Genomic DNA, 115,343 nt, shown 5'->3' on the forward strand with positions numbered 1-115,343 from the left:
TGAGCACCCTGCGGTTCTCGCCGACATCGAGCCGCGTGACGTAGGTGCGCACCGGAGGGACCGTGAAGTCCATCCCGGTCTGGAGCAGAGCGTTCTCGCGGTCAACAGTGAGCAGGCCACCGTCATGGTTCCCGTCGCTGAGCCCGACGACGATCGTTCCGCCCTCGGCATTGGCGAACGCGACCACTGTGCGGGCAAGATCCTTCGGAGCGATCCGCCCCGACCTGCGATCGAACCACTGGTCCTCGGGCGTGGTGGTAAGACGCCGCAATCGCTCCTCGGGGTGGGCGTCCTCGAGCTTCTGGAGAGACGTGATCGACATGCATCTACTCCAAACTATTTAGAGTAGGTACGAGTAGTCCCGACATTGAGGTGCGGATCGAGGTCGCTCCACGAGCCGGGGGCGTTAGCCGTCGACCAGTCGATGACCTCGGCGTTCGTCAGACGGACCGGGTTGCTGGTGAGGACCTGCGGAGTCCCGTGGAACCAGGAGCCGTGCTTCCCTCGAGACGTCAGCTCGGAGATCCAGGCGAGGTTCCGCTCCGTGGTCTCGTGCAGCGCTTCAAAGGACGAGTGGTCCAGCGGAGTGGTCTCGGCGGGACCGATCGGATCGCCCGAGCGCGTCTGGTGGCGATCGAGGACGACGACCTCACCGAGGTCTTCCACGGGGATCGTCCAGAATTCCTGCCTAGGAAGCTGCCGGTCGAGGGCTGTGCTCCACGCCGCGCGTATGGCGTGCGGGAGCAACGGGGGAGAGGAAAGCGGTCTTCGTGCACTTCACCGCCAGGCGCGGGATGGGCGTCGTGCGCAGACGCCGCCGCTCAGGGTGTCGTCGTCCTTCGCGATGGCGCGGTCGTACGCGGCGCGATCATGATCGCGCAACGCGCTCAGCGGCAGGAGCTCGCTCGAGTCAGCGTTTGCGGGTGCGCATGTGGAACACGCAGCGTTCGAGATCCATGGCTGAAGACTCCCACAGGCGACAGCGACAGCGGACGCGTGCCTTGCCGTGAGCAGGGGAGGGCGAGGAGCCGGATTCCTGAGCTCGTCGGGGACCGGACACCCACCGCGTCACTCGAGGGAGGAGGCGGAGCGGCGACCCTCAGGAAGCGTCAGGTACTTGCGGTGCTCGAGCGTGCGCGATGCCACCGACAGCACACTGACCGCCATGATCAGGACTCCGACGACCCGGTTCTGCGGACCATGCCACCTCCTCGGCGCTCAGGCCCCGATGCTCAGCTGCCCCACCGAGGTGATCGGGGCGACCCGGCCCTTCTCGAGCTGGTACTGGCAGCCGACGATGCCGAGCTTCCCCTGGGCGACGGCGTCGCTGATCACCCGCGAGGAGCGCATGAGGGCGTGGATCGTCTCGTCCAGGTGACGCCGGCCGACGGCGTCCGCGTCGATCAGCTCCGGGTCGACGTACGGGGTGTCCTTGTGGGTGGCCAGCCACTCGCGCTGGACCGCGGGCTGGATCAGCTCGAGTTCGCGCCGGATCGCCGGGGTGACCTCGCTGGGCTCGGCGGTGGTCTGATCGATGGCCGCCTTCACGGCGCCGCAGGAGCCGTGGGCGAGCACCACGATCACGGCGACACCGAGCTCGGCGACGGCGAACTCCATGGTCGCGGTGGTGTTCTCATTGGCGATCTGGCCGATGTTGCGCACCACGAACAGGTCGCCGAGACCGCAGTCGAACAGGATCTCCGCGGCGACGCGGGAGTCCGAGCAGCCCAGGAAGGCGGCGTCGGGGGCCTGGTAGCCGGTCAGCTCGTGGCGGCGCGCCGCATCCTGCTCGGGATGGCGCAGCTCGCCCTCCATGAACCGCTCGTTGCCCTGCGCGAGAGCATCCCACGCCTCCTGCACTGTGACGCGGGGTGAGCTCATCGTCGACGTCCTTCCGGGATCTCGTTCGAGGGCGGGTCGGCAGCATGCCGTTCCCGGCCCGTGGCCGGTCAGGGCGGTGCCCGTGCCGGCCCTCGGCCGTCGGCAGAATACCCCTCGTGCGTCGCGGCGGCCGACGCGACGGGCCCGGACGAGACGAAGGGAGTGGTGCGAACTTTCGTCGCGTGGCGTGACCTGGACCGCTATATGGGCGTGAGGTCACGCTGAGCGACGAATGTTTGCAGGGCCGGGGCCGGGGCCAGGGCAAGAGCCAGGGCCGGGGCAAGAGCCAGGGCCGGGGCCAGAGCCAGGGCGGGGGCGGATCAGGGTGGTCCTGGTTCCACCGTCAGCCCCTGCTGTCCACCCAGGCCAGGAACTCCTCGGCGTCCAGCACGGGCTTGCCCCAGGCGGCGGCGTTCTTGGCCTTGCGGGACTGGGTGCCGCGCTCGGCGACCACGAGCACGTCAGTCCGGGTCTTGGTGACGTTCTGGACCGGGGACAGGCCGTGCTTCGTGGCCAGGCGCTGCATGCGCTCGCGGTCGAGGAAGCCGTGCTCGGGGTGGACCACCTCGCCGGTGAAGCAGACCCGCGCACCGGGGGTGAGGACGTCGGCCGCCGTGGGCGGACCGTCGAGCTCGAGGTCCTCGGGCAGCACCTGGACCCCGAAGTGCGCCTCGGCCGCGCGCAGACGGTCGACGACCTCCTGGTCCGGGGCGAGCACCCGCTCCCAGGCCGCCCCGAGCGACTCGGCGAGCACCTGGGCCGGGTCGTCCTCGGCCGAGAGGTTCCCGCCGACGACGAACCCTTCGGGGCCTGCGGCCCCCGCCTCGCCGCTGGTGCGGGCCAGCAGATAGCCGGTCCCGCGGGTCAGCTGCGGGAAGCTCGTCCCACCGTGGCCGGTCCAGACATTCTCATCCCGCAGCCGGCGCACGATCTCCGCGGTGGTGCGGGCGCGCTCGAGCGCGCTGGACGCTCGCAGCCCCGCGCGGTCCTCGGCCGTCAGGGACCGGGAGGGAAGCTCGATCCCGAGCGGCATCGGCTCGACCGTCCCGCCCCGCTTGAGCTCGAAGTCGATCCAGGCCAGCTGCTCGTCGATGCGCGCGCCGACCGGGAGACGCCCGGCGAGCAGGGGCGCGAGCGCGGCCCAGGCTTCCCCCAGCAGCGGAGCCAGCTGCACGTCGCGGGTGGTCAGGGCGTACTCGGTGCGGGCGGCGAACAGGTCGCTGGTGGGGTTCACGACGGTGGTCGCCTCGTCGCCGTCGTCGGTGACCACGGCGATCTCCACCGGCCGGGGACGGTACTTGTCGCCGACATTGCCCACGGTCAGCGCCGCGAGGTACACCTCGCCGAGGGTCTCGGAGGGCTCGGCCGAGGCCGCCAGGAAGCGCCGCACCCGCACGTCGGACTTCAGATCCCGTGGAAGCACGTCGCGGCGCAGCACCAGCCCCTCCAGGCTCGTGCAGCGCGAGAGCGCCACGTACAGCTGGCCGTTGGCGAAGGTGCCGCCGGTGAGGTCCACGACGACGCGGTCGAGGGTCTGGCCCTGGGACTTGTGGATGGTGATCGCCCAGGCCAGCTTCATCGGCAGCTGGGTGAAGGTGCCGACCACCTGGTGGACGAGCTCCCCGCCCTGAGCCTCCGGACGGGTGATGTCCCAGGTGTGCTCGCGCACCTGCTCGAGCCGCCCGTCGCGCAGCTGCACCTGGACGACGGGCCCCTCGGCGTCCTGGCCGATCGCGGTGACGCGCCCCAGGGTGCCGTTGACCCAGCGGTCCAGCGGGTCGTTGCTGAGCATCATCACCTGCGCGCCGACGGCGAGTCCCAGCTGGGTGTCGGTGGGCTTCTCGAAGCCGTCCAGCTCCCCGCTGATCTGCGCGGTGAAGGTCTGCGGCGGGTCCGGGAGGCGCTCGAGCATCTGTCGGTTGCGGGAGGTGACGATGCGGTTGGTGGTCGCCAGCGTCAGCCAGAACTCGTCCATGGGCGGCTCGAAGTCGCGGTCGGTGCGGGCATTGAGCTCGGCGCGGGCGTCCTCCAGCAGCGTGCCCTCGCGCACGGCGTTCAGCAGGTGCACCAGGCGGTCATCGCCGATCTGGCGGAACACCGTGGACAGCTCGACGACCGCGAAATCTTCCCGGGTGAAGGAGCGGGCGGAGAAGAAGAACGGGGTGCCGTAGCGCTGCTCGAGGTGCGTGGCCTCGCTGTCGTGGACCACCGGCGGCAGCTGGTACAGGTCGCCGACCAGCACCAGCTGCACGCCGCCGAAGGCCTCGCCGGGTCGAGGGCCGAAGCGCTCCAGCGCCGCGGCCAGAGCGTCGAACAGGTCGGCCCGCATCATCGAGGCTTCGTCGATGATCAGGATCTCCAGCTCGCCCAGCGCTGCGGCGAAGCGCCCCGGGTAGTAGCGGGCCGAGCGCACCTGCTCCTCGGTGATGCCGACGGGGAAGGAGAACAGGCGGTGGATGGTGTATCCGTCCACGTTCAGTGCGGCGATGCCGGTGGGTGCCACCGTCAGCGCGGTCCGATCCGTCGTCTCCAGGAAGTGGCGGATCAGGGTCGACTTGCCGGTGCCGGCGCGGCCGGTGAGGAAGAGGTGGTCACCGGCGCGGAGCGCGTCCAGGGCGTGCTGGAAGTCCTCGGTGATCGTGATCGGGGCGGGCATGGGGTGATTGTCCCGCACCGGAGCCGGCTCCGGTGCGGTCAGTCGCCGACGCTCGCCGGTGGTGGCGCGCAGACCACCCGGTGAAAGCATCAGTGCTATCGAAGGAGGTCGGCATGGCATCGATCGTTGTCCGCAATGTGGACCCTGAGGTGAAGGAATTCCTCGTGGCCCGAGCGGCAGAGCACGGCCGCTCGATGGAGGCCGAGGTGCGGGACGTGCTGGCTCGCGCCGCGCGACGGCCCCGTCACCGGAACATCGCACTGGCCCTTCGCGGAGCAGCGGAGAGCGCCGGGGTCATCGAGGACCTCCCCATCCCGGAGCGCGTCGACGACGCCCGTCTCGCGGAGTTCGAGTGATCGTCCTCGATACGACCGTCGTCTCCGGCCAGGGAACAGCCTCGGGCGGTGCTCACCGCCGGCGCGCCCACCCCATCGAGTAGGTCCACGCCATCACGTGCCGCAGCGGCGTGCGCAGGGCGAAGCTCACGCCGAGCGACCGTGCGGCGGCGAGCGGTCCGGGCAGCGGACGCCCGAGGGCCGTGTTCGCGTGGCCGAGGAGGCCGGCCACCCGGGCCCGTCGGCGACAGACCCGCTCGAGGCGCCGCCACGACGGGTCCGTATCCAGCGGGCCGCGCGACGCTCGTCCGCTCGCCGTGCCCCGCACCATGCGCGCCAGGAGCGGCGCGGCGTCGAGGGCGTCCAGCCAGCCCAGAGTGATGCCCTGACCGCCGATGGGGCTGATCTCGTGGGCGGCATCGCCCAGCAGCACGCACCGGGTCGTGACCAGGCTCTGGGCCGTGCGGCGGCGCACCGAGAACACGCTGATCATGCTGGTCGTCGCCGGATCGAGCCGCACCCCGATGCGCTCGCGGATCGCCCGGGTCAGCACCTCGGGGTCGGGCTCTGCGAGATCGCCTCGACCGGTGTGGGCCACCCAGCGTCGTCGTGCGCCCGGCAGGGGGAAGGACTCCACGACGCCGTCCGGCTCGAGGTGGATGAGGGCGTCGCGGTCGGTGCCGACTCCGCGGGGGTCGGTGCCTTCTGCGCTGATGCCCCCGGTGCCGGTGCCGGTGCCGGTGCCGGTGCTGGTGCTGGTGCCGGGGCCGTTATCGCCGATGCCCTCGGCGCCCGCGCTGTCGGGGTCGGCGAGGTCGCCCATGAGGTAGGTGTCGCGATGTTCGGCTCCGGTGGTGCCGATGCCGAGCAGCTCACGGACCGTGGAGCGGGATCCGTCGGCGGCGACGGCCACGCGGGCATGGAGACGGAGGGTGTCCGTCGAGGGTCCCGTCTCCGCGACCTCTCCGGTCGCTCTCGCGGTCACCTCGACCCCGTCGGCCCTCTCCCGCAGCGCCGTCACCTCCCAGCCGCGGCGCAGCGCTCCGGGCGCCGACGCGTTCAGGCGCTCGGCGAGCATCGCCTCGGTGCGGCTCTGCGGCAGCGCCAGCACATAGGGTCGGCCCAGCCAGGCCCGTGCGAAGCGCAGCCGGCCCAGCTCCCGGCCCCGGCTGCGCGCTCGACCACAGCGGATCCGTGCCCCGGCCCGGGCGGCGGCGCGTTCCAGGCCCACCTCGCGCAGTGCGCGGAGCGCCGGCGGGTGCAGCCCGATCGCGCGCGAGTGCTCGGCGGGGGCGGTGCGACGCTCCATGACGAGGACATCGACGCCGCGCCGCGCCAGCAGCGCGGCGAGGAACAGCCCCGTCGGCCCGCCGCCGACGATCAGCACCTCACAGCGAACGTCGACCTCGGGGCCGGGAGCCGGCACGGTCACGGCGTTCCGGTGCCGTGGGTGAGCAGGAGCCGCCAGCGCCCGGTCGCCGTCACCTCCCAGTCCTCCGGCACGAGGGGGCGCAGCTCGTCGGCCGTATAGCTGCGGCGGATCGAGGTGAGCCCGTCCTCCCGGATGTAGGAGCCGCGGAAGAGCGGCCAGGTGCCCACGGAGAACAGGGCATAGCCGAGGCGACCCCGCTGGATGTCGCTGTGGACCGCGGCGGTGCGGGCGAGGCGCCGGGAATCGGCCAGCAGGGCCTGCAGCTCGTCGGCGGTGAGGTGGTGGAGCAGGTGGTTGGAGACGACCAGGTCGAAGCGCTCGCCCTCGGCCACCAGCTCGCTGGAGAGCGCCCGACGGAACTGCACTCCCGCGACGGGCGGTTGCCGTCGCGCCCAGGCATGCGCCCGCGGATCCGGATCGATGCCCGTCAGGCGCAGGTCGAGGCCATCGCGATGGGCCCACCGGGCCAGCGCCCGGACGAGGTCCCCGCCGCCGCTGCCGACGTCCAGCACCGTGGTCGGCCCGTCGCGGCGCAGGTGGGGTCGCAGCTGGTGGCGGTAGGTGGCCCGCCAGTCGGCGACCACGGCGTTGACCAGACGGAACTGGGCGTAGGTGCGCTCGAGCATCGCCGGGTCGCAGTCGGGATCGTCCATCTGCTCCGTGGCGCGCTCGTCCCGTGCGAGAAGGGACGGCAGGATCACGGGCGCTCCGCGGGCTCGTCGACGGGCGCGCCGATCGTGGTCAGCAGCGCCGTCTCCACCGTCAGACCGGGGCCGAAGGCCATCGAGCACACGCGCTCCTCCGTGCCGGGAGTCGCCTCGCGCAGGATCTCGGCCAGCACGAACATCACGGTCGCGCTGGACATGTTGCCGAAGTCCCGCAGCGTCTGCCGGGCGGGGACGAGCTGGGCCTCGGTCAGCTCCAGCTTCGCCTCGACCTTGTCCAGGATGCTGCGGCCGCCGGGGTGGATCGCCCAGTGCTCGATGTCGCGATAGGGGAGCGCCTCGAGCGACGGGTCGTGGGCGAGCAGCGGGACCAGGGCGCCGGTGATGTGTTCATCGATGATGTGGGGGACGTAGGTGCCCAGGACCATCTCGAAGCCGTGGTCGCCGATGTTCCAGGCCATCGCCTCCTCGCCCACCGGGGTCAGCACGGTCTCGAAGTGGTCCAGCCGCAGCAGCGGGGTGCTCGCGGGCAGGTCGCGCCCGGTGACGATCGCGGCGGCGGCGCCGTCGGCGAACAGGGAGGAGCCGACGATGGTGTCGGGGTCGTTGGAGGTGCGCACGTGCAGGGTGCACAGCTCGACGGTGGCCACCAGCACCACGGCCTCGGGGTCGGCTCGGCAGATGGTCTGAGCCTGGCGCAGGGCGGGCAGCGCGGCGTAGCAGCCCATGAACCCCAGGTGGTAGCGCTGCACCGAGGGGTTCAGGCCGAGGGCGCGGACGATCCGGTAGTCCGGGCCGGGGGCGAAGAAGCCGGTGCAGGAGACGGTGATGACGTGGGTGACGTCCGCGGCCTCGATCCCCTCGGCGGCCGTCAGCGCCTGGTCGGCGACGCGGGTGTAGAGCTCGGAGGCCTCCCGCGTGAAGACCTCGTTGCGGGCGCCGGTGGTGGGGTTCAGGAAGCGGCCGGTCCCGGCCTCGAAGAACACCGGGTCGCCCTCCTCGGGCGGGCCGTCCCACTCATCCAGGGCGCTGTAGCGGCGCTCGATGCCGGAGGAGTTGAACGAGGTGGAGACCAGGCGCTGGCCCAGGCGGGTGAGATCGGGCTGGGCGGCGAAGACATCGCGGACGTCCTCCTGCGCCAGCTCCGTGGCAGGGACTGCGACTTCCAGGGACCGAAGGGTGACCGTCATGGTTCATTGTCGGGACGGACGCGCCATGGGGACAAGCCTTGCCGGTGGGGCGGGCCCGGCGCGGGAGCGCCGAAGGCCGACGGACCTGGCGGTCGGGGCGTGATCTCCGGGCGACGGGCCGGATTGTCCGGGCATGGACCGTGCGGTTGGCGGGACGAAGACGCCATCGCCTCCCGGATCGTTCGGCAGGGGATCGGCAGGGGAAGGGGCCGACGGAAGAGCGAGTCCCGTCAGCTCGGCCGCGTCCTCCGCTTGGCCGTGTGTTCCGATCCGCTGTGTGTTCCGATCCGCTGTGTGTTCCGCTCGGCCGTGTGCTCCGCTCAGCGGGCGCTCGCCGGCAGCGGGAACAGCTCCTCCACCGCCGCCGCCGCGCGCAGCACCGCGCCCTCGCCCAGCGCGGGCCCGAGGAACTGCATCGACACGGGCATGCCGTCCAGCATCCCGCAGGGTACGGACACCGAGGGGAGGCCGGCCAGGTTCGCGGGGCCCACCAGGCGCATCAGCTCATCGTCGCGGTCCCGCTCCTGCCCGCCGACCTCGACCACCGCGTCCCCGATGCGCGGGGTGCGGATCGGCAGGGTCGGCGAGGCGAGCACGTCGACCTGCGCGAAGACGCGGGCGAAATCCTCCCGGACCCGGGAACGGATCTGCTGGGCCTGGAGGTAGTCCACCGCGGTGGGCAGCGCGCCGCACTCGATGAGCACCCGCACGTCCTCGCCGTAGTCCTGCGGGCGCTCGCGGAACTGCTCGGCGTGGAAGGCGGTGGTCTCGGCGGTGTCGATCACCGTCAGTGCGTAGACCGCGTCCGCGAGGGAGGGGAGCGAGACGGGCACGAGCTCCACCCCGGCGCCGACGTCCGCTCCCGCGCCGGCGCCGACGTCCGCCCCTGCGCCCGCCAGGGAATCCAGCATCTCCCGCACGACGGCCTCGATCTCGGCATCGATCGAGGCGAAGAAGAAGTTCTCCTCGATCCCGATGCGCAGGGGGCGTACCCGCCCGCGCTCGCCGGTCTCTTCGAACTCGCGCGCCGCCTGCGAGGAGATGACTCGCAGGGAGGAGGGCACCCGAGGGTCGTGCCCGCTGATCGCATCGAGCAGCACGGCGGCGTCCTCCGCAGTGCGGGTCAGCACGCCGACGTGGTCCAGGCTCCACGCCTCGGGGTAGCAGCCGTAACTGCTGACCAGCCCGTAGGTGGGTTTGAGCCCCAGGATCCCGCAGGCCGCGGCGGGGATGCGGATCGACCCGGAGGTGTCCGAGCCGATGGCGCCCAGCGCCATGCCGGCGGCGACCGCGACGGCCGATCCACCGCTGGAGCCGCCGGGGGTCCGGTCGCGGTCCCACGGGTTGCGGCAGATCCCGAAGTGCGGGTTCTCCGTGGTCACCCCGAGCGCGAACTCGTGCAGGTTCGTCTTCCCGACCCGCACGGCGCCCTGCTGCTCGAGGCGGTCGACGACCCCGGCGTTCTCCTCCGCGACGTGGTCGCGGAAGATCGCGGATCCGACCGTGGTCACCCCGCCTGCTGTGGAGAGGTTGTCCTTGACGGCGATCGGCAGCCCGTCGAGCGTGCCGATCCGGCGCCCCTCCCGCACTCGGGCATCGGCCGCGTCGGCCTGCGCCCGGGCGCGATCGGCCTCCACGGTGATGAAGGCGCGCAGGTCCTCGTCGCGGGCCGCGACCCGGGCCAGGCTGTTCTCGGTCAGCGCGCGGGAGGTGGTCCTGCCCTGGGCCAGGTTGCGCGCGGCCTCGGTCAGGGTCAGCGACTCCGTGCCGGTCATGATGCTCCGTTCCGCGGATCGAAGGTCAGGGCGGATTGTCGGCCGCGCAGCGCGGCGAGGTCCACCCGCCGGCGCAGGGCGGCGAGGCGCTCGGCGTGCGCCGCGAGCCCGGAGGCGTCCTGGTCCGGGGTGTGCGGGAATCGGGCGCGGACCAGGTCGAGGGTGCGGGGCGCGTCGGATGCGTCGGCCGACGCGGTCTGCGGCGTCGGCACTCCGAGCGACGCCGGCTCGTCCCTCGGCGGGGGCGTCGGAGGTGGTGCAGGCTGCGGCGTCGGCCGGGGCGCCGGTTCGGGCGTGGGCCGGGGCGCCGGCTCGGGCGTGGGCTCAGGCATGCGGGTTCCTCTCAGTCTCCTCGATGGTCTCGACATCCTCGGGGCCCAGGATGATGGGCGTGTAGTCGGGATTCACGCGGGAGCGATAGAACCTCATGGCCAGGGGGACCAGCGCCCCGATGATGAGATAGGCGATGATCGGCGGCCAGGCGTTCGCCGGCAGCAACGTCACGCCGACGACGGTGATGGCGGCCGAGATCAGCATGCCGACGGCGAACATCGGTCTGCCGATCGGGGCCCGGAAGGGCCGCTTCCACTCGGGGTGCTTGGTGCGCAGGCGGTAGGCGGACAGGCAGCCCAGGAAGTACACGGCCCCGGCCGCGACCACGGAGAGCGAATAGGTGTACTGCACCCAGTTCGTGCCGGTGAAGGCCGCGAAGAAGATCCCGAACGCGAGCACGACGAGGTTGGCGATGTAGGGCTGGCCGTGCCGATTGGTGCGGCTGAACCAGGGCGGCAGCTGACGCAGCTGCGAGGCGCCGTAGAGCACTCGGGCCGAGGAGGTCCAGAACCCCATCAGCGTGGTGAAGGCATACAGCAGACCGGCGGCGATCGCCAGCAGGCCGATGATCGCGGGCATGCCCAGCTGATCCACCAGCTCCGGCTCGGGGACGCTGAGGCCGGCGATGACGTCGTGCGGGGCGAGGCCGCCGATCGCGACGGTGGCCAGCATGTACACCACGGCCGGGATGAACAGCCCGGCCAGGATCACGATGACCATCTTCTTCGCGGCGAACTTCGTCTCCTGGATCATCGTCGGCGTCATCGCGAACCCGATGTACTTCAGCACCAGGGCCGACGCCGCGGCCACGGCACCGTAGATCCCGTGCGGGAAGAATCCGCCGTGCTCGGAGATGTTGGTGAACTCCCAGTGGCCGCTGGAGAAGTAGTAGATCGAGGTGCCGACCGTGATGGACACCATCGTGATGAACAGGACGATCGCCATCACGCCGGTCAGCTCGATGGAGAAGTTCGAGAAGACGTACCACAGCACCATGATGGCGATCGCGATCAGCGGCTGGACCGCCACCGGGACGTCGACGAAGAAGCCGGCGGCGGTGACGAAGATGAAGGCGACCAGCGGCGGCTCGACCACCTGCACCAGGAAGAACAGCCACTGGGTGGCCCAGCCCGTGGTCGAGTTCATGGCATTGCCGGACCACACGTCCACCGAGGAGGAGAACGGCAGCACCGAGGTGAGCTCGGCGAAGGCGAGCGCGATCGGCACCAGGATCACGGCCAGGATCGGGAAGATGATCGCGGCGCCGGCTCCCGTGAGCTCGAACCAGTAGGGGGCTTCGGCGAGCCATCCGCCGAGCACCGCCCCGGCCGCGAGGGCGACGAGGCTGAGGAGGGACAGTTGACGTTTGAGACCTGCATTCCGACCAGCCATGACGTCTCCTTCGACGTACGAGTGCCGGATCCCGAGCTTAGTGGTGAATCCTTCCGTTATCCAGAGCTGGAGCGGACATTCCGGGCGAACCGACGGGCGGTCCGCGCCCGATGGGGTCTGCGCTGCGGGCTCGCCCACGGCGCGCGAACGGCCATGTCGACCGGGCTCGCGCTCGGCCCGGACCGGGAGCGCGGCGCACGCTCGTCGCCCGGGATGACGGCACCGCGTCCCACCCGTCACCATGGACGGATGGCGAGAACGAGAGACGACGAGACCCCGGACCGCGCAGAGAACGACCGGCAGGAGCCCGACTGGCCGTGGTTCCTCCCCGCCCCCGAGGAGGAGCGGGCCGGCTGGTCCGCCGAGGACAGCGCGGTGACCGAGGACCCGGGTGCCTTCGCCGTCCAGCACGCGGAGGTCGCCCTGGTCGCGCGGGCCGTCGCCCTGCTCGATGTGGTGGGGGAGGGACGCGGGACCACCGACAGCGGTGCGCTGGTCCTGGCCGACGTGCGCACTCTCGTCCAGCGGTGGGAGCTTCCGACGGGCGCGGAACCGCCGGACTCGATGTGGGACGTGCCGGAGCTCGTCGGCCCGTGGACCGCACTGACCGCCGGCGGCTGGATCGAGGTGACCGGGGACAGCGCCCGCCCGGGCGAAGGAGCGAGCCCGTACGTGCCGGCAGAGCAGGACCCGGACGCGTTCATCCAGTTCGCCCGCGCCCTGATGGGCATCCTGCTGCTCACGCTCTCGCAGCAGAAGGTCGACCATGGGGGCTTCGAGGGCGGCGCCGACACCTTCGCCGCGCTGTTCTACGTCACCAGCGCCGAGGGGCTCACGGTGCCGGACATCCTCACCGGTGGGACCGACATGCCGGGCGTGCCCCGCGGCGCGGACGGCGGCCCCGACCTCGATCAGGCGCTGCGGCTGATGTACACGATCAGCGACCTCACGCGCCTGAGCGCCTACGGACTCATCCGTCGCGACAGCGAGCGCGCCGCCCCGGACACTCACTACCGGGCGAACCTCGCCGTCATGGCCGTGGTGGCCAGCACCGCTGACCTGCTGTTCCACGGCCCCGACGAGGGGTGAGGACGCTGGGGGTGCGTGCCGGATCGCATGCGGACGGACGAGCTGCAAACATTCGGTCGCGTGCGTGACCTCAACGGCCATATGGGCTTGAGGTCACGGTGGGCGACGGAAGTTTGCAGGCGCTCGCTCCGCCACGGGGTCACGGGGCGCCCCGGCTGCCAGGTGGGCGCTACCGGGTGGGCGCCGCCGGATGGGCTGCGGTGCTGCCGGGTGGGCTGCGGTGCCGCCGGATGGGCTGTGGTGCTGCCGGGTGGGCTGCGGAGCCGTCGGCAGGACCCCATTTACACGGAGCCCTCCGCGGGGAGAAGCTGTCCCTGAGCCGTGGATTCGCGTGCTCGCCCGCCGGATGAGGGGAGGCACCGAGGTGACCTCGATTCCAGAGAAGATTCCAGAGACGATGAGCGCAGTGCAGCTCGTGGGACACGGTGGGCTGGATCAGCTCGTGCACTCCCACGACGTACCCACGCCGAGGCCTGCGGCGGGGGAGGTGCTGATCGACGTCCACGCCTGCGGGATGAACAACACCGACGTCTGGGTGCGCGAAGGCGCCTACGGCAGCGACACCGACCCCAGCGAGGTCTCCAGCTGGCGACGCGGCCGCTCCACGCTCACGTTCCCCCGCATCCAGGGCGCGGACATCGTCGGCCGGATCGCCGCCGTCGGCGACGGCGTGAGCCGGGACCGGGTGGACCAGCGGGTGATGGTCGACTTCAGCCTCTATCACCGTCCCGAAGGCGATGAGTCCCTGGCCGACATCGACTACATCGGCCACGGCCGCGACGGCGGCTACGCCGAGTACGTCGCGGTGCCCGCCGAGAACGCCTACGAGGTCACCGCCGACATCCCCGACGCGGGCCTGGCGACCTTCTGCTGCGCCTATCTCACCGCGGAGCAGATGCTCGACCGCGCCCGCCTCGCGAAGGGGGAGCGGATCCTGGTCACGGGCGCTTCCGGCGGTGTCGGCTCCGCGATCATCCAGCTCGCGCGGGTGCGCGGCGCGATCCCCTATGCGATCACCAGTGCCGGCAAGGAGCAGGCGCTGGTGGCGATCGGCGCCGAGGGCACGATCCTGCGCGATACCGGCGACCTGGTCGCCGAGGTCGAGAAGGTGGTCGATGCCCCGGTGGACGTGGTCGCCGACCTGGTCGCGGGGGAGATGTTCAACGACCTGCTGCGGATCCTGCGCCCAGAGGGTCGCTACACCACTGCCGGTGCCATCGGCGGCCCGGTGGTCCAGCTCGACCTGCGCACGATGTACCTCAAGCATCTCGAGCTGCACGGCTCATCCCAGGGCACCCGCACCGCCTTCCGCCGTCTGGTCGGCTACATCGAGGACGGCTCGATCCGCCCGCTGCTGGACCGCACCTTCGCGCTCTCCGACTTCCACGACGCCCAGCGCGCGTTCATGGCCAAGTCCTATATCGGCAAGCTGGTCGTCGTCCCCGACCGGCACTGGGACACCGTGGGAGCACCTCATGCGCCGTGAACGAGCCCTCGAGCTGATCGACACCCAGTCCGGCGGGGACGTCAGCCGCATCGTCACGGCCGGCATCGAACCACTGCCGGGCCGGACCGTGCTGGAGAAGGCCCGCTACCTCCAGGCCGAGGGTGATGGGCTGCGTCGGCTGCTGCTCTCGGAGCCCTACGGCGACCCGGCGATGTCGGTGGACCTCATCGTCGAACCGGGCAACCCCGAGGCCCAGGCCGGCTACATCATCATGGAGGCGATGGGCTACCCGATGTACTCGGGGTCGAACACCATCTGCGTCGCGACCGCCCTGCTGGAGAGCGGGATGATCGAGATGACCGAGGGGCTGCAGAAGATCGTCCTGGAGTCCCCGGCCGGGCTGGCCCACATCACCGCGCGCAACGCCGACGGGCACGTCGAGTCGATCACCACCCAGGGCGAGCCCGCCTACGTCGCCGAGCGCGGGCTGGGCGTGGAGGTGCCCGACTACGGCCGCGTCGAGTTCGACCTGGTCTGGAGCGGTGCCTACTTCGCGATGATCCGCTCCGCGGACCACGACTTCGAGCTCACGGCCGACGAGCAGATCGCCCTGACCGCCTTCGGCGACGCCTTCGTGCGCACCGCCCGCCCCGGGCTGCGCCAGGAGCATCCCTCGCTCGGCGACGTCGGTCCCTTGCCGTTCGTGCACTTCATGGGCCGGGTGCGGACGATGGAGAACGGTGCGGTCGAGTCGCGCTCGGCCACCTACGTGCACCCGGGGGTGATCTGCCGGAGCCCGACGGGGACCGGCACCTCCGCGCGGCTCGCGCTGATGGCCGGGCAGGGCGACCTCGGCCCCGGGGACACGCTGGAGACCATCTCCCCACGGGGCAATCGCTTCCTCGGCACCGTGGTCGGGGACACCACCGTCGGTGATTACCCCGCCTGGCACTCCACGATCACCGCCAGCGCCCGACTGATGGCCCGCTCCCGGGTGACCGTGGACCTCGACGACCCGCTGGTGGACGTCTCGGACCTGGAGCAGCTGCTGAGCCCGTGACGGGGCCGCCCCCGGGGGCGGGCCCAGAGCGGCACTCCACCGCCCGGACCGGTGGCAGAGCAGGGCAGGGCGCAGCCCGAGCCAGGACGCTGTTCAGCGAAGAATGCTGCGCTGTCGAGCGTCCGCTCCCTGCTCCGGACCCGTCGCGCGGGCCCGGAGCAGCTCGGTGACATCGCGAAGGCCCATCTCGACGCGTCCGTGGACCCGGGGGTTCAGCAGCGTGGTGCCGTCGAAGTCGCCGGAGGAGGCGAAGATCGCGACCGGGATGGTCAGGGCTTGGAAGAAGCCGAACAGCGGCCGCATCGCGTGCTCCAGCATGAGCGCGTGGTGCTCGCCGCCGCCGGTCGCCACCAGCAGCACCGGCTTGTCGGCCAGCGCGTACTGATCGATCAGGTCGAAGAAGTGCTTGAACATCCCCGTATACGAGCCCCGGAACACCGGTGTCGCGGCGATCAGCAGGTCGGCCTGCTCGGCCTCCTGCAGCACCACCTCGACGTCGGCTGCGATGTCGTCGCGCTCGATCGCCCCGGTGAAATCGGGCCCGAGGCGGTACACATCGATCTGAGAACGCTGGACGGGCATGTCCCGCTCCAGGGCGTTCAGCACGACGCCGACCAGGCCCATGGTCTTGGAGGACTCGCTCGGGCTGCCGTTGACGACGACGACGCGCAGCGCCGCACCGGAGGTCGGTGCCGCTGTCCTGGTGTCCGTGATCGGTGCGGTGAGAGTCATGCTGCTGCCGTCCTTTCTCGTGCGGCCACTTCGCGGCGCACGACCGGGGCCACCTCGGTCCCGAGTCGTTCGATCGTCTCGAGGTGCAGCTTCTGTGGGAGGCCACCGAAGCCCATCTGCAGCAGGGCACGGCTCAGGCCGTAGACCTCGTGGTAGGTCATCAGCTTGTCGATGATCTCCTGCGAGCTGCCCACCAGCAGCCCGGAGGACGGGGAGGACTGTGCGTCGAAGGCGGCCCTCGACAGGTTCATCCCCTGGCCGCGCTGGTGGTTGTTGTCGGCCATGCCCTGGGCGAAGTAGGGGAACATCTCGTCCCGGGCGCCCTGGCTGGTGCGCCCGACGTAGCCGTGGGCGTTGATGCTGATCGGCATCGAGCTGGGGTCGTGCCCGGCTTGCGAGGCCGCCTCGCGATACAGCGCGGCCGTGCCCTCGTGCTGCCGCAGCCGGCCCAGCAGCAGCGCCATCGCCATCGGCAATCCGCGCTGACCTGTGCTGATGGCCGAGGCCGGTGAGCCGCCCACGCCCACCCAGATCGGAATCGTGTCACCGTCGGCGCGGGGCGCGATGTCTGCATCGACCAAGGGGGCACGCAGCTTCCCGGTCCAGGTCAGCGGGTTCTGCTCCCGGATCGCGAGCAGCAGATCCAGCTTCTCGCGGAACAGATCGGCGTAGTCGGCCAGGTCGTAGCCGAACAAGGGGAAGGACTCGGTGTACGAGCCGCGGCCCGCGATGATCTCCGCGCGGCCGGCGGAGAGCAGGTCGAGGGTGGCGAACTGCTCCCACACGCGGACGGGGTCCTCGGAGCTGAGCACGGTCACCGCGCTGGTCAGCCGGATGTTCCGGGTCTTCTCCGCGGCGGCGGCCAGCAGGAGTGCGGGCGCGGAGCCCACGAAGTCGCTGCGGTGATGCTCGCCGACCGCGAAGAGGTCCAGGCCGACCTCGTCGGCCAGCTGGGCCTGCTCGATGGTCTCCCGCACCCGGGTGCGCGGGGAGGGGAGCTCACCGGTGAGGGGGTCTTCGGTGATCTCCCCGAAAGTCAACATTCCGATCTCGAAGGGCATGGTGAATCCTCTCTGGTCAGTGCAGTTCGATCTGCTGTCGGCGCCGCAGGTCGTGCTGTCGGCTCCGTGCGCCGTGGTGCCGGTCTCCGCCGGGGCGCCCGCGGGCGGGGTCCGCGCGGTGGGTGCGCTGCGCTTCAGGGCGCGAGCGCTCGCGCCGTGGGCTGCGGGACGGCGTGGTCCGGTCACCGGGCCGGGTGCTGGGACGTGCCTGCGCGTCGTGCGCCGCATGGGCGGCGATATCCCTGCTCGGCAACGAGGTGCGCGGCAGTGGTGGATCCTGGTGCGGGGCGGGGGTTACTGCTCGGAGCGCAGATGCTCGAGGATCGTGCCGGAGAGCTCGGCGAAGCGGTCGAGCTCCTCCGGGGTCAGATGGTCGACGAAAAGTCGACGCACCTCCCGGGCGTGACAGGGCACCGCGCTGACGAGCGCGTCCATTCCCACTTCGGTGAGCACCGCGTCCATGCCGCGGGAACCGCACCGCTCGCGCTCGACCAGGCCGCGCTTGGACATCCGGGTGAGCTGATGGTGCATGCGGCTCTTCTCCCAGCCGGCCGACGCGCAGAGCTCGTAGATGCGCATGCGCTGCTCGGGGGCCTCGGACAGCAGGCTCAGCACGCTGTAGTCGGCGTTGGACAGGCCGCTGGTGGCCTGCAGCTGCTGCTCGATCCGTCCGCGCAGAAGCTCCATCATCTGCATCGACGTCCGCCACGCGCGGAGCTCGCGCTCGGTCAGTTCCTGCTGTGCCATGGGGTGAGCCTACCGCTCGAGGTGACAGATCACCTGCGTTGTCGTCGGTGTCGATGAGGGGGTGTGTGCGGCGTCGTTCACCGACGAGTGCCGCCTCGGCCGGCCGGTGCACGGTGGCGGTGGCGGTGGCGGTGGCGCTGTAGTAGGTGACGGCTGCCGTGATCGAGGTGCTCATGTGTCTCCCTTCGCGGGGACTGCTCCGGAGGGTCGGGGTGGTGCCCGGTCCCGGTGGACTCGCCCTTGTCGCCGAGCCGGGTCGGCCGACATTTAGTTGACGTATCACCCAAAGTAGAAGCCTCGAGGTGACATGTCAACCCCGGGGTGGGTGGAGCTGACGGGTGAGGCGTCGAGAAGCGGGGACTCCGGTGCCCCTGGAGGGCGTCGGCGGTGACGCCACAACCCGACGTCAGCGGCGCCACGACCTGGCGTCAGCAGCGCCACGACCTGGCGTCAGCGGCGCCACGACCTGGCGTCAGCGGCGCCACGACCCGACGTCAGCGGCGCCACGACCCGACGTCAGCGGCGCCACAACCCGACGTCAGCGACGCCACGACCTGGCGTCAGCGGCGCCACCACTCGGCGCCAGCGGCACTGCAGGCCGATGTTCGGATCCGGAAAGTTCTCAGACGTCGATCACGGCGCCGCAGATCCCGCACGTCTCGTACTGGCGGCGGCGCCAGCGAAGGACGGGGATCACGAAGAACAGGGTGAGCTGGCGGAACGAGCGCATCCGCAACCACTGCGTGGTGTTGTGGCAGCGCGGGCACTCTCGCGTCGCCCCGTCTCCGAGGTGCCGAAGCTTGGTGTTGATCCCGATGATGAAGAACACGGCGCCAGGGTACGTCCCGGTGCGTTCGGCGACGGGTGGCAGCGCGGCGACCGGATCCTGGTGGAGCGGCGAGCGCTCGGCCGGCGCACGCGTCATCTGGAGCAGCTCGATCAGGAGCGGACGATCGCGCGGACGGGACCGCAGCCTCGTACGGTAGCGGAACGCGCCCGCAAGGAAAGGACTTCTTCCATGAATCTCCACGAACTGCTCCGCGCCCGTGAGGACGCCGGCACTCCGATCCGAATCGGTCTGATCGGTGCCGGTCGTTACGGGACGATGTTCCTGGCCCAGGCGCGCAGCACTCCGGGTATGCATGTGGTCGGGATCGCTGACATCAACACGCAGCGTGCCGAGGGGGCGCTGGATCTGGTCGGCTGGCCGGCCGAGCAGGTCGCCGGCAGCGTCGAGGAGGCCCTGACCGGTGGTGGGACGGCGGTGGTCGGCGATGCCGGGCTGTTGTTGGAGGCGGATCTGGACGTGATCGTGGAGGCGACCGGCAATCCGATCGTCGGCACCGATCACGCCCTGCGGGCGATCCGGGGCGGGAAGCACATCATCATGGTGACGGTGGAGGCGGATGCGTTGTGCGGGCCGGCGCTGGCTGTCGAGGCGAAGCGGGCGGGGGTGGTGTATTCGCTGGCGTACGGGGATCAGCCGGCGCTGATGTGGGAGCTGGTGGATTGGGCGCGGACCTCAGGGTTCACCGTGACCGCGGCCGGTAAGGGTGCGAAGTACCTGCCGCACTATCACCAGATGAATCCGGACACCGTGTGGGAGAACTGGGAGTTCTCGAAGGAGCTGACCGATTCCGGGCAGTTGAACCCGTACATGCACACCTCGTTCCGTGATGGGACGAAGGCGGCGATCGAGATGGCCGCTGTCGCGAATGCGGCCTCGCTCTTCCCCTCCGATGGAGGGCTGACGTTCACGCCGGGGAATGTGGAGCAGATTGCGACGATCTGTCGTCCGGAGGCCGACGGTGGGGTGCTGGCCCATCGCGGGTCGGTGGAGGTGATGAGCTCGGTGACGCGCGAGGGGGAGTGGATCGACAAGAACATCCAGGAGGGGATGTTCGTCGTCGTCGAGGCGACCAACGACTATGTCGCCGGCTGCTTCACGGAGTACCCGTGGCATCCGGATCCCTCCGGGCGGTATGCGGCGCTGTACCGCCCGTACCACTACGTCGGCCTGGAGCTGGGGGTCTCGATCGCCCATGCCGCGCTGCGCGGGGTCGCGACGGGCAGCCCGGCCGGGTTCTGCGCCGACGTGGTGGCGACCGCGAAGAAGGACCTCACCGCGGGTGAGGTGCTCGATGGCGAGGGCGGGTACTGCGTGTACGGCAAGCTCATCTCCGCCGAGACGTCGGTGGCCCGCGGTGCTCTGCCGGTCGCTCTGGCCCACAGCGTGCCGCTGCTGCGCGACGTTCCGGCGGGCGAGGTCGTCACCTGGGACGACGTCGAGATGGCCGAGGGTATGGAGACCGTGCTTCAGATGCGCGAGAAGACGGTCGCCATGATGGCGCGAGCTGGGGAGAGTGCGCGGGCCTGAGCAGCTGCCGCCCTGTGAGATCGCTCAGTCCTGCGAGACCTCCGTCAGCAGGGCGACCACCTCGTCGGCGAAGAACGCAGGCAGCTCGACCGCGCCGAAGTGACCGCCCGACGGTGCCATCGTGCAGCGGCGGACGTCGTAGAAGCGCTCGGCATACGCGCGCGGAGCGGTGACGAAGTCGTGCGGGAAAAACGTCAGGCCGGTCGGGACGGACGGTGCAGGTGTGCTGCCGCTCCCACCACCGTCACGTCCGGCGCCCGCGTCACCTGACTCCTCGTCGTCGCCGGCCCAGGCGCTCGGATCGATCGCCTCGGAGTACAGCCGTAACGAGGAGCGGGCGTCGTTCGTGAACCAGTGCACGCTCACCTCGGTCAGGAGCGTGGAGAGGTCAGGTTCCGCATCGCTCCAATCCCGGATCTTTCCCGCGATCCAGGCGAGCAGCGCCGTCGGCGAATCGCTGAGGCCCGATGCGAGCGCGGTCGGCTCCGCCGCCTGGATCCCGAAGTACGCCGCCTGCTGGAACCATTCCCCCGCCGTCGCGAGGTAATCCTGCTCCTCTGCCGACACCGCGGATCGATCCACCTGGAACGACTTGGTGAACGGCACATCGGTCAGATGCAGCGCCGCGATCGCCTCCGGATGCGTCGTCGCCAGGTGATCGGCGATGCCGGCACCCCAATCGCCTCCGGAGACGGCATACCGCTGGTACCCGAGACCGGTGACGAGCGTGTGGAGCTGTTCGGCAGCTCCTGCGAGCCGCAGCGGACCGTCGGGCTGCCCGCTGAACGCGAATCCCGGCAGCGAGGGCACGATGACGTCATGGCCGGCCGCGACGAGCAGCGGTATCACGGCCCGGTACCGCAGGAAGGAGTCGGGCCAGCCGTGCACGAGCAGCACGGGCATCTTGTCGCCGTGCCCACGGGCGTGCACGACGTGGAGGGCGGTGCCTCCGAGGTCCGCAGTGAACTGCGGCAGGCGGTTGAGCTCTTTTTCGATCGCACGCCAGTCGAAGGAGGTTCTCCAGTGCTCGGCAGCACTGCGCAGCCAGGCCAGGCTCATACCCCTCTCTTCCGCGGCGGGGGCGACGGCGTTCGGCCACCGCGTGGCCTCGAGACGGGCGGCGAGGTCGTCGATCTGGTGCTGCGGGATCTCGATGGTGAAAGGCCGGATGTCCATGGTGCGCTCCTTCGTTCGGGGAACTGCGGACCCTGCGGGGACTGTCGAGATCAGAGTGGCAGGACGACAGGTCTGATGTCGTCCTGATATTCGAGGACGAGGAGCCGTGGAAGAGACCGATCCGGGGCCATCGGTCGTCATCGCGCAGCGGAATCGAGGGCACCTCGAACCATTGCCGCCCGAGCCGCGCCGTGCCAGCCTTGCGGCATGTGCCGGAACATCAGACCGTTGTACAACGTCGCCCCGGAGACCACCTCCCAGGAGGTCCATGACGCCGCCCTGCAGTACGTGCGCAAGGTCAGCGGGATGACCAAGCCCTCGCAGGCGAACGCGGAGGTGTTTCAGCGGGCGGTCGACGAGATCGCGCACACCACCGAGCACTTGCTGGCGGACCTCGTCACCTCCGCCCCGCCGAAGGACCGCGAGGTCGAGCGAGAGAAGGCGCGGGCGCGGAACGCGAAGAGGTTCGGGCAGCCCGCCGCGTCCTGAGGCTTTCGTGCAGATCGCGGGGATGCTCGCGACGCCGGGCTGTCGAGGCATACCTGACGAGTGCATGGCCGGACGTGGAACAGCCGCGAGCACGGGTGATGCCCCGCGGTCATCGCCCCTCGAAATCGGGCGCCCGCTTGGCCAGGAACGCCGCGGCGCCCTCGTCCTTGTCCTCCGTGGTGTACAGCAGCGTCTGCGCCAGCTGCTCCAGCAGCAGCCCCGTGCGCTGATCCGTGTCGCTGCCCGGGCCGATCACCAGCTTGGCCAGGCGGACCGCCAGCGGCCCCTTGCTCAGCACGGTCGCCATGATCTCCGCGGCGGTGGGGAGCAGGTCCGCGGCGGGCACCACGGTGGTCACCAGCCCGCAGCGCTCCGCCTGCTCCGCGGTGAGGGTGCGGCCGGTCAGGATCATCTCGAGGGCCCTCCCGGTGCCGACGAGTCGGGACAGCCGCTGGGTGCCGCCGGCACCGGGCAGCACGCCCAGTCCGGCCTCCGGCAGGCCCATCCTCGCGTGATCGGCGGCGATGCGGATGTCGCAGGCCATCGCGAGCTCCAGTCCGCCGCCCATCGCGACGCCGTTCAGCGCGGCCAGGGTCGGCTTCTGGAAGTCCTGGATCCGGTCGTAGAGGCGCTGCATGGGGGCGGCGAGACCGTCGGCCAGGTTCCAGCGTGCCAGCTCGGAGATGTCGGCCCCGGCCGCGAAGGCCGTCGGCCCGGACCCCGTGACGACGATCCCGCGCACGGTCTCGTCGGCCTCCCAGGCGTCCAGCACCTGGGTGATCTCGGTCAGCATGGTGCTGGTCAGGGCATTGCGCTGCTCCGGCCGGTCGAGCGTGATCGTCCCGACGCGGTCGGTCACCTCGATGCGCATCGTCTCGAAGGTCCGGGGCTGCTGCTGGTTCGTCATGGTCTCCTGCTCTCGGCTCGGGTCAGGGTCGCGCTGCCGTGTGGTGTCGCGGCCGAGGAGGGGTCGCCTCCTCCGGGCCGCGGGCGCCTCAGCGATGCCGCCCCGGGGTGTCGTCGCGTCACGCCATGGTCAGCCCGCCGGAGACGGACAACGTCTGGCCGGTGATGTAGCTCGAGGCGGGGGAGGCCAGGAAGGCCACGGCGTTGGCCAGGTCCTCCGGCTGGGCGAGCCGGCGCAGCGGGATGGCGCGCTCCAGGGAGGCGCGCAGCTTCGGATTGTCCTCGGACATCTCGGCGAACAGCGGGGTGTCCGCCGGGCCGGGGCAGATCACGTTCGCGGTGATGCCGACCCGGGCGGATTCTCGGGCGAGGGTCTTGGTGAACGCGACGATGCCGCCCTTGCAGGCGGAGTACACGGCCTCGCCGGAGGAGCCCACCCGCGCCGCATCCGAGGCGATGTTCACGACCGTGCCGTGGCCCTGCTCGGTCATCACGCGCACCACCGACTGGCAGCAGTGCAGGGTGCCGTAGAGGTTGATGGCGACGATGCGGTCCCAGATCGCGGTGTCCTGCTCCAGGAAGGGACCGACCTTGTCCCAGCCGGCGCAGTTGACCAGCACGTCGATCCGCCCGAAGCGGTCGGTGACCTGCGCTGTCATGGCATCCACGCTGTCGCGGTCGGTGATGTCGACGGCGACGGGGAGGCTGTCTCCGCCGAGGTCCGCGGCGACGGACCGCGCCGCCTCCTCGTCGATGTCGGCGATCACCACGACGGCGCCCTCGGCGGTCAGCCGCGTGGCGATGCCGTGGCCGATGCCGCTGCCGGCACCGGTGACGAGGCAGATCCTTCCGGTGAGGTCCTGGTCATTGGTGGTGAGGGCCGGGGTCTCGGCCATGTCGTCCCTCCTGGGTTCGGTGGTGCGGCGGAGCAGGGGATCGGTCGATGGCGGCCTGGGCGCGGTCTCTCCCGACGGGCCGCGTGCGGCAGAGGGCCCGCCCGCCGTCGGCGGCCCGCTCACGGTGCGAGCTCCCGGTCGACGCTGTGGCGGGCGATGACCAGCTTCATGATCTGGGCGGTGCCGTCGCCGATCTGCAGGCCGAGCACGTCGCGCATTCGCTGCTCGATCGGCCGGTCGCTGAGATAGCCGTACTGGCCGTGGCTGAGCAGGCACTGGTGGATGACGTCGTAGGCCGTCTTCGGCGCCCACCACTTGCACATCGCGGCCTCCTTCGTGTGCTCCAGCCCGGCGTCCTTCAGCCACAGGGTCTTCTGGCACAGCAGACGGGCTGCGGCCAGCAGGGTCTCCGCCTCGGCCAGCGGGAACGCGACGCCCTGGAAGGAGCTCAGCGGCTGGTCGAAGGCCGTGCGCTCGCCGGTGTATTCCCAGGTCTCCTCGAGCGTGACCTGGGCGGCGCCGATCACCTGCAGGCCGATGAGGGAGCGGGAGAAGTCGAAGCCCTGCATGACCTCCGTGAATCCGGTGCCGAGCTCCCCGAGCAGGTTGTCCGGCGGGATCCAGGTGTCGGTGAACTCGATCCCGCCGCGGCCGACGGCTCTGGTCCCCACATCCGGGGAGGCGCGGCGCTGGATCCCGTCGCGATCCAGCTCCACCAGGAAGGCGGTGATGCCGCGTCCGCGGCCCTCCGGGGCGGTCCGGGCGAACACCACGGCGGCTCCCGCGTGCATCGCGAAGGACATGGACTTGGTGCCGCGGAGCACCCAGCCGCCGCCCTGCGGTCTGGCGGTCATCGACGGATTGCCGGCGTCGGACCCGGCGTTCGGCTCCGAGAGCCCGATCGCCACGACGTCCTCGCCGCTGGTGATCTGCGGGACCCAGCGCGCCGCCAGCTCGGGGCGGGCCGTACGCGCCAGGATCTGCCCCACCAGGGAGCCGATCACCTGGACGTAGGCGACGGTGAGGTCGCCCCGCGCAATCTGCTCGGTGATCATGCCGGTGGTCAGCGCCCGCTCGTCGCGTCCGCCGAGCTCACGGGGGAGCTCGGGGGCGATCAGCCCGCACGATCCCATCTGTCGGCGCAGCTGCGGGTCGATGAACCCGTCGCGTTCGCGCTGCTGGTAGTCGGGGGCGATCTGGGAGGCGACCCCCGCCGCGGCGTCGAGGTAGCCCTGCATGGCGTCGTCGACGGCGAAATCCATGGGTCCTCCTGGGCTGCGGTGTCGGGCGCGAGGACCTACGCGAGGTCCCCGAGGAGATCGCAGTAGCGGCTGCGGTGGTCCGGATGGATCGCCGTGGAGAGCACCAGCGCGGTCTGGGAGCGGACGAACTCCTCGAAGGTGACCCGCGGAGCGAAGTACCAGTGCTTCAGCGCCCAGGAGTGGGCGACCGTCAGCAGGTCGTAGGAGTAGAGCTCGGTGTGGATCGGGCGCAGCAGACCCTGCTCGACGGCGGCGTCGACGGCGCTGCGCAGGGGCGCGACGGTGCGGACCTCCAGCTCCTTGGTTACCTGCCGCCCGGCCTCGTCCAGGGTGTTCGACTCGCGGTAGGTCAGCAGCACCGCCTGGCGATTGTCGCGGATGACGGTGCAGGTGGCGGCGAAGGCGCCGGCGATCTGGCGGACCGGGTCCTCCTCCGGCTCCAGCGCCTCGGCGACGAGCCGCCCGATGTCATCGAGCACGCCCTCGGTCACGGCCTGGATCAGGTCCTGCTTGCCGGTGAAGTACCGGTAGATCAGGCCGACGGAGACTCCGGCCATAGCCGCGACCGACTGCATGGAGACCGCCTGCGATCCGCTGCGCTCCATCAAAGGGGCGGCCGCGTGCAGGATCTGCCAGCGGCGCGCATCGGACCGCGCAGCGCGGGCGGCCTCGGCCGGGGCGACGGCAGCGTCGGTGCCGGACATGCCCCCTCCTCCCCGATGAGTGAATGTCGTTCATCAAAAGTGAACGATGATTCACTGTCGAGTGTGCCGCGAGTCACGAGGCGCGTCAAGGGGGCTTCCTCCCGCCGATCGGGGAGCGGGGCGCCTGATGTCACCCGGCGCGGTATGCCCTCAGGAACGCCCGCACGCCCTCGATGACGAGGGGGCGGAAGCGATCGTCCTCGGTGGCGTTCGCGATGCCGAGCCTGTTGATGGTGGCTGCAAAGGTCAGGCCGATGAAGTGGTCGGCGGCGAGACGGGGGTCGGAGATCTCGAGCAGCCCGACGTCGGCCAGGGAGGCGAGCTGCTCGCCGATGGCCTCCTCGGGCTCGTCGGTCAGCGAGGGCGCCCGCGTGCGCGGCGGGCGGTCGGAGTCGACGTGGGCCAGCCGGCGCAGGGTGGTGTAGTCCGACGAGTCGAGCCAGTCGGTCGCGATCCGCATCGAGAAGTCGACCAGCGCGGTCTCCAGCTGGTCCGTGGCGGTGATCCCGGCGAGCGTGTCGCGCAGACTGCTGCGGATCGCGGCGAGCAGAGAGCGGCCCAGGTCCTCGAGGACGGCCCGCAGCAGGGATCGCTTGTCCCCGAAGTAGTCGTACACGGTCCGTTTGGACACGCCGGCCCGGGCGGCGATCGCGTCGACGCTCGAGCGGTCGAACCCCTCGGTGACGAACAGTTCCCGAGCGGCGCGGAGGATGGCGGACCGTTTCTGCTCGGACCCCTGGCGCAACGACTTCGAAGTGGACATCGCTCGATCCTACCGCAACTACACTGCACGGTGTAGTGTAATCACGGTGTCGGCCGGGACTCCGAGATCCGACACCGGACGAGAGGAAACATCCTGATGACATCTTCGAAGCGCACATCCGTCCTGATCTCCGGGGCGAGCATCGCCGGTCCCGCGCTGGCGTACTGGCTGCATCGATACGGATTCGAGGTCACGGTCGTGGAGAGAGCGGGCTCCCCGCGCGGAGGCGGCTACCCGATCGACGTCCGGGGCACGGCGATCGAGGTGGTCCGGCGGATGGGACTGCTGCCCCGGCTGCAGGCCGCGAGCCTCCGGATGGAGCGGTTCACCGTCCTCGACGCCGACGGTGAGGAGGTGGCCACTCTCCGCCCGGCCACCATGACGAAGAGCGTCGAGGGCCATGATCTCGAGCTGGGGCGCGGAGAGCTGACCGCTGCCCTGTATGCGGCGGTGCACGACGACGTCGAGTTCCTCTTCGATGACTCGATCGACACGCTCGGCGAGCACGGTGACGGCGTCGATGTCACGTTCCGCAGCGGCGGCCGTCGTCGGTTCGATCTGGTGGTGGGTGCCGATGGCATGCATTCGCACACCCGACGCCTCGTCTTCGGCGCCGAGGAGCAGTTTCACCACTATCTCGAATACGCGTTCGCCGTGTTCTCGATGCCCAACACCCTCCAGCTCTCCCATGAGCTCGTGCTGTGGAACAGACCGGGACGCGCAGCGGCTCTGTACGCCACCGGTGGCGACGAGGACGACGTCCACGCCTTCGTGAACTTCCATCTGCCTGCGCCGCCGCGGGATGCGCTGCGGAATCCGTCCGCCCAGCGGGCTCTGGTGTCCGAGGTCTACGCCGATGCGGGCTGGAGGGTCCCGGCCATCATCCGGGCGATGCAGAACGCCGAGGACCTGTTCTTCGACACGGCCGCCCAGATCCGCATGCCGAGCTGGTCGACGGGCCGGGTCGCCCTCGTCGGCGATGCGGCGTACGCACCGTCGTTCTTGACCGGACAGGGCTCCAGTCTTGCTCTCGTCGGTGCCTACATGCTTGCCGCCTCCCTGGCCGCACACCAGGACCACGCAGCGGCCTTCCGAGCCTATGAGCGCGACACCCGGGAGTTCGTGACGAGGAACCAGGCGTTGGTCGACACCGGCGGCGCCCCGCTCTTCCCCATCACGGACGCCGCCCTCGACCAGCGCAACGAAGCCCTTCGAGATCTGGATGCCATGCCACCGTCCACCGGGGACCCCGCCCATACGGCCCAGACGCTGCCCCCACAGATCCGGTGACAGCTCTCGGCGCCGGGGGCACGGCTCAGCAGGGCACGGAGACCGCGTCCGTCGCCCGGGCGCTCGTCGCAGCCCGTGCCTGCTGGCGACGGTGGACGGCGAACGACCAGCCGGCGATCCCCAGCCCGAGGACCGCGAGGACCACGCCGGTCCACGCGGGCGCCAACAGCCCCCACCCCGCGGCGAGCACGCCCGCACCGAGCGCGGCGCCCAGGGAGTTGCCGATGTTCAGTGCGGAGTGGTGCAGCGCCGCGGCCAGCGACGGTGCGTCAGGGGAGGCGTCCAGCAGGAACAGCTGCAGGGAGGGGCCCATCTGTTGGGAGGTCACGGCGATCGCGAACAGCAGGATCATCCCGGCGACGGCGTTCTGGGCGACCAGCGCGAACACGGCCAGGCTGAGCGCCATGCCGGCCATGCCGAGGAAGATGGTGCCGTACAGGCTGCGATCGGCCAGGCGCCCGGCGACGATGTTGCCCACCGTCATACCGACGCCGAACACCAGCAGCGCCAGCGGCACCGCCCGCTCACCCAGACCCATCACGCCCGGCACGATCTCGCCGATGTAGCTGTACACGGCGAACATGCCGCCGAAGCCGATGGCGCCGATGCCGAGCGCGAACCACACCTGGACGCGAGCCAGAGCCCGCAGCTCCCCGCGGATCGAGCCGGTCGAGCCGGAGGATCCGGTATTCGGGGGCTCGGGCACCAGGCGCCAGATCGCCATGGTGGAGACCGCGGCGATCAGCACGACGATCACATAGGCGGTGCGCCAGCCCATCGCCTGACCGAGCGCGGTGGAGGCGGGGACACCGATCATGGTGGCGACCGTCAGGCCCAGCATCACCAGCGACACGGAGCGGGCGCGCCGGCCGGCGGGGGAGAGGTTGGCGGCGACCAGCGAGGCGACGCCGAAGTAGGCGCCGTGGGGGAGCCCGGCGACGAAGCGGGCGGTGGCCAGCACGGAGAAGTCCGGGGCCATCGCCGAGAGCAGGTTCCCGAGCCCTATCAGGGCGATCAGCAGCACCAGCAATCGAGCGCGCGGCATCCGCACGGCGGCGATCGTCACCAGCGGCGCGCCGATCACCACGCCCAGGGCGTACAGGGTGATCAGCATGCCGGCCTGGGGGATGGACACCTCGAGGTCCTGTGCGATCTGCGGCAGCAGCCCCATGCTGGCGAACTCGGTGGTGCCGATCGCGAAGGCGCCCAGCGACATGGCCAGGATGACCAGCCGCAGACGGCCGGCGGGCAGCGGGGTGTGCGGCGTCGCGAGACGGGACGTCATGGAACCTCCAGCGCGGGTCGGGCAGGGACATCGCTGCCGACGCTGGAAGCGGTGAGGGATGGTTCGATCCTATAGGCCGGGGTGGACGAGGGGCCAGGAGTGGGTGAGGGATCTCCGGGACGTGGCGGGCCCTTCCCTCGAGAGGTCGGCCATGTGGGGAGCCGACGACAGGTCGGCGGCGCTCTGTCGGCCGACGTCCTCTTCGGCGGTGACCAGTCCTGCACCCGGCTCCATGGTCGGTCCCGGTCAGGCGCTCGGGATGCTCGCTCGGGTGAGGGCGCGAGCCAGCTCGGTGCCCGCACTCAGGTCCTCCTGCCCCAGGGGCAACGTCGCGAGAGCGCCCTCGTGGAGCAGGAGGAGCTGCGTGGCCAGCTCGCCGGGCGCCGTCGCCCCGGCCTCCTCCGCCAGGCGGGCGAAGAGGTCCCGCAGCCAGCGCTTCTGCTCCAGGGCGATCCTGCGGGCCGGGTCGTCCGGGTCAGGAAGCTCGGCCAGGGCGTTGAGGAAGGCGCAGCCGCGGGAGCTCGTCCGGCTCCACTTCTGCAGGGCGACGAAGGGTGCGGTGACGGCGTCGACCGCGTCCCCGCACGCGGCCACCTCGGCCTCTGTGAGGGCGCGCCAGCGGGCGTCACGGGCGCTGAGGTAGGCCGCCACCAGGTGCTCCTTGGAGCCGAACTGGTTGTAGAGGGTGCGCTTGGACGCTCCGGAGTGCTCGGCGACGAGATCGACGCCCACTGCCGTGATTCCGCGGTGGTAGAAGAGGTCCTCCGCGGCCTCGACGATGCGCTGCCCCGTCGGCGTCATCCGCCGGGGCGTCGGAGACTGGATCCCTGTATTCACAGATCGGTGTACCCTTCGAGAGGCATTTACCGATCAGTGTACCCATGGAGGTGTGCAGAATGACCATTCCGGAGAAGATGACAGCAGTGCGGATCGTGGCGCACGGAGGCCCGGACGTGCTGGAGCTCGCGGAGGTGCCCGTCCCCGTTCCGGCGGCGGGCGAGGTGCTGGTGGAGGTGCGCGCGGTCGCGCTGAACAACACCGACCTCTGGACCCGCCAGGGGGCATACGGCACGCCGGAGGATCCCGAGGCGCTCGCCGGGTGGCGCGGCCCTCTCGACTTCCCTCGCATCCAGGGCGCTGACGTGGCCGGCATCATCATCGCGGTCGGCCCGGGCGGCGACGCGGGGCTCGAGGGTCGCCGGGTGGTGATCGATCCGGCGATCTACGACGCCGACGGCCCGCAGGCGAATCCCGTGGGCCTGATGGGCAGCGAGCGGGACGGCGGCTATGCCCAGCACGTCATCGCACCGGTCCGTCAGGTCCACGACGTCACCGGCTCCTCGCTCTCGGACGCCCAGCTCGCCTCTCTTCCCACCGCCTACGGCACCGCGCTGGGGATGATCGAGCGCGGAGGCGTCCGCGAGGGGGAGACCGTGCTGGTCACCGGGGCGTCCGGCGGTGTGGGCCTTGCCCTGGTGCAGCTCGCCGCCGCCCGCGGCGCCCGGGTGCTCGCCGTCAGCAGCGGCTCGAAGCTCGAGGCTGTCCGCAGCGCCGGGGCCGATGCCGTGGTCGATCGCGCGCAGGACATCGTCGGGCAGGTGCGCGCCGCAGCCGACGGGGGCGTCGACGTCGTGCTCGACGTGGTGGCCGGCGATCTCGTGGGGGAGGGGCTCTCCCTCCTGCACGAGGGTGGCCGATGGGTGATCGCCGGGGCCCTCGGCGGTCATGGCGTGGGCTTCGACGTGCGCCGCCTCTACCTGCACAACGCCCAGATCGTCGGCTCCAGCATGCACACGCGGGAACACTTCGCACTGCTGATGGACATCGCCCGTGGGGCTCAGGTCCAGCCCGTCATCGCGGCCACCTACCCGCTGGACCAGGCGGCCCGCGCGCAGGAGGAGCTGGGCCGGCGCCACCACGTCGGCAAGATCGTTCTGGATCCGCGGGAGGCAGCACCGCCGGCATGAGGCCACGGGCCGGGCACGGCTGTGGCGGACCGGAAGATCCCGCTGCCGTGCTGGACAGTTGGCCGCAGGAGCCCGACACCGCCTCGGGCCTCGGACGCACCGTGCGGGGGATCTGCGAGAAGCTCGTGCAGCGCGGTGGGTCCATCGGGGGATGAGACGGGGCGCGGACGGACGGCCCCGCGGCCACCCGCGCCCCGTGCGCGATCGGGTCTCTAGTCCTCGAGCATCACCGCCGTGCGCGGGAGGAGCGGGAGCGCCAGGAGGCAGGTGGCGGCCATGACGAGGATGATGACCAGCGTGATGGTCATCGCCGGGATCGTCCCCGCAGCCAGATTGCCGAGGAAGATCGTGGTCACGAGGGCGGACCCGATGCCGTTGGCGACCTGCTGGATGGCGCTGAGGGAGCCACTGGCGGAGCCGGCCTCCTCCGGCTGCACGTTGCCCAGGGCGGTGTTGAACACGGAGTTGAAGCTGATTCCCGCGGCGGTGCCGATGATGCTGGTCGCGATGAGGTTCTGCCACCAGGTGGCCTCCAGGCCGGCCGTGAGGACGATCAGGAGCAGCACACCGGTACCCAGTAGCGTGGTCAGCATCCCGAGGAGCACCACACGTCGGCCGAGGGAGAGGATGAGGGCATTGGCGATCCCGGAGCCGGCGATGATCCCGATCGTCAGGGGGATGAGGTTCAGCGACGCCTGGGTGGGGGTGTATCCGAGCCCGAGCTGGAAGAACAGGCTGATGACGTACATCAGGCCGCTGAACCCGGCGAAGACGCACAGCCCCACGACCAGGCCCGAGGTGAACCCGCGGTTGGCGAGCAGCTGCCGTGGCAGCAGGGGATCCGGGGTGCGGACCTGACGGATCGCGAACGCCGCCAGCAGCGCGCCGCCGAGGAGGGTGCTGGCGATCGTGACCGGCCCCCACCCCTGCGATGCCCCGGTGAGCAGCCCGAACAGGAGTCCGAACAGAGCCGTGCCGAGCAGTGCGCTTCCCCGGGCGTCGATCCGCACCGAGCGGTGCGGCGGGACGGCGGGCAGGTGACGGAGCGCGAGGACCAGGGCGATGCCGCCCAGGACGACGTTCATCAGGAAGATCGGGCGCCAGGCGAGACCGAACAGGTCGGCATCGATCAGCAGACCGCCGACGATCGGCCCGGCCACGGCGAAGACTCCGAGCATCGGGGCGAAGACCGCGAACGCCGTGCGCAGCATGGGCTTGGAGAAGGTTGCGGCCATGATCGCCATCCCCTGCGGGATCAGCAGCGCCCCGAAGGTCCCCTGCACGACGCGGGCGGCGATGAGGGCTCCCGCGGTCGGTGCGAGGCCGGCGAGGGCGGAGCCGGCCATGAAGCCGATCAGCCCGACGAGGAAGGTGCGGCGCTGGCCGAACCTGTCCCCCAGTCGGCCGCCGAGGACGAGCAGGGACCCGAGGGCCAGGGCGTACGCGGCGCCCAGCCAGGGGATGACGTCGTCGCCGACGCCGAGGTCCTGGACGATCGACGGGGCGGCCACATTGGTGATGGTCGCGTCCATCAGGTCCATGGCGTCGGCGAGCAGCACGACGATGAGGGTCAGCCAGGCGGCGCGCGGGGATGCCGTCGGCGTGGTGGTGGGGGCGGTGGTGGTCTCGGTGGAGGTGGGGGTGTCGGTCATGGCGACTCCGTTCGACGAACACAGGAACGAACAGGATCGTAGCGAACACGTTCGTCACGATCAAGGTTGCCCGCACGATAGAGTGGTGGGATGAGTCGCCCCGAGCCCGTGAGCCGCCGTGAGCGCCCGGCGAAGCCTGCGCTGTCCCGTGCGGCGATCGTCGATGCGGCGATGGCCGTGCTCGAGCAGGACGGCATCGGCAAGCTGACCATGCGTCGGGTGGCCGCCGAGCTCGACACCGGACCGGCCTCGCTGTACGTGTACGTCGCCAACACGACCGAGCTGCACGCCCTGCTTCTCGATCGGCTGCTCGGCTCCCTCGATCTGACGTGGGACGAGGTCGAGCCGTGGCGCGATCGGCTCCACCGGGTGCTGGCCGACTATGTGGAGCTGGTCTCCCGGGAGGCGGGGCTGGCGCGAGCGGCTCTGTTCGTCTGGCCCGACGGTCCGCACTATCTCGACCTGGTCGAGCTGATCTTGCGCCTGCTGCTGGCCGCCGGCGTCGATGAGCGGACGGCCGCGTGGGGCGTGGACCTCCTGCTGCAGCACGCCGGTGCCTCCGTGGCCGAGTGGTCCACGCGCGCCGCGGATTCCGGCCAGCGTCTCGAGGACGTCGCGGCTCAGCTGGATGCGGCGGACCCGGAGCGGAACCCGGTCCTGGGCTCGTTCGACACCGCGCTGTTCACCCAGGGCCACCACACCACGCGCACGCTGTGGGCGCTCGAGGCCGTCATCACCGGGATCCTGGACGTCCGCTTCCCGTCGGCCTCCTGAGCCGGCGCCGGGCCGGCTCCGAGCCGACCCGCCGGTGGCTGGCGCCGCTCAGCCTGGCCCTCGCTCTCCCAGGCTGGGCTCGGCCTGGTAGGTGCCGCTCGTGGGGCGCACGCTCGTGCCATGAGCGATTCGACGACATCCCCTGACCATCCGACCACCGTCCTGATCACCGGCGCCAACAAGGGCCTGGGCTACGAGACGGCCCGCCGGCTCGGTGCCCTCGGCTGGCGCGTGCTCCTGGGCGCCCGGGACGAGACCCGCGGGCGAGAGGCCGCGGATGCCCTCGCCGCCGATGGCGCGGACGTGGCCTTCGTCGCCCTCGACGTCACCTCCGACGCCTCGGTCGCCGCGGCCCTCGAGGCCGTCGGCGAGACCACGGACAGGCTCGACGTCCTCATCAACAACGCCGGGATCACGGGGGAGCAGGTCGGCCCGATGGATGAGCTGATCACCCCGGAGAACACGCTGCCCCGCCATCTCCTCCCCGTGCTCGACGTCAACGTGCTCGGACCCCTCCGCGTCACCCGTGCGAGCCTGCCGCTGCTGCGCGCGGCGGGGGACCCGCGCGTGGTCATGGTCTCCAGCGGCGCCGGGTCCCTGACCCACATGACGGACCCGTCGCGGCCCGAGGCGCAGCGGGCCCACCTGATGTATCCCACGTCCAAGACGGCCCTGAACATGCTGACCGTGCAGTACGCGAACGGGATCCCGGACGTCCGGTTCAACCTGGCCGACCCCGGCTTCACCGAGACGGATCTGAATCACCACCAGGGCACCCAGACGGTCACCGAGGGCACCGACGCCATCGTCGAGCTGGCCACCGCCTCGCCCGGACCGACCCGGCAGTACCGTGACCGCCACGGCGTGGTCCCGTGGTGACGGCGGCCGGGACGAGCGATCCCGAGGAGCACGACATGTCCACAGCGCACGGCAAGTCCACAGCGCACGACATGTCCGCAGCGCACGACAGGAGCGATCCCGTCGTGCCGACCTACTCGGATGCCGAACGCGAACGACGCTGGGGCCTGCTGCGCTCCGTCATGCACCGCGCGGGGCTCGACGCGATGCTCGTGTTCGGCGAGCACGAGGACTCCGGGCCCGCTCCGTTCGCCTACGACGCGTGGATCACCAACGACAGGCCGGGGATGACGGTGCTCGTTCCCCGCGACGGCGACCCGATCTCGCTGCTGCCGATGGAGATGTTCTCCAAGGACCACCTCGAATCCGCCCGCCGGGGCGAGAGCCTCTGGATCGCGCCGGAGAACCTGCGGACGCCCCGCGACTCCCGCGTCGTCATCGCCACGCTCCACGAGCTGGGACTGGCGCGGGCCGCGATCGGCGTCGTCGGCCTGGAGCCCTATCCGCCCTGGCACCCTGAGGGGATCATGCCCTACGGGCTGTGGAGCACCGTGCTGGCAGAGTTCCCCGAGGCGGACTTCCGCCCGGTCGGAGCGCTTCTGTCACGGCTCATCATGCCGCTGGGCGCCGAGGAGATCGCCGTCGTGCGCCGTTCGGCCGCCATCGGCGATGCGATGGCTCGGGCCATGGTCGAGGCAGCCGCTCCCGGCGTTCCGGAGTCTGCGGTGTACGCGGCCGGGATGGCCGCAGGCTATGCGCGCGGCACCACCCCGGCGGCGATGCACTTCTGGAGCGGTCCCGCCCCGCTCGCCTCGGGACTGCCGCCGTGGAGCTACCGTCCGCAGGCTCCCCGGGTCCTGGCCGACGGCGACGTCATCTCGGCGGAGGTGTTCGCGCACGTCGCCGGTCGGCACACCCAGCACCAGGTCACCATCACCCTGGGCCCGCCGCACGAGGACCTCCGCCGCGCTGCGGACGTGGCCCGGGAGGCCTATGACGCCGGCCTGGCCGCGCTCCGTCCCGGCCGCACCTTCGGCGACGTCGTGGAGGATCTCCGCGGCCCGTACCGCGCCGCCGGAGGCTGGGAGTTCGGCCCGGCGATCCACACCCTCAACCCGATGATCGCCGCCGCCGGCTTCCCGGTCGAGGCCAGCCGGCGCAGGGCCGGCGCGGATGCCTATCCGCCCGAGACCGACCGGCCCACCATGGCCGCCGACATGGTGCTGGAGCCGGGGATGACCTTCGCCCTGGAGCCCAACTACGCCTACGGGCGGCACCTGGCGTACCTCGGCGGCACCGTGCTGGTGACGGACGACGAACCGCTCGAGCTGAACCCGTACACCGCCCGGCTCCTCCGCGCCGGGGGAGGGTGAGCGAGAGCGTCCGTCCGGCCTCGTCCGTCCGGCCTCGTCCGTCCGGCCTCGTCCTTCCGGCCGCGTCCGCCCGATCGACGGTCGGCGCGATCAGTAGGATCCGGCCATGGCCCCACGCAGCGAGACCTCGGACGACGACGCCCCGATCGGCCGGCGCGGTTCCTACTCCAAGGGCGTCGCCCGGCGCCAGGAGATCCTCGACCGTGCCGCGGAGGTGTTCCGCGAGCGCGGCCCGGAGGGGACCTCCCTGCGCCGCGTCGCCGAGGAGATCGGCGTCTCCCACGGCGCGCTCCTGCACTACTTCAGCTCGCGCGAGCAGCTGCTGCTGGCGCTCTACGAGCACACCGAGATGCATCGCAATGAGCTGCGCGACAGCGAGGAGTCGAGCGGTCGGGGAGCTGTGGAGAACCTGGTCGACGCGGCGAGCGTCAACGTGACTCTGCCCGGCTACGTCCAGCTCTACTCGACCCTCGTCGCCAATGCGCTCGAGGAGGAGCGGACGGAGACCCGCGACTACTTCGTCCGACGCTTCGAGCGCGTGCGGGAGCAGACCGCCGAGCGGCTGCGCCGTCAGCAGGAGGCGGGGGAGGTGCGCCGCGGCCTCGACGCGGACAAGCTCGCCGCCCTGCTGGTCGCCGCCTCCGACGGCCTGCAGACCCAGTGGCTGCTCGAGGAGACGGTGGATCTGGAGGGGAGCCTGGAGCTGTTCGAGGAGCTGCTGCGGCCGTAGGGGCTCCTTCTGTCGGCTTCTGTCAGCGCAATCGCGCCAGGAAGCCGTCCAGCAGCGCAGGCGTCGTCCGGTCGACGAATTGCAGCAGGTGCGAGGAGTCCACGGCGGAGGAGAGCGAGGGGATCTCGACCCCGGTGAGGACGGCTCCGGCCAGGTAGACGATGACCAGGCCGATCACGAGCCCGAGCGCGCCGCCGAAGAGGCGGTCGATGATTCCCAGGTGCAGGCGGTCGGCGCCGCGACGCACCAGGTTCCCGATCCAGCCGCCGATCCCGCTGCCGATGATCAGCAGCGCCAGCAGCGAGCCGAGCATGGCGAGAGTGCGCCAGGGCGCATCGACCGCGTCGGAGACCCACGGCAGCGCCCAGACGGCGGCGACGGCTCCCGCGGCGAGGCCCAGCAGCGACCCCAGGGTCGCGGCGAACCCCGATCGCAGGCCCGAGGCCGTGGTGCCGAGCAGGACCAGCACGATCACGATGTCGACGATCCAGTCCATGGTGCACCTCTTCCGCACGTCCGGGTCATGCTGTGCGGGCATCGTGCCAGGGGAGGCTGGAAGCTTGGTGAGTCATCGGCGTACGACGGGCTGATCGTCGCCATTTGTTAGCGTGGTGCGGATCACATGTCTCCGGACGACAAGGATCTCGTCATGCCGATCGACCTCCCCCTGCTGATGACGGGGCGCACGCGCGGCAAGCGCTCAGCGGTCACCTGCGCGCTCAAGTGCGGGAACCAGTGCGCCCACGCCGCGTGCAACACCAGCGGGAACGCGTACTTCGGCGACATCGCGAGCGCCGCCCTCTCCCGCCGTGCGCTCTTCGGCGCCGCTGGTGCCGGAGCCGTGGTCGTCGCCTACGCGAGCCTGACGGACTCGCCCGCCCTCGCCGAGGCCCGGCCGCCGGCCGACGAGTACGCCCCTTCCGGCACGCCGCTGGTCTTCGCGCCGATCGCCCCGGTCGACGCGGAGGCGGACGAGATGAGCGTTCCGGGCGGCTACACCTGGTCGCCGATCATCCGCTACGGCGATCCGCTGTTCGAGGACTCGACCCCGTTCGACCCGGAGAACACCACGGCAGAGGCCCTCGCCACCCAGTTCGGCTACAACAACGACTACACCGAGATCCTCGAGGTCCCCGGCTGCGACGGCCGCCGTGCCGTCATGTTCAACAATCACGAGTACGACAACGTCGCCCTCATGGTCCCGCCGTCCACGGGCGAGAGGCAGAGCATCGAGATCCAGATGGCGGCGCACGGGCTCTCCGCGGTCGACCTCGAGCGGACGAAGCGCGGGCGTCCCTGGACCTACGTGGTCGGCGGGGAGCGCAACCGTCGTTTCACCTTCGACACCGACTTCGAGCTGGTCGGCCCGGCCGCCGGGGCGGAGCTGCTGCAGACCGCCGCCGACCCCTCCGGCATCACCGTGAAGGGCACGATCAACAACTGCGCCGGTCGCCGTACCCCGTGGGGCACCGTGCTCTCCGGCGAAGAGAACTTCCACGGCTATTTCGCCGGAGGCGCGCAGACCGAGGCGCAGCGGCGGTACGGCGTCGGCGACGGCATCCGGAAATGGGAGACCGTCGATCCCCGATTCTCGACGGCGAACGTCGGGTTCGTGAACGAGTCCAACCGCTACGGCTGGATCGTGGAGGTCGACCCCTTCGATCCGGACTCGACCCCGAGGAAGCACACGGCCATGGGGCGGTTCAAGCACGAGGGCGCCTCGACGATCATCGGCGAGGACGGTCGCGCCGTCGCCTACATGGGCGACGATCAGGCCTTCGAGTACGTCTACAAGTTCGTCTCCCGCGACACCTACGTCGATGGCGACAGGGCCCACAACATGGCGCTGCTGAACAACGGCAGCCTCTACGTCGCACGGTTCACCGGCGACTCCGAGCTCGTCGACGCGCACGGGACCCTGCCCGAGGACGGCGAGTTCGACGGCACCGGTGAGTGGATCCAGCTGACAGACGGGGAGAGCTCGCTGGTCGACGGCTTCACGCTCGAGGAGGCCCTGGTCAACACCCGTCTCGCGGCCGATGCGGTCGGTGCGACGAAGATGGACCGTCCGGAGGACGTCGAGTTCAGCCCGATCACCGGCAAGATCTACGCCTCGCTGACCAAGAACGGGGACCGCGAGGAGTCCGGCGAGCTCGGGGTCGACGAGGTCAACCCCCGCGCCGCGAACCGCGACGGTCATGTCCTGGAGATCATCGAGGCCGAGGGCCAGGCCGGCGCGACGTTCACCTGGAATCTCCTGCTCGTGGCGGGCGACCCGGCGAACGAGGACTACGAGGTCTACTTCGGCGGCTACCCGATCGACAAGGTCTCGCCGATCTCCTGCCCCGACAACCTGGCCTTCGACTCGGTGGGCAACCTCTGGGTCTCCACTGATGGTGCCCCCGACGGCATCGGCTACAACGACGGGCTCTTCCGGGTCACGCTGGAGGGGCAGGATCGCGGCTACACCGAGCAGTTCCTCTCCGTCCCGCGCGACGCCGAGGTCTGCGGCCCGAACGTCTACGACGAGGACGGTCTGGTCGTCGTCGCCGTCCAGCACCCGGGCGAGGACGGCGAGTGGGGCGCGCAGCGCTCGCAGTTCCCCTATCAGGAGTTCTCCGAGCTGCTGCCGCGCCCGGCGGTGGTCCAGACGTACCGGACGGGCCGCGGGGATGACACCCCGCCGCGCGGGCCGGGCCACAACAACGGCCGCGGCGGCGGGACCGGCGCACCGGGCAACGGCAAGGGCCGGGGCGCGGACAATCGCGGGCCAGGCAACAACAGCGGCCGGGGCAACTGAGCCGAGGGCCCGTACCGCACTCACCTCACCCCGTGTAATCCCCCTCGCGCGCGTTCAGCGCCCTGTAGTGGGCGAGCTTGTCCTCGTCGACCTCGACCCCGAGCCCCACCCCGTCGGGTACGCGGAGGCAGCCGCCCTCGAAGGACAGGGGGTCGATGATGTCGTCGTCGTGCAGGTAATACATGGAGTCGATCGCGCTGGAGAGCACAGGGGTGCTGGCCACGATCGCGAGGTGGGCGGCGGTGGCGATGCCGAGCTCGCCGCCGCTGTGCAGGTTCATGCCCAGTCCGAAGGCGTCGCAGTGGGCGGCCAGGTGCTTGGTGATCGCGATCCCGCCCCACTTGTAGACGTCCCCGTGGATGACCTGCACCGCGTTCAGACGCACGGCAGGGGCGAGATCCTCCCAGCGCACCACGCACATGTTGGTGCACAACGGGATCCGCACCGCCTCGGCGACCCGCGCCATCTGCTCGAGTCCCTGGCAGGGGTCCTCGAGGTACTCCAGCCCCAGCGGCTCCAGAGCATGCCCGGCGCGGATCGACTCGGGCACGCTCCAGGCGGCGTTGGGGTCCACGCGCAGCTCCACCTGAGGAAGCCGCTCGCGCAGGGCCTGCATGATCGCGACATCGGACCGGGCATCGGTGCTGCCCTTGAGCTTCACGGCGGTGAAGCCGTGCTCGTCGACGACCTGCTCGGTGGCGTCGGCGAGGGAGCCGGGGTAGTCGCGCTCGTCGCCGTCGGAACGGGTGATCAGCGCGGTCAGCGGGATCTGTTCGCGCACCCGCCCGCCGAGCAGGTCCACCACGCCCATCCCCGCGGCCTTGCCAAGCAGGTCCCAGCACGCCACGTCGATCGCGGCGAGGGCCGCATAACCCAGGTACCCGTGGAAGAAGGGCAGCATGCGGTGGCGGGCGTGGAAGGCTTCCAGGGCACGGGGGTCGGTGCCGATCACGTCGTCGGCCAGCTGGCGCACCAGACGCGCCACGGGAGCGCCCCACATCGTCTCGCCCCAGCCCACCAGGCCGTCGTCGGTGGTCATCCGCACGATGGTGCGGGTCTCTCCCTGTTTGGTCTCGAACGACGAGGTGAATCCCTTGCGCATCGGCAGGTTCACCACGCTGACCTCGAGGTCGACGATCTTCATGCGGTCTCTCCTTCGTCGGGGGTGCCTGCTGCGCGCTGGGGGTTGCCGAAAGTGCGATCAGGAGGTGCGGCGCCTGAGCGGGCGCCTGCTGTGTCCTCGGGGGTGCCTGCTGCGCGCTCGGAAGTGTCCGCCTCCGGAGGCAGGGCGGAGGTGAGCAGTGCGTCGAGGCAGGCCTCCAGCGCGGCCGCCGCCTCGGTGAGCGTGGCCTCTCCGCGAGTGGGGTCTCCGTCACCGGGAGGGTCGGTGACCCCGCCGGTGCGCGGCCATTCGCCGTGGCGTTCGAGGTGGAGGCCGGGCACCAGCTCCTGGTCGAACAGCGGCAGCTCGGTCGGGCCGTGGCCGTCCGGGCCGACCAGGGCGGGGTGGGCCGCGCTCATCAGATCGGTCTCGAAGCGCCCCGCATGGCCCGGACCGCCGGAAGTGTTCGTGACCAGCTGCCAGTAGCTGCAGCAGGCGGCGAGGATCGGGTGCTCGAGCGCGGCGAGCTTCACGGCCTGGCTCATCATCTCGATGTTCCCGCCGTGGCCGTTGACCACGAGGATCCGTCGGAACCCTGCGGCCACCAGGGAGTCCAGCAGCGCGGAGAGCACGTCAAGCAAGGTCCGTGGTGGCAGGCTGAGGGCGACGGCGAACTGGTGGTGCCCGCTGAAGCCGTAGGGCAGCGTGGGGCACAGCACCGCGTCCTCGCGCTCACCGAGGGCTCGGTCGACCACGGCCTCCACGAGCAGGGAGTCGGTGCCCAGCGGCAGGTGCTCGCCGTGCTGCTCGAGGGAGCCGATCGGCAGCACGGCGACGCTGCGGGGGGCGAGCTCGGCGACGTCCTGTCGTCGCAGTGAGGTCAGTCGAGTCATGGGGTCCTCCTCTGTCGTGGTCGTCTCCCGGCGCGGTTACTGTGTGCGCATGTCCGGTCGTGTCCTGTCGTTCGAGCCGCCCGCCTCACGGAACGGCTCCTTCCTCGCCCTGGAACTGCTGCCGGGACGGGTGCAGGGGGCGCTGATCGACCCGGCCGGACGGTTCCGGGCGCGGCGGGAGGCGAGATTCGACCCGTCGGCCCCGCGGGTGAAGATCCTGGCCGAGGTGGACCGCGTCGCAACGGGTCTGGCGCGCAGCAGCAGACTGGGCGGCTGCGTGATCTCCGCCGGCGGCGTCCTGGACACCGCGCACGGCACGATGGTGCAGGTCGTGGACATGCCGAGCCTCGAGGGCTGCGCGATCGCGGAGCATCTGCACACGGTGGTGGGGGCGCCGACGCTGCTGGAGCACCGGGCGCGGCTGCAGGTCCAGGGCGATCACTACTTCGGGGCCGGCCAAGGTGAGGAGACGTTCGCGTCCGTCGCCACCGGCAGCACCCTCGGGGTGGGGATCCTCTACCAGGGCATGATCCTCGCGCCCGACGGCGGTCGCAGCGGGGCGCACATGACCGTGGCCGCCGGTCAGATCACCTGCAGCTGCGGCAAGCGCGGCTGCTGGCGCACGATAGCGACCACTGCCTGGCTGCGGGAGCAGGGGCGGCCCCTCGAGATCCCCGACCAGGACCTCGCCGGCTGGGAGAAGCGGGCCACATCGGACCCGCGGGCTGCCGCAGTGGTCTCGGAGTACGCGCGGAACATCGCCGTGGGACTCGCGAACATCCAGCAGCTGTGCATGCCCGGCCTGTTCATCCTGCACGGGGAGGCAGCTCAGGCCTCGGACGGATTCCGGGCCACGATCCTGGAGACCCTGCGGGATCTCTCCCGCACGGGCGGGGAGACCGAGCCCCGTCTGGTGACGACCTCCCTCGGAGAGGACGACTCCACCCTGTTGGGCGGAGTGGCGCTGCTGCTGCATCGCGGGCTGCCGTCGATCGGCTGAGTGGCACGGCCCCGGGCGCCCTTCCGTCGAGATCATGCGTCGGCCCCGGCGGCCCCGTCGGCCCTGTCGGCTCGTCCGGCTCCGGTGCTCGCGAGTGCCGGGTTCGCCCGGCGCGGATCGGGGTGCGCGATCGAGTCCAGCAGGCGTCGGGTCACGGCCGACGACGGTGCCGACAGCACCTCGCGGCAGGGGCCGATCTCCTCGATCCTGCCGTCCGCCATCACAGCGACGCGGTCGGCGATCCCGGAGACCACGGCGAGGTCATGGCTGACGAACAGGTAGGCGACCCCCATGCGCTCCTGCAGATCCCGCAGCAGGTCCAGGATCGTCGCCTGCACCGAGACGTCCAGGGCGCTCGTGGGTTCGTCGAGCACGAGCAGCTGAGGTTCCAGGGCGAGTGCGCGGGCGATCGCGATGCGCTGGCGCTGGCCGCCGGAGCACTCGTGGGGGAAGCGTCGTGCCAGGTCCGGGTCGAGATCGACAGCCTCCAGCAGGCGCGAGACCTCGGCCCGGATCCCATCGGCGCCGAGCTCACCGCGGCGGTGGGTGATCAGGCCCTCCGCGATGACGTCCCGGATCCGCATTCGCGGGTTCATGCTCGCGTACGGGTCCTGGAAGACCATCTGGACCGTGCGTGCCCGCTGCGCCGAGGAACGTCGACGGCCGGTCGCGAGATCCTCCCCGAGGGTGAGCACCCGGCCCCCGGTGGGCTCGGCGAGACCCACGATGATGCGAGCGAGGGTGGTCTTGCCGGAGCCGGACTCGCCGACCAGCGCCAGGGTCTCGCCGGCGTGGATGTCGAGGTCGATGTCGGTGAGCACCGTGTTCTCCCGGCGGTGCTGCCGGAAGGTCTTGCCCACCCCGCGGACCGTGATCAGCGGGGCGTCGTGGTCGTGGGGGCTCATGCGGTCGCTCCGATCTCCAGGCGCGGGGTGGCGGCGAGGAGGCTGCGGGTGTAGTCGTGCTGGGGGTGCTCGAACATCTGGAGCGCGTCCCCCTGCTCGGCCAGCACCCCGTCGTGCAGGACGGCCACGCGATCGGCGACCGAGGCGACCACCCCGAGGTCGTGGGTGATCAGCAGGATTCCCATGCCGGTCTCGGCCTGCAGGGTGCGCAGGAGGTCGAGGATCTCCGCCTGGGTGGTGACGTCCAGAGCGGTGGTGGGCTCATCGGCGATCAGAAGTCGCGGTCTGCTCATCAGGGCCATGGCGATCATGACCCGCTGGCGCAGACCGCCGGAGAGCTGGTGCGGGTACTGGGCCGAGCGCCGCTCGGGCTGCGGCACCCGGGCCTGTTCGAGCGCTTCGAGCATCCGGCGTCGGCGCTCGCGACGGTCGCCGCTGCGGTGGATGCTCATCACCTCCATCAGCTGGCTGCCCACGGTGCGCAATGGGTTCAGGGTGGCCATCGGGTCCTGGAACACCATGGAGATGTCGCGTCCGCGCACGGCGCGCAGCTGCTTCGAGGACAGGGTCAGCAGATCGGTGCCCTCGAAACGGACCTCGCCGCGCGGGTAGACGGCCGGCGGCTCGGGGTTCAGCCGCAGCACCGACAGGGCGGTGCTCGACTTCCCGGAGCCCGATTCGCCCACGATCGCAAGGGTGCGGCCCGCCTCGAGGGTGAGGTCGATGCCGCGCACGGCGGCCACCTCGGTGCGGCGGGAGGAGAAGGAGATGTGCAGGTCGGAGATCTCGAGCAGGGGAGCAGTGGTCATGACGTGTACGTCCTCGGATCGAAACGGTCGCGCACGGCGTCCCCGGCGATGTTGATCGACAGCACGGTCAGCAGCAGCGCGGTGCCCGGGAACACGGCGAGCCACCAGGCGGTGCCCATGTACAGCTGGCCGTCGGCCAGCATCGAGCCCCAGGTGGCGATCGTGGCGGGGATGCCGAGGCCGAGGAAGCTCAGCGCCGCCTCGGCGAGGATCACGGTGCCCACCTGGAGGGTGAGGATCGTGGCGAGGGGTCCGGTGACGTTCGGGAGCATGTGCCGGATCATGATGCGGTGCGCGGGCACGCCCATCACCTGGGCGGCCTCGACGAACTCGCGCGTGCGCAGGGACAGCACCTCGGAGCGCAGCACCCGGGCGTAGGAGACCCAGCCGGTGATTCCCAGCACCACGATCACGGTGGCGAGGCTCGGGCCCACGAAGCCGATCACGGCGAGGGCGAGCAGCAGGGTGGGGAAGGCGAGCTGCACGTCCGTCAGGCGCATGAGCAGACGGTCGGTCCAGCCACCCATGTAGCCGGCCATGATCCCGATCATCGAGCCGATCACGCCGGAGAGCAGCGCGGCGGTCACTCCCACGAGCACCGAGATCCGGCTGCCGATGACCAGGCGGGCCAGGACGTCCCGTCCCAGCTGGTCGGTGCCGAGCAGGTGCCCGTCGGTGCCGGGTGGGGAGAGGCGCTGCAGCAGGTCCTGCTCGCCGGGGTCGTCGACGAGCAGTGGGCCGATGAGCGCGAGCAGCACCACCAGGGCGAGGAAAGCGCCCGAGGCCAGCAGGGGGACGTCGAGGCGTCGACGTCGGTCGACCGACGGGCTGGATCCGTCAGCGGGTCCCGGTCCGTCAGCGGATTCGGCATGGGTGGGGGAGAGATCGGGAAGGGCGGTGGCGTTCATGCCTCGGTCCTCACACGGGGGTCGATGATCGCGTAGGAGAGGTCCACCAGCAGGTTCACCACGATGAATGTCACGGCGAAGAGCACCACGGTGCCCTGGACCAGCGGGAAGTCGCGGAAGCTGATGGCGTCGATCGTGAGCCGGCCGATGCCGGGCCAGTTGAAGATCTGCTCGGTGAGGATCGCTCCGCCCAGCAGTGCCCCGAGCTCGAGGCCCAGCACGGTGATCACGGGCATCGAGGCGTTGCGCAGGGAGTGGCCCAGCAGCACGCGGACTTCTCCGGCGCCCTTGGCACGGGCGGTGCGTACGTGGTCCTGGCCCATGACCTCGATGAGGGAGGAGCGCAGCAGGCGGGCGACGACGGCGACGGAGAAGATCGCGAGCGTCGTGGCGGGCAGGACGAGATGGGCCAGGGTGCCGTAACCCGCCGCGGGCAGAACCCTCAGCTGGACCCCGAACAGGAGGACCAGCAGGATGCCCACCCAGAACGCCGGAGTGGACTGGCCCACCAGCACCGCGCCCATCACCGTGCGGTCCACGCCGGTGCCGCGGCGCATCGCGGCGATCGATCCGGCGAGGAAGGCGACCACGACGGTGATCAGCAGTGCCGCCGCCGCGAGCAGGGCGGTCGCGGGGATGCGCTCGGCGATCAGGGAGGTGACCGGTTCCCGGTACAGCAGGGAGTCGCCGAGGTCCAGGCGCACCAGCCCGCCGAGGAAGTCGAGGTACTGCACGATCAGGGGTCGGTCCAGCCCCAGGGTGGCCTGCATCTGGGCGACCTGTTCAGGGTTCGCGTTCTCCGGGAGCAGCTGGGCGACGGGGTCGCCGGAGGCTCGCGAGAGGACGAAGACGACGGTGACGGCGGCCCACAGGACTCCGAGGGAGGAGAGCAGACGGGTGAGCGCGGCGCGGAGCAGGTGTCGACGCGAGGACGGGGCAGGTGACGTCGGGCTCGTCGTCGCGGTCGACGTCTCCGCCGACGGGGCGGACGACGGGGACGGTGCGGGTGAGGTGCTCATCGGGCGGTCTCCATCGCGAGCGTGCCGTTGACGTTGGGCTCCCAGGTGATCTCGCCGTTGGTCGCGAAGTCGAGGTCTGCCTGGTAGAGGAACAGGAACGGAGCCTCGTCGTGCAGCCACTGCTGCATCTCCTGGAGGGCTTCGAGCCGGGTATCGGGGTCGATGGTCTGCTCGATCGTGTCCATCAGAGCATCGGCATGGTCCGAGCGGATGCGGCTGCGCCGGCGGTCGGAGCGGATGTAGGACTGCAGCGTCGCGCCTCCGTCGAGGGTCCATCCCGTCGAGCCCGTGAGGTACATCGACCCCAGCGAGGAGGGGTCGTCGGATTCGAGGCGCTCGGCGAAGGTGCCGGGTTCGAGCAGCTCGAGGTCGAGCGTCACGCCGACGTCGCCGAGCATCCCGGCGAGGGCCTCGCAGACCAGCTGCTCCTTGTTCGAGGAGGTGAAGCGCAGCTCGATGCCGTCCGCGTGCCCGGCCTCGGCGAGCAGCTCCCGGGCGAGGTCCGGATCGCGCTCGGGCGGCGGGATGTCCGGCACGTAGCCGAATGCTTCCTGGGGCACGATGGTCGCCGCCTCGCGGCCGGAGTCGTTGAGCACTGCTTCGATGAGCAGCGGCACGTCCACGGCGTGGTTCAGGGCGCGGCGCACGCGCTCGTCGCGCAGGATCTCGTGCTCGGTGTCGAGCACGACGAAGTACATGCGGATCCCGGGGTACTTGTCCAGGGCGACGTCCTTGTAGCCCTCGAGCTGGAGGGCGGCCTCGGGGTCGAGCGCGGAGACCATGTCCACCACATCGCTCTGGATGCCGGCCAGCGCCGAGGCGGGATTGGGCATGGCCGTGAAGTGGAGCTCGTCGAAGGCGGGGCGGCCGTTCCAGTGCTCGGCGTTCGCCTCCAGGCGCAGCAGCTGGGCCTTGCGCCAGGAGACGAAGCGGAACGGGCCGGTGCCCACGGGCTGGGCGGCGAACTCCTCGTCCCCCACGTCCTCGAGGTAGCCGGGCGGGAGCATCACCCCGCCGAACAGCGAGACCTTCTCGGGGATCACGGGGTCGGGATCGGCCATGACGATGTCCACGGTGTGCTCATCGACGATCTCGACGTGGTCGACGGCGCGCAGCTCGATGATGGTCGATTCGGTCGCGGGGTCGATGAGCCGCTCGATCGAGAACTTCACGCTCGCGGCGTCGAAGGACTCCCCGTTGTGGAAGGTGACGCCTTCGCGGAGATGGAAGCGCCAGCGGTGCTCGTCGACGGCTTCCCACGATGTCGCCAGGCGCGGGACGAGTTCGTTGCTGCTGTCGCGCATCGTGAGGGTGTCGAAGATGTTGATGAGCACGTTCATGCCGTCCAAGCCGCTCTCGAGATGCGGATCGAGCCCCGTGGGCTCGCTCTTCTGGGCGATCCGCAGGGCGCGGGCATCGCCCGCTGCGGGCTCGCTCCCGCATCCGGCGGTGAGTGCGAGGGCGCCCAGCGCGGAACCGCCGGCCCCCAGACGCAACGCGTCACGGCGGGTGGGACGAGGCAGAGATGTCATGCGAGGTGCTCGCTCTCATCGTCGATGATGAATGCCATTGAATGGAATGTGCGTTCTGGTGAACGGAACGATGGTGGCTTACGCTAGTGGGCATGGGAGACGACGTCAACACCTCCGCGCGCAGCGTCGCGGACAAGGTCATGGCCCTGGTGCACGCCCTGGGCACGGCCGAGGAGCCGTTGCGTCTGGGGGCGTTGGCCGAGGTCAGCGGCACGAGCAAGGCCACGGCGCGGCGGCTGCTGCTGGACCTGTGCACGCAGGGCTATGCGCATTCGCCCGGGCGCGGCCTGTACCTTCCGGGCCCGCGCCTGCAGGGCCTGGCGGCTGCGGTGGTGCGCCACGACCCGCTCGGCGGGGTGATCGCGGAGTCTCTCGGCGCTCTCGCCCGGGCGACGGGCCACGTCGCGGCGCGCGTCGGCGTCGCCGACGGCCGGGCCGTGGTGCTGGGGCTCGAGAACCCCCAGCGACTGCCGCTCGCCCTGCAGGTGGGGGACGAGCTGCCGGGGCATCCGCTATGGGCCGACGACGCCGACTTCGGCGGGGTCGGCTCCGGGGCGGGACCCGGAACCCGGGTCGGATCGGCGACGGAGTCCCTCATGGAATACCCGACGGCGTCGACCTGGATGCTCGCCGCTCCCGCGAGCACTGATCGCACCACCTTCCTGGTGCTGGTGGGTCTCGCCTTCATGCGCCCGCAGGACGACACCGCCGCGCAGCTGCTCGCCGGGCACGCCCGCGCCCTCGGAGGGTCCCCGGAGGGTCTGCGCGATGTCGGCTGACGCGATGCCGGTCGACCTGATCGGACGCGACGTGCAGGACCTGTTGGGTCGGGCGCGGGGCGACGGCCAGTTCAGTGGCGCCGCCTGGGCCGTCGGCACGAGCGCCGGCGTGCAGCGCAGCGGCGAGGTGGGCACCTTCGCCCGCGACGAACATCGGCCGATCGGGCCCGACGCCCTGTTCGACCTGGCCTCGGTCACCAAGCCGATCGTGGGCCTCGCTCTGCTGAGACTGGTCGATCGCGGCGCGCTGGACCTCGATGCGACGGTGGGGGAGGTGCTCGAGGACTGGCCCGAGGGCCCGATGGCCCACGCCGACCTGCGGTCTCTGCTCACCCACACCTCGGGCGCCCCGGGACCCACCCCGCTGTGGCGGGAGCACGAAGGCCGCGCCGCGCTGCTGCAGGCGCTCGCTGAGCTGGAGTTCACCGCTTCCGGCAGCTGGCGCTACTCCTCGATGGGATTCATCGTTCTCGGACTCGTCGCGGAGCGTGTCGCCGGGATGTCCCTGGATCAGCTCGTGGCCCGGGAGATTACGGAACCGTTCGGTATGACGAGCACTGGCTACGGCCCGGTGCCCGCGGACCGCGCCGTCGCGACCGAGGACTGCCCCTGGCGCGGACATGTGGTGCGTGGCGAGGTGCACGACGAGAACGCCGTGGTGCTCGGCGGCATCGCCGGTCACGCGGGTCTGTTCGGCACCGCCGGAGACCTGGGCCTCCTCGGTGCTGGGCTGCTGCGCGGAGACCTGTTCACCCCGGGCATGGACCGGGCGATGCGGGGCGCTGATGACGGTCGCCCGCTCGGCTGGTGGCCGCGGGCGCAGTGCACCTACCTCGGAGACCATTTCGGCCCGAAGGCGTTCGGCCACACCGGGTTCACCGGGACCAGCCTGGTGATCGATCCCGATGCGGATCGCTGGTTCGTGCTGCTCACCAATCGCGTGCACCCCTCTCGGGAACCGCGGGGGTTCGACGTCGTGCGAACGGCGTTCCATGAGACCGCCGGCGGTGCCGCCCCCTGATCTGATCGTCGCCCGCGGCGCGGGCGCCCGGGCACCGGGAGCAGTGATCCCGGTACTGTGCTGAGGAGCCGGTCGCAGCCGCCCGGCCTCCGCGCACCGACCTCTCCGCGCGGGGATCTTCGACTTGTTGGGACGTCCCGTGGAACAGATGACCGTCGCCGGCCACTCCGAGCCCATCCCCACCTCGCCCGTCGCGGCACGCCTGCTGAACGAGCGGCTCGAGACGGCCCGCGAGAAGCGCGGCGACGAGGCGGCCGAGAATCTCGAACGGCTGGTCGGTGAGCGGATCGGAGCACTCCTCGAGGGTGGGATGCCCAGCATCGACTTCGCGACCATGCGCTCCATCGTCGACTTCGTGGAGACCCCCGAGGAGGAGGACACCGCTTCGGGCCTCGGACGCACGGTGCGGGGGATCCGGGAGAAGCTCTCGCAGCGGGGCGGGCCCGTCGGGGGCTGAGAACCGCCCGGCGAAGGGATCGGAATCGCGCCTGACCTCGCGGAGGCCGCTCGAGCAGGGATTCTCCATCACAACGTGGAAACCCACGGGTCGACATCGCGCCCGCGGTCTCCTATGCTCGCAGTTAGTCGAATAACCGCAGTCGTGGACAAGGGACGAAACGTGTCGCAGCGTCCGCCCTCCAGCATCCCTGCCGACTCACACGATAAGGACGTCACCGTGCCGCACCACCCCAATGTTCTCGTCCTGCTGACGGACCAACAGCGTTGGGACACCGCCGGGATCCATGGCAATCCGCTGGGGCTGACGGAGAACCTCGACCGGATGGCTGCCGAGGGCGTCCACCTCTCCCACTCCTTCACCTGTCAACCGGTGTGCGGGCCGTCCCGAGCGGTGATGCAGACGGGCCGATATCCGACGTCGACCGGGTGCTATCGCAACGGCATTGCGCTGCCCGAGGACGAGACCACCCTGGCCGACAGGTTCGGCGAGGCCGGTTACCGCACGGCCTACATCGGCAAGTGGCACCTGGCCGATGTCGACACCGCGGGCCCGGTGCGGCCCGAGCAGCGCGGGGGGTACGAATACTGGATGGCCGCGAACCTGCTGGAGTTCACGTCGGACGCCTACCGCACCACGCTGTACGACGGCGAGGGCGCGGCGCACGAGTTCGACGGATATCGGGCCGATGCCGTGACCGGGGCCGCGATCGACTTCCTGCGCCAGGAGCACGAGCGACCGTTCTTCTGCTTCGTGTCCTTGTTGGAGCCCCACCACCAGAACGACCGCGACGACTACCCGGCTCCGGACGGGTACCGCGAGCGGTACGAGGACACGTGGGTCCCGCACGACCTCGAGGTGCTGAAGGGCAATTCCGTCGAGCACCTCGGCGGCTACCTGGGCATGGTCAAGCGGGTCGACGAATGCCTCGGCCGGCTGCGCGACACGCTCGAGGAGCTGGATCTGGCGGACGACACCATCGTGCTGTTCACCTCCGACCACGGCTGCCACTTCAAGACGCGCAACACGGAGTACAAGCGCAGCTGCCACGACGTGTCGATCCGCGTGCCCACCGTGCTGCGTGGTCCGGGCCTGGACACCGGGGAGCCGATCGACCGCAGTATCAGCCACGTCGACCTGCCGCCGACGCTGCTGGAGGCGGCCGGGCTTCCCGTCCCGGATGCTCTGCAGGGCCACTCGATCATGCCGCTGGTCCGCGGGGACGAGGACACCCGGCCCGATGAGATGTTCGTCCAGATCAGCGAGTCCGAGGTGGGACGCGCCCTGCGCACGCCCGAGTGGAAGTACGGGATGACGGCCGCGGACTCCGACGGGTGGCAGGACGCCGCTGCCGACACCTACCAGGACGCCTACCTCTACGACCTCGGGGCGGACCCGTACGAGCTGGACAATCTCATCGGCCGCGAGGGGTACGAGAACGTGGTCGCGCCGTTGCGCGAGCGTCTCCTCGAGCGGATGGTCCAGGCGGGGGAGCGACGGCCGACGGTCAGTCCCTCCAGCGGTCTTCGCTGACGCCACCTGCTCAGCCGGAGTCCCGTGCGAGAAGGTGCCAGGGGGATCGGATCACCGTTCCGGGGAGGGGCTCCGCGGCCTCCAAGCGGGTGAAGAACCGCTCCACCTCCACGGTGAAGTCGAGCTCCGGCAGCCCTACGGTGGTCAGCCGCGGAGACATGATCTCCCCTTCCGGGATGTTGCCGACGCCGACGATGGCGAGCTGCTCGGGCACGTCGATCCCGAGCTCGCGGGCGGCCCACACCGCGTCGATCGCGGCGCGGTCGGTGGCGGAGAAGACCGCCGTGGGCGGGTTCGCGGACCGCAGCAGCGAGGTCACCGCGGTGTGCGCCTCCTGCCGGGAGTCCGCCACCGGCACGATGAGATCCGGGTCGAGCCCGATGCCGTGGTCCGCCAGCGCGTCCCGGTAGCTGCGGAACTTCACCGAGCGCTCCGGATTCTCCAGCTCGCGCTCGTGCGCCAGATGGGCGATCCGCCGATGCCCGGCGACGAGCAGCCGCTCGATCCCTGCCCGGCAGGCGGTGAGACGATCCTGATGCACCACGTCGAAGCCGTCCGGAACGGCCTCGTCGTGGAAGACCAGCAGGGACTGCCCCCGCTGGGCGATGCCGGCCAGCTCCTCGACGTCGACCGGGCAGTCGGGCAGCAGCACCGCCCCGTCGACCATCCGCTCCCGCAGCGGCCGCAGCACGGAGTGCTCCGCGGAGGTGGGCGTCACCGGCAGCGCGATCACGGTGAGGTGACGAGGATCCGCCGCGGCCTGCAGTTGCTCGATCAGGCGATCCGACCAGGGACTGGCCGGTGCCGGATACATCAGGGCGATGACGTCGCTGCGCTGACGGCGCAGACTGCGCGCGATGTGGTTGAGCTCGTATCCGACCTCGTCCGCGGCGCGCAGAACCCTCTCGTGAGTGGCGGCCGTCGGAGGCTTGCCGGGTCCGCTGCGACCGCTGAGCACGTAGGAGACCGTCGCCGTCGACACTCCCGCGCGCTCGGCCACATCGCGCTGGGTGGCACGGCGCATGGCGGGAGGCATGCCGTTCACGGTATCCCGTCGCTGCGGCGCATCCCGCTCTCCGCCGTCACTTCGCCAGGATCTTCTTGAGGCCGTCGGAGATGCGGGTGGCCGTCTCCTGCGACTTCTGCTGGCCGGTCCAGCACAGCTCCAGCTGGTCCGTCAGCAGCCCCGCCATCTCGGAGAACGACGTCATCGTCTGCAGTGCCACCATCTCCTCCGGGACCGTGCGGGCATTCTCGGCGAAGACCGTCATCAGCTCTGGGCGGTACACCCAGTCGAGGTCCTGGCCGACGAGGTCCTCGCGCACGGGCACGAAGCTGGACTCCTCGCAGAACCGGGACATGCTCTCGTCGTTGCACATGTATTCGACGTACTTCGCGGCGGCCTCCGGATCGCCGGCGCTCGAGGTCACCACCAGGGCGTTGCCGCCCATGTTCGTCGCCTTGCCGACGTCCTGGAACAGCGGCCCGACGGTCCAGCTCTCCTCGGGGAGCTTGTCCTTCAGTCCCAGCATCTTGAAGTCGCTGGCGATCATCATGCCCACCTGCTCGTTGGCGAACAGGGTCTCGGCCGTCTGGGCCTTGCTCGCCTTGAGGCTGTTCTCCGGGGACATCAGCCCGTCTTCGAACCAGGTGCGGGACCATTCGATGGCCTCGACGCCCTCGTCGCTGTCGATGGCGGGAGCGGTGAGGTCCGCGTTCAACAGCGAGCCACCGTGCATGTACAGCACCGGCAGCCAGCGTGAGGCGGTCTCGGGGCCGACGAGGAACCAGCTGAAGGCGTACTTGCCGGTCACCTTCTGCATCTCGGTGGCGATCTGCGTGAACTCGTCCCAGCTCCAGGCCTCGGAATCGTCGTGGGGAACCTCGGCGCCGATCTGCTCCATGATGTCGAGGTTGGTGAAGATCCCCCATCCGTCCGTGTGCAGGGGGACGCCGAAGACGCCGCCGTTCTGCTCGACCGCGGACCAGTACGGGCCCAGGAACTTCTCGCCGTAGCCAGATGGCAGATACTCGCTGAGGTCGACCAGCCCGCCATCGGCGAAGCGCCCCATGTTCTGGTAGGTCCAGGTCAGCACGTCCGGGGCGGTGTCGGAAGCCAGGCGGGTGCTCAGCCACGAGGTCGGGTTGTCCGCCGGGGTGGAGGTGAGGGTGACCGGCGTGCCGCCGTCGTCGTACTCGGTGATCAGCTCCTCGAAGGTCGCCATCGAGGCGGGGACGTTCCACGTCGCGTGGGTGAGCTCCCCGTCACCGCCCTTGCCGCCGCAGCCGGCCATCACGGCCGTGCCGGTCCCGGCCAGGGCGGCTGCCCCGGAGGCCTTGAACAGCTCTCGCCGGCCCAGATGCGGGAGCGTCAGATCGGAGATCGTGCGTGCCATGGTTCTGTCCTCCAGGTGGTGCTGGTCGGTTGTCGAACGGATGGTGCGGCCCAGGTGGTGCTGCCCCTTGCCGGGACGTGCTCTCCCGGGCGGCTCACTTCAGTCCCGAGCTCGCCATGCCCTGGACGAAGCGGCGCTGGAAGAGCAGGAACACGATGAGCACAGGGACGATGGAGATGAGGCTGACGGCCATGATCGGGCCGGTCGCCGAGTTGTAGATGCTGTTCATCGAGTTCAGGCCGACCGGCAGGGTGTAGCTGCTGATGGACGGCAGGGCGATCAGCGGCCAGATGAACTCGTTCCAGCGCCACACGAAGGTGAGGATCACCAGTACGGCGATCAGAGGCCCGCTCATCGGCAGCACGATGCGCCAGAAGATGGTCAGCTCGCCGGCGCCGTCGACGCGGGCGGCGTTGATCATCTCGTCGGGGATGGAGAGCATGAACTGGCGGGCCATGAAGATGGCCAGCGCCTCCGCAGAGCGGGGGAGGATCACGGCCCAGGGGGTGTCGGTCATGCCCAGTGAGTTCACGATGATGAACTCGGGCACCATGATCACCTGGATGGGCACGGTGATCGTCACCAGCACCAGCACGAACAGCAGGTCACGACAGGGGAAGCGGTACTTGGCGAAGGCGTACCCGCCCAGCAGGCTGGTGAAGACCGTGACGATCACGGCACCGATGGTGATGATCGTGCTGTTGAGGAACCAGGTGAGGATGGGTTGGGTCTCGAACGCGGTGGCGAAGCTGCCCCACTGCATGGCATCGGGCCACAGGGAGAACTCGGGGGTGTTGACCTGGTCCGGCGGGCTGACCGCGGTGACGAAGATCCAGTACACCGGCGCGATGGTGACGATCGCGCCCAGGATCAGCAGCAGCCACAGCAGCAGAGTGCCGGGGCGGCGCAGGCCGCGTCGCGGGCGGCGGGGCTGCCTCGTCGGGGACGGGATGCGGGTCGCGGTGGCGCTCATACGGCCATTTCTCCTTCGGCGCGCTCGGACTGCCTGCGCACGACCGCCAGCAGCAGCAGGATGATGGTGAGCACGACGCTCAGCGCGCTGGCGTAGCCCAGCTCCCCGTTGGTGAAGGCGGATTCGAAGATGTACTGCAGCAGGACGGTGGTCGCGAAACCGGGACCGCCGCCGGTCATCACGTAGATGATGTCGAAGGCGTGCAGCGAGAAGATCACGTTGATGACGAACAGCAGGAACGTCGTCGGCGACAGCAACGGCAGGACGATCCGGAGGAACGCCTGCCAGGTGGTCGCTCCGTCGAGTGCGGCCGCCTCGTGCAGGTCGGTGGGGATGTCCTGCAGCGCCGCCAGGTACACCACCATGCACAGGCCCACGCGCGTCCACACCACCGCCAGGATCAGCGTGACCATGGCGAGGTTGGGCGAGGTGAGCCACTGGACCCGGTCCAGTCCCAGAGCCGCCAGACCGTTGTTGATCACGCCGTAGTCGCCGTTGAAGATCCACGACATGATCAGCGACGTGACCACGCCGGAGACGACGATCGGCAGGAAATAGGCGGTGCGCAGGATCGCTCGGCCGGGCATCGGCCGGTTCAGGGCGATCGCCAGCGCCAGCCCGATCGCCATGCTCACCGGGACCGTTCCCACCGTGAAGATGGCCGTGATCTTCAGACTCTGCCAGAACAGCGGGTCCTGGACCATGCGGGTGTAGTTGTCGACACCGATCCATTCCCCGGTCCCGAACTGGGCGACGTCCTGGAAGCTCAGCACCAGCATCCACCCGATCGGCACGAAGGCGAAGACGATGTACAGGCACATGGCCGGGCTGATGAACAGCCACGGCGCCCACCGGGGCCGCAGGCCGTGCCGCCGTCGAGGTCGACGTGAGGTGTCGCCGGTCCGTGCCGGAGCCGCCGCGTGAGAGGTCGTCACCATCGTGGCTCCGCCGTTCGTGTCGGTGCGGACACGGCGCACTCGGCTCCCGATGTCCGGCGACATGTGCAGCGACGACCCTGTCGCATGGTCGGCCTCCTGTGGTCGAGCAGTGCGGTCCTCGCGAGGGGCGAGGATTCAGTTAGACGATAAACCGACGTGTGATGTGCGTCAACCGGTCAGGCGCGCATCGTGGGCGGGGGCGCCTTGGTCGAGGAGGTCAACTCCCGGTCTTGGGTCTGGCCGGCTCCGCGCACAGGCGGGACCACGCCGCGGCGCAGGGCCTCGCCGAACGCCGACGGATCGGGATCTTCGCCATCGACACCGGTGCCCCGAACACTCCCGAAGTACGCTCGGCGGCTTCGGGGGCTTCGGCGCTTTCGGCGGTGCTCATGACACGAGATCCCCTGAGGGACCGTGACCTGGTCGGTATCGAATCGGTCGCTCCACCGCCTCGTCGCGGGGGGACCTGGGGTGCGGCCCCATTCCGCGCCTCAGCCGCGGGCTTGCGTCGGCAAGTCGTCCTGGTCGTCCGGATACGACGGCTGCGCGCCGGGCCTCGTCACGGCAAAGGCTCCCACCCGCGCGGCGTGACGACATGCTTCGTCGAGACCGTGCCCCTGGGCGAGCTTCACGGCGAGTGCCCCGACGAACGCGTCGCCGGCACCGGTGCTGTCCACCGCTGTCACGGTCGGCGAGGTGATCTCGGTGGTGGCGGTCTCGTGACTCGCGATCGCGCCGTGCGCTCCGCGCGTCATGACGACGGACGGGATGCCGGCGCTGCGCAGTGCGTGCACGGTCATCGCGTCGTCGACGGGTGCGGCGGTGCCGGTCATCGCCTCCAGGACGAGGCGCCCTTCCGATTCGTTCACGACCAGCGGATCAGCCGTGGTCAGTGTGCGCTCACGGACGTCGATCACCGGAGCGAGGTTCAGCAGGAACCGGGTTCCGGCCTCGGCGCAGAGGCGCGCCAGCTGGTCGATGGCGGGCGCGGGGACCTCGCCCTGGGAGACGACGATCCCGCTCGCGGCCACCTCCTCGCGCAGAGCGTCCACGTGCTCCGGCGACCAGGTGCCGTTCGCCCCGGCGAGGATCACGATGCTGTTCTCGCCCGGCTCGTCGACGGTGACGACGGCCAGCCCGGTCTCGACGTCCGGAACCTCCGTCGTGGCCGACAGATCCGCTCCTGCCCGCCGCAGCAGCTCCAGAGCGAGATCCGCGTCGGCCCCGGTGCCGGTGCGGCCGGCGAAGCGGACGTCGCCGCCCAGCAGGGACGCCGCGCACGCCTGATTGGCGCCCTTGCCGCCGGGAGAGCGACGCGATCCGGTGCCGAGGAGGGTCTCGCCCGGCTCGGGGTGACGTGGCACGCTCAGGACGAGATCGACGTTCACGGAGCCGACGACAAGGATCCCGCTGCCGCTGCCGCTGCCGCTGCCGCTGCCGCCGCCGCTGCCGCTGCCGGTGCTGTTCTGCGTCGTCATGACGGGTCGCCCCCGCCGAGGTACCGCTGCGGATTGGTGGTGATGAGCTGCTCGGCCCGTGGGCGATCCACGCCGCGCGCCACCAGCAGCTCGAGGAAGGCCGTCGGCACGAGCATGAACCCGCTGCCTCCCAGGCTGCTCCACATCTGCTTGAGGAACAGGTCGTGGCTGAGAAGGATCCGGTCGCCGTACCCGAGCTGGATCAGCCGGGCGACGGCATCGGCGGTGTCGCCGATCGCGGGGGAGGCCCCCTCGCCCGGGAAGGAGATGTCCAGTCCGATCATGTCGAACTCGAGCCAGACGCCACGATCCAGGAGCCGACGCTGGTAGTCGACATCGCTCCCGGAGGGATCGCTGTGGGCGAGGGAGATCCGCGAGGGGTCCGCGCCCATCTCGCCCACGGCGATCTCGAGCACCTCCTCGCCCCGGCGCTGCCAGCCGGGCATGTGGATGTTCATCGCGACGTCGGGACTGTCGTGCTGGGCGAGGGCGGCGGCGCGCAGCCCGGTGCGCTCGCCAGGGGTGAAGTCGGGGGAGACGCCGACCTCGCCGATCATGCCGGCGCGGATCTGCTCCGTGCCGACGCCGTCCCGGAGCTCGCCCGCGATGTGCTGCGCGAGCTCGTCCACGCAGGAGGTCGTGATGCGCTCTCCCTCGAACGTCTCCAGATACGTGCCGGTCGACATGACCACGTGCAGGCCGGTCTCCCGGGAGAGCCGGACCAGATCCTGCGGAGACCTCCCGATCGCCGCGGATCCGGTGGCATCGACGATCGTTCCCCCGCCGACTCCCTGGAACGCCGTGGCCTCGGCGCTCACGCCGGCGAAGGCTTTCGGGGCGACATTGTCGGGGCTGCAATACGGATCCTGCTTGAGCGCCCATTGCAGGGACGGCTCGACGGGATGGCCGGGCAGGATCCGGCTGAAGGGATAGGTCGGCTCGACGAGGCACCCGCGCAGGTCGTTGAACAGGTGCTCGTGCGGGAGGATGACGCCGAGCTCCGACGCCTCCACGGCGCCCATCACGGTCTGCACCGTCGGTTCCGACGTGGTCATGAGCTCACCTCCTCCGAACTCGGCTCGATCCCGTCGTGCGCGGTCAGCTGCCGTGCCCCGCTCTCGTCCCGCACATGCTTCGAGGGGATCATCGCGATCGCCGACGCGCACAGCGCCACCAGGGCGCCCAGGATGGTCACGACATGGACGACGCCCATCCCGGGCAGCAGCGAATCGATGACGATCGACCCGACGAGCTGGCCCGCCGTGGAGGACAGCGCCAGGAGCAGCAGGCCCAGGCGACGGACCAGGATCGCCATCAGGCCGATCGAGGCGAGGCCGAGAGGCCCGCCGAGGTACATCCACCAGGTGTCGGGAAGAGCGAAGCTCGCATGTCCGGTCCCCATCCGGATGATGAAGGCGACCGTCAGGAACAGGAAACCGATGAGGAAGTTCCAGGTGATCGAGACCAGCATCGATCCGGCGAGCTTGCCGATGTTCGAGTTGCCGGCGGGCTGCCAGCCGGCGAGCAGGCCGCCCGCGAACGGCAGGACGATCAGGGCGAGCGCGTGCGGGGTCTCGAAGTTCGGCGATACGACAAGGACGGTCGCGACGACGGCGAGCACCGCACCGATGAGCCGGAACACGCTCAGCGCCTGCTTGAAGGGGATCCCGATGCCGAGGCGATCGCACACCACGCCGGAGATGACCATGCCGGAGATCAGGGCGGTCTGGAAGGTCGCGACCCCCAGGGCGCCGACGGAGATGCCCTCCGACAGGACGATCATCGCGCCGCACAGGCCGGCGAAGAAGTTCGGCCAGGGGATGGAGCCGCGGCGGAACTGCCCGGGCAGGGCCAGGAATGCCCGGCGCGTCGATGTGCGGGGCAGGATGATCACGAGCATCAGCAGCAGGCCGCTGCCGAAGGAGACGATCGAGGCGAGGTGACCGTCGCCGAGGTCGGTTCCGAGCCGCCCGTTGACAGCGGACTGCATTGGACCGAGGGTGCCCGCGAGCACGGTGAACAGGACGAAGAGGCCGACGGATGCGGTCTTCGCGACGGGCGGTCGATCGTGGACGACGTTGTCCTGAGGTGCGGTCATGTCATGCCACCTCGTCCGGGTCCTCTGCGGCCAGCCAGGTGATGGCCTGGCCGAACAGCGTCGCATAGCCGTCCCACTCCATGAACTCCTGCGGGGCCCAGTGCGGCGAGACGTCGGAGGCGAAGGCGAGGGTGCGCCCGGCACCGACGGAGCGGACGGCGAGCAGCGGGCGGCCCTCGACCTCGGCGAGGACGGTCGCGTCCGGCTTGGCGACGAGCTCCTGGTATCCGAGCAGGATCGGCCAGGTCTCATCCAGCCCGGAGACGACGGGATGCTCGGTGCCGGTGAGCCGTCCCTGGACACCCTGCGGAGATTCCACCCGGTCGTCCCAGCGATGGATGTCCACGGGCAGGACCTCCTCGACGGCGGTGCCCGCGTAGTTCGCCTTGGCACCGAAGCCCTGGAACGAGAGGTAGCCGCCGGCCATCATCAGCCCGCCGCCGTCGCGGACCCAATCGCGCAGCAGATGCAGACGGTTGGGGGCCGGGCGGCCCTGGTCGAAGACCTGGGGAGGCAGCAGCAGGGTGTTGGCACCGATGTCCGAGAGCAGGACGACGTCGTAGACATCGAGCTCCTCGCGGGTGAGGGGGAAGAACTCGGCCACGTCGTGCGAGCGCAGATGTGTGACGTCGTGTCCGCTGCCTCGCAGATCCTCGAGAAGCTGTGCGCAACCGATCTCCACCTGGGTGTGCGGGAAGGGGTCATAGCCCTTGTGGTCGATCGTGGCGCTGACCCACGACTCTCCTGCCAACAGCACCTTCGCCATCTGTGTTCCTCCTCGAACTCGGGATCATGGAGTGTTGCGCAACGATTGCGCAATGCTTATGGTTGTCGACTCTAGGCCCGCGGCGTTCTGAAGGCAAGCCGCTCCCGCGTACCCTGTCGACGCAGCGCCACTGGAAGGGGCCCCATGTCGATCTCCGCCGTCGCCCGGGAAGCGGGCGTGTCGACGTCGACGGTCTCGCGCTTCCTGAAGGGGGAGCTCCGACTGAGCGCGGAGACCGAGGCGCGCATCCGCGAGGCCATGACGGCCACGGGGTTCTCCCTCCCCCGCCGCAGGGTGCAGCACCTGGCGCTGGTCATCCCCGAACTGTCCAACCCGTACTTCGCGCAGCTGACGCAGGCCGTCACGGATGCAGCGCACCATCGTGACCTGGAAGTCTCTGTACTGGTTTCGGACGGGCTCGAGGCCCGTGAACGCAGAATCGTGGCCAAGTGCGCCCGCGGCGGCGGCCTGGGCATCGATGCCGTCGTGTTCGTCTCGATGACCGGGAGCGGAGCGCTGCTGGCCGAGGTCCCCGACGACTTCCCGTTCGTGACCCTGGACGAGCGACTGGACGGAGAGCTCACCGAGCACCGCTCGTTCGTCGGCGCGGACAACTTCGAAGGCGCCTATCAGGCGACGACCTTCCTGCTCAGCCGCGGGCACCGACGTATCGCGCACGTCGCCGGCCCGGGGCATCTCGGATCGGCGCGCGATCGCCTGCGCGGATACCTGCGAGCAGTGCGCGACGCCGGACTCGAGGTCGACCCGCAGCTGGTGCTCGAAGGGACGTACTCGGAGCCCTTCGGCGCCCATGCCCTCTCCCGCATCCTCCGCCTCGAGGATCGGCCCACCGCGGTCTTCGCCGCCAGCGACGTCGTCGCCGTCGGCATGGCCGCGGCCGCACCCATGCACGGCATCCGCATTCCGCAGGATCTTTCGCTGGTCGGTTTCGACGGCATCGAGCAGGGCTCCTGGGTCACGCCGCGCCTGAGCACGGTCGTCCAGCCGCTCGAGGAGATCGCGCGCCATGCGCTGGACCTCGTCGACGCCGCCAATGACGGTGCCGAGCCGACGGCGCACGTCCTGCCGATGGAGCTGAGGATCGCCGAATCGGTGGCAGCGCCGCCCTCAGCGCCTTGAGAGCAGCACCCGCTCGAACAGATCCGCGGCGGTCGCCAGCTGGGCGAGCTCGAGCCGCTCGTCCACGGAATGCATCTGTGCCGGGTCTCCCGGCCCCCAGACGACGATCGGCACGTCCGGGCGGAACCCCTGCAGCACGGAGCCGTCGGTGAAGTAGGTGACCGGCGCGGGATCGACCGGCGCGGGCAGCGCCCGCACGAAGGCCGCATCGTTATCGGTGTTCAGCGCCGCGAGATCGAGGATCGTCTCGACCTCGTCGATGCCCCCGACCTGCCGCCAATGCTCGAGCAGAGGAGTCGATGCGGCGACGGTCCGCAGATCCAGAGTTGCAGTGGCCGCAGCGGGAACAATGTTCGTGGCGTCACCGCCATGGAACGTGCCGATCGAGGCGGTCTCTGCGCCGAGCACCTCGTCGTGGCGCAGCGGAGCGGTCTCCAGCGCGGGACCCACCGCCGCGGCGAGGCGGAGCACGGCGTTGACCCCGCGCTCCGGGGCAGAACCGTGTGCCGCCTGGCCTCGGGCGATCAGCCGCAACCAGCACGCGCCGCGGTGGCTGCATCGCACGCTGAGGTTCGTCGCCTCCGGAATGATGATGCCGGTCAGGTCGAGATTCGCGAGGACGTCACCGGCGTCCTGGGCGCCGAGCGAGCCGATCTCCTCGTCGGCGGTGAGGAGCATATGCCCGCCGGCGCCCCGGGTGGCGGCACCGACCAGAGCGGCCGACGCCGCGGCCAGTCCGCCCTTCATGTCCACGGCACCTCGCCCGTGCAGGTGCTCATCGTCGTGCTCCCCGCCGAGAGGGTCGTGCGACCACTGCTGCGCATCGCCGACTGGGACGGTGTCCGTGTGGCAGGCGAACAGGGGAGACGGGGCGTCCGGACCGACGGAGATCAGGGTCCAAGGGCGGGCCTCGCCACCGGTGCGAATGCGAGCGGCGGGCATGCGCTCGCGGATGAGGTCGGCGGTGTGCTGCTGGACTCCCCGCATCCCCTCGCCGTCCCCCGACGGGCTGGAGATGCGGACGAGATCCGAGGCCAGGGCGACGGGATCGAGCAACGGTGCCTCCCAGGGCGAAGGGCGGAACGGGGCCGTGCAGGGTGATGCGGTCGTCCGCCGGGTTCCGATCAGGTGCACGACTCATCGTGCAGCACCACGGTCGTCGGGGTGCTCTGCGTGGTCACTGCATCGCCGGAGCCGATGATCGGGTCGGCGGTGAAGGTGGAGACCTCGTCCGCGCCCTCCCGGTACGTGTCCGGAGCGGTGTGATGGAGGTCGGCCTGATGAAGGGCCTCCAGGGCGACGTCTGCGACCTCGTAGGGGTATGTGGCGGTGCCTGCGGGATTCTCGTCGGGCCACTCCTTCTGCGGCACGGCTCGTGACGTCTCCGCGGCGGTCGGCTCGGCGATGTCGATCGAGTACAGGGACCCGCTGGCGCCCATCAGGAACCATGCCCCCGAGGGCGCCTGGACCGCCAGATGCAGTTCCGCCGCGGCAGAGGCGTCATGGGCGAACTGCTCGGCCGGGGCGTCGTCCTGGTTCGGGCGGCTCTCCTCCAGATGCGCCCACGGCACGTGGACCGTCGAGCACAGGGGGATCCCGCCGATCGCCCCTTCCACCTCGTCGAGCGAGCCCCCGGTGTTCTGCAGATACCAGTAGGCGACCGAGGGCAGCGTCATCGATGTCGTATTGCTGATCAGCACACCCTCGGGATCGTTCGAGATCCGGATCCCGGAGAGGAACTCCCGGTCGGCAGCCCGGGTACGCGATTCCATCTCCGCCAGCGCGGCGCGCGTCTGCTCCTGCGCCGCATTCGCCGAGGTGCTGGCTGCGCGAGCCTGCAGGGCGACGAACACCAAGGTGAGAAGCGTCGCGACCGCGGTGACCACGGCGAGACTCTCCTTTCCCCACCTCTCCCACCAGGAGGCGCGCTCGGGCGAGTTCCTCACGGGTTTGCTGGCGGGCGCCGCGGTGCTGCCGTCCGGGCTGGGAGGCGCGGTCGCGGCGTCTGCCTCGGTGCGGAGCCGCTCCTCGGTCTCGGCGTGGAGCCGCGACGCATTCTTCATCGCATCGGTGGCAACACGCATGGCGTCGGTGGCGGTGCGGGCTGCATCCCGGGCGGACGTCGCCGTGAGTCGGAGCTCCTCCCGCTCGGCGCGGCGCATGAAGAACACACCCATCTGATCCCCCTCAGGCATCGCAGCAGTTCTCGCGAATACTACTGATCGTGACGCGCGTGCTGCGTGCCCCGACGGCGGTGTCGGATATGTCGCCGCCTTCGCCCGAGCGTGCAGGTCGGACACGGCAGACCACGAAGCAGCAGGGGAGGCCGATCAGCGGTACCGGGGCCAGCGGCCCGTCGAGCCCGGCCCAAGGCCGTCAGTGCCCGGCGACCGGGCCGGTCGACCCGCGCCAGATCACCGTGTTCACCGGCTCCGAAGCCGGCACGGCCGACGCGGCCCCCGAAAGCCGCTCGAGCAGGCGCTGCATGGCCCGCACCCCGACCCCTTCGTGGTCGACCTCGACCGTGGTGAGGGTGGGGCTGAGAAGACCGGACAGCGGCAGGTTGTCCCAGCCGGTGACGCTCAGGTCTTCGGGAATCGTCCATCCCCGCTCCCGAGCTCCCTGGACGACCCCGCCGGCCACCACATCGTTGGCCGCGATGACCGCCGTCGGCGGCCGGGCGGCATCGATCGCGGCGATGGCCTCATATCCGGAGGCGGCACTCCAGTCCCCGTCGACGACCCCGAGATCCTCCAGGCCCTGCGACTCGATACCGGTCAGGTAGGCGTCCCGGCGCGCCCGCGCGGAGGCGAAGTCGAGGTCGCCGGTGATGTGCAGGAAGCGGCGGTGTCCGAGCGTTGAGAGCTCGCGGAGGAACTCGAGGACGGGGGAGGCGTCGCTGAGCTCTCCGATACCGCGCATCGCATCGTCCAGCTCCCCGACGACCACCAGAGGAACGGGCGCGCATGCCTCCTGCGCATCAGCGGCCAACGGGATCAGGGACAGGATCGCCTCCGGACGACCGGTGCGCGCGAGCTCTGCGAGACGGTCGGTCCGCTCGTCGGCATCTCCGGTGAGGCCGACGACATCGAGCGTGAAACCGGCCCCTCGGGCGGCGTCGCTCGCCCCGGCGAGCACACGTGCGGGGCTGGACGTGAGCTCCGGGACCACCACCATCAGACGCTTCGACCGTCCGGTGCGCAGAGACCTGGCCAGAGGGTTCGGACTGTATCCGAGCTCGGTCACGGCCGCGGAGACCCTCTCGCGGGTCGCCGGCCTGAGCCCTTCGGGAGCCCGGAAATATCGAGAGACCGTCTGGTGGGAGAGCTGGGCGCGCTCGGCGACGTCGTAGATCGTGACGCGACGCGGAGTGGTCGCACGCGGCATGTGCCCTCCTTGGACGTGACCCTTGACACGAAAGTGATCGATCACTAGATTCTACCTGGCATTAGTGATCGATCACTTTAGGGATGGGCCGCCAGAGCACTCCGCCGTCGGAGTGCAGCCGTGGTGCCGACGAGTGCGAACCGTCCGCCCGCGTCCACCGACCACAGCCTGCTGGTGACGTCGGAGTTCCCGGGCCGGTCGACGACTCCCATCACGATCCACGATCCAAGGAGCACCCATGATCAGCCGACGCCGACTTCTCACCGCAGCAGGCACCCTCGGGGCGTTCGGCACCCTGGCGGCATGCGGCCCCAACGCCGACAGCGGCGACTCCGCGGGCGTCCGGATCTACTGGTGGGGCGGCGATCTCCGCAACACCATGACCCGCGAGGCGCTCGACCTGTTCTCCGAGTCCCAGCCCGACATCGCGGTCGCCCCCGAGTACAGCGAGTGGACCGGCTACTGGGACAAGCTCGCCACCCAGACCGCCGCGGGAGACGCTCCGGACGTGATGCAGATGGACGAGTCCTACATCGACTCCTACGGCACTCGCAGCTCTCTGCTCGACCTCGAGACCATCTCGGACCTGCTGGACCTCAGCGACATGGACGAGGACATGCTCGAGACCGGGCGCCTGGCCGACGGCACCCTGGTCGGCGCGCCCCTGGGCATCGGCATCCTCTCCGTCGGTGTGAACCCGGAGATCCTCGAACAGGCCGGGATCGAGATGCCGGACGACACCACGTGGACGTGGGACGAGTTCGCCGACCTCTGCACGCAGGTCAGCGAGTGGGCCGCCGCTGCCGGTGAGGACATCATCGGCCTGGACTTCTTCGGGACGAATGCGTCGGAGCTGGCGATGTGGGCGCGGCAGAGCGGCGAGCAGCTGTTCCCCCGAGAGGACGAGACCTCGATCAGCAAGGACACGATCGTCTCCTTCCTCGAGTACGCGCTGGAGCTGGTCGAGAAGGACGCGGTTTCGGGCCCGTCGGCGCAGGTCGAAGACGCGGCCGCGGGCGTCGAGCAGGGCCGGTTCGCCACCAACCGCTCCGCCTTCCATTTCCAGTTCCACACCCAGATCCAGACCTTCCAGGCCTCCTCGGGCTCCCCGCTGAAGCTGCTGCGGGTGCCGGCCCGCACCAGTGGCGATCCCCAGATGGTCAACAAGGCCTCGATGTACTGGTCGATCTCGGCCGACACGGCGAATCCGGAGGACTCCGCGACGCTCATCGACTTCCTGCTGCGCGACCCGGAGGCCGCCAAGATCCTCAAGATCGAACGGGGAGTCACCGCGTTCCCCGAGCTGCAGACCGAGATCGAGCCGGTCCTGTCGGACAACGAGATGGTCTCGCTCGACTTCGCGCGGGACCTGCAGGACGAGGTCGTGAAACCGCCGCTGGTCACTCCCAGCTCCGGAGTCGGATTCGGGGACGAGTTCAGCCGGCTCGCCGAGGAGTCCCTGTTCGGCGGTCGACCGCCGTCGGACATCGCCGAGGAGATCCTCGCCCAGCTCGAGACCATGCAGCCCGAGAGGTGACGGGCACCGGCGATCGGTCCTGCCTGATCCACCCGACCTGCGCAGTCCCCGCGCTCCACCCTGACGAAAGGCCTTCCCCATGCTGAACGTCGCCGTCATCGGTGCCGGGAACATCTCCGATTCCCACCTCCGCGCCTACCTGGATGCTCCTGATGAGGTGCGCATCGTGGCCCTCGCCGATCTCACCCTCGAACGAGCCGACGCGAAACGGGAGGCGTTCGCCCTGGCCGACGCCCGCTCCTACGCAGATCTCCAGGAGATGTTCGCGGCCGAGGACCTCGATCTGGTCTCCATCACGACGCCTCCGTCGGCGCATCGCCCCGTTGCCGTGCAGGCGCTGGAGGCCGGGATCCATGTCATCGTCGAGAAGCCGATGGCGCCCTCGCTCGAGGACTGCGATGCGATGCTCGCCGCGCAGCGGCGCAGCGGGAAGCTCCTCTCGGTGATCGCGCAGAACCGCTTCCGCGACGAGATGATGGGGCTGAAGGCCGTGCTGGACTCGGGGAAGCTCGGGTCGATCTCCCACACCCGGATCGCGTCGGAGTGGTGGCGGGGCCTGTCCTACTACGACCTGTGGTGGCGGGGCACGTGGGCCTCCGAAGGCGGCGGCTGCACCCTGAACCACGCGATCCACCACGTCGACCTCGCCCTGTGGCTGCTGGGCTCCCCGCAGGCGGTCGCGGCCATGATGACCAACGCCCAGCATCACAACGCCGAGGTCGAGGACCTCTCCGTCGCGATCCTGCAGTACGGGCGCGGCCTCGCCGAGCTGACCAGCTCGGTCGTCCACCACGGCCAGCAGCAGGAGATCGTGGTCCAGGGTGAACATGCCCGGGTCTCCCAGCCGTGGTCTGTCCGGGCTGAGACCGCTCAGCCCAACGGCTTCCCCACGGCCGACGGTGACACGGCCCTGATGGCAGAGCTCGACGCCGTCGCCGAGGCTTTGCCGCCTCTGGAGCACACCGGTCACGCCGGTCAGCTGCGTGACGTGATCGCCGCGATCCGGGACGGACGCGATCCGCTCATCACGGGGGAGGACGGCCGACGGGCGATCGAGCTGGTCACCGCGATCTATGCCGCCGTGATCGAGCGCCGCACCATCGACCTGCCGCTGCCGGCCGATGACCCGTACTACCGCGCGGGCACTCTGGAGGCCCGAGCCCCGCACTTCTTCGAGAAGACCGCGTCGGTCGCCTCCCAGGACGGCGGCATCACCGTCGGTGCCTGACAGCGCTCGTCGTGGTGGTCCGAGCTCCGGTCACCGACCCTCGCGCCGCACCCCCACATGCACGGTCGGCCGGTCCTGCTGGCCCACCACGACCACATAGGCGTGGGGGCCGTGGGTCCCGCTGGCGACGCGGTCCCCCTTCTTCTGCACGCCCTGGCCGAGGCGCGTGGCGGGCTCCTCGTCGTCGGCCTGGGCACGGGAGGGGATGCCGCCGTCGAAGGCCGCGTCGACCCAGTCCTCGATCCTCGTCGCATCCGCGGTGAAGGCGATGGTCTTGCTCCATTGCTCATCCCCCCGGATGGGGCCGGCGTCGAGCTGGACGGAGAACTCCGGGCGGGGCAGGTCCACGGCGTCGAGGATCTCTTCGGCGCTGCCCGGGATGTCGTCCTCGGCGCCCGCCCGGCGGATCGCGCCGCACCCGCTGGCGAGCAGGGCGAGGGCGGGAAGCGCGGCGGCGCCGCGCAGGAGTCGACGACGGTTCACGAGAGAGGATCCTTTGAGCTGCTGGGCACGGGCCGCGAGGCACGGGCTGCTGGGTGCTGGGCCGAGGCGAGTGTATGCGCCCGTCCTCCGCGGATCCCGAAGGGTCCAGTGCCGCGGGTAGGAACCGGCGCCTGAACTCACGCCGTCATCATCCGTCCGATCGGGAGAACCGGTTCGTCATCAGGTTGCTGGTCGTGTGCAGCACCGTCGCCAGCAGCTCGTCGGTCTCGGTGCGGATCTGCTCGGCGATGCGCGTGTTCGCCTCGGCCAGCAGCTCCGACACGGACGCGTCCGCGCTCTCGTCGGCCGAGGCCTCCTGCACCAGGCGCCCGGCGGCCTCGTCGGCCGCGTGCACGGCGGCGTGCCCGAGAGCGAGCGTCTGCTGCTGGTAGCGCTCGATGAGCGGGGTGGTCTCGGCGAAGTGCGCATCGGCCAGGGTCGCGATCAGGCGCGAGGTCCAGTAGAAGCTGTCGGTGCTGACCTGCCCCGTCGTGGTGGCCAGGTACCGGGGCGCCTCCTCGACGTTCGTGAACATCGGGATCAGGGTGTTGAACGGGTTGGAGGCGAAGGCGATCCACTGCAGCGCGCGGGAGGGCTCCGGGCGGTCGGGCCGGACCTGGAGGATCGCCAGCGCGTTGTGCCGGTTGATGCCGATCGGACGGAAGGCCCGGCGCTCGGCGTCGGTGCCCCGCGGGGAGTACGGATCGTAGGGCGTGCCCTGGTAGTGCGAGCTGAGCACGTCCTTGACGTCCTCGATCGTCAGCATCCGCTCCGGCCGGCGGCTCCACGGCAGGTCATCGGAGTCGGGACGGTGCTCGGGGCTCGGCCCGTCCCAGTCCTCGCTGGTGGGGCTCAGGGTGCGCTGCATGGACCAGGCGCGCGGGGTGTTGTAGACGTGGTCGTGATCCGAGTGCGAGCCGAACGCCTCGCGGGGGTTGAACGTGCTCGGCCCGGCGCCGCCCGCAGTCCCGGTCGAGGCGAAGCCTGCCCCCGAGGAGCCGTGCAGGGTGAGGTCCAGGTGATGGGTCTCGAGGAACTCTCGCAGATCGGGGCTGGCGAGGTGGTCGCGCCCCTCGCCCTCGGCGTCCTGCAGGTCGAAGGAGTCGATGCCCAGCTGGTTCGGCATGGTCACGTAGTGGTCCTCGGGCACGCGCCGGGCGATCCAGTGGTGCCCGCCCACGGTCTCCAGCCACCAGATGTCCTCGACGTCGCTGAAGGCGATGCCGTTCATCTCGTAGGTGCCGTGCTCGGCCAGCAGCGCCCCGAGGCGCTGGACCCCCTCGCGGGCGCTGCGGATGTAGGGGAGCACCAGGGTCAGCATGTCCTCCTCGCCGATCCCACCGGGCCGCTCCGGCCGATGCTCGGGCGAGCCGGGCGTGCCGCGCTCGGGGACGAGTTCGACGAGCGGATCCGCGCCGAGCACGCGCGGGTTGCTGGTCAGCGTCTCGGCGGCGCTCATCGCGACGTTCGCCGCGTTGACCCCTGCCGAGCCCCAGACCCCCTCGTCGGGCAGGGCGTTGGGCACCGCGGTGTATCGCAGCGGGCCCGCGGGCAGCTCGATCCGCCGACGCCCGAGCACGCTCGTGTACTCGCGGGGCTGGTCCTCGGGCCGGACCACCGTGACCCGCTTGGCGTCGAAGGACCCGTTCGAGGAATCCTCGGTGCGGGCCACCAGCGGTGACCCGTCGGCGCTCGCGCGCCTGCCCACCAGAAGCGTGGTGCATCCCATCAGAAGTTCTCCTCGGTCCCTCGACGTGCCGGGGCGACCCCGGGGTGAGGGATCGCGTGCTGTGCCACGGTAGACCTCACGGGGGAGGGGGCGACGTATCTCCGGGATCGGGGGTGCTGGCGCGGTCACACCTGGCACCATCGGGCCCGGACCGCCTGTAGCACAGTGCTACACTGTCGGTATGTCCAGAAGCAGTCAGCCCACCCGGCTCCCGGCGGATGTCTACGAGTCCGCCTCTGTCGCGGCACGCGTGACCTCGCGCACGGTGCCGCAGCAGATCGCGCATTGGGCGCGTATCGGGCGTGAGCTGGAGATGTCACCTCAGGTCAGTCATCGCGACGTCGCCCGGGTCCTCGCGGGCACCGGTTCCTACGACGAGCTGAGCGGGCAGGAGCAGGCCGTCGTCCGTCAGGAATGGGCTGATCGCATGGCGGCCCTGCGGTCGACGCTGGACTATGCCTCTGCGTTCTCGGCCGGCGGCGAGTCGTACTCCGAGCTGGACGAGGACGGGAACGTCGTCATTCGTTCCGCGGGCTGATGCCGGTCCTGCATCTGCTCGTCGGGCCCAATGGTTCCGGGAAATCCAGCTATGTCCGCGACGTCCTGGGTCCGGCCACCGGCCTGCGGTTCATCAATGCCGACGAGATCGCCGCCGAGACCTGGCCCGAGGCTCCGTCCGAGCATGCCTACGAGGCCGCGCGACATGCCGAGGCCCGGCGCCGGGAACGGATCGCGGATGGCTTCTCGTTCATCTCCGAGACGGTGTTCTCGCATCCCGGCAAGATCGATCTCGTCGCCGATGCCGTGCGCGCCGGACACCTCGTGCACCTGCATGTCGTGATGGTTCCCGTCGAGCTCGCCGTGCAGCGCGTGCTCGAGCGCGTGGTCCGGGGCGGGCATGAGGTGCCCGAGCAGAAGATCCGCGACCGCTACGACCGGCTGTGGGATCACGTCGGCCAGGCGATCCTGATCGCCGACCTGGCGGACGTGTTCGACAACAGCAGTGCCCGTACCCCGTTCCGCCTCTGCGCCTCTTTCGAGCACGGGGAGCTCACCGGCGCGGCGAGCTGGCCCCGATGGACGCCCGCGGCGCTTCGGGGGCGCGGAGGCGGCACCTGAGAAGGACGTCGTAGCTCAGCACCCCGCGCCGGTCCGGATCGGCACGGAGAACTTGCCCGTGCTGGTGGCGCGGTATCGGAGGCGTCTTTCTGTGCGCCCGCTGTCACCATGAAACACTGGTCACATACTTTCAGCTCCAACGAAGGGCATGGCATGAATACATTCCTCGGCATCGGGGTCATCGGCGTCGTCGCTTTGATCCTCGTCGTCGTCATCGTCGTCGCATTGATCGTCTTCCTCGTGATCCGCACCTGGATCAAGGTCGCCCGTGCCGATGAGGCGCTCGTGATCTCGGGCAAGAGCCAGAAGAACGTGGACGGCAGCACCTCGGCGACCACGGTCGTGGTCAACGGCAGGGCGATGGTCAACCCGGTCACCCAGCGCCACGAGGTCATCTCGCTGCGCCAGCGCCAGGTGAACATGCGCGCGGATGCTCAGTCGGCGGACAACGTGACCGTCAGCGTGGAGGCCGTGGCGCTGGTGAAGATCGGCTCGGACCCGGACCTGGTGCGTCGGGCGGCCGAGCGCTTCGCCTCTCAGGACGAGGCCATCGAGTCCTTCACGCAGGATCAGCTCGAGGGTGTGCTGCGCGGCGTCATCGCCCAGCAGTCGGTCATCTCGCTGATGCGGGACCGCAAGGTCTTCTCCGAGCAGATCGCCGAGACCGTGATCCCCGAGCTGCGTGAGCAGGGGCTCATCCTCGACTCCTTCCAGATCCGCGGCATCGCGGACGACGTCGGCTACATCCAGTCGCTCGGCGCGCCGGAGATCGAGGCCAAGCGCCAGGCGGCCGAGATCAGCCAGACCAACGCCGAGCGTGCCGTCGCCAAGGAGCGCATCCGCAACGAGGAGCAGAACCTCGTCGAGAACCAGGCGCTCGACACGAACAGGGCCAATGCGCAGGCGGAGGTCGGTCGTGCCCAGGCGCAGGCCGAGCAGGCCGAGGCCCTCGCCGGCGAGAAGTCCCGCCAGGAAGTTCTCCAGCAGCAGGCCGAGAACAAGCAGGCGCAGCTGGACGCGGACGTCAAGCGCGTCGCCGATGCCGAGCTCTACCGGCGCGAGAAGGACACCGAAGCCGATGCCTACGAGCAGCGCCGTCAGGCCGAGGCTCGCGCCGAGGTCGCCGACGCCGACGCCCGCGCCGTGAAGCTGCGGGCCGATGCCGACGCGGAGGCCGAGCGCCTGGCCGGTGAGGCCCGCGCCGATGCCATGCGTGCCGAGGCCGAGGCGCTGCGGGAGAATCAGGAGGCGCTGCTGGCCCAGCGCGTCGTCGAGCAGCTGCCCACCCTCATGGAGACCTTCGCCAAGGGCTACGCGCAGATCGGCAAGATCACCGTGGTCAGCTCCGACGGCAACGACGGCGACGTGGCCGGCAAGCAGTTCTCCGGCGAGTCCGCCGGTGCCCTGCGCGGCGTGTTCGACACGGTCGAGTCGACGCTGGGGCTGAGCATCCCGGACCTGATCCAGGGGCGTGCCACCGGCGCGGCCCAGGGCGATGCGATCGGGGAGGCGCTGCGGGAGCAGACCTCGGATCGGGGAACGGGGGAAGCGCCGCACGGCGGCGCGGCCCCTGCTCCGGCCGGCGACGCGCCCGCGGCCCCGAGCCGCGGAACGGACGAGTCCGGCACCGACTGAGCCGTCCCGGGCCCGCTCTCACCGACACCGCCGCCCTCCCTCGCCACACCGACCCCGATCCCCACACCGACCACCCTCGCCACATCGACTCCGATCGCCGCACCGCCCTCCATCGCGCTTCGACCTCTGCGTTGTCGGTGCCACAGTCGATTGTGCGAACGAGAACGCAGAGGTCGGCTGTGTGGTGGGGCCTCAGCTGGCCGAGGGGCGGCGGTGGCCGCGTGGTGAGCGTGCGGGTGGGCCCTGGATAAGGACCTCGCCCGATCAGCGCGCCTGGTCCACGAGGTGATCGCCGTCCATCCCCGTGGTGGTGTTCACGCCGAGGACGAGATCGTCGTGCGTCTGGGTGTTCACGTAGGTCACGTAGACGTGGCCGGCGGCGCCCTGGGCCGCGACGCGCTTCCAGTGCGTGGGCGCGGCGTCGTGCTCGGTGATCGCGCTGCGCGCATCAGCCGTGGTGTAACGCTGGAGATCGACGTCGTCGCCGGCACCGAACTCCTGCACGGTGCGGTCCGCGTAGGAGACGGGGCTGATCGTGCCGGCCTCGGCCTCCGAGGGAGCCGGTGTCGCCGGGGCGGCGAGGGCCGCGGGCGCTGAGACGGCTCCGGCCAGGCCGACGGCGGCGACGGCTGCGAGATGACGGATGCGGATCATGAGCGATCACTCCTTGATCGAGTGTCCCCGGGGGCGTCGCCGCACGCAGCTTTCCACGTCCGCCGCCCTCGAGGCGGGAACAGCTTCCGTTGAACCACTCTTTGCCCTTTCGTGACCTGATGTCAAGGGTGGGGGCCGGGACGGGCTCGTGGGTGGGCTGATCGGCAGGGTGGGGCCATCCGACGGATCTCGGCGCATGGGCACTGCGTGTCGGGCCGGTCTATGTTTGATTCAACATCAGAGGAGCCCTTCTCCTTGCTCGTCGGGAAGCGGGTGTGGCGACTGCAGCGCCGTGTACCCGGAGCGCGATCTTTTCGAGCTGATGTGTGCTGCGACGGCGAGGAGCGGCGTGACGCCACGATCCGGCTTCGAGGATCGGGTGTAAAGTGGCTCTTCCCGGTTCGTGGTGATGGGGAGCGTCGCGTCGTTGGCGTAGAACGGCTCGTGGTCCTGCTGTGATGGGTGTTGTCAAGACATCCACATTCCAGAGGACCACGAGCCTGTGCACGAGAATACTGGTTCGCAGCGGGATGCTGCGAGCACGATCTTCAACCTGCCCAACTACCGCGTCATCGATGCCGTCGACCTGCCCGATGGCAGCCGGCGGGTGGTGATCGCCTCGACCGTCCCGCCGGGCTGTCCGTCCTGCGGGGCGCTCGCGACGCAGGTCCACTCCCGCCGGATGCAGCAAGTCAGGGACGTTCCCGTCGCCGGGGCGACGGTGGTGGTGTGGGCCAAGCGGCGCTGGTTCTGTCTCGAGCCGGCCTGCGCCCGGGGCACGTTCGCTGAGGCCACCGAGCAGATCCCCCGATACGCCCGCTCGACCACCAGGCTGCGCGATCAAGTCGTCTCGGCCGTGATCACCTCCGGCCGGGCAGCTTCCGAGGTCGCCCGGGCCCACGGCGTCTCGTGGTGGCTGGTCCAGGCCGCCCTCAGCGCCGCTGCCGTGGTCCTGACCGACGTCGAGAAGACGTGCGTGACCCGGCTGGGCATCGATGAGCACCGCTACCGGTCAGTGCGCTGGTTCCGCACCGATCAGGGCTCCTGGAGGCGGTTCGAGCCGTGGATGACGACACTGGTCGACCTGGCCACCGGGCAGGTCCTGGGCATCGTCGACGGCCGCGACAGCGCCACCGTCGGGGACTGGCTCGCCCAGCGCTCCGAGGCCTGGCGGGAGCGGATCGAGATCGTCGCGATCGACCCCTCGGCCGCGTTCCGCAAAGCACTACGGACCTACCTGCCCCGCGCCGCGGTCTCGGTCGACAAGTTCCACCTCGTAAAGCTCGGCAACGACATGGTCACCACCATCAGGCAGCGCCTGGCCCGCACCCACCGCGGTCGCCGGGGCCGCAAGGACGACTCGGCCTGGGCCCACCGGATGCTGCTGCTACGCGGCGGCGACACCCTCACCCCGCGAGCCTGGGAGCGGCTCGAGGACGTGTTCCGCACCGATGACCCCACCGACGAGCTCTCCGCCGCCTGGGGCATCAAGGAGCAACTCCGCCGCCTGCTGGCCACCGACACCCTCGCCCAGGCCTGGGACGAACGGATGCGGATGGGCTACTTCGCCCAGATCGCGAACATGCCCGAGGCGACAAAGCTCTACGACACCGTCGTGGCCTGGTGGGACGCGATCGAGGTCCTCATCGTCACCGGCGCGACCACCGCCCGCGTCGAGGCCGCGAACACCGGCATCAAGAACATCAAACGCACCGGCCGCGGATTCCGCAACGCGGAGAACTACCGGATGCGTATCCTGCTGACCAGCGCCGCGAGAACCGTAGCGTGAACACCCTCCACAGCAGGGTCATTCACCACGAACCGCGAAGAGCCTGTAAAGTATGCTCGGGGGAGGCATGAGTAGAATCGATGCTCGGGGGAGCAGTGGAGCCACAAAAAAGGGCCAGCAACAGGACCGTCTATGTCAAGGCGAGGATGCCAGACGGAGTCTTAGAGGAGCATCGACGTAGAGCTTTCGAGGATTGGGGGTGGTTCGCCTCTGAAGTCGAAGCGGGATTTGTGATAGCCATGCCGTTGTATTGCGCGCGAGCGGCGGCGATCAGCGTTGCTCGCGGTGAAATTAGTGCATTCGCTCAACGCCATTTTCCCCTGATCGTCGATGAGCTTCGATTGTTTGTCCCCGCTCACGATACGAGGGTTCGAACGGTGATTACCCGCACTTCTGGGGGCTGGGTGGATCTTTGGCCGAAATGGTTCAGGCAGAATCCCGACATGAAGCTCGAGGCTAGTCAGTGGGAAGTCTCTGTAGAACGTAGCGATGCGGACTCTGTCGCGGATCGCCGCGCCGCGCACGAGAAGCAAGCCAATCAGGCGGCGATCGCGTCAGAACTTCCTGGAACTGCGTTCGATGCCGAGACGATGGGAGTCTTCACCGCGGCTGAGCCAAGCAAGGTTGTGCCGGAGCCCTCGACGGCCCCTTGGCGATCGATTGGTTTCATGGCGCTCGTCGTGGTGGCACTTCTCGTGGCGGTGGGCAGCGGCGCTCTGCCCTGGTTGCCCGTGACCACGTGGGTCCGCTGGGTCGGAGGCGGAGTGGCTGTGCTGGCGAGTGTTACGGCAGCACTGTGGATCACGGGTGACAGGCTCTCGCGGTGGGTCCGCGCTTTTTCTGTGTTGATTGCGTTGTTCTTTTGCGCGACGCTCGGTTTCGCCAGTTCGATACTTGTGTCGCAGATAGCTTCCTACTGGCTGACCATCCCCATTGCGATCGCCATCATAGGGATTTACTTTGGCTGGGTGCATCTTTATGCTCTGCATCCAGGCGTGCGGGGATTGTGGTCCATGCCGGCCATCTCCCTCCTTGCGGCGGCATCCGCCGTTATCGGGCAATCTAGTGTAGCGTTATGGCTTGGAAGCTTGGGGATTCCGTCGGCAAAGGTTGCAGTCCCGGGGTGGTTTCATCTGATTGTTGCAGTTGCTACTGCTGGTGTGTTCGTGACTGTCATCGTATTGGTGGGTAGCTTGTGCGGATGGGCTAGATATGTCGGCGTGGGCGGCGGGAGTTTGATGGAGCGGGCTCAGGCCTTTCTGGGAGTTCTGTTTGTTACGCTGATGTGGCTATTGCTTACAGTTGCCACTACCCTTCTGACGTCGAGTACTGCAATTGGCTCTTGGTACGCCAAGTTGGACGAAGGGGGAACTCCGATGTTGACAGCCGAGTTTTTCTATAGCGGGTGCATCGTCGATTCCGGCGGAGACCTCGAGCGAGCGGTAATCCTTGAAGGGGTTGAGGGAGGCGCCTGGAAGGTGGCGTTCAGCGAAGGGGAGACGGAGACGCCGGTTGCCAGCGCGACGCGGATAGATGCAGAGCGCTTCACGGTGTTGCGTGCTGGTGATGCGGACGCCCGCTGCCGCTGATCGCCCGTTTCCCGACGTCGACCGAGCTGCACGACGTGGGCACGCGGAATCTCGAGCTCTTCGAGGAGCTTTTCGCCGCATGGAGCAGCTGGGCAGACCGTGTCGAGGTGTTTCCGTTGAGGCGTATCGAGGACCTCTGCGAGCTCAGAGGACGTCCTGTCAGTGAAGCTGCCGGGTGACGGCGCGGCTGAGGGCCTTTGCCAGCGTCGCCACCACGCCCGGGAGCAGAGTCTTCGGTGCCCCGACCATCCGCAGGTGACCGGGCCACCGCCGAAGAGGTGCCGGCGTCAGTCGACCACCTGCATGTCGAACACGTGGATGGACCCGTTGCCGGGAAGCACCACGGTCTCGATCTGATTGCCCTGCTCCAGCGGGATCGACACCGCGTGCACGGAGTAGGTTCCGTTCTCGTTGGCGTAGCCGTCGGGGGTGTTGCGTCCCTTCGTGGCCGCGACCACCTCGGCGTCCGGGTTCGCGCCCGCACCGGTCCAGTTCGGCACGGAGATCGTGCCCGTGCTGGTGGTGCCGTCGGTGTAGAACACGGTCGCGGTGCCGGTGGCGTTCAGGCCCGAGCCGGCGGCCAGGAAGGCCAGGTCGCTGCCCGAGCCGGACAGGGAGATCGCCTGCCCGGTCGCGGTGGCGTTGTCCTGCGCGCCGGCCTTCACGTCCGGCCAGGTGAACTGGGCCCCGGCGCCCTCGACGGCCGCTCCCGGCACCACGCCCGCCTCGCCCAGCTGCTCGGCCGAGAAGGAGTTGCCGTCCCCGTCGAAGTCGCCCTTCGCGCGGGCGGCGAGGGTGGTGACGCCGACGTTGTTGTACGCCTCCTGCAGCGAGGCGATCGGGGTGCCCGTGGTCATGACCTTCTCCTGCACCACGGTGCCGTGCCCATCCCCGCCGCGATACGTGACCGTCGCGGCGAAGGGGTGCATGCGGAAGCCCTCGCGCAGCGTGGGCACCCGCACCTGGAAGGACTCCGTGACGGTCCCGCCCGCGGCGATCGGGTCATCGACCGTGCGCTGTGCCGGGGCGGTGGTCCAGCCGGCCGGACCGTTCAGGGCGATGGTCGTCTCGGTCATCGCCTGGCGGGAGGAGTTGGTGACCGTGACGGTCAGGGTCTGGATCGTGTCCTGATCGGCCAGGTCCAGCGGCGTGAGGCGGACCCCGATCTGGTAGGGCGCCTGTGTGGCAGCCTGGGCGGGGAGCATCGCCCCCAGCAGCAGGGCCGTCCCGGCGATCAGGATGCCGAGCGCCCGCGCGCTCGCGGAGATCGCGCCGACGGTCCGGCCCGGTCGCGCCGTCGTGGGGGTGGGGGTCTGGTTCTCGATGCTCATCAGGGCATCTCCTTCCGCTCGGAATCGATGCCCTGGCGCAGCGTCGTCCACTTCCCGCGCGTGAAGTCGGGCATGGTCAGGACGGCGCCGCCCTGGTCGATGGACTCCTCGCTGAGCGGCACCGGTGCGCACCAGGTCGCCGAGTCGTAGACGTCGATGTCGGGGACGAGGCCGAGGCGGATCGCCTGCACGGTGCGCCACTGCATCAGGTAGTCGATGCCGCCGTGGCCACCGTTGTTCTCCGCGTCCTCGCCGACGTCCTGCCACAGCCAGTGGTCGAACTCGTCGCGGAACGCGTCGAAGCTGCGCCAGACGTCGTCGGCGTGGTCGGGTTCGACGTAGACCCGGGCGCCGGAGTCGCCCACCGGCACGTAGTCCTCCATCAGTCCGCGGGTGCCGGCCAGGGAGTTGATCCGGCTGTAGGGGCGCGGGGAGGAGACGTCGTGCTCGGTGCGGATCACGCGCCCCTTGTCGGTGTCGTGCAGGCAAGTGATGAGGTCACCCTTGACGTAGGTGTCCGCCCACGAGGGATGGTCCTTCGGCATGAACCGCTCGCGGTAGTCGGCCAGCGCCCGCGGGGCGGTCGCCGTGGCCCGGATGGTGGTGATCCGATCGCCGCGGTTGATGTCCATGGCGTTCGCGATCGGCCCCAGCCCGTGCATCGCGTAGAAGGACCGGTTGTGGGTGGTGTGCCAGGTGCGACGCCAGTGGTCGGTGTAGTAGTTCTCGTCGAACATGAGGCCGCGCAGGTCGTGCAGGTAGGCGCCGGCACCTCTGGTGACGTCCCCGAACAGACCCGCATGGGAGGCCCGCGCCATGGCCAGTTCGTTGCGGCCGTAGCAGCAGTTCTCCGCGAGGAACAGGTGGTTCTGCGTCTTCTCGACGGTGGCGACCAGGTCCCACATCTCGTCGACCTCCGTGGCGATCGGCAGCTCGACGGCCACGTTCGCCCCGGCCAGCAGCGACGCCTTCCCGTGGGCGTAATGGAACTCCCACGGGGTAGCGATGTAGACCAGGTCCAGCTCGACCTCGTCGAGCATGTCCTGGAAGGACGTGTCCTCGCCGCCGAACTCGCGGGGCCGGTCGTGGCCTTCCTCTTCCATCGCGTCGGCGACCTTCGTGGCGCGGTCGGCCCGGATGTCGCAGACCGCGTCGATCCGGGCACCGGGCGGGGCGGCCCAGCCCGAGGCCATCGAGGCGCCGCGGTTGCCCAGGCCGATGATGCCGATGCGCACGGTGTCGCGCTGGGCGTACGGGACGCCGACCATGCTGGCGGGGCCGGGTATCGGGGAGGCGGGGTCGAGCGCGGGGCCGGTCGGCGCGGCCAGGGCCGTGCCGGCTCCGGCGACGCTGAGTCCCGCGATGCCGGCGGCTCCGAGCAGTCCGCGTCGGGAGGGGGTGGAGGGATGGTTCACCAGGGTCACCTCACAAGGGGGTGGGGGAGATGCCCTCGCGGGGAGGGCCGCGACCGCGGGAACGTGACGGCCTCGCCCGGTGCGTCGGTGCGGCCGGACTGGCTCCAATGTGGCACAGACCACGGGCGATGGCAATCGTTTTACATCGTCGGAGAGCCATCAGGGCCGGTGCGCCAGGTCCGGTGCTCGCTTGGTGTCGGTGACGACGGCCGTCTGGCGGATGAAGGTACCTTCGGTGGCGGAGGACGCCGCGCTGCTGCCTTCGAACCAGACCAGTGCTTCGGCTGATCAGGCCTCATCCGCAGTCAGCGTCGACGACGGCAGCCAGTCGGCCCCGAGCAGCTGGGCGACGTCGGTCAGGCCGGCGGTGTCGCCTCCCACGGTGTCCGATGCTGCGGCGATCCGCTCCACCATCACCTTGGAGACCTGCTCCTCGACGGTGCCCTGGGCGTAGGCGATGTGCCACGGTGAGACCTGCTGGTCGCGGTGGGTGCGACCGGTGACCTGCCGGCCTGCGATGCCCGAGAAGCGGGCCTGGTGGAAGACGCCCACGCGGGGCTCGGTGCTCGCCTGGCGGCCGCCTTCGAGGGTCTCTCCTGCGTGCAGGCTGATCGAGGCGACCGTGGTGAACACGCAGACCTTCGCCTGCCCGGTCTGGAACCGCAGCCGCTCGGCCTCGACGTCGAAGCGGCCCTGGCCGTAGATCGTGGCGACCTCGAGACCGGAATCGCGCAGCCGCTCGGCGATCGGGTCGGCGGCGGTGGCGACGAACTCGACCGAGCAGGCCACCTGGCGCTCGGCCTCGACCTGCTGGGCGATCCAGGCGACCGTGGAGTCCACGCGGATCAGCCCGGCCTTCTGCCGGAAGCGCAGCAGCGCGGCCCGGCCCTTGGCGGTGTTGCGGCCGCGCCGGGCGATGTCCATCTCGCGGCAGAACTCGCCCCATTCGGCCTGGTACGCGCTTCGCTCCGCCGGAGTGAGCGCGACCGGCATACCGGAGATCGGCACCGGTCCCCACGGCGCGGCGCGGTGCAGCATCGCCGTCGGCCGCTGGTCCTCGAGCCAGCCGCGCACCCGCGCGAGATCCTCGGCCCGACGGGTTGCGTCGCTGGTCCACGTCGGCCCGTAGCGGCCCCCCTCGACGCCGACCCCGTGGCGCTCGAGCGCCGTGGCGAAGGTGGCACCGGGCTGTGACGCCGAGGTCCACTCCGTCATCGGCTCGCCGTGCACCTGCGCGTAGGCCGGAGCGAGGTAGGGCAACTCGAGCGGAGTGTGGCCGGGCGTCGCGGTGGTCGCGATGACGAACGGCGCGTTCTCGTGCGGCTTGGCGTGCCCGGAGATCCGTGCCCACAGCTTCCACCGCTTGGTCGTGGTCCGGCGCAGCGCGTGGGCCTCGTCCGCGATGATCACGTCCCACGTGTGGTCCGTGACCTTCGCCAGACGGTCCCAGGTGATCACCACCCACTCCAGGCCGCTGTCGCCCAGCGCCGTGATGGTGCGGCACCAGTGCCCGATCGTGATCGCGGCGGGACGATCCGCGACCACGAGCACCCGCTGCGCACCGCGGAGGTCACCCACCGCGCTCGCGCCGAGAACGGCGGAGATCGTCTTGCCGACGCCGGGCTCGTCGGCCAGCAGGAACTGCCGTCCACCGGACGCCGCACGCTCGGCGATCGCATCGGCCGCCTCGTACTGGTTCTGCCGGGGCTCGAGGTCCTCGGCCGGCTCGGGAACGGGCGTGGGACGGTCAGAATTGAGCGTGTTCTCGAGGAAGCGGCCGAGGGTGTGCGGGCCGGGAGCGTAAGGCGCGAGATGCTCGGGGAGCGCACGGCCGACGTACAGGTGCATCTTGACGGCAGGGTGCCAGGCGGCGCCGTCGACCTGGGTCCCGTAGGGGACGTCGAGCACCCACAGCCGCTCGCCCGGGCCGACGAACGGCAGCGGTCGCTGCGCCTGCGTGGACCCGTTGCGGCGCGGGGACCGACGGCGTCGGCGGGTACTGGATCGGCGAGGGGTGGGCACCTCGCGAGGCTACCGCTGTTCCACCTGTGACCTGGGCGGCTCGCCCAGGGGGCCGGCGCGCTCAGGGCTGCTGCAGCTCCCGCCGGGCGGTCTCGAGCACCGTGTCCGTGAGTGCATCGAGCAGGGCCGACGGGGTCTTCGCCACCTGCCAGAACAGGGCAGAGGTGACCGAGTCGCCGCCGAGCGCGAGGAGCTCTCCGCGGGCGAGCAGAGGCTCGGCCTGCATGGTCAGCAGCATGCCCCAGCCGAGTCCGGCCACCACCGCATCGGCGAGTTCATGCGTGGAGGGGACCAGGTGGCGCGGAGCGAGCGAGGGGTCCACGCCCTGGCGGCGCAGCCAGGCGGCCTGGAGGTCATCGCTCGTGTCGTAGTCGATCCGCGGCGCCCGGGCAAGAACGTCCGGGCCGACCGGGCCCGTCGTATTTCGTGCCCAGCGGGCCCGCCACCGCGGGGATGCGACTGCGACGTAGACGATGCTGCCCAGCGGCAGCGAGCGATATCCCGGCGGCGCGGACGGGGCAGAGGTCACAGCCGCCATGGCCGCACCGGTGGTGAGCAGGCGCGCGGTCTCGTCCTGGTCTTCCCGCTGCAGCTCGAGCTGCGCATCGTGCTCCCGGGCGAAGTCCGCGAGAGCCGGTACGAACCAGGTGGCGAGCGAGTCCGAGTTCACCGCGATCCCGATCCGGGGCTGCTCGCCCTGCGTCTCGAGCCCCAGCTCCGCGCCGGCCTCGTGCTCCAGGAGAGCGTGGCCGCGCGCGAAGCGCACCACCACCTCGCCGGGTGCGGTGAGCCGCACCGGCTTCGTGCGCACCAGGAGGCGCTGGCCCAGCTGCTGCTCGAGCAGCTTCACCCGTTGGCTCGCCGCGGAGGGCGTCATGTGCTGGCGGCGGGCGGCGGCCTCGAGGGTCCCCTCCTCCCCGACGAGGCGAAGCGTCTCGGCGAGGGCGGGATCGATGCGCATGTCCCGCATCGTAGATGAAGCGCTACTACAGGCAATGCAACAATGTTTGCTGGTGCTTCATCATGAACGGTTCTAGCATCGATCCGGTGACCACCGCTCTGCATGGCCTCCTCGCCGGCCTCTCCTTGATCATCGCCATCGGCTCGCAGAACGTGTTCGTGATGCGCCAAGGAATCCGGCGCGACCACGTGCTGGCTGTGGTGGCGGTGTGCATCGCTTCGGACGCCGTGCTGATCCTGGCCGGCGCCGGCGGTCTCGGTGCCCTGGTGCGGGCCGTGCCCGAGGTGGTCGTCGCTGCCCGCTGGACAGGCGTCGCCTTCCTGCTCGGGTATGCGGTCCTCGCCGCGCGCCGGGCCCTGCGCGGTGGGGAGTCCCTGGAGGCCGACGGGGCGGGCCGAGGGAGTGGGCTGGGCCCCGTGATCGCGACGGCGCTCGCACTCACTTGGTTGAATCCGCACGTCTACCTCGACACCGTGCTTCTGCTCGGCTCCATCGCTGCTACCCATGGGGCACAGGCGTGGCTGTTCGCCGTCGGTGCGGTAGCGGGCAGCATTATCTGGTTCACGGCGCTGGGGTTCGGAGCACGCGGGCTGGGGCGTGTGCTGTCCAGCGCGCGGTCGTGGCGGGTGCTCGACGGCGCGGTCGCGCTGACCATGCTGATCGTCGCGGGACTGCTCGCCGTCGGGTGAGACGGGCCCACATCTTCACCCCACTGACGTCACCCTCATGGTCCACGCCAGCTAGAAGCCGTCGGGCAGCCAGATCCAGCCCTCCTCGGCGGCGAGGTCCGCGAGCTCCGGAGGCGGCGGCATCGCACTCCCACGGTCGACGTCGCGGGCGACGAGCGCAGCGATCACAGCATCCAGCGCGTTGTCGTCGTCGACGCAAGCGTCCCGGTAACCAGCCCACTCGAGCCACGGAAGACGCACGGACAGTCGCTCGATGAGCGTGGAGCGCGACGTCGCGTTCTTCGCGCCCTTGTAGGGGTGGCCCGCAAGCTGCCAGGCGGCGAGGGCCGCACCGGGATAGACCTCGCAGGCCACGCCGCGTCCGTCAGGCGTGACGGTGACCCCCTGCTCCCTGAGGCGCGCGGCGATGCCTGCCCAGCGGATGGTCGGGTAGGCGATCTTGTCGGCCGCGACGCTCAGGGGAGTCTTCCCCACCCGACGCCTCACCTCGAGGTCGGTTGCGCGGTAGAGGACCTCTCGCCTCCAGCCCGGGCCCGTGTCCGGCGGGGGAGGGAGGGTGGCCGTCCGATGCCCCTCGACCAGCTCGACGAAGGCCCGAGGCCAGCCGAAGGGAACGTCCACCCCGGCCTTTCGTGAGCCCATGATGGCGGAGACGATCGCGTCGTCGCCCACGCCGACGCGGACGTTCTCGATCACGACGTTCGCGCCGTCGTCGCGCAGCTGCGCGATGCCTGTGCGTTTCGGGTCGGCGGCGAGATCGATGCCGAGAAATGTGCTGCCGAGGACCATCGCGCCACGATAGCGGGGCATCGCGGCGGCACCGATCGCGCTCCTGGCCCTGGCACTCCTGGGACTCGGTGCCGTGCTGGCCCGGTGCTCGAAGGGTAGGCTCTCTCGACTCGAGTGACGTCGGCTCGAGGATCAGAGGCGAAGGAGCACCCACACATGCACTCACCGCGGAACCCCCGATCGGCGAGGGCCGTCGAGGCCTTCAGCGAGATCATGGGGCGGAAGCATGTGCTCACCTCGGCGCGCGCCACCGCTCCCTATGCCACGGGCGACCGCTTCGGGGCGGGTGAGGTGCTCGCCGTGCTGCGACCGGGCTCGCTGGTGGACATGTGGCGCGCTCTGCAGGTGTGCGTCGACCACGATCTGATCGTCATCACCCAGGCCGCGAACACCGGGCTCACCGGCGGCTCCGGGCCCGGGGATCAGGGCTACGACCGCGACGTCGTCATCATCTCGACGTTGCGCATCGACCAGATCTATCTCCTGCACGACGCCCGCGAGGCGGTCTGCCTGGCCGGTGCCACCCTCTTCTCCCTCGAGGACGAACTCGCCCCGCACGGGCGGGAGCCGCATTCGGTGATCGGCTCGACCTCGATCGGGGCGAGCGTGGTGGGCGGGATCGCCAACAACTCCGGCGGCACCCAGATCCGTAAGGGCCCGGCCTACACCGAGCAGGCGATCTTCGCGCGGGTCGACGAGCACGGGCAGATCCAGCTGGTGAACCATCTGGGCATCGACCTCGGCACCGACCCCACGCACATCCTCGACCGGCTGCAGCGGGGCGAATGGGACGCCGCCGACGTCACCCCGCCACCGCCCGACTCCGCCGGCACCGCCTACGCCGAGCATGTGCGCCGGATCGCCGACTCCCCGGCCCGCTTCAACGCGGATCCGACGTTCCTCCACGAAGCCTCAGGCTGCGCCGGCAAGCTCATGGTGTTCGCGGTGCGCACCCGCACCTTCCCGCTCGAGGAGGACAAGGCGACGTTCTACATCGGCACGGACCGCCCCGGGGACCTCGAGTCCCTGCGACGCACGTTCCTCGCCGCCGACGGGCCGCTGCCGATCTCGGGCGAATACATGAGCTCGCACGCCTTCGATCTCGCGACCCGGTACGGCAAGGACACCTACGTCTCCCTCAAGCACGCCGGCAGCCGCACCCTGGTGCGCATGTTCGCCCTGAAGAGCTGGGCGAACGGAGTGTTCGCGAAGCTGCCCGGAATGGGCCCGTCGGTCGCCGACGCGATCTCCCAGAAGCTGTTCTCCCTCGTTCCGGAGAAGATCCCACCGCGCCTCGTCGACTATCGCGACCGGTACGCCCATCACCTGCTGCTCGTGGTCAGCGGCAGCGAACGGGAGACGACCGCGCAGCTGCTCGAGGAGTTCTTCGCCGCATCCGAGCATGAGGGTGCGTTCTTCGAGTGCGACGCCGAGGAGGCCGAGAGCGCCACGCTGATCCGCTTCGGCGTGGCCAGCGCCGCCAGCCGCTCCTTCGTCATGCACCGCGGCGAGGCCTCCGCCATGGTCACTTTCGACGTCGCCCTGCGCCGCGACGACGAGGACTGGCTGGAGGTGCTGCCCTCGCAGATCGCCGACCAGCTGCTGGAGAGCGTCTACTTCGGGCACTTCTTCTGCCACGTGCTGCACCAGGACCACGTCGCCAAGAAGGGCGTGGACCCGGTGGCGCTGAAGAAGGAGATGACCGCGCTGCTCGAGAGCCGCGGCGCCGCCGTGCCCGCCGAACACAACTACGGCCGGCTCTACCCGGCCCCCGAGCCGATGGTGGAGCACTTCCGGGAGCTCGACCCGCTGAACATGTTCAATGCGGGAGTGGGGGAGACGTCGGCGCGGAAGCTGTGGACGTGAGGGCGGATGTGCGCGAGCTCCCATCGCGTCACGCCGCGGGGCCCGGGTCAAGCATCGCCTGTGCAGGGGGTCGCGGTGCGATCCACGGTAGACCCGTCTCCGCCCCTCACTCCGCCTGCAATACGTCCCGCACCCGCCGGAGTTCCGCCCGCGCGGTGCCGAGCAGGAGCTCGGGATCGGCCAGGGCGACGCCGGTAAAGCGATGGGGGAGCGCTGCGGCCTCCATCAGGGTGCGGGCGCGCTGGCTCGGGGAGCTGCGCAGGTCGAAGGCGCGATGCAGGTCCTTCTCGTGCAGGGGTGCAGGTGGATACCCCATGAGGTCATTGCCGCGGGCGACGATCGAGACGATCGCGGCGGCGGTATTGCGGGTGCTCGCCTTCCGTCGCAGCACCGCATCATCGAGCTGGGCGACGCGCACCAGCAGGCGCCGACAGGCGGTGAGCAGCTCGTCGGTATCGGCGGAACCGGAGTGGTGCTCGAGAAGGGCGGCCACCCCCTCGACCAGGTGCGTGTCGATCTCGGCGGCGAGGTCCCGCAGATCATCGGGGAACTGCTCGAGCGCGAGCTTCTCCGCGGGCAGCGGCGCTGTCTCGAGCTCTGCGAGCACCTCCGAACCACCGGCGCGCAGGGCGAGATCCGCCAGGCGCAGCGCGGTGGGGTCCTCGAGCTCCAGAGCGAAGTCGACCTGCTCCTCGAGCCGCCGCGCGCGCATCCGCGGATCGGCCCGACGAGCCGGGAATTCATCGAGCAGCGGGGCGATCGCGGACAAGGTCCGCGCGATGACGGATGGCTCCTCGCCCTTCCGCTCGAGGGACCAGGCGACGAGCTCCGGCAGCGCCGAGGGGATCTGCGCCGCCGCCGCCTCGGGGAGCGTCGGCACCCTCGGCAGGACCTCCGAGAGGATCCACTCGGCGAGCTCCGGATCCCAGCCCAACGGATCGCCGAGGCTCGCGTCGAGCAGGATCATCAGGTAGGCGACCAGATCCTCCAGCGCACTGCCCCGCTCCAGGCCGACGGCGTGGGCGGAGGTCGTGAACTCCTCGACCAGGTCGGTGCCGTCCTCAAGGATCCACGGCGGCTGCTCGGGGACCGGCAACGTGGCAACGTCGGAGAATCCTCCGTACAGAGCGTCTTCGTCGTATCCCGTCCCGCCCTCCGGCATTCGTCCCACGACGAACTCCACGAAGGGACGCAGCATCGGCCACTGCTCCCAGTCGCCGGACTGTTCCACGTCCGCCGAAGTATTGGCGAGGGCCTGGCGGAAGCGGGCGCGCGCATCCGCCGGGCCGACGGCCTCGAGGACCTCGTCAAGGGATGCCCCTTCCCCCGCCATGATCTCCCGATATTTGCGGGTGATCTCCTCCAGCGACTCGCCGACCACGAAGGCGTCCTTCACATACGGCGCGGGGCTCCACTGGATGTAGGCGATGAGCGTGGCGCGCACGCCGCGGGGAAGGACCAGCTCCACCAGCAAGTTCTCCCCTGCACCGTCGGAGAAGGCGACCGCCTCGGTGACGGACGCCTGGACGAGCCCGGACACCTGCGGCGGCATCGGCTGACGGCGGGCGGTGAGCCCCACCTGCGCCCGGGAGCGGAGGTCCTCGTCGGGACACATCGCCGCGACCATGTGCAGCAGTGCGGTGGTCTCGGCGACGTTGATTTCGATGAAGGTGTCCAGCAGGTCCACTCCCTCGGGCAGTTCCTCGGGATGGTGCTGCAGGTCCGCGAGCTCCGTGACCAGCGGTGCCGCGGCGACCCAGAATGCGGTCGGATCGTCGGAGCGCAGCGCCGGGCGGAGCACAGAGATCAGGGGGTTCTCTGCCGCCGACTCGGCGGGCGCCGGTCGCGACGTGTGCGGGGTGCGGCGGTTCGCACGCTGGCGGGCGGCACCCTGCCCGAGCGGGTTGCGGTCGTGACGGCGTCGGCTCATGGAGATATTCCATCAGGTGCTGGCCGACGAGGCGAGACCGCGGGCGCGAGAACGGCGGCTTTCAGTTCCGGTTCATCCCGAAGGCCCGCGACATGAGTGCGTCCTTGAAGTGCGCCTCGGAGGCGTCGACGTCCGCCTTCGGGGTGTCAGGGCCGAAGACGCGCAGGATGCTGAAGCGGAACGCTGCTGCTCGGGTGGGGTCGCGGGCCAGGAGGCTCCGCAGGCCGACGTTGTCGCCGTGGCCGGTCTGGGCGTAGCGACGCCACCTGCCCAGCAGACGTTCGGTGCCGTCCGCCTTTCCGACATAGTGCTTGCCGGTGGTCGCATCAGTGATGAGGTAGATCCCCTGCACGGAGCTCAGCGCATGCTGCCACGTCCGATAACGGGAGCTCTCGACCATGTCCTGCAGCTCGGTGAAGGGGATGATCACCCGGTCGAAGCCCGGGAACGGCACGGCAGCGGGATCCGCGATCTCGACGACAGAGAACTTCGCGGCGGACGAGCCTCTTTTCGCCCAGTTGATGGTGTCTCCGGACCACTCCACGACCAAGCGCTCCTGCAGCGAGCTGAGCAGTTCCGAGGGGCGTAGGTCGAAGTAGCGATGCTCCGCGGTCTCCTCGGAGAGAACGGGCCCGTGATTCTCGTAGGCGGTGAGGAACCTCGACCGACGTCTTCCGTCGGCCATGAAGGTGAGCCAAAGCGGGGGAGATGTCACTGGCACCTTGTTCCTGTGCGTCTGACGGCGGGTATAGGCGAGCACCTTCTCAGGAGTCAGATCGGCAGTTCCGGTGAGGCCGTCCGCTGTATAGGTGTGCCGGATGGCGAGGACGTCACCGAACTGCACCTCGGCGGTCTCCAGAATGGTGCCCAGCGTGAGGTGGCCGGTCCGGGAACTCTCGGTCATGGGGGCTCGCTGCTCCTCGTGTGTCCTGGTGAGCAAGGTATGGGTGATGTCGGCTCAGAGCGCCACAGGAAAGCGGGGCTGATCTGCGGGTAAGTGGCGCATGGTCTATGACGCCGGGTGGCGTTGCAGGGAAGGATATGTGCCGTGCCTGCTCGCTGTTCCCGAGGGTTCCGCGAGGCGGTGGTGCTCGATGAGGTGACCTCCTTCCTGCATCGCCTGCTTCCTGCATCGCCTGTGCGACACGCCGGTGCTCCTCTCCAGCGTGCCGCGGGGCCCGTCCACTCGGTGCCGACGCCTGAACGGCGATCTACCCGCCCACCGAGAAGGTCCCAGTCACCTCTTCGCACGGGTACGTATCGTCGGGGCGGGAGCACAGTGAGCACGCTGACCATCGTGGGATCCGGAGCCGTCGGATCGAGCGTCGCGCATGCCGCGATGATCCGGGGCGTGGCCCGCCACATCGCCCTGTACGACCTCGCTGAGGAGAAGACCCGCGCGGAGGTCCTGGATCTGGCCCACGGCGCGAAGTTCGTCGGGGCGACGAAGATCAGTGGTGGCAGCGACATCTCCGTCACCGCCGGGTCCGACGTCGTGGTCATCACGGCCGGGGCGAAGCAGAAGCCCGGCCAGACCCGCCTCGAGCTGGCCGCCACGAACGCCCGCATCATGGGCTCGCTCATGAAGGACCTGGTCGCCGTCTCGCCGGAGGCGATCTACGTGATCGTCTCCAACCCCTGCGACGTTCTCACCATGCTCGCCCAGGAGGCCAGCGGCCTGCCGACGGAGCGGATCTTCGCCTCCGGCGCCACGTTGGACTCCTCGCGCCTGCGATGGGAGATCGGCCGACGCGCCCACGTCTCCGCCTCGAGCGTGCACGCAATGATCGTCGGCGAGCACGGGGACTCAGCTCAGTACCCGAGCTCGAGGCGGCGCCGAAGCTTCTCAGGATCAGGGACGTCGTCGCGGGGGCGCGCAAGGGTGATGGCGTCGAGGCGGGCGAGATCGGCATGGAGAGATGGGTCCTCCCCGCAGTTCTCCCACCGCACGCGGGTCATCCCGGTAGGAGTGATCGATAGGAAGCCGGCATCGAAGGCGCGGTCGACGAAGGTGGACAGGCAGATCCCGTTGCTGGGGTCCAGCCGGATCGACGGATCCTCGCTCCACGGGACGATGTGCGAGGCGACGAGGAACTCGGGGGTGCGGATTCCGGTGACCGCGCAGGTCCACTCGTAGTTTCTCTTCACGCGAGTCGCAAAGGTGCGCTGGGCGCTGCCCCGGGTGCGCGCCACCACCTCTCGGTCCTCGACTGCGAACCGTCCTTCGTCAACACGTCGGTCGAAGCTCTCGATGAGGTCAAGGTCGACCGGAGCGGACTCTGCGGTGAGGTCCTCCTGCCCGGCGCGCAGTGTGCGCTCCTCGAACCCGTGCCCGCCGTTGCCGTCGAATGTGACCGTGGTGGCGATGCGATCGAACACCCACCTCGCCGCGGAGGAAAGATGCGGGTTGAAGCGGAACACGCCGCAGAACCTGTAGTCCCCGGTGCGGGTCTCCTTGCCGAAGGTGATCACGTCTTCGCGCCGTGTGGACGCCATCCGGTGGCTGTACTGGCCTCCGTCTGCGGGGCGCATCGTGATTTCGGTGCCCTGCGGGGACAGCTCGTTGAGCCAATCTCGGTTGGGGAAGAGCTTCGGGAACCACACGTCCGTGTGCTCATCGAGTCGAATCGTCGCCTGCTGGTGGCCCTTGTAATCGCGGCCGAACAACCGTGCGACCTCGACGTGGGTGTGGAACGTGATGTCGTCATCGATGGAGAGCTCACCGCGCTCGAGAAGGTGCTGGATCGTGATCGCCATGGGTCGATGCTAGATCCCCGTGCACTCCGGGCAGTCCCCATTCGAGCCCACGAACTCGGCCAGCCGGGACTGCGTGGTCCAGCTCGAGCGGGGCTGTCCCTCGGGGGCGGCGAGGAGCGCCGCGGCGGCCTCCACCATGAGGAGTGTCTTCTTGCTCGAGGTGGCTTCGGGGAGGACGACATCCGCGTGAGCTCCCGGGTTCAGGAACTGGGTGGAATTCTTTGAGAACAGGTCCATGAGATCGCCGATTCGACTCCGGGCGACATGGTGGCGGCCGCTCTGGCACCAGGACTCGGTGGTCTCCCGCAGGGTCGCGCGGACTCGATCGCTGACAGGGCCCAGTTCGTCCGACTCCCGCGGCACCCGGTTCGACGGATGCAGGTTCATCCCGGCAGGACCCAGCAACGTGTCGACGTCCTTCGCGCACATCTCGGTGGCCTGACGTGTGTGCGCGGCCAGTGCTGCTCGGAACCAGAGCCGGTCCCGGTTCTCCTCCCAGTGGTCCGTCATCAGTTCCCGGGCCCTGGCCACAGCGTCAGCAGTGGTGCGTGAGGTCAGGACAGAGAAGCTGTCCGCCCCGTCCGTGCTGCGATGGATCTCCATGGAGTCCTGCACCGTTGCGGGAGACCGATGACGGTGCGCGTCCCACAGGTCACGTACCAGCTGATCGTCGTGGGTGAGTACGAGCACCTGATGGGCGGACCGCTCGCCGTTCTCAAGCAGGCGGGTGATGCCCGGCCCGGCAAGGGCTTTGCGGGAGATGGAGTCGAGCATGTCGCTGGGGTCGTCGATGACGATTGTGGAGCCCGGATGGTCGCGCTCGATCCGCGCCAGATGGGCGGCCATCCCGAGCATGTCCAGCTGGGCGTCGGAGAAGTAGCCGGCGGCATGCAGTGCCTTGGCACCGTCCGGGAGATCTGCCACGAGCAGTTCGAGGGAGGGCCGACCCGTGGTGGGTTTCGCAGCGAGCGAGATGCGTGGGGTGCCCTCCGGCCCGAGGATGGGGCCTACCCCCGGTTCGTGGACACGGGGGTGTTTACGCTGCGAGCGCTAGCTTAGCGGTGTAGGCGCGCTCGTAGGCGTTCGGGGACAGGTAGCGGCACCAGGAATGGCGGCGCTTGGTGTTGTAGCGGGTCAGCCAGCGGAACATCTTGCGGCGGGCGGTGAGCTCGTCGGTGAAGCACGCGGCGTCGCGGAGGACCTCGCGCTTCGTGGTCGCGTTGAACGATTCGGCCATCGCGTTGTCGGCGCTGGAGCCGACGGCTCCCATCGACTGGGTCACGCCGAGCCGCTGGCAGAGCTCGGCGTAGGCCTTGGAGGTGTAGACGGACCCGTGATCGCTGTGGAAGATCGCTCCTGCCAGAGATCCACGGGCCGCGGCGGCGGCCTTGAGCGCGTCGGCGACGAGGTCGGTGCGCATGTGATCGGCGATGGCCCAGCCCACCAGGCGGCGGCTGTAGCAGTCGATCACTGTGGCCAGATACAGGTTCCCGCCCCCGCCGGCCTCGGATAGCGGCAGGTAGGTGATGTCGCCGACGTAGCGCTGGTTCGGCGCCTCGGCGGTGAAATCCCGGCCCAGCAGGTCAGGAACGACCTGGTCGGCCGGCTCCGGCACCGTCGTGCGGTGCTTACGCTTCTTGACGTAGCCGCTGAGGCCGGCCTCTCGCATCACGCGAGCGACCCGCTTGTGGTTGACCCGGTCCTCGGGCGCGGCCGCGTCGTTGAGCTCTGCCGTGATCCGCGGGGCACCCTGTGCATCGTCCTTCGCGTGGATGATGCGGATCCGCTCCAGCAGCTCGCCATCGGAAGCGGCCCGCGCGGACCGAGCCGGGGCGCCTGTCTGCCAGGCGTAGTAGGAGGAACGCTCGATCTCGACGAGCTCGCACAGTCGCTTCACCGGGTAGGTGGTGGAGTGGTCGGCGACGAACTGGAAGCGACTCACCAGCGCGTCTCCCCGGCGAAATACTTCGCGGCCTTCTGGAGGATCTCCCGCTCCGTGGTGAGCTTCGTCGTCTCCGCTCTCAGCTGGGCGTTCTCCGCCTCCAGCCGGGCCACGCGCTGCTCGAGCGGCTCACTAGGATCCGACGTGGAAGCTGTCGGCGCGGACCGCAACGGGCTGTCGGTCAGCGTGCCGTCAGCCGCGGTCTTCTTTCCGGTCCCGTGGGTCTCCAGCCACTGCCGCAGCGTGCCCCGGACGATCCCGAGGTCCTCCGCGATACCGCGGACCGTCGCTCCCGGTGTCGATTCGTACAGGTCAACCGCCTGCTGGCGAAACTCTTCGGAGTAGTGCTTCCTGGCCATGGTTCATGATCTCGCTTCCCCAGCAAATGCTGGAATCAGCGTGTCCACGAACAAGGGTCAGGCCCCGATCTCCAGCCAGTCGTTGATCGGGCCCTCGAGCTCCGCGAACTCGTTCCGGACCCGCGTGACCAACAGTGCCTTGGTCATCGCCTCCGCGCGTTTCATCAGCGGAGAGAGGACGGTGCGGCGGAAATTCAGCACGTGCAGAGCCCTCAGCGTCCCGCCGGCGTCGGCCGTGATCGCGTCGACGGCGCGGTGCCGGTCGAAGGACGAGTGGCCCTCGGACGCCTGGATGAGACGAACGCGCACCTCGTCCAGGTCCTCGAGTGCGCCCGCCACCAGTCGCGTCCACGGCACGTCGCGGAGCTGGTGCTGCTGCGCGAGGGCATCCCGCAGTGCGGCCAGCGCAGCGCACCAGCCCGGCAGTTCCGGTGCAGCGGGTCGTCCCGGAGGGTCCGCCACCTCGAGCCAGCCCGAGACCTCGGCGGCGAGCTTGTCCCGACGGTCGGCCTGAGCCGCTCGCTCCGCAGCATGCTTCTTCGCCGCCGCGGAACCGGTCAGCAGCGCCTGCACCTCGTCGAGGCGGGACTGTGGGACCTGGGCCTGTTCGCAGGCCGGACAGATCGTAGACGGTTCCGCGACCTCGACGAACGCTGTGAGGAGCGAGGTGAGCTGGGGGCTCATCGGCGCGCCCTCGATGTCGGGACTCGTCGCCGCCTCGAGGGCTGCGGCGAGCTGGTGCCAGGGAGCCGCCGACGGTGCGCTCGGGAGGCTCTGCGGCGCGTTCTGCTGCAGCTCCGCCCACTGCGTGAGCGCGGTGATCTGTGTGTCCTCGCCGTCGTCGAGCGTGATCTCCTCCGCGAGCAGCTGCAGGTAGGGCTCGACGCCCTGGGACGCCTCGGTCGACTTCGCCCCCAGTGTCTTCGCGATGGCCGTCCAGCTCGCGCTGGTCTCCGCGAGGCCGAGCGTCGCGCCGAGCGGTTCGATGCGCTCGGTGCGTTTGGCGTTGACCAGCGCGCGCAGCAGCCGGCGAGGCAGGACCTGCATGTCGGGGTAATGGGTCGCAGGCGTGTCGAAGGAGGTCCACTCGCAGTCCCGTATCTGGTCGCCGTGACCATAGCGGACCGCGACGCGGGGCGGATGCGCGAGGTCGGGGTTCCCAGCGTGGGTGCGGTGGGTGATGTGGTCCTTGTCCTTCACCTCCGTTGCGGCGTTCGGCAGGCCCTCCTTTCGGGTGGTGGACCCGTCGATGACCAGCTCGAACGCGTCGGTCAGGCTCGTCTTTCCCTTGCCGTTGCCGGCGTACACGATGGTTAGCCCTTCGGAGGGGCGCAGCGTCTGCTCGGGGCCGAAGGAGCGGATGCCCTGCACGGACACGGAATGCACCACGGCGGGCTCGGCGCGCGCACTGTGCGGGTCGGCAACTGACGGCTCGGGTAGGCGCTTGTAGATCTGTTCGCCGAGTTCCTCGTCATCGAGGTCGCCACACTTCCGCGCCAAGGATTCGAGCACCGACGCGATCTCGTCAGCGGCAGCCGCGTCCTCGATGGTCCGGTCGGTCTCGGTCAAGTCGTTCCCCTCCGTCTATGAGCTCCCACGGTGGGAACACGAGCGCTCGACGAGCTGCGAGATGGCGTCACGGCCAGTCTGGCAGGGACGTGTCGTGGGGTGGAGGGGAATGATGGAATGCATACGTTGGGCGGAACGACGGTCGGAACGCGAGGTTCCGTGACTCCGCTGGCCACTGCGCCGCTTGCTGTCATCGTGGAAGCCCGACACGTAGCCCTTGACGCGGTCCGGAAAAGAAGCTTCGTGAAACCCGCACCGTTGCGCAGCGCGGTGGACCCGTGAACGTCTCTGAAGAGAGCGCGGCAGGTTTGCGGACTGCGGCCGAGTGTCTGACGAGTCGGGCATACTTCCAAGCAGTAGGTACGAATGAGGGACAAGGGGTGCGATGATGAATGGGCTGGGCAGGATCCTCGCGAGCGAGACGAATGTCAGCGATCTGCTGGCGTACTTCACCGAGGAGGATCCGACGCCATGGGCGGGCCTCATCGGATCGACGCCCGCTCGGGTGACCCGTGAGGGACGAGCGCGTTCCGAGAACCGCGCGGATCTTCTCCTGATGGGCGCGTCGGGGGAGACGATCGGCGCAGTGGAAGTGAAGCTCGGCCACCACCTCAGCCCGAAGCAGTCCGAGTGGTACACCTCCACCTTCGGCGCCGAGGTGACGCTGCTCCTGGCTTCCCTGGACCCGGTGAGCCCTCGCGATGAGCATCCGGATTCTCGCTGGTCCGCGAACCTGCTCCCAGACCTTGTGAGTCGCTGGAAGGGCTCGTCAAACTCAGAGGTCTCGGTGCTCGCAGCAGCCGCGGAGAGGGTCCTCTCGGAATGGTCAGCGCTGATCACCTCTGTGAGCACGGGCAGCAAGGGCAAGGACGCGGAACCTGTCGAATCGATCTCCGATCCTTTCCTGGGCCGGATCCTCACTCGTGCGCTGAAGCCTGCCGTCCTCGAAGGGAGCGCCGAGTCTGCGTACCCTGGGGTCACCTCCGGCGGGGGCAACGCGTTGCTCCAAGCATGGCGCGCATTCCCGGGAAAGCCGGATAGACACGACGCGATTACAGAAGTGCGATGGCAGCCAAGCCGTCGGATCATGGACTTCCGGTTCGGGGTCGATGTCACCAAGGGAGGGCGAGCTGGACGGGAGGCCGCGTGGGAACTGGCCACCACGCTCGACTCAGCGATCCGCGTTGACAGCTTCTCCGCCTATCTCGAGGGCGTCGACCAGGCGCGAGCCGGACTTCTCTCTTCGGCACGGGGGACGGGGCGCCCTACGAAGAAGGGAAACTGGGCGGACATCGTCGAGAAGGGGTTCCGCCACGGCGACGCTTCGCAGTACAACCCGGGCTTCTATCGTGACGGTGACAGGCGCTTCGAGGCGTCGGCGCGGATCGACACCTCACGGGCCACGGGGCCGGACCTCGTGGCACTGCTCGACCACGCATTGGTGTATCTCACCGAGCAGTTGTCGGTGAAGTAACCGGGCACGACGGAGGTGAGGAGGCCGAGGCTGGGGGAGCGGTTGCCGCTGGAGCTGATTCCTCCCCGCCGTCCTCAGGCCGAAGGATTCTCGGGCCGGTTGATCAGCACCTCGTCGAGCAGCGCTTCGGAGTGGAACGTCGCGAAGTTCGACGGTACGCCGCGCATGCACCCGAGTGCCATGGCAAGGGCCGCGGCGAGGACGCTGGGACAGCACCCCAGCCATCTCCTCCATGGGGAGGGTGATCGACTCGCAGTCGCGGTAGCTGCAATTGCTCGTCTGGCGATGGATCTCCAGACCGCGCCGATCGCGACGCCTCGCGACCCTGGAGGCGACGTCGAGAATCGCGCCCTTCGCGTGCCGCTTCGGGTATTACATCAGGTACAACAGCTCGATGTTGTGCGCTTCGACCGTTCGGCCTCCATGTCCGCCAGGTCCGGGAGCGGAACCGACGCGGGCCCGCCCTGCAGGACGAGTTCACGCAGGCGAGACTGTCGCCGGACAACAAAGCACGCCGAGCAGGAGCACGCGACCGCGGGCAGCAGATCGGGCACAGCAGCTCCACGAACCGTTCGAGCACGACGCCCGCCGCCATAGCTCGCACCGCGACGGCCCAGTGAGCGGGCTGCGAGTCCCGAGACTTCTGGCGGCAGGTCTGAAAGAATGGGAATGAAGATAGGAGGCCTGGTCATGGTATTTCAGGGCGAAGTGCTGTCCGTCGGTGCGTTGCTGGATGTTGCCCGCACCACGCCGGAGACCGCACAGAACACGCGGGTGGGGTTGCGTCACACCGCCGCGCAGAACGCTGCTGCATGCCGCACGATGCTCGCCATCGATGAGCCTCTTGATGCGTGCTGGCGGTTCGGCATCCTCCAGACTCTGGACGACTACGCCTCTTCCTCGCGTCGCGGTGGTCCTGACCTCGCTGCCGGAGTGTTCACCGACGAGCCGCCGCGCACCGGCTCGGTCGAGGTCGATGCCGCGTTCGCGGCACTCGCGGAGCACCTGGCCGAGCGGGACGGCTGGCCGACGCCTGCCTGGGCATCTGACCCGAGCCGCCGTACCACGGCCTGGTATCCAAGTGTTCCAGCGATCTTCCACGCTGACGCCGACCAGGAGAGCCCTGAGGCGTTTCGGCGGCGCGGGATTCTCATCACGTCCCGTTCTCTGTCCAGGGCATGAGCACAGACGGGCAACTCGACGCGGACGGGGTGCGTGCCCTGTTCCGGGAGCTGTCCGGCCGGCTGGACGAAGCTGGGGCGGCGGCGCAGTTGTTCGTCGTTGGCGGGGCTGCGATGGCCTTGGCCTACGACGTCGACCGGCTGACTCGTGACGTGGATGCGCTGTTCGTCCCCGCACCCGTGGTGCGCCGGATCGCCGAAGAGATGAGTGGCCCGCACGGGTTGGAGCCGGACTGGCTCAACGACGCCGCGAAAGGGTTCCTGCCCGGAGAGGACGAGCACCCTCGCACTGTGTTCGAGTCTGAATCGCTGCTGGTGCAGGTGCCCTCCCCGGGATACTTGCTGGCGATGAAGCTGCACGCCTCGCGTGATGAGCGCGACCTCGATGACGCAGCGGTGTTGTTCAACCAACTCGGCTACACCACTGCTCAGGAGTGCGTGGACCTGCTCGATGCCACCTATCCGGCAGGTCAACTCCTGCCACGCCACCGTTACCTCGCCGACGAGGTCGCCAACCGCGCACGCGCGAGGTGACGCCCCGCCGGTCGGCACCGAGAAGAGGAGCCGCGAACCGACCGCCGAAGACGGCTTCCGCGCGTTCCGCGATCCCGGGCAAGACCCTTCCGGCCCGGATAAGCACAGTTCGGGCCACCGCCTGCAGCCAGTCCTTGCCGGACACCCGGTCTGACGGTCGCGACTCAGATGCCAGCCGATTAGCTGGCTCGGTGTCGATGCCGAATCGTCATCAGATCGGTCTCGGTGTTCGGCGCTGGAGTGTCGGGGAAGCCGAATAGCATCTTCCCCATGTCGTGAGGACGAGGCCGGCGCCGTTGGACGCGAAGCTCTCGTCCAAGTGGGGAGGAGCATCGTGACCATCTACCGGCGGCGAGGGCATTGGCGGCGGCGGAAAGACGGCAGCCGCTACTGGGTTTCGGGACATTGGGTGAGCCGCGACGGAGGGAGAACGCTCTCATCGCTCATCGCTGCACGACATTCGTCCACGAGCCGCCGAGACTCCTCGCGTGATGCAGCGAAGCGCGCGACGGTCAGGCAGACAGCGGCGCGAGCCCAACCAGTGCGTTGGACCAGCATCCCGGACGAGCCGAACGCACGGTGCCCGGTCTGTGATTCGCAGGTGTGGTTCTTCCGCAATCCGCGCGGTGGGTGCGCGTACTTTGACGCTCTCGGAAAGCCGTGGCCTCTACACCCCTGTATGGAGCTCCGGAGAACCACCTCGGACCAGTTGGCGGCAAGAGATTTCATCAAGGCGTGCGAGCGCGCTCGTCTCCGCGAGGTGGCGACTGGCGTGGGCCAGACGGGCGGGTCACGATACAGCGCATCAGCTTCCGCGAGTGCTGCCGCATCGCCTGCGTCCATCTCCAGCGCAGCTACGGAGTCAGTGTCAGAGGAACCGTTGGACTGGTGGGTGGTGCTGTACGGGCTTTTCGCCCTGCTCCTCTCACTCCCGCTCTCCGAATGGATCTGGTCGCGGTTCGAATGGATTCCCGGGCTTTTGTTCCTGTGGGCCGTCACCGTGCCCACCCTCGCGATGGCTGGCGCCATCGCGTGGTTCCTCCTTCGCGTGCCACCCCCTCGATGGGATCTCGGCAGTGCACTCGCTACCGTCGTCATGGCTCCACTCTTGCTCGTCGTGGGCATCATCGGGAACGTGCTCACACTTGGGCTGGGCATCCCGTGCGCGGCGATCTTCGTGGTCTCGGAAGCCAAGACAGCGCGACAACAGGCGGCCACGAGCGAACGGAGCCGCCCACGCGGCGCCTCATAGTCGAAGACGTCTGCCGCGAAGGAGGTCACCGCGGACGCGTCTGATCAGTAGGATGACCTGGTGCGCCCACTATGAGGGAAGCGAGGGAGGAACAGTTGACCGACGATCGCTGGATCGAGGTGACCGCCTCCCAGTTCGACCACGAGCGCGAAGGTCTCGAGTACCTCCGTGAGCGGGTCCCGATGCATTCTCCGTATCGCGTCTGGACGAACTTCGAGTTCCGTGACACGCACGGCGGGTGGCACGAGGTCGACGCGCTGCTGCTCGGACAGGACGCCCTGTACCTCATCGAGCTCAAGCACTACTTCGGCACCATCACTGGCAACGACCGCACCTGGCATCGCAACGGGCGTACGGAGAGCTCCCCGCTGCTGCTCGCACGCCGCAAAGCGCAGAAGCTCGCCTCGAAGCTCCAGGAGGTCTACCGCGAAGTCGCGGGCCCCGACCCTGAGATCCCGGTGAAGCGGATCGTCCCCTGGGTGCAGGAGGCCGTGTTCCTCCACCACCGTGCGACGAAGGTGCTGATGCCCGAGTCCTCGCGGATCAACCTCTTCGGCTTGGACGAGCTGGAGGACGCCCCGGCGGGGCTGCCAGGGATCACCCAGCTCCTCGAGGGCACCACCGAGCGCGGCCATCCGATCCATCCGCAGCAAGAAGAGTTCCTGACCCTCCTGCTGAAGAGGATCGGCCTGGTCCAGCGCCGCGAGCGGGAGGTGGGCTCCTGGGTGATCGTCGACGGCGGCGCGATCGCCGAGGGCGACGGATGGCAGGACTGGGAGGCCTCAGGCAAGGAGACCGGCGCTCCGGCCCGCATTCGCTTCCAGACGCACACGACCGATGTCGAGCGCCGCGTCGCTCGGGCGATCGCGGACCACGAGTTCGCCGTGATGCGCCGCTTGCACCACGACGGCTTGATCCGGCCCATCGACGTGGTCAACGACGAGCAGCTGGGACGGGGACTGGTCTACGACTGGGACCCCGATCTGGTGCGCCTGGACCACTGGCTCGCCGACCACGGAGAAGAGGCCGACCTCGGCCAGCGTCTGCAGATTATCCGCGAGGTCGGAGAGGTCCTGGAGTACGCCCACGGCAAGAGCCTCGCGCATCGCCACCTCACCCCGGAGACGATCTGGATCGGCCCAGCGGCGCAGCCGAGCGGCCCGCTCACCGTGAAGGTCTCGGACTGGAGCGCAGCCGGTTCTTCCCGGGAGGGCGGGTCCCAGCCCGGCATCACCCAGCATGCAGCGCGCACGGCGGCGAGAGAGGACGCAGCACTGCTGACCTTCCAGGCGCCGGAGGGCGCCTGGAGTGCAGAGGCGACCGACCGTCCCGGTCTGGACCAGTTCTCGCTCGGCGCGCTCGCCTACTACCTCTTCGCCGGTCATGCCCCTGCAGCGACTCCTCAAGAGCTGCTGTTCCGGTTGCGGGAGCAGACCGGTCTTGACCTCGGGGTGGACATCCCGGAGATCCCTGAGCCGATTCGGGATGCCGTGCGCACCGCAACCAGCGCGGCACCGAAGGGCCGTCACGCGTCGATCCGGGAGTTCCTCGCCGCTCTGGACCGCACCGAGCAGGTCCCCACGGACGATGCTCTGGACCCCCGGGACGCGAAGGTCCAGGACTTGTTGGCCGAGGGTCGCTTCACCGTGAAGAGCCGGCTCGGAAAGGGTTCCACGGCACTGGGGCTGCTGGTCGAGGACGCCGAGGTCCCCACCCAGAACAAGGATCGGGTGCTCAAGGTCGCGCTCGACGAGAAGGCGGAGGCCCGCCTCGTCGAGGAGGCTGACATCCTCTCTCGGCTGAGAAGCCGCCACGTGGTCGCCCTGCACGAAGGACCGTTCCCGCTCGGCCCCACCTCGGCGCTGCTGCTCGAGAGCGCCGGGGAGGACACACTGCGCGACCTGTTGCGCCGCTCCGACCACGGGCTCCCGGTCGACCTCCTCGAACGCTACGGGGACGACCTGCTCGGGGCGCTCGAAGCGCTGGACAAAGCGGGGATCGATCACCGCGATATCAAACCCGCCAACCTCGGCATCGGCAAGGACAGCAGCAAGAGCTGGCATGTGAAGCTGTTCGACTTCTCCCTGAGCAGGGCCCCTGCCTCGGAGATCGACGCCGGCACGGCCCCGTATCTGGACCCGTTCCTGGGAGATGCGGACCGCAGCCTCTACGACAGCGCCGCCGAGCGCTACTCCGCCGCCGTGGTGCTGTACGAGATGGCCACCAGCCTCCACCCCCGCTACGGCGAGGATCCCACCGCCAACCCGGCAGCGGTCACCGCTGACGTCGCCGTGGACCCGCGGGACTTCCCGGAAGGTCTGCGCGAAGAATTGGCCGCCTTCTTCTCCCGCGCTCTGTCTCGTCGGGCTCCGGAGCGGTTCGGCACCGTGGGGGAGATGCGCAGCGCGTGGAAGGCCATGTTCGGGTCGGCCACGACGACGGCACCCTCGGATGCGGACGAGATCGCCTCCAGCGTCACCCTCGGGACGCCGCTGGCGGAAGCGGGGCTTTCGCCACGTGCCCTGAGCTGGTTCACCGGCCAGGGGCACCAGACCGTGCGCGATGTGGTGGTGCTGGACTCCATGCAGCTCAGTCGCACCCCCGGCCTGACCAAGAACACCCGTGACGAGGTACTGGCTCGCGCGAAGGCGTGGCGAACCCGCTTCGCCGAAACGGCGAAGGCCGCGCGCCGCACGACCGGTGATCTCCCGCCCCTGGATGATGTCGCTGACCTGTTGGTCACGCGGCTGCGCGAGCGCCGCACGGACCTCCACCGCGAGGTGCTGGACCTGCTGCTGGCTCGCGGCACGAAGAACGTCGAGGCCTTCGCCCCGCAGGTGGCTCTCAGCGCGATGCTCGGGGTCGGCACCCCGCCGGTCAACCAGGCACTGATCGACATGCACCAGGAGTGGTCGGTCGACGAGCAGGCCGGACCGGTGCTGGACCGCGTCGCCGGGGCAGTCGATGCGATTCTCGACGACCTCGGAGGGGTGGCCGCCGTCGGGGAGATCGTCACCGAGCTGATGCGACGCTCAGGCGAGGGGGAGACCGCGGCGACCACGAGTGAGAACGCTCGCCGCCACGCCGAAGGGATCCTGCGGATCGTGGTGGACGGCAGGCGCCACCGCCGACGGGCGGAGGACGACTCGGTGCCGCCGCTGGAGGAGCGCCGCCGCGGCGACCGTGTCGTCGCGCTGGGCCGTGGCAACGACGTGCTGAACCTGGCCGTGCGGCTCGGTGAGACGGCTCGGGATGCGGTCGAAGACCTCTCCGGGGTGCTGCCGGCCGGTCGTTCCCGCGCCCTCATCGCGCCGCTGCTGGACGATCTCGAGGACCTGGGCGAGGAATCGCCGCTGCGCGCCGGGCACCGCGCCCTCCGGCTCGCGGCGTCGATGTCGCAGAACACCGCAGGTGCCAGCTTCGCCGGGGAACTGCACCGCCGGGACCTGCCGGCACCAGAGGCGGTGCGCATCGCTCTCGGCGACCTCACCACCGACGCCCGGATGAGCCCGACGGTGCTCCAGGACCGAGTCGCTGCACGCTTCCCGCAGCTCGCCCGCCTCCCGGGGCGTCCTCAGCTGGACTCCGTGGTCGCCGAATCCCAGCTCGTCCTGCGATTCGACGAGACGGCGAAGCAGTACGTGGGTCCCACCATCACCGGGGACACCACGATGCTCACGCGGCGGCCCGCCACTGTGACCCAGGCAGATCGCACCGAGGCGGAGGACACCGCGATCACCCGCCGCCTGGAGGACTCCCGTCGCCGCCGCTCCTACCTGGTGCTCGGCACGCTCCCGTCCCGGCTGGGGGTGCTGGAGCAGGCACTGGAGAACCGCTTCGCCGCTCGCCGCTTGGGGGTGGCCACGCTGCTGCTGGACGAGATGCGCCGCGTGCTCACCGAGAACCCCGGTTTCCCGGACTGGGACGTGATCGTGCAGGCGGATGCGGGGACCGCGGGCAGCCGCGAACAGCAGGCGGTCGCGAAGGTGGTCGAGCTCGCGATGCCGGCGGTCACCGCCCGTATCGAGGAACTCATGGACGACGTCGGAGAACCCGCCGACGACCGCGCCCCGCTGGTGCTCGCCGACGTGGACATGCTCGTGCGTTATGGGCAGGTGGGCGAGCTGCGTCGCCTGTCCGATCTGACCGTCTCCCGCAGCCGGGCTGTGTGGGTGATCGTTCCCCAGTACGAGATCCACACCGGCCCGGAGATCGACGGGACCCGGCTGACCACCAGCCCTCACCAGTTCCTCGACGTGGATTACGCCTGGAGCGACACCCTCGCACGCCCAGTCTCCGACGACCCCTCACCCCTCCTGGAGGACGCCCCGTGATCGATGCGACCGCGCTGACCACCGATGCCCGTCGCCTCGTGCTCGAGGTCGAGGGCGACCTCCGCGCCGTCCTCGCCGCCGACGGAGAGAAGGACTCCGAGTGGCGGGACAAGCACACCGCCGCCCTGCGCGGCAACCGCACCAGCACGGACTTCGCCTCCTGGCGCGACGAGCACATCACCCAGGTCGCGGTCTCCTGGGTGCTGACCACCGTGTTCGTCCGCTTCCTCGAGGACAACGGTCTGATCAGTCCGCGCTGGTTTGCCGGCCACGGTGCCCGCCGTACTGAAGCGACAGACGCCGAACAGGCCTACTTCCGTGCCCACCCCGAGCACACCGCCCGCGAGTGGATCCTGCAATCCATCGAGCACCTGGCAGGCCTGCCCGCGACCGCGCAGCTCGTCGATGCCAAGTCGATGCTGCACCAGATCCCGCTCAGCGGACGGATGGCCGAGCAAATCATCGCGTTCTGGCGCGAGACCGATGACGACGGCGAGCTCGCGCGCGACTTCACCGACGAGAACCTCAGCACCCGCTTCCTCGGTGACCTCTACCAGGACCTCTCCGAATTCGCGAAGAGCACCTACGCCCTGCTGCAGACCCCCGAGTTCGTCGAGGAGTTCATCCTCGACCAGACGATGGAGCCCGCGCTCGCCGAGCGACCGCTCGACGGCTTCCGCATCATCGATCCCACCTGCGGCTCCGGCCACTTCCTGCTCGGCGTCTTCGCCCGCCTCGTGAAGCGCTGGCAAAAGGAGGCACCTGCCTTCAATGCCCGCGAGATTGTCGCGAAGGCGCTCGAGTCCGTGGTGGGCGTGGACATCAACCCCTTCGCCGTCGCGATAGCCCGCTTCCGCCTCATCCTCGAGGCCTTGAAGATCACCGGCGAGACCAGCCTCGAGCAGGCGCCCGCGCTCGAGGTGCGCATCTATGCCGGTGACTCGCTGCTCCCCTGGGGCCGGGGCCAGCAGACGATTCTGGGCGACGCCGCCGGTGTGGACGGCGACTTCATCGCTGACCTGGCAGAGGACCGCGAGAAGTTGCATGGTGCCCTGCGGACCGGGCAGTACGACGCCGTGGTCGGGAATCCGCCGTACATCACGGTGAAGGACCCTGCGGCAAGCAAGACGTATCGGAATCTCTACACGACAACCCATCGGCAGTATCAGCTCACGGTCCCGTTCATGGAGCGGTTCTTCGCACTCGCGAAGACTCGCAACGGTGACCAGCCTGCGGGATGGACCGGCCAGATCACGTCCAACGCGTTCATGAAGCGCGAGTTCGGGACTAAGCTCATCGAGGAGTACCTGCCCACGAAGGACCTGCGACTCATCGTCGACACCTCGGGAGCATATATTCCCGGTCACGGCACACCGACGTTGATCCTGGCAGGGAAGAACCAGCCGCAGCAGGACAACTCCGTCAAGGCCGTGCTGGGTACGCGCGGTGAACCGGGACAACCCAAGGATCCAGCACAGGGGCTCGTGTGGAGGTCGATCGTTGAGAATATCAACTCGATCGGCTTCGAGAATGAGTTCGTGTCGGTGACAGAGCCGACGGCGAAGTCATTCGCGCAGCATCCTTGGAGTCTCTCTGGGGGAGCGGCACCGCAGATCAGCGATGCGATTCAGAAAGCAACCACGCAATTGCTCGCTGCATGCATCGACGTCGTAGGGCGTACTACGCATACGGGAGCCGACGATGCGTTCTTCATGCCAGCGCATGCGTCCAAGACCCACGGACTTGAGCACGACGTGGTCCCAGTAGTCATCGGCGAGGGAGTGCGTGACTTTTCGACGTCTCCCGGCGAGGTGACGCTGTTCCCGTACGGGAGCGATGGCGTACCAGTCGAACCGTCTGACATCGCCTCGGGGCGGTACTGGCGCTGCAAGGCGATTCTCCGTAACCAGATGGACTTCCAGAAAACGAAGGCAGAGCGCGGTCTCCGGTGGTTTGACCACTCGATGTTCTTTCCGCCGCGATACGTCAGGCCCCTGGGGATCCCGTTCGCCTTCGTCGCGACACACAACCACTTCGTGCTCGACCGGGGTGGGAAGGTGTTCAACCGTTCGGCACCGGTGATCAAGCTGCCGGCGGGGGCGAGCGAGGAGGAACACCTGCACCTGCTCGGCGTGCTCAACTCCTCCACCGCCCTGTTCTGGCTCAAGCAGAACAGCCATAACAAGAACACCGGTACTGGCGGCGGCGGGATGGTCGACCAGCCGTGGTCCTGGATGTATGAGTTCACCGGCACCACCCTCCAGGACTATCCCTTGGTCGAAGCCGACTTCACTGACTTCGGCCGTACCATGGATCAGCTCGCTACGCGGCATGCGGCGGCCCAGCCCTCCGCCACGCTTCGCGAGACAGTGCCGACCGCCGAGATGCTCAGTGAGGCCGCCAAGTCGTCGGCCTCTTCCCGCGCCCAGATGATCGCGGCCCAGGAAGAGTTGGACTGGTTCGCCTATCGGGCGTACGGCCTCACGGAGCAGGAGCTCACGTACTCCGGCAACCCGCCCGAGGTCCAGCTAGGGGAGCGAGCCTTCGAGATCGCGCTCGCGCGACGGGTCGCGGGCGGCACAGAGAGCACTGAGTGGTTCGACTATCACCACTCCGCCCCGGTCACCGAGATCCCCGCTTACTGGCCCGCGGACTACCGCGGACTCGTTCAAAAGCGCCTCGACCTCATCGAATCCAGTCGGATGATCGATCTTCTCGAGCGGCCCGAGTACAAACGGCGTTGGCTGGAAGACCCCTGGATGAAGAGGGTCGACCGTGCTCTGCGCGACTGGTTGCTCGACCGCCTCGAGGACAAACAGATCTGGTTCGACCGGCAGGGCCGCCCCGTGAGCCGATCCATTGCACAGTTGGCGGACGTCGTCAGCCGCGACCCCGAGCTGCGCGGTGTCGTCGAACTCTGGCGCGGCAGCGCTACCGTCGACCTCATCAAGGCGCTCACCGACCTGCTCACGCCGGAGGTCGTGCCCTACCTCGCCGCGTGGCGGCTGAAGCCCAAGGCGATGGAGAAGTTCCGCGCATGGCAGGAGACCTGGCAGCTGCAGCGCCGCGAGGACGCTGGCGAGATCGGTCTCGACATCCCCGTCCCGCCCAAATACAGCTCCGCCGACTTCCGCAAGAGCACCTACATGGCCCTTCGCGGAAAGCTCGACGTCCCCAAGGAACGGTTCATCCACTACCCGAACGCGGGTCTCGCCGCCGATGGCACCCTGCAGCTCGGCTGGGCGGGCTGGAACCACTTCCAGCAGTACCTCGCCCTTGCCGGCCTGATGGATGACATGGTGAGCGACGGCGCGAGCGACGAGACGCTGCGGCCGCTCGTCGCCGGGCTCGGCGAGCTGCTGTTCTGGGTCGAGCAGTGGCATGACGAGATCGACCCCACCTTCGGGCTGAACGCCGCCCAGTTCGCCCGCACCGACTACGACCAGCGCCGCGCCCAGGTCGGCGCGAGCGAAGACGACCTGCTTTCCTGGCGGCCCCCGGCCGCCACCCGAGGACGAAAGGCGAGATCATGACCGCGCCCCTGCTGCGAGACGTCTTCTCGATCCCCGAGGCCACCGGCGCCGAGGACTACGTGCTGCGCCTGACCGATGCGACGACCGGTCGCGGTGCCGCCGAGGCGATCGATGACTACGTGGTGACCCCCGCGATCGCCGACGCCTTCGACGAGGCGCTCGCCCTGGTCACCGACGCGCTCGGCAGCGGCCTGAACCGCGGGGCATTCCTCGCCGGCTCCTTCGGCTCCGGCAAGTCCCACTTCATGGCCGTACTCCACGCCCTGCTGCGCCACGACCCGCACGCTCGTGCCCACCAGGACCTTCAACGCATCATCACCACCCACGATGCACAGCTCGAGGGCAAGAATTTCCTGCCGCTGTCCTTCCACTTCCTCGATGGCGGTTCGATGGAGCAGGTGCTCTTCGACGGCTACGTCCAGCAGATCCGCACTCGTCATCCCGAGGCGCCGCTGCCCGCCGTCTACCAGGCCGACGCCTTGCTGCGGGACGCCGAGAACCTCCGCACCCGCATGGGCGATGAGAGCTTCCTCGCCGCCCTCGGGGGCGAGAGCGCAGGCGATGACCCCTTCGGTGCCCTGCTCGGCTCCAGCGGCTGGAGCCTCGAGGAGTACCAGACCGCGCGCGCTGCTGCCCCCGGTCACTCTGAACGCCTGCGCCTGGTCACCGCCCTGACCCGCAGGGAAGGACTGTTCTCCAACTACGCGCGCCTCGGCGAGCACGTGAGCCTCGACGAAGGCCTGCAGGCGATCAGCGACCACGCGAAGACGCTCGGCTACGACGCGGTGGTGATGTTCCTCGACGAGCTCGTGCTCTGGCTCGCTTTCGAGATGCAGAACCAGGGCAGCTTCGGCCGTGAGGCGCAGAAGCTCACCAAGCTCGTCGAAGGCAACTACGGGCGACTGCCCATCCCGCTGGTCTCGATCATCGCCCGCCAGATGGACCTCCAGCAGTGGTTCGCGGACTCCGGGGCTTCCGGCACCCAGCAGAAGGCGCTCGACGACGCCTTCCGTCACCAGTCCGGTCGCTTCCGCGTGATCGAGCTGGGGGACGACAACCTCGCCTATGTCGCAGCCAAACGCCTGCTCACCCCCAAGGACGACGCGGCAGCGCGCGCGATCGAGGACGCCTTCGCCGGGATCGACCGGGCAGAAGGCGTGTGGGACGTCCTGCTGGACGGCATCAACACCGACGAGACCCACCGCGGCGCCAACGAACAGCAATTCCGCCACACCTACCCCTTCTCCCCGGCACTGGTCTCCACCCTGCGCAACCTCTCCGGCGTCATGCAGCGCGACCGCACCGCGCTCAAGGTCATGCAGCAGATGCTCGTCGAGCGCCGCGACACCATGCGGATCGACGAGGTCATCCCCGTCGGCGATGCCTACGAGCACATCGTCTCCGGCAACGACCGCTCCGTCCTCGATCCCCGCCGCGCCGCCCTGTTCCGCCGGGCCGACGAGATCTTCGAGGACAAGCTGCAGCCGCTGCTGCTGTCGAACAACGGGATCTCCGCGCACGATCTCGAGACCGGCGACGAGGCGACGCTGCGCACCTACCGCACCGACGAGCGGTTGGCCCACACCCTGCTGCTCAGCGCCGTCGCCCCCGGCGTGCCGGCGCTGACCTCGCTGACCTCGCAGCGGCTCTCCTCCCTCAACCACGGCTCGATCACCTCCCCACTGCGCGGGGGTGAAGCCGGAGTGGTCGCCGCGAAGGTGAACAGCTGGGCCCAGCGGGTCGGTGACATCAAGGTGGGCGGCAGCGACCGCAACCCCGTCTACACCGTGCGTCTCTCCGACGTGGACTACGAGTCGATCGTGGAGAACGCCAAGGGGGAGGACAACCCCGGCCGGCAGCGCGAGCTGCTCCGGACGCTCGTGCTCGAAGCAGCCGGCGTCCCTCCCCAGGAGAACACCACCGATGGCGCCGTGCAGCACAAGGTCGTCTGGCGCGGCTCCGCCCGCACCGTCGATCTGGTGTTCGGGAACGTCCGCGATCCCCAGCAGCTGCCCGAGGACCGCTTCCGCCATGCCCCCGACACCTGGCGGATCATTCTCGACCTGCCCTTCGACGAAGGCGGACACTCCGTCACCGACGACGTGCGCCGCGTCGAGGACCTCATGGCCCGCAATGTCCAGGCCCGCACCCTGATCTGGCTGCCGCGCTTCTTCTCCGCCGGCAAGCTCAAGGATCTGCGCACTCTCGTCATCCTCGACTACCTCCTGACCGGGCACGGCGACCGGTGGCGCAACTATTCCGACCACCTCTCCGAGGCGGACCGCTCCCAGGCCAAGGTGATCCTGCAAGGTCAGCGCGATAACCTCCGCGCCGGGATCCTGACCGCGCTGCTCCAGGCGTACGGCGCCGCCACCGCGCAGCCGGGCATCCTCACCGAGGGGTCCGGCGACCAGGTGCTGTGGAGCCTGGACCAGGGCCACCAGCCTCGCACGCCCGGCGGGCCCACCCTCGACCGCGCCCTCGCCCAGACCATCACCGAGGCCTGGGACTCCACCTTCCCCGAGCATCCTGCCTTCGCGCCCGAGGACCAGGTGGTCACCGTCCGCGAGCTCGACGCCGTGGCCGAGCACATCTCCCGTGCAGCCGGCGACCCCGACCACCGGGTCCCGCTGCAGGGCAACGTCGCTGCCGTGCGCCGGGTGACGGACCCGCTGCGGGTCGGCCGCACCACCGAGACCCATTTCCTGTTCGGCGCCGAGTACTTCGGCACCTGGGACCGGGATGTCATCACCGGGATCGGTGCCGTCGGTCTCGATCCCGACGGCACCGTCAGCGTCGGCGAACTGCAGGACGCTCTGCGCCGCACCACGATCGGTGCGGGGCTGGACCGTCATGTCCTGGACCTCGTCACCATCGCCTGGGCCATCCGCCACCAGCGCGCCTGGACCCAGTACTCCGCCTCCATCCCTCAGCCCCAGCCCGGCAAGCTCGCCCGGGACATGCAGCTGCAACCCCAGGAGATGCCCAGCGAGGAGCAGTGGACCACCGCCCGCCACCGAGCTGGCGCGATCTTCGGCCTCGAGGCCCCGCAGTACCTCACGGCCGCGAACGTCACCACCCTTGCGCAGCAGCTGCGTGAGAGGGCGAGCACCCTGAGAGAGGACTCCCACGTCCTCACCACCGCGCTGACCGAAGCTTCCGCGCAGCGCGGTATCGCCGTCAGCGCTCGGCTCACCGCCGCCCAGGAGGGTTCGACCCTGGTCGACGACCTCGCCGTGCTCAAGGGACTGCCGCTGCTGCAGCGACTCGCCGACGCCACGTTCGACGCGACCGACCAGGAGCTGGGTCGTTCCCTGTCCAGCGCCGCCGGCGTCACCCGGGCCGTCCGTGGACTCGACCCCACCCGCATCACGCCCCTGACCACCGGGATCGAGGCCGGAGGCGACGCCGGCCGCACCGCACGCGGCATCCTCCAGGACCTCGACGACGCTCTCGCTGGGCACCAGCTGCAGCGCCCCCTCGAGAAGGCACTGAGCAGCTTCGACGACGCGGCCTGGACCTGGATGAGCCGACGCGCGAGCGCCGCCCCGGCACCCGCGCCGCAGCCCGACCCCGAGCCGGCGACACCGACCCGCAGCACCGGACGGCGCACCGTGACCTGGCGCGGCCAGGACGGACTCAGCGAGCTCGCCCGGGAGATCACCAACCAGGTCCCCGACGGCGCCCGCCTCGAGATCACCTGGCGGCAGCTGCCATGAGCACCGCTGTCGCCGTCGCCCCCGTCCAGCGCGCCACCATCCTCGCCACCCTCGAGAAAGTCCGTCGGCGCGGCGGTGCGAGCCGTGTCCTGGGCATCCGGGCCTCCCGCGGACTCGACCACGCCCAGGGTCTCACCGACCAGCATGGTGAGCCCGTGACCGTGACCTGGTGCCCCTCCGCGCTCGCAGTCTGGGACGCTCTGGCCGCCTGGGACGGCAACGGCTGGCTGGTGCTGCTGACCGACCGCACCGAGGAGGAGTTCGGCTCCGGACTCCTTGCACGCCTCGCCCAGCACCGCCTCCAGCGCCCTGATGCCTGGGAGAGCGTCAAGCTCCGATTCCGGGCCACCGGAGTGGACCGTGCCCTGCTCCAGGACTCCGCCGGCAACCGGTCCGCGATCCCGGAGGCCCTGCTGCGTCTCGAGCCCCGTGGCGGCTGGCCCGCCGCTCGTGCCGGAGTGCTGGGCCGCGAGGTCGCCTACGGCGCAGTCGCCCGACAGTTGCTCGGCATCGACGCCGAGACCCTCGACGGGCCCGCCGTCCTCGAGGCGACCCTCGACCCCGAGCTGCCGGGACGACTCGCGGACCTGCGCCGCGACGGCGGTGACGAACTCACCGACGCGGTGCTCGACTGGCTGGCCGGCCACCTCGGCGTCGGAGCCGCCCCTGCCCGCCACGTGCTCGCCGGAGGCTCCACCGGCGATCTCCTGCCGCTGGGCCTCGCGCTCACGCACGTGGTCACCGCCTCACCGGCCCTCATCCAGGAAGCGGTCCTCACCGGCGCCCGCCTGGAAGCGCGCCTGCCCGATGCCTTCCGCGGAGTCACCAACACCGGCGCCGCCGGCCCGGTCGCCGAGCAGGTCCGCTCCTTCGCCGCCGCCTCCACCCGCGCCCTGCGCGACATGCTCACCCGCCCGTCTGCCCGGGAGCAGGCACTGACCGTCCTACGGCGCACCGAATCGATCCTCCGCGCCGAGCAGGCACCCTCCCTTATCGCCGACTCCGACCTGCTGCCCGGCGGACTCACCGCCCGTCGGCGCACCCTTGCCGCGGCGCTCGGCTCCGACCCGGCCGCCGTCGAGCGGGCCTGGCGCGAGATCCTCGATCACCCCCTGACCGCGGACCGTGACGGGAAGGACCCCCTGCACACCGCCCTGCGCGCCGCCGTCCGCCTCGACCGCTGGCTCGCCGCGCGGGAGGTGCCGGAAGAGGATTCCGGCGTCGGCCGCCTGGAGCGCGCCCTCGACGCCGCCCGCATCCACGCCCACGACGGCGCCTGGGCAGAGAGCGCGCTCGGCGACCTGCTCCAAGGCTCCGACGACCCCGAGATCGCCGCCGCACTCGACCGCCTCGCCCAGCAGGTCCTCGCCCGTCGCCGCGCCCTGGACCGCGCCTTCGCCCAGGACCTTGCGCCCCTCGCCCACGGCGACGACCTTCCCGCCGGCGGAGACGTCCACTATCTCGAGGACGTGCTCGGCCACGTCGGCCTGCCGTTGGCCCGCACCACCCCCGCCGCTCCCGGATCGCTACGGGGCGGCGCCCTGGTGCTGCTGATCGACGGGATGAGCGCGGCCTCGGCCACCGACCTCACCCAAAGCATCCTCACCCTCACCGACACCTGGCGCGAGATCGTGCCCCTGGCCGCACCCCGCCGGGCGACGGGCCTCGCGCTCCTGCCCAGTCTCACCACCCACTCCCGCACCTCCTTCTTCACCGGCAGCCCGGCCACCGGCGGGCAGCCGCAGGAACGGCAGGGACTATCCGCCCTCGCTCGTCGCTCCGGTCTCTCCGCCGCACCCCTGTTCCACAAGGACGACCTGGTCAGCAATGCGGCAGGCACCGCGCTCAGTGCCCCGGTCGCCTCCGCCATCGCAGACGTCGACGGCAGCCCGATGGTCGCTTGTGTGCTCAACACCATCGACGACGCCCTGGACAAGGCCGACCCGGGCGGCACCCGGTGGTGCACCGCGGACGTGCGCTTCCTCCGCCCTCTGCTGCAGGAGGCCGCCCGCGCCGGCCGCACCGTGGTGCTCACCGCCGACCACGGCCACGTCATCGAGAGGAACGGACGGATGGAGCGCCACGACGGCGAGACCAGCGCCCGCTCCCGGCCGGGGACCGGAGACCCTGCCGGTCCTGACGAGGTGCTCGTCGAGGGGAGGCGCGTGCTGGGCGGCGACAGCGCGATCCTCGCCGTCGACGAGGACCTGCGCTACACCGCACGCCGCGCCGGCTATCACGGCGGGGCGAGCCTGTCCGAACTCGTCGTGCCCGTCATCGCCCTGCGCCCCGCGCCCGCTGACCGTTCCGAGCAGGGATGGGCGGCCGGACTGCCCGAGGGGTGGCTGTTCACGAGCGATCAGCGACCCCTGTGGTGGTCCACCCGCGCCGCCGCTCCCGACCGGGCGGACGAGCCCTCCGGCCCGGCGGTCGCGCCCGTCGTCGGCATGCTCGACCTGTTCGGAGGCGACGAGCCCGAGCCGGTCGTGCCCACCGGCCTCGGTGCTGCGATCATCGCGTCAGACCGGTATACGGACCAGAAGCGGGTGCTCCGGCGCACCCCGTCGGACGAGACCGTCGCTGCGCTCGTCGACGAGCTCGCGGCCGCTCCCGGAACCCGGCTGCCCTTCAGCCGCGTCTCCCAGCTGCTCTTCACACCGACGGCGCGGACGCCACGCGTCGCCGGTGTGGTCACCCAGTTGCTGAACGTCGAAGGCTTCGAAGTGCTCCGTCTCGAGGAGGAGACCGCGATCCTCGATGTTCCGCTGGCCCGCCAGCAGTTCGAGGTGGACCGATGAACACGGACAGCCCAGGGATCTCCCCGCGCCGCCGCGACGACATCATCGGCGCGCTGCGCCGCGGCACCGTCCCCGCCGAAGGACTCGACCAGCTCGCCGTCGGACTGGACCACTTCGCGGACGCTCTGTCCGGCGAACTGGACCAGGTGACCGGCGGGGGCGCCGTCGTCAAGGCGGTGCGCGGCGAGTACGGCAGCGGCAAGACCTTCTTCACCCGCCATCTGGCCGAGACCGCCCTGCGCCGCGGCTTCGCGACCGCCGAGGTGCAGATCTCCGAGACCGAGACCCCACTGCACAAGCTCGAGACCGTGTACCGGCGGATCACCGAGTCGCTGCACACCTCGAGCGTCGCCCCGTCGGCCTTCCGCTCGGTCCTGGACACCTGGTTGTACACCATCGAAGAGGACGCGATCGCGGCCGACCCCACCATCGAGCAGTCCGAGCAGCGCCTCGCCGAAGCGACCGGGGAGCTGCTCGACGCGCGACTGAGCGAGGTTAGTTCCTCCACCCCGGCGTTCGCCCTTGCGCTGCGCGCCTATCACCGCGCCTCCGCCTCCGACCCGGCGACCGCCGACGGTCTCGCCGCCTGGCTCGCGGGGCAGCCCCATGTCGCCGCGGCGGCCAAACGCGCCGCCGGGATCAAGGGGGACCTCGACCACTTCGGCGCGATGAGTTTCCTGCAGGGCCTGCTCACCGTGCTGCGCGATGCCGGCCATCCCGGCCTGCTGCTCGTCCTCGACGAGGTCGAGACCCTGCAGCGGATGCGCTCCGACGTGCGCGACAAGGCGTTGAACGCCCTGCGCCAGCTCATGGACGAGATCGACGCCGGCCGCTACCCAGGGCTCTACCTGGTGCTCACCGGCACCCCCGCCTTCTACGACGGACCCAACGGCGTGCACCGTCTGCCTCCGCTCGCTCAGCGCCTGGACACCTCGTTCATGCGCGACCCGACGTTCGACAACCCTCGCGCCGTGCAGATCCGCCTGCTCGGCTTCACTCAGGACTCTCTCGCCGAGGTCGGGATCCGCGTGCGCGACCTCTACGTGCGCGGACGCGAGAACGAGCCTCGACTGCGCGAGCGGGTCGATGACAGCTACATCGTCGACTTCTCCCGCGCCGTGGCCGGCGAGCTCGGCGCCAAGGTGGGGCTGGCCCCGCGGATCTACCTGCGCAAGCTCGTGGACGTCCTGGACAGGGTGGACCAGTTCGAGACCTTCGACCCCCGCACCGACTACGCCGTCACCGTGAGCGAGGCCGAGCTGGCCGTGGCCGGACCCCGCACCGATCCCGACGACATCGACCTCGATCTCGATGACTGAGCAGGCCGCCGGTTTCGACGCGCTCGCGCCCTCGGTGCAGCATCACATCGTCAACACGCTCGGCTGGCCCGGACTGCGCCCCCTCCAGGAGGAGGCCGTCGCCCCGCTGGTGGCGGGGGAGGACGCGATCCTGCTCGCGCCCACCGCCGGCGGCAAGACCGAAGCCGCAGCCTTCCCCCTGCTCACCCGTATGAGCACGGAGGACTGGCGCGGGACCTCTGTGCTCTACGTCTGCCCGCTGCGGGCACTGCTCAACAACCTCCACCCCCGCTTGTCCTCCTATGCCCAGTGGTTGGGCCGCACCGCCGAAGTGCGACACGGCGACACCACCGCCGGGCAGCGCCGACGGTTGCAGACCCAGCCGCCGGACATCCTCCTCACCACTCCCGAGTCCCTCGAGGCCATTCTCGTCTCGACCATCACCTCCCCGCAGGCGATGTTCTCCGACCTGCGCGCGATCGTGGTCGACGAGGTCCACGCCTTCGCCGGCGACGACCGCGGCTGGCACCTGCAAGGAGTGCTCTCCCGCCTCGAGGCGATCGCGGCGCGACCTTTGCAGCGGATCGGGCTCTCAGCCACCGTCGGCAACCCACACGAGCTGCTCGCATGGCTGAGCGGACCCGGACGCGGTTCCGGGAGCGAGGGCGCGCCCGGGAGGGAGCGGCGCGGGAGCGTCATCGATCCCGGTGGGATCGGGAAGGACTCTGACGTGCGCCAGGACTGGGTGGGCACGCTCGACAACGCCGCCGAGGTCATCTCCCGGCTGCATCGCGGCGACAAGCGGCTGGTGTTCGCCGACTCCCGGCGCACCGTCGAATCGTTGACGTTGTCGCTGCGGGAACGCGCGGTGGAAACCTTCGCGTCCCACTCCTCCCTGTCCGTGGACGAGCGACGCCGCTCCGAACAGGCCTTCGCCGAAGCACAGGACACCGTGATCGTCGCCACGTCCACCCTGGAGCTGGGGATCGACGTCGGAGACCTCGATCGCTGCCTCCAGATCGGTGCCCCACGCACTGTCGCCTCGATGCTGCAACGCCTCGGCCGCACCGGGCGCCGCGCGGATACGGCCCGGAACATGCTGTTCCTCGGCACGACCGAGGAGGAGTTCCTCCGTGCCTGCGGTCTGCTGCTGCTCTGGTCCGAGGGGTACGTGGAGCCGATCGACCCGCCGTCGACCCCGTATCACGTGATCGCCCAGCAGATTCTCGGGATCACCCTGCAGCGCCGTGCGCTGACCCGTGAGGACATCCACCGCGACCTCGCCGCCTTCGCTCCGCTGACCGAGTCGTCGGGCGACGCGATCATCGACCACATGCTCGAGCATCAGTTCCTGCTCGGCGACGGAGAGCTGCTGTTCGCCGGGCCCGCCGCCGAGCGTCGCTACGGCGGCATGCATTTCCGCGACGTGATGGCGGTATTCACCGCTGCACCGCAGTTCACGGTGCTGCACGGCCGCGCCGAGATCGGGCTCATCGACCCCATGGTGCTGCGTGGCCCGCATGACGGCTCGCTGACCATCACCCTCGCCGGCAAGGGGTGGCGCGTCACCTCCATCGACTGGAACCGTCACCGCGC

General features: G+C 69.8%; 93 protein-coding genes and 2 pseudogenes (2 of these 95 running past the window's edge). 39 read left to right on the forward strand and 56 right to left on the reverse strand.

Annotated elements, in window-relative coordinates:
• The 4 genes and pseudogenes from JOF44_RS21270 to JOF44_RS15235 form a co-directional block, all read right to left on the reverse strand.
• Positions 1–322 (reverse strand): annotated as a pseudogene (locus JOF44_RS21270) (AlbA family DNA-binding domain-containing protein); its annotated part reaches 26 nt to the left of the window's first position; the annotation flags it as partial.
• Between the two features lie 14 nt (positions 323–336).
• On the reverse strand, positions 337–666 hold the full coding sequence (locus JOF44_RS15225) for a hypothetical protein (RefSeq protein WP_209893243.1): 330 nt from the start codon (positions 664–666) through the stop codon (positions 337–339).
• Positions 667–1,218: 552 nt separating this feature from the next.
• On the reverse strand, positions 1,219–1,881 hold the full coding sequence (locus tag JOF44_RS15230; RefSeq protein ID WP_209893245.1) for a carbonic anhydrase: 663 nt from the start codon (positions 1,879–1,881) through the stop codon (positions 1,219–1,221).
• Between the two features lie 343 nt (positions 1,882–2,224).
• Positions 2,225–4,537, reverse strand: coding sequence for an AAA family ATPase (locus JOF44_RS15235; RefSeq protein ID WP_245348970.1), 2,313 nt, complete (start codon positions 4,535–4,537; stop codon positions 2,225–2,227).
• 113 nt (positions 4,538–4,650) lie between these two features.
• Between JOF44_RS15235 and JOF44_RS15240 the strand changes: the two genes are divergently transcribed.
• Positions 4,651–4,893 (forward strand): FitA-like ribbon-helix-helix domain-containing protein, encoded by a 243-nt coding sequence (locus JOF44_RS15240; RefSeq protein WP_209893251.1) that lies wholly within the window; start codon positions 4,651–4,653, stop codon positions 4,891–4,893.
• Between the two features lie 52 nt (positions 4,894–4,945).
• Here the strand turns inward: JOF44_RS15240 and JOF44_RS15245 are convergent, their stop codons facing one another.
• From JOF44_RS15245 to JOF44_RS15270, 6 genes are all read right to left on the reverse strand, one after another.
• A complete protein-coding gene (locus JOF44_RS15245) occupies positions 4,946–6,304 on the reverse strand; it encodes an FAD-dependent oxidoreductase (RefSeq protein WP_209893254.1) in 1,359 nt (452 codons plus the stop codon).
• Positions 6,301–7,005 carry a class I SAM-dependent methyltransferase gene (locus JOF44_RS15250; RefSeq protein ID WP_209893257.1) on the reverse strand — a complete coding sequence of 235 codons (705 nt, stop codon included), beginning with the start codon at positions 7,003–7,005 and terminating at the stop codon, positions 6,301–6,303. The genes JOF44_RS15245 and JOF44_RS15250 overlap by 4 nt, the downstream gene beginning before the upstream one ends.
• A complete protein-coding gene (locus JOF44_RS15255; protein ID WP_209893260.1) occupies positions 7,002–8,159 on the reverse strand; it encodes a type III polyketide synthase in 1,158 nt (385 codons plus the stop codon). The genes JOF44_RS15250 and JOF44_RS15255 overlap by 4 nt, the downstream gene beginning before the upstream one ends.
• Positions 8,160–8,479: 320 nt before the next feature.
• Complete coding sequence (locus tag JOF44_RS15260) at positions 8,480–9,934, reverse strand: amidase (protein WP_209893263.1); 1,455 nt, start codon at positions 9,932–9,934, stop codon at positions 8,480–8,482.
• Positions 9,931–10,266 carry a hypothetical protein gene (locus JOF44_RS15265; protein WP_209893266.1) on the reverse strand — a complete coding sequence of 112 codons (336 nt, stop codon included), beginning with the start codon at positions 10,264–10,266 and terminating at the stop codon, positions 9,931–9,933. The genes JOF44_RS15260 and JOF44_RS15265 overlap by 4 nt, the downstream gene beginning before the upstream one ends.
• Complete coding sequence (locus JOF44_RS15270; RefSeq protein WP_209893269.1) at positions 10,259–11,659, reverse strand: APC family permease; 1,401 nt, start codon at positions 11,657–11,659, stop codon at positions 10,259–10,261. The genes JOF44_RS15265 and JOF44_RS15270 overlap by 8 nt, the downstream gene beginning before the upstream one ends.
• A gap of 249 nt (positions 11,660–11,908) precedes the next feature.
• On the opposite strand from JOF44_RS15270, the gene JOF44_RS15275 reads away from it, so the two are divergent.
• The 3 genes from JOF44_RS15275 (at position 11,909) to JOF44_RS15285 (ending at position 15,255) form a co-directional block, all read left to right on the forward strand.
• Positions 11,909–12,748, forward strand: coding sequence for a hypothetical protein (locus tag JOF44_RS15275; RefSeq protein WP_209893272.1), 840 nt, complete (start codon positions 11,909–11,911; stop codon positions 12,746–12,748).
• 397 nt (positions 12,749–13,145) lie between these two features.
• Positions 13,146–14,234, forward strand: a complete 1,089-nt coding sequence (locus JOF44_RS15280) for an alcohol dehydrogenase family protein (RefSeq protein ID WP_209893275.1) — start codon at positions 13,146–13,148, stop codon at positions 14,232–14,234.
• Positions 14,224–15,255, forward strand: a complete 1,032-nt coding sequence (locus tag JOF44_RS15285) for a proline racemase family protein (protein WP_209893278.1) — start codon at positions 14,224–14,226, stop codon at positions 15,253–15,255. The genes JOF44_RS15280 and JOF44_RS15285 overlap by 11 nt, the downstream gene beginning before the upstream one ends.
• Positions 15,256–15,348: 93 nt before the next feature.
• Here the strand turns inward: JOF44_RS15285 and JOF44_RS15290 are convergent, their stop codons facing one another.
• The 4 genes from JOF44_RS15290 to JOF44_RS15305 form a co-directional block, all read right to left on the reverse strand.
• Positions 15,349–15,987 (reverse strand): NAD(P)H-dependent oxidoreductase, encoded by a 639-nt coding sequence (locus JOF44_RS15290; protein WP_209893281.1) that lies wholly within the window; start codon positions 15,985–15,987, stop codon positions 15,349–15,351.
• Positions 15,984–17,048 (reverse strand): LLM class flavin-dependent oxidoreductase, encoded by a 1,065-nt coding sequence (locus JOF44_RS15295; RefSeq protein WP_209893284.1) that lies wholly within the window; start codon positions 17,046–17,048, stop codon positions 15,984–15,986. The genes JOF44_RS15290 and JOF44_RS15295 overlap by 4 nt, the downstream gene beginning before the upstream one ends.
• A 294-nt stretch (positions 17,049–17,342) precedes the next feature.
• Complete coding sequence (locus JOF44_RS15300) at positions 17,343–17,795, reverse strand: MarR family winged helix-turn-helix transcriptional regulator (protein ID WP_209893286.1); 453 nt, start codon at positions 17,793–17,795, stop codon at positions 17,343–17,345.
• Positions 17,796–18,417: 622 nt separating this feature from the next.
• A complete protein-coding gene (locus JOF44_RS15305) occupies positions 18,418–18,720 on the reverse strand; it encodes a zinc ribbon domain-containing protein (RefSeq protein ID WP_245348971.1) in 303 nt (100 codons plus the stop codon).
• A gap of 93 nt (positions 18,721–18,813) precedes the next feature.
• Here JOF44_RS15305 and JOF44_RS15310 point away from each other — a divergent pair, with 93 nt between their 5' ends.
• Entirely contained in the window at positions 18,814–20,172 is a 1,359-nt protein-coding gene (locus tag JOF44_RS15310; RefSeq protein WP_209893289.1) for an NAD(P)H-dependent oxidoreductase, read from the forward strand.
• 24 nt (positions 20,173–20,196) lie between these two features.
• Here the strand turns inward: JOF44_RS15310 and JOF44_RS15315 are convergent, their stop codons facing one another.
• The gene (locus JOF44_RS15315) at positions 20,197–21,348 is read right to left on the reverse strand and encodes an epoxide hydrolase family protein (RefSeq protein WP_209893292.1); all 1,152 of its coding nucleotides are present in this window, start codon (positions 21,346–21,348) and stop codon (positions 20,197–20,199) included.
• 207 nt (positions 21,349–21,555) lie between these two features.
• On the opposite strand from JOF44_RS15315, the gene JOF44_RS15320 reads away from it, so the two are divergent.
• On the forward strand, positions 21,556–21,837 hold the full coding sequence (locus JOF44_RS15320; RefSeq protein ID WP_209893295.1) for a DUF2277 domain-containing protein: 282 nt from the start codon (positions 21,556–21,558) through the stop codon (positions 21,835–21,837).
• A 109-nt stretch (positions 21,838–21,946) separates the two neighbouring features.
• On the opposite strand, the gene JOF44_RS15325 is transcribed toward JOF44_RS15320, so the two are convergent.
• From JOF44_RS15325 to JOF44_RS15345, 5 genes are all read right to left on the reverse strand, one after another.
• Positions 21,947–22,744 carry an enoyl-CoA hydratase/isomerase family protein gene (locus tag JOF44_RS15325; RefSeq protein WP_209893298.1) on the reverse strand — a complete coding sequence of 266 codons (798 nt, stop codon included), beginning with the start codon at positions 22,742–22,744 and terminating at the stop codon, positions 21,947–21,949.
• A 118-nt stretch (positions 22,745–22,862) separates the two neighbouring features.
• Positions 22,863–23,639: an SDR family NAD(P)-dependent oxidoreductase gene (locus JOF44_RS15330; protein WP_209893301.1), complete on the reverse strand. Its 777-nt coding sequence runs from the start codon at positions 23,637–23,639 to the stop codon at positions 22,863–22,865.
• A 119-nt stretch (positions 23,640–23,758) separates the two neighbouring features.
• A complete protein-coding gene (locus JOF44_RS15335) occupies positions 23,759–24,901 on the reverse strand; it encodes an acyl-CoA dehydrogenase family protein (RefSeq protein WP_209893304.1) in 1,143 nt (380 codons plus the stop codon).
• Between the two features lie 35 nt (positions 24,902–24,936).
• Positions 24,937–25,605: a TetR/AcrR family transcriptional regulator gene (locus tag JOF44_RS15340; protein ID WP_209893307.1), complete on the reverse strand. Its 669-nt coding sequence runs from the start codon at positions 25,603–25,605 to the stop codon at positions 24,937–24,939.
• Between the two features lie 130 nt (positions 25,606–25,735).
• Positions 25,736–26,368, reverse strand: a complete 633-nt coding sequence (locus JOF44_RS15345) for a TetR/AcrR family transcriptional regulator (RefSeq protein WP_209893310.1) — start codon at positions 26,366–26,368, stop codon at positions 25,736–25,738.
• A 96-nt stretch (positions 26,369–26,464) separates the two neighbouring features.
• Between JOF44_RS15345 and JOF44_RS15350 the strand changes: the two genes are divergently transcribed.
• Complete coding sequence (locus tag JOF44_RS15350; RefSeq protein ID WP_209893312.1) at positions 26,465–27,658, forward strand: FAD-dependent monooxygenase; 1,194 nt, start codon at positions 26,465–26,467, stop codon at positions 27,656–27,658.
• Between the two features lie 25 nt (positions 27,659–27,683).
• Here JOF44_RS15350 and JOF44_RS15355 read toward each other — a convergent pair whose 3' ends face one another.
• Positions 27,684–28,943 carry an MFS transporter gene (locus tag JOF44_RS15355; protein WP_209893314.1) on the reverse strand — a complete coding sequence of 420 codons (1,260 nt, stop codon included), beginning with the start codon at positions 28,941–28,943 and terminating at the stop codon, positions 27,684–27,686.
• A 246-nt stretch (positions 28,944–29,189) separates the two neighbouring features.
• Positions 29,190–29,744, reverse strand: a complete 555-nt coding sequence (locus tag JOF44_RS15360) for a TetR/AcrR family transcriptional regulator (protein WP_209893317.1) — start codon at positions 29,742–29,744, stop codon at positions 29,190–29,192.
• Positions 29,745–29,839: 95 nt separating this feature from the next.
• Here JOF44_RS15360 and JOF44_RS15365 point away from each other — a divergent pair, with 95 nt between their 5' ends.
• Entirely contained in the window at positions 29,840–30,910 is a 1,071-nt protein-coding gene (locus JOF44_RS15365; RefSeq protein ID WP_209893320.1) for a zinc-binding dehydrogenase, read from the forward strand.
• Positions 30,911–31,122: 212 nt separating this feature from the next.
• Here the strand turns inward: JOF44_RS15365 and JOF44_RS15370 are convergent, their stop codons facing one another.
• Positions 31,123–32,562 (reverse strand): MFS transporter, encoded by a 1,440-nt coding sequence (locus JOF44_RS15370; RefSeq protein WP_209893323.1) that lies wholly within the window; start codon positions 32,560–32,562, stop codon positions 31,123–31,125.
• Between the two features lie 90 nt (positions 32,563–32,652).
• Here JOF44_RS15370 and JOF44_RS15375 point away from each other — a divergent pair, with 90 nt between their 5' ends.
• From JOF44_RS15375 to JOF44_RS15390, 4 genes are all read left to right on the forward strand, one after another.
• Complete coding sequence (locus JOF44_RS15375) at positions 32,653–33,336, forward strand: TetR/AcrR family transcriptional regulator (RefSeq protein WP_209893325.1); 684 nt, start codon at positions 32,653–32,655, stop codon at positions 33,334–33,336.
• Positions 33,337–33,456: 120 nt separating this feature from the next.
• Positions 33,457–34,215 carry an SDR family NAD(P)-dependent oxidoreductase gene (locus tag JOF44_RS15380; protein WP_209893329.1) on the forward strand — a complete coding sequence of 253 codons (759 nt, stop codon included), beginning with the start codon at positions 33,457–33,459 and terminating at the stop codon, positions 34,213–34,215.
• A gap of 35 nt (positions 34,216–34,250) precedes the next feature.
• Complete coding sequence (locus JOF44_RS15385; RefSeq protein ID WP_209893344.1) at positions 34,251–35,567, forward strand: M24 family metallopeptidase; 1,317 nt, start codon at positions 34,251–34,253, stop codon at positions 35,565–35,567.
• A gap of 106 nt (positions 35,568–35,673) precedes the next feature.
• Positions 35,674–36,297, forward strand: coding sequence for a TetR/AcrR family transcriptional regulator (locus tag JOF44_RS15390; RefSeq protein ID WP_209893356.1), 624 nt, complete (start codon positions 35,674–35,676; stop codon positions 36,295–36,297).
• Between the two features lie 22 nt (positions 36,298–36,319).
• Here the strand turns inward: JOF44_RS15390 and JOF44_RS15395 are convergent, their stop codons facing one another.
• Positions 36,320–36,835 (reverse strand): CvpA family protein, encoded by a 516-nt coding sequence (locus JOF44_RS15395; protein ID WP_209893359.1) that lies wholly within the window; start codon positions 36,833–36,835, stop codon positions 36,320–36,322.
• A gap of 111 nt (positions 36,836–36,946) precedes the next feature.
• Between JOF44_RS15395 and JOF44_RS15400 the strand changes: the two genes are divergently transcribed.
• Positions 36,947–39,097, forward strand: coding sequence for a PhoX family protein (locus JOF44_RS15400; protein WP_209893362.1), 2,151 nt, complete (start codon positions 36,947–36,949; stop codon positions 39,095–39,097).
• Positions 39,098–39,122: 25 nt separating this feature from the next.
• Here the strand turns inward: JOF44_RS15400 and JOF44_RS15405 are convergent, their stop codons facing one another.
• On the reverse strand, positions 39,123–40,241 hold the full coding sequence (locus JOF44_RS15405) for a mandelate racemase/muconate lactonizing enzyme family protein (protein WP_209893366.1): 1,119 nt from the start codon (positions 40,239–40,241) through the stop codon (positions 39,123–39,125).
• Complete coding sequence (locus JOF44_RS15410) at positions 40,238–41,092, reverse strand: creatininase family protein (protein ID WP_209893368.1); 855 nt, start codon at positions 41,090–41,092, stop codon at positions 40,238–40,240. The genes JOF44_RS15405 and JOF44_RS15410 overlap by 4 nt, the downstream gene beginning before the upstream one ends.
• Positions 41,093–41,141: 49 nt before the next feature.
• Here JOF44_RS15410 and JOF44_RS15415 point away from each other — a divergent pair, with 49 nt between their 5' ends.
• A complete protein-coding gene (locus JOF44_RS15415; protein WP_209893371.1) occupies positions 41,142–42,092 on the forward strand; it encodes an ROK family protein in 951 nt (316 codons plus the stop codon).
• 32 nt (positions 42,093–42,124) lie between these two features.
• Here the strand turns inward: JOF44_RS15415 and JOF44_RS20825 are convergent, their stop codons facing one another.
• Genes JOF44_RS20825 through JOF44_RS15435 form a run of 5 tightly spaced genes read right to left on the reverse strand, consistent with a single transcriptional unit; the run spans position 42,125 to position 47,265 of the window.
• On the reverse strand, positions 42,125–42,997 hold the full coding sequence (locus JOF44_RS20825; RefSeq protein WP_245348972.1) for an ABC transporter ATP-binding protein: 873 nt from the start codon (positions 42,995–42,997) through the stop codon (positions 42,125–42,127).
• The gene (locus JOF44_RS20830) at positions 42,994–43,806 is read right to left on the reverse strand and encodes an ATP-binding cassette domain-containing protein (RefSeq protein WP_245348973.1); all 813 of its coding nucleotides are present in this window, start codon (positions 43,804–43,806) and stop codon (positions 42,994–42,996) included. Before JOF44_RS20830 ends, JOF44_RS20825 begins: the two co-directional genes overlap by 4 nt.
• Positions 43,803–44,714, reverse strand: a complete 912-nt coding sequence (locus tag JOF44_RS15425) for an ABC transporter permease (protein WP_209893374.1) — start codon at positions 44,712–44,714, stop codon at positions 43,803–43,805. The genes JOF44_RS20830 and JOF44_RS15425 overlap by 4 nt, the downstream gene beginning before the upstream one ends.
• Positions 44,711–45,733: an ABC transporter permease gene (locus tag JOF44_RS15430; RefSeq protein WP_209893377.1), complete on the reverse strand. Its 1,023-nt coding sequence runs from the start codon at positions 45,731–45,733 to the stop codon at positions 44,711–44,713. Before JOF44_RS15430 ends, JOF44_RS15425 begins: the two co-directional genes overlap by 4 nt.
• Positions 45,730–47,265, reverse strand: coding sequence for an ABC transporter substrate-binding protein (locus JOF44_RS15435; RefSeq protein ID WP_209893380.1), 1,536 nt, complete (start codon positions 47,263–47,265; stop codon positions 45,730–45,732). The genes JOF44_RS15430 and JOF44_RS15435 overlap by 4 nt, the downstream gene beginning before the upstream one ends.
• Positions 47,266–47,357: 92 nt before the next feature.
• On the opposite strand from JOF44_RS15435, the gene JOF44_RS15440 reads away from it, so the two are divergent.
• The 4 genes from JOF44_RS15440 (at position 47,358) to JOF44_RS15455 (ending at position 51,055) form a co-directional block, all read left to right on the forward strand.
• Positions 47,358–48,044 (forward strand): helix-turn-helix domain-containing protein, encoded by a 687-nt coding sequence (locus JOF44_RS15440; RefSeq protein WP_209893383.1) that lies wholly within the window; start codon positions 47,358–47,360, stop codon positions 48,042–48,044.
• Between the two features lie 4 nt (positions 48,045–48,048).
• Positions 48,049–49,065: a serine hydrolase domain-containing protein gene (locus JOF44_RS15445; RefSeq protein WP_209893386.1), complete on the forward strand. Its 1,017-nt coding sequence runs from the start codon at positions 48,049–48,051 to the stop codon at positions 49,063–49,065.
• A 148-nt stretch (positions 49,066–49,213) separates the two neighbouring features.
• The gene (locus JOF44_RS15450) at positions 49,214–49,522 is read left to right on the forward strand and encodes a hypothetical protein (RefSeq protein WP_245349512.1); all 309 of its coding nucleotides are present in this window, start codon (positions 49,214–49,216) and stop codon (positions 49,520–49,522) included.
• Between the two features lie 219 nt (positions 49,523–49,741).
• Positions 49,742–51,055 (forward strand): sulfatase family protein, encoded by a 1,314-nt coding sequence (locus tag JOF44_RS15455; protein WP_209893392.1) that lies wholly within the window; start codon positions 49,742–49,744, stop codon positions 51,053–51,055.
• 10 nt (positions 51,056–51,065) lie between these two features.
• Here the strand turns inward: JOF44_RS15455 and JOF44_RS15460 are convergent, their stop codons facing one another.
• The 8 genes from JOF44_RS15460 to JOF44_RS15495 all read right to left on the reverse strand — a co-directional run bounded on the left by JOF44_RS15460 (position 51,066) and on the right by JOF44_RS15495 (position 59,704).
• Positions 51,066–52,091, reverse strand: a complete 1,026-nt coding sequence (locus tag JOF44_RS15460; RefSeq protein ID WP_209893395.1) for a LacI family DNA-binding transcriptional regulator — start codon at positions 52,089–52,091, stop codon at positions 51,066–51,068.
• 46 nt (positions 52,092–52,137) lie between these two features.
• Positions 52,138–53,451: an ABC transporter substrate-binding protein gene (locus JOF44_RS15465; protein WP_209893398.1), complete on the reverse strand. Its 1,314-nt coding sequence runs from the start codon at positions 53,449–53,451 to the stop codon at positions 52,138–52,140.
• Positions 53,452–53,545: 94 nt separating this feature from the next.
• Positions 53,546–54,424 carry a carbohydrate ABC transporter permease gene (locus tag JOF44_RS15470; RefSeq protein ID WP_209893399.1) on the reverse strand — a complete coding sequence of 293 codons (879 nt, stop codon included), beginning with the start codon at positions 54,422–54,424 and terminating at the stop codon, positions 53,546–53,548.
• Positions 54,421–55,362 (reverse strand): carbohydrate ABC transporter permease, encoded by a 942-nt coding sequence (locus JOF44_RS15475; RefSeq protein WP_209893402.1) that lies wholly within the window; start codon positions 55,360–55,362, stop codon positions 54,421–54,423. Before JOF44_RS15475 ends, JOF44_RS15470 begins: the two co-directional genes overlap by 4 nt.
• A 491-nt stretch (positions 55,363–55,853) precedes the next feature.
• Complete coding sequence (locus JOF44_RS15480) at positions 55,854–56,840, reverse strand: ribokinase (RefSeq protein WP_209893405.1); 987 nt, start codon at positions 56,838–56,840, stop codon at positions 55,854–55,856.
• On the reverse strand, positions 56,837–57,895 hold the full coding sequence (locus JOF44_RS15485) for a phosphotriesterase family protein (protein WP_209893408.1): 1,059 nt from the start codon (positions 57,893–57,895) through the stop codon (positions 56,837–56,839). Before JOF44_RS15485 ends, JOF44_RS15480 begins: the two co-directional genes overlap by 4 nt.
• Positions 57,892–58,938, reverse strand: coding sequence for a DMT family transporter (locus JOF44_RS15490; RefSeq protein ID WP_209893411.1), 1,047 nt, complete (start codon positions 58,936–58,938; stop codon positions 57,892–57,894). The genes JOF44_RS15485 and JOF44_RS15490 overlap by 4 nt, the downstream gene beginning before the upstream one ends.
• Before the next feature lies 1 nt (position 58,939).
• On the reverse strand, positions 58,940–59,704 hold the full coding sequence (locus JOF44_RS15495; protein ID WP_209893414.1) for a glutamine amidotransferase: 765 nt from the start codon (positions 59,702–59,704) through the stop codon (positions 58,940–58,942).
• 144 nt (positions 59,705–59,848) lie between these two features.
• Here JOF44_RS15495 and JOF44_RS15500 point away from each other — a divergent pair, with 144 nt between their 5' ends.
• Positions 59,849–60,844 carry a LacI family DNA-binding transcriptional regulator gene (locus JOF44_RS15500; RefSeq protein WP_209893417.1) on the forward strand — a complete coding sequence of 332 codons (996 nt, stop codon included), beginning with the start codon at positions 59,849–59,851 and terminating at the stop codon, positions 60,842–60,844.
• Here the strand turns inward: JOF44_RS15500 and JOF44_RS15505 are convergent.
• From JOF44_RS15505 to JOF44_RS15515, 3 genes are all read right to left on the reverse strand, one after another.
• On the reverse strand, positions 60,833–61,900 hold the full coding sequence (locus tag JOF44_RS15505; RefSeq protein WP_209893420.1) for a M20 family metallopeptidase: 1,068 nt from the start codon (positions 61,898–61,900) through the stop codon (positions 60,833–60,835). The two genes, JOF44_RS15500 and JOF44_RS15505, sit on opposite strands and share 12 nt — an antisense overlap.
• 68 nt (positions 61,901–61,968) lie before the next feature.
• The gene (locus JOF44_RS15510) at positions 61,969–63,039 is read right to left on the reverse strand and encodes a hypothetical protein (RefSeq protein ID WP_209893424.1); all 1,071 of its coding nucleotides are present in this window, start codon (positions 63,037–63,039) and stop codon (positions 61,969–61,971) included.
• A gap of 181 nt (positions 63,040–63,220) precedes the next feature.
• Complete coding sequence (locus tag JOF44_RS15515) at positions 63,221–64,231, reverse strand: LacI family DNA-binding transcriptional regulator (protein WP_209893427.1); 1,011 nt, start codon at positions 64,229–64,231, stop codon at positions 63,221–63,223.
• Between the two features lie 238 nt (positions 64,232–64,469).
• On the opposite strand from JOF44_RS15515, the gene JOF44_RS15520 reads away from it, so the two are divergent.
• Together JOF44_RS15520 and JOF44_RS15525 are read left to right on the forward strand one after the other, a co-directional pair.
• Complete coding sequence (locus tag JOF44_RS15520; RefSeq protein ID WP_209893430.1) at positions 64,470–65,768, forward strand: ABC transporter substrate-binding protein; 1,299 nt, start codon at positions 64,470–64,472, stop codon at positions 65,766–65,768.
• Positions 65,769–65,847: 79 nt separating this feature from the next.
• On the forward strand, positions 65,848–66,996 hold the full coding sequence (locus tag JOF44_RS15525) for a Gfo/Idh/MocA family protein (RefSeq protein ID WP_209893433.1): 1,149 nt from the start codon (positions 65,848–65,850) through the stop codon (positions 66,994–66,996).
• 30 nt (positions 66,997–67,026) lie between these two features.
• Here JOF44_RS15525 and JOF44_RS15530 read toward each other — a convergent pair whose 3' ends face one another.
• The gene (locus JOF44_RS15530) at positions 67,027–67,479 is read right to left on the reverse strand and encodes a hypothetical protein (RefSeq protein ID WP_209893436.1); all 453 of its coding nucleotides are present in this window, start codon (positions 67,477–67,479) and stop codon (positions 67,027–67,029) included.
• Positions 67,480–67,627: 148 nt separating this feature from the next.
• Positions 67,628–69,208, reverse strand: coding sequence for a C69 family dipeptidase (locus JOF44_RS15535; RefSeq protein ID WP_209893440.1), 1,581 nt, complete (start codon positions 69,206–69,208; stop codon positions 67,628–67,630).
• Positions 69,209–69,389: 181 nt separating this feature from the next.
• Here JOF44_RS15535 and JOF44_RS15540 point away from each other — a divergent pair, with 181 nt between their 5' ends.
• From JOF44_RS15540 to JOF44_RS15550, 3 genes are all read left to right on the forward strand, one after another.
• Positions 69,390–69,746: a TA system antitoxin ParD family protein gene (locus JOF44_RS15540; RefSeq protein WP_209893443.1), complete on the forward strand. Its 357-nt coding sequence runs from the start codon at positions 69,390–69,392 to the stop codon at positions 69,744–69,746.
• On the forward strand, positions 69,746–70,327 hold the full coding sequence (locus tag JOF44_RS15545) for an ATPase (protein WP_209893446.1): 582 nt from the start codon (positions 69,746–69,748) through the stop codon (positions 70,325–70,327). The genes JOF44_RS15540 and JOF44_RS15545 overlap by 1 nt, the downstream gene beginning before the upstream one ends.
• A 153-nt stretch (positions 70,328–70,480) precedes the next feature.
• Complete coding sequence (locus JOF44_RS15550) at positions 70,481–71,962, forward strand: flotillin family protein (RefSeq protein ID WP_209893448.1); 1,482 nt, start codon at positions 70,481–70,483, stop codon at positions 71,960–71,962.
• A gap of 264 nt (positions 71,963–72,226) precedes the next feature.
• Here the strand turns inward: JOF44_RS15550 and JOF44_RS15555 are convergent, their stop codons facing one another.
• Complete coding sequence (locus JOF44_RS15555; protein ID WP_209893451.1) at positions 72,227–72,616, reverse strand: hypothetical protein; 390 nt, start codon at positions 72,614–72,616, stop codon at positions 72,227–72,229.
• A 502-nt stretch (positions 72,617–73,118) separates the two neighbouring features.
• Between JOF44_RS15555 and JOF44_RS15560 the strand changes: the two genes are divergently transcribed.
• Entirely contained in the window at positions 73,119–74,405 is a 1,287-nt protein-coding gene (locus JOF44_RS15560) for an ISL3 family transposase (RefSeq protein WP_209893454.1), read from the forward strand.
• Positions 74,406–74,551: 146 nt separating this feature from the next.
• Entirely contained in the window at positions 74,552–75,994 is a 1,443-nt protein-coding gene (locus tag JOF44_RS15565; RefSeq protein WP_209893457.1) for a hypothetical protein, read from the forward strand.
• Positions 75,995–76,281: 287 nt separating this feature from the next.
• On the opposite strand, the gene JOF44_RS15570 is transcribed toward JOF44_RS15565, so the two are convergent.
• The 4 genes from JOF44_RS15570 to JOF44_RS15585 form a co-directional block, all read right to left on the reverse strand.
• Entirely contained in the window at positions 76,282–77,325 is a 1,044-nt protein-coding gene (locus JOF44_RS15570; protein ID WP_209893460.1) for an NEW3 domain-containing protein, read from the reverse strand.
• The gene (locus JOF44_RS15575) at positions 77,325–78,740 is read right to left on the reverse strand and encodes a Gfo/Idh/MocA family protein (protein ID WP_342591808.1); all 1,416 of its coding nucleotides are present in this window, start codon (positions 78,738–78,740) and stop codon (positions 77,325–77,327) included. The genes JOF44_RS15570 and JOF44_RS15575 overlap by 1 nt, the downstream gene beginning before the upstream one ends.
• Positions 78,741–79,028: 288 nt before the next feature.
• On the reverse strand, positions 79,029–80,762 hold the full coding sequence (locus JOF44_RS15580) for a DEAD/DEAH box helicase (RefSeq protein ID WP_209893466.1): 1,734 nt from the start codon (positions 80,760–80,762) through the stop codon (positions 79,029–79,031).
• Positions 80,763–80,823: 61 nt separating this feature from the next.
• Positions 80,824–81,723, reverse strand: coding sequence for an ArgP/LysG family DNA-binding transcriptional regulator (locus JOF44_RS15585; protein ID WP_209893469.1), 900 nt, complete (start codon positions 81,721–81,723; stop codon positions 80,824–80,826).
• Between the two features lie 86 nt (positions 81,724–81,809).
• On the opposite strand from JOF44_RS15585, the gene JOF44_RS15590 reads away from it, so the two are divergent.
• Positions 81,810–82,412: a LysE/ArgO family amino acid transporter gene (locus JOF44_RS15590; RefSeq protein ID WP_342591809.1), complete on the forward strand. Its 603-nt coding sequence runs from the start codon at positions 81,810–81,812 to the stop codon at positions 82,410–82,412.
• 51 nt (positions 82,413–82,463) lie between these two features.
• Here the strand turns inward: JOF44_RS15590 and JOF44_RS15595 are convergent, their stop codons facing one another.
• Complete coding sequence (locus tag JOF44_RS15595) at positions 82,464–83,201, reverse strand: DUF429 domain-containing protein (RefSeq protein WP_209893473.1); 738 nt, start codon at positions 83,199–83,201, stop codon at positions 82,464–82,466.
• A gap of 156 nt (positions 83,202–83,357) precedes the next feature.
• Here JOF44_RS15595 and dld point away from each other — a divergent pair, with 156 nt between their 5' ends.
• Positions 83,358–85,067 (forward strand): D-lactate dehydrogenase, encoded by a 1,710-nt coding sequence (dld, locus tag JOF44_RS15600; protein ID WP_209893476.1) that lies wholly within the window; start codon positions 83,358–83,360, stop codon positions 85,065–85,067.
• Between the two features lie 106 nt (positions 85,068–85,173).
• On the opposite strand, the gene JOF44_RS15605 is transcribed toward dld, so the two are convergent.
• Both JOF44_RS15605 and JOF44_RS15610 read right to left on the reverse strand, forming a co-directional pair.
• On the reverse strand, positions 85,174–86,997 hold the full coding sequence (locus JOF44_RS15605; protein ID WP_209893479.1) for a hypothetical protein: 1,824 nt from the start codon (positions 86,995–86,997) through the stop codon (positions 85,174–85,176).
• A gap of 61 nt (positions 86,998–87,058) precedes the next feature.
• Complete coding sequence (locus tag JOF44_RS15610) at positions 87,059–87,901, reverse strand: GIY-YIG nuclease family protein (RefSeq protein ID WP_245348975.1); 843 nt, start codon at positions 87,899–87,901, stop codon at positions 87,059–87,061.
• Positions 87,902–88,276: 375 nt separating this feature from the next.
• Here JOF44_RS15610 and JOF44_RS15615 point away from each other — a divergent pair.
• A pseudogene (locus JOF44_RS15615) lies at positions 88,277–88,807 on the forward strand (lactate/malate family dehydrogenase); the annotation flags it as partial.
• A gap of 2 nt (positions 88,808–88,809) precedes the next feature.
• Here the strand turns inward: JOF44_RS15615 and JOF44_RS15620 are convergent.
• The 4 genes from JOF44_RS15620 to JOF44_RS15635 all read right to left on the reverse strand — a co-directional run bounded on the left by JOF44_RS15620 (position 88,810) and on the right by JOF44_RS15635 (position 93,624).
• On the reverse strand, positions 88,810–89,754 hold the full coding sequence (locus JOF44_RS15620) for an HNH endonuclease (protein WP_209893482.1): 945 nt from the start codon (positions 89,752–89,754) through the stop codon (positions 88,810–88,812).
• A gap of 9 nt (positions 89,755–89,763) precedes the next feature.
• On the reverse strand, positions 89,764–90,678 hold the full coding sequence (locus JOF44_RS15625) for an ATP-binding protein (RefSeq protein WP_209893485.1): 915 nt from the start codon (positions 90,676–90,678) through the stop codon (positions 89,764–89,766).
• Positions 90,679–90,790: 112 nt separating this feature from the next.
• Positions 90,791–92,055 (reverse strand): IS3 family transposase gene (locus JOF44_RS15630; RefSeq protein ID WP_377785327.1). Its coding sequence is split into 2 segments (ribosomal slippage): positions 90,791–91,713 and positions 91,713–92,055, totalling 1,266 coding nucleotides; the frame shifts between segments, so codons are not numbered across the junction.
• A 57-nt stretch (positions 92,056–92,112) separates the two neighbouring features.
• Positions 92,113–93,624 (reverse strand): ATP-binding protein, encoded by a 1,512-nt coding sequence (locus tag JOF44_RS15635; RefSeq protein ID WP_209893488.1) that lies wholly within the window; start codon positions 93,622–93,624, stop codon positions 92,113–92,115.
• 385 nt (positions 93,625–94,009) lie between these two features.
• Here JOF44_RS15635 and JOF44_RS15640 point away from each other — a divergent pair, with 385 nt between their 5' ends.
• The 10 genes from JOF44_RS15640 to JOF44_RS15685 all read left to right on the forward strand — a co-directional run.
• Positions 94,010–95,098, forward strand: coding sequence for a hypothetical protein (locus JOF44_RS15640; RefSeq protein ID WP_209893490.1), 1,089 nt, complete (start codon positions 94,010–94,012; stop codon positions 95,096–95,098).
• Between the two features lie 690 nt (positions 95,099–95,788).
• Entirely contained in the window at positions 95,789–96,280 is a 492-nt protein-coding gene (locus JOF44_RS15645) for a hypothetical protein (RefSeq protein ID WP_209893492.1), read from the forward strand.
• Positions 96,277–96,813, forward strand: coding sequence for a DUF6036 family nucleotidyltransferase (locus JOF44_RS15650; RefSeq protein WP_209893495.1), 537 nt, complete (start codon positions 96,277–96,279; stop codon positions 96,811–96,813). Before JOF44_RS15645 ends, JOF44_RS15650 begins: the two co-directional genes overlap by 4 nt.
• A gap of 892 nt (positions 96,814–97,705) precedes the next feature.
• A complete protein-coding gene (locus tag JOF44_RS15655; RefSeq protein ID WP_209893497.1) occupies positions 97,706–98,065 on the forward strand; it encodes a hypothetical protein in 360 nt (119 codons plus the stop codon).
• A 95-nt stretch (positions 98,066–98,160) separates the two neighbouring features.
• Entirely contained in the window at positions 98,161–102,399 is a 4,239-nt protein-coding gene (pglW, locus tag JOF44_RS15660; RefSeq protein WP_209893499.1) for a BREX system serine/threonine kinase PglW, read from the forward strand.
• Positions 102,396–105,932 carry a BREX-2 system adenine-specific DNA-methyltransferase PglX gene (gene pglX / locus JOF44_RS15665; protein WP_209893502.1) on the forward strand — a complete coding sequence of 1,179 codons (3,537 nt, stop codon included), beginning with the start codon at positions 102,396–102,398 and terminating at the stop codon, positions 105,930–105,932. The genes pglW and pglX overlap by 4 nt, the downstream gene beginning before the upstream one ends.
• Positions 105,929–109,651: a BREX-2 system ATPase PglY family protein gene (locus tag JOF44_RS15670; RefSeq protein WP_209893504.1), complete on the forward strand. Its 3,723-nt coding sequence runs from the start codon at positions 105,929–105,931 to the stop codon at positions 109,649–109,651. The genes pglX and JOF44_RS15670 overlap by 4 nt, the downstream gene beginning before the upstream one ends.
• The gene (gene pglZ / locus JOF44_RS15675; RefSeq protein WP_209893507.1) at positions 109,648–112,449 is read left to right on the forward strand and encodes a BREX-2 system phosphatase PglZ; all 2,802 of its coding nucleotides are present in this window, start codon (positions 109,648–109,650) and stop codon (positions 112,447–112,449) included. The genes JOF44_RS15670 and pglZ overlap by 4 nt, the downstream gene beginning before the upstream one ends.
• The gene (gene brxD / locus JOF44_RS15680; RefSeq protein WP_209893510.1) at positions 112,446–113,768 is read left to right on the forward strand and encodes a BREX system ATP-binding protein BrxD; all 1,323 of its coding nucleotides are present in this window, start codon (positions 112,446–112,448) and stop codon (positions 113,766–113,768) included. The genes pglZ and brxD overlap by 4 nt, the downstream gene beginning before the upstream one ends.
• Positions 113,761–115,343, forward strand: the 5' portion of a protein-coding gene (locus JOF44_RS15685; protein WP_209893513.1) for a DEAD/DEAH box helicase. It continues 523 nt past the right edge of the window; 1,583 of the gene's 2,106 nt are visible here — the first part of the coding sequence; it begins with the start codon at positions 113,761–113,763; its stop codon lies off the right edge, out of view. Before brxD ends, JOF44_RS15685 begins: the two co-directional genes overlap by 8 nt.

Origin of the sequence: Brachybacterium fresconis (assembly GCF_017876515.1) — a bacterium.
GTDB lineage: Bacteria > Actinomycetota > Actinomycetes > Actinomycetales > Dermabacteraceae > Brachybacterium > Brachybacterium fresconis.

Bases quoted from the DNA above. Each gene is read 5' to 3' on its own strand.
- JOF44_RS15230 (WP_209893245.1), bottom strand. From the start codon at position 1,881: ATGAGCTCACCCCGCGTCACAGTGCAGGAGGCGTGGGATGCTCTCGCG.
- JOF44_RS15235 (WP_245348970.1), bottom strand. From the start codon at position 4,537: ATGCCCGCCCCGATCACGATCACCGAGGACTTCCAGCACGCCCTGGAC.
- JOF44_RS15240 (WP_209893251.1), top strand. From the start codon at position 4,651: ATGGCATCGATCGTTGTCCGCAATGTGGACCCTGAGGTGAAGGAATTC.
- JOF44_RS15255 (WP_209893260.1), bottom strand. From the start codon at position 8,159: ATGACGGTCACCCTTCGGTCCCTGGAAGTCGCAGTCCCTGCCACGGAG.
- JOF44_RS15260 (WP_209893263.1), bottom strand. From the start codon at position 9,934: ATGACCGGCACGGAGTCGCTGACCCTGACCGAGGCCGCGCGCAACCTG.
- JOF44_RS15265 (WP_209893266.1), bottom strand. From the start codon at position 10,266: ATGCCTGAGCCCACGCCCGAGCCGGCGCCCCGGCCCACGCCCGAACCG.
- JOF44_RS15270 (WP_209893269.1), bottom strand. From the start codon at position 11,659: ATGGCTGGTCGGAATGCAGGTCTCAAACGTCAACTGTCCCTCCTCAGC.
- JOF44_RS15275 (WP_209893272.1), top strand. From the start codon at position 11,909: ATGGCGAGAACGAGAGACGACGAGACCCCGGACCGCGCAGAGAACGAC.
- JOF44_RS15280 (WP_209893275.1), top strand. From the start codon at position 13,146: ATGAGCGCAGTGCAGCTCGTGGGACACGGTGGGCTGGATCAGCTCGTG.
- JOF44_RS15285 (WP_209893278.1), top strand. From the start codon at position 14,224: ATGCGCCGTGAACGAGCCCTCGAGCTGATCGACACCCAGTCCGGCGGG.
- JOF44_RS15290 (WP_209893281.1), bottom strand. From the start codon at position 15,987: ATGACTCTCACCGCACCGATCACGGACACCAGGACAGCGGCACCGACC.
- JOF44_RS15295 (WP_209893284.1), bottom strand. From the start codon at position 17,048: ATGCCCTTCGAGATCGGAATGTTGACTTTCGGGGAGATCACCGAAGAC.
- JOF44_RS15300 (WP_209893286.1), bottom strand. From the start codon at position 17,795: ATGGCACAGCAGGAACTGACCGAGCGCGAGCTCCGCGCGTGGCGGACG.
- JOF44_RS15305 (WP_245348971.1), bottom strand. From the start codon at position 18,720: ATGACGCGTGCGCCGGCCGAGCGCTCGCCGCTCCACCAGGATCCGGTC.
- JOF44_RS15310 (WP_209893289.1), top strand. From the start codon at position 18,814: ATGAATCTCCACGAACTGCTCCGCGCCCGTGAGGACGCCGGCACTCCG.
- JOF44_RS15315 (WP_209893292.1), bottom strand. From the start codon at position 21,348: ATGGACATCCGGCCTTTCACCATCGAGATCCCGCAGCACCAGATCGAC.
- JOF44_RS15320 (WP_209893295.1), top strand. From the start codon at position 21,556: ATGTGCCGGAACATCAGACCGTTGTACAACGTCGCCCCGGAGACCACC.
- JOF44_RS15325 (WP_209893298.1), bottom strand. From the start codon at position 22,744: ATGACGAACCAGCAGCAGCCCCGGACCTTCGAGACGATGCGCATCGAG.
- JOF44_RS15330 (WP_209893301.1), bottom strand. From the start codon at position 23,639: ATGGCCGAGACCCCGGCCCTCACCACCAATGACCAGGACCTCACCGGA.
- JOF44_RS15335 (WP_209893304.1), bottom strand. From the start codon at position 24,901: ATGGATTTCGCCGTCGACGACGCCATGCAGGGCTACCTCGACGCCGCG.
- JOF44_RS15340 (WP_209893307.1), bottom strand. From the start codon at position 25,605: ATGTCCGGCACCGACGCTGCCGTCGCCCCGGCCGAGGCCGCCCGCGCT.
- JOF44_RS15345 (WP_209893310.1), bottom strand. From the start codon at position 26,368: ATGTCCACTTCGAAGTCGTTGCGCCAGGGGTCCGAGCAGAAACGGTCC.
- JOF44_RS15350 (WP_209893312.1), top strand. From the start codon at position 26,465: ATGACATCTTCGAAGCGCACATCCGTCCTGATCTCCGGGGCGAGCATC.
- JOF44_RS15355 (WP_209893314.1), bottom strand. From the start codon at position 28,943: ATGACGTCCCGTCTCGCGACGCCGCACACCCCGCTGCCCGCCGGCCGT.
- JOF44_RS15360 (WP_209893317.1), bottom strand. From the start codon at position 29,744: ATGACGCCGACGGGGCAGCGCATCGTCGAGGCCGCGGAGGACCTCTTC.
- JOF44_RS15365 (WP_209893320.1), top strand. From the start codon at position 29,840: ATGACCATTCCGGAGAAGATGACAGCAGTGCGGATCGTGGCGCACGGA.
- JOF44_RS15370 (WP_209893323.1), bottom strand. From the start codon at position 32,562: ATGACCGACACCCCCACCTCCACCGAGACCACCACCGCCCCCACCACC.
- JOF44_RS15375 (WP_209893325.1), top strand. From the start codon at position 32,653: ATGAGTCGCCCCGAGCCCGTGAGCCGCCGTGAGCGCCCGGCGAAGCCT.
- JOF44_RS15380 (WP_209893329.1), top strand. From the start codon at position 33,457: ATGAGCGATTCGACGACATCCCCTGACCATCCGACCACCGTCCTGATC.
- JOF44_RS15385 (WP_209893344.1), top strand. From the start codon at position 34,251: ATGTCCACAGCGCACGGCAAGTCCACAGCGCACGACATGTCCGCAGCG.
- JOF44_RS15390 (WP_209893356.1), top strand. From the start codon at position 35,674: ATGGCCCCACGCAGCGAGACCTCGGACGACGACGCCCCGATCGGCCGG.
- JOF44_RS15395 (WP_209893359.1), bottom strand. From the start codon at position 36,835: ATGCCCGCACAGCATGACCCGGACGTGCGGAAGAGGTGCACCATGGAC.
- JOF44_RS15400 (WP_209893362.1), top strand. From the start codon at position 36,947: ATGCCGATCGACCTCCCCCTGCTGATGACGGGGCGCACGCGCGGCAAG.
- JOF44_RS15405 (WP_209893366.1), bottom strand. From the start codon at position 40,241: ATGAAGATCGTCGACCTCGAGGTCAGCGTGGTGAACCTGCCGATGCGC.
- JOF44_RS15410 (WP_209893368.1), bottom strand. From the start codon at position 41,092: ATGACTCGACTGACCTCACTGCGACGACAGGACGTCGCCGAGCTCGCC.
- JOF44_RS15415 (WP_209893371.1), top strand. From the start codon at position 41,142: ATGTCCGGTCGTGTCCTGTCGTTCGAGCCGCCCGCCTCACGGAACGGC.
- JOF44_RS20825 (WP_245348972.1), bottom strand. From the start codon at position 42,997: ATGAGCCCCCACGACCACGACGCCCCGCTGATCACGGTCCGCGGGGTG.
- JOF44_RS20830 (WP_245348973.1), bottom strand. From the start codon at position 43,806: ATGACCACTGCTCCCCTGCTCGAGATCTCCGACCTGCACATCTCCTTC.
- JOF44_RS15425 (WP_209893374.1), bottom strand. From the start codon at position 44,714: ATGAACGCCACCGCCCTTCCCGATCTCTCCCCCACCCATGCCGAATCC.
- JOF44_RS15430 (WP_209893377.1), bottom strand. From the start codon at position 45,733: ATGAGCACCTCACCCGCACCGTCCCCGTCGTCCGCCCCGTCGGCGGAG.
- JOF44_RS15435 (WP_209893380.1), bottom strand. From the start codon at position 47,265: ATGACATCTCTGCCTCGTCCCACCCGCCGTGACGCGTTGCGTCTGGGG.
- JOF44_RS15440 (WP_209893383.1), top strand. From the start codon at position 47,358: ATGGGAGACGACGTCAACACCTCCGCGCGCAGCGTCGCGGACAAGGTC.
- JOF44_RS15445 (WP_209893386.1), top strand. From the start codon at position 48,049: ATGCCGGTCGACCTGATCGGACGCGACGTGCAGGACCTGTTGGGTCGG.
- JOF44_RS15450 (WP_245349512.1), top strand. From the start codon at position 49,214: ATGACCGTCGCCGGCCACTCCGAGCCCATCCCCACCTCGCCCGTCGCG.
- JOF44_RS15460 (WP_209893395.1), bottom strand. From the start codon at position 52,091: ATGCCTCCCGCCATGCGCCGTGCCACCCAGCGCGATGTGGCCGAGCGC.
- JOF44_RS15465 (WP_209893398.1), bottom strand. From the start codon at position 53,451: ATGGCACGCACGATCTCCGATCTGACGCTCCCGCATCTGGGCCGGCGA.
- JOF44_RS15470 (WP_209893399.1), bottom strand. From the start codon at position 54,424: ATGAGCGCCACCGCGACCCGCATCCCGTCCCCGACGAGGCAGCCCCGC.
- JOF44_RS15475 (WP_209893402.1), bottom strand. From the start codon at position 55,362: ATGGTGACGACCTCTCACGCGGCGGCTCCGGCACGGACCGGCGACACC.
- JOF44_RS15480 (WP_209893405.1), bottom strand. From the start codon at position 56,840: ATGACGACGCAGAACAGCACCGGCAGCGGCAGCGGCGGCGGCAGCGGC.
- JOF44_RS15485 (WP_209893408.1), bottom strand. From the start codon at position 57,895: ATGACCACGTCGGAACCGACGGTGCAGACCGTGATGGGCGCCGTGGAG.
- JOF44_RS15490 (WP_209893411.1), bottom strand. From the start codon at position 58,938: ATGACCGCACCTCAGGACAACGTCGTCCACGATCGACCGCCCGTCGCG.
- JOF44_RS15495 (WP_209893414.1), bottom strand. From the start codon at position 59,704: ATGGCGAAGGTGCTGTTGGCAGGAGAGTCGTGGGTCAGCGCCACGATC.
- JOF44_RS15500 (WP_209893417.1), top strand. From the start codon at position 59,849: ATGTCGATCTCCGCCGTCGCCCGGGAAGCGGGCGTGTCGACGTCGACG.
- JOF44_RS15510 (WP_209893424.1), bottom strand. From the start codon at position 63,039: ATGCCTGAGGGGGATCAGATGGGTGTGTTCTTCATGCGCCGCGCCGAG.
- JOF44_RS15515 (WP_209893427.1), bottom strand. From the start codon at position 64,231: ATGCCGCGTGCGACCACTCCGCGTCGCGTCACGATCTACGACGTCGCC.
- JOF44_RS15520 (WP_209893430.1), top strand. From the start codon at position 64,470: ATGATCAGCCGACGCCGACTTCTCACCGCAGCAGGCACCCTCGGGGCG.
- JOF44_RS15525 (WP_209893433.1), top strand. From the start codon at position 65,848: ATGCTGAACGTCGCCGTCATCGGTGCCGGGAACATCTCCGATTCCCAC.
- JOF44_RS15535 (WP_209893440.1), bottom strand. From the start codon at position 69,208: ATGGGATGCACCACGCTTCTGGTGGGCAGGCGCGCGAGCGCCGACGGG.
- JOF44_RS15540 (WP_209893443.1), top strand. From the start codon at position 69,390: ATGTCCAGAAGCAGTCAGCCCACCCGGCTCCCGGCGGATGTCTACGAG.
- JOF44_RS15545 (WP_209893446.1), top strand. From the start codon at position 69,746: ATGCCGGTCCTGCATCTGCTCGTCGGGCCCAATGGTTCCGGGAAATCC.
- JOF44_RS15550 (WP_209893448.1), top strand. From the start codon at position 70,481: ATGAATACATTCCTCGGCATCGGGGTCATCGGCGTCGTCGCTTTGATC.
- JOF44_RS15555 (WP_209893451.1), bottom strand. From the start codon at position 72,616: ATGATCCGCATCCGTCATCTCGCAGCCGTCGCCGCCGTCGGCCTGGCC.
- JOF44_RS15565 (WP_209893457.1), top strand. From the start codon at position 74,552: ATGCCAGACGGAGTCTTAGAGGAGCATCGACGTAGAGCTTTCGAGGAT.
- JOF44_RS15570 (WP_209893460.1), bottom strand. From the start codon at position 77,325: ATGAGCATCGAGAACCAGACCCCCACCCCCACGACGGCGCGACCGGGC.
- JOF44_RS15585 (WP_209893469.1), bottom strand. From the start codon at position 81,723: ATGCGCATCGATCCCGCCCTCGCCGAGACGCTTCGCCTCGTCGGGGAG.
- JOF44_RS15595 (WP_209893473.1), bottom strand. From the start codon at position 83,201: ATGGTCCTCGGCAGCACATTTCTCGGCATCGATCTCGCCGCCGACCCG.
- dld (WP_209893476.1), top strand. From the start codon at position 83,358: ATGCACTCACCGCGGAACCCCCGATCGGCGAGGGCCGTCGAGGCCTTC.
- JOF44_RS15605 (WP_209893479.1), bottom strand. From the start codon at position 86,997: ATGAGCCGACGCCGTCACGACCGCAACCCGCTCGGGCAGGGTGCCGCC.
- JOF44_RS15610 (WP_245348975.1), bottom strand. From the start codon at position 87,901: ATGACCGAGAGTTCCCGGACCGGCCACCTCACGCTGGGCACCATTCTG.
- JOF44_RS15620 (WP_209893482.1), bottom strand. From the start codon at position 89,754: ATGGCGATCACGATCCAGCACCTTCTCGAGCGCGGTGAGCTCTCCATC.
- JOF44_RS15640 (WP_209893490.1), top strand. From the start codon at position 94,010: ATGATGAATGGGCTGGGCAGGATCCTCGCGAGCGAGACGAATGTCAGC.
- JOF44_RS15645 (WP_209893492.1), top strand. From the start codon at position 95,789: ATGGTATTTCAGGGCGAAGTGCTGTCCGTCGGTGCGTTGCTGGATGTT.
- JOF44_RS15650 (WP_209893495.1), top strand. From the start codon at position 96,277: ATGAGCACAGACGGGCAACTCGACGCGGACGGGGTGCGTGCCCTGTTC.
- JOF44_RS15670 (WP_209893504.1), top strand. From the start codon at position 105,929: ATGACCGCGCCCCTGCTGCGAGACGTCTTCTCGATCCCCGAGGCCACC.
- pglZ (WP_209893507.1), top strand. From the start codon at position 109,648: ATGAGCACCGCTGTCGCCGTCGCCCCCGTCCAGCGCGCCACCATCCTC.
- brxD (WP_209893510.1), top strand. From the start codon at position 112,446: ATGAACACGGACAGCCCAGGGATCTCCCCGCGCCGCCGCGACGACATC.